Annotated in this window: 94 protein-coding genes, 1 tRNA gene, 3 pseudogenes and 3 riboswitches (2 of these 101 running past the window's edge); of the genes and pseudogenes, 70 read left to right on the top strand and 28 right to left on the bottom strand. The window is 40.6% G+C overall.

Annotated features, from left to right (window positions below):
- From pth to IX83_RS03295, 9 genes and pseudogenes are all read left to right on the top strand, one after another.
- Positions 1 to 238, top strand: partial view of an aminoacyl-tRNA hydrolase gene (gene pth, locus IX83_RS03255; RefSeq protein WP_038499146.1) — the 3' portion only. It extends 344 nt beyond the left edge of the window; 238 of the gene's 582 nt are visible here — the last part of the coding sequence; the start codon falls outside the window, past its left edge; its stop codon occupies positions 236 to 238.
- Positions 238 to 981 (top strand): CPBP family glutamic-type intramembrane protease, encoded by a 744-nt coding sequence (locus IX83_RS03260; RefSeq protein ID WP_038499147.1) that lies wholly within the window; start codon positions 238 to 240, stop codon positions 979 to 981. The genes pth and IX83_RS03260 overlap by 1 nt, the downstream gene beginning before the upstream one ends.
- 12 nt (positions 982 to 993) lie before the next feature.
- Positions 994 to 2,085: a redox-regulated ATPase YchF gene (ychF, locus tag IX83_RS03265; RefSeq protein ID WP_038499150.1), complete on the top strand. Its 1,092-nt coding sequence runs from the start codon at positions 994 to 996 to the stop codon at positions 2,083 to 2,085.
- A gap of 13 nt (positions 2,086 to 2,098) precedes the next feature.
- The gene (locus tag IX83_RS03270) at positions 2,099 to 3,205 is read left to right on the top strand and encodes an ABC transporter permease (protein ID WP_051919649.1); all 1,107 of its coding nucleotides are present in this window, start codon (positions 2,099 to 2,101) and stop codon (positions 3,203 to 3,205) included.
- Complete coding sequence (locus IX83_RS03275) at positions 3,199 to 3,984, top strand: ABC transporter ATP-binding protein (RefSeq protein WP_038499153.1); 786 nt, start codon at positions 3,199 to 3,201, stop codon at positions 3,982 to 3,984. Before IX83_RS03270 ends, IX83_RS03275 begins: the two co-directional genes overlap by 7 nt.
- Positions 3,974 to 4,915, top strand: a complete 942-nt coding sequence (locus tag IX83_RS03280; RefSeq protein WP_038499156.1) for an MlaD family protein — start codon at positions 3,974 to 3,976, stop codon at positions 4,913 to 4,915. The genes IX83_RS03275 and IX83_RS03280 overlap by 11 nt, the downstream gene beginning before the upstream one ends.
- On the top strand, positions 4,912 to 5,490 hold the full coding sequence (locus IX83_RS03285) for an ABC-type transport auxiliary lipoprotein family protein (RefSeq protein WP_038499160.1): 579 nt from the start codon (positions 4,912 to 4,914) through the stop codon (positions 5,488 to 5,490). The genes IX83_RS03280 and IX83_RS03285 overlap by 4 nt, the downstream gene beginning before the upstream one ends.
- Positions 5,487 to 5,926: pseudogene (gene dtd, locus IX83_RS03290) on the top strand (D-aminoacyl-tRNA deacylase). Before IX83_RS03285 ends, dtd begins: the two are co-directional and overlap by 4 nt.
- Entirely contained in the window at positions 5,923 to 6,288 is a 366-nt protein-coding gene (locus IX83_RS03295) for a hypothetical protein (RefSeq protein ID WP_051919208.1), read from the top strand. Before dtd ends, IX83_RS03295 begins: the two are co-directional and overlap by 4 nt.
- Before the next feature lie 22 nt (positions 6,289 to 6,310).
- Here the strand turns inward: IX83_RS03295 and IX83_RS08800 are convergent.
- The 4 genes and pseudogenes from IX83_RS08800 to rsmD form a co-directional block, all read right to left on the bottom strand.
- A pseudogene (locus tag IX83_RS08800) lies at positions 6,311 to 6,562 on the bottom strand (YfhL family 4Fe-4S dicluster ferredoxin); the annotation flags it as partial.
- 92 nt (positions 6,563 to 6,654) lie between these two features.
- Positions 6,655 to 7,845, bottom strand: a complete 1,191-nt coding sequence (locus IX83_RS03300) for an SEL1-like repeat protein (RefSeq protein ID WP_051919211.1) — start codon at positions 7,843 to 7,845, stop codon at positions 6,655 to 6,657.
- A 186-nt stretch (positions 7,846 to 8,031) separates the two neighbouring features.
- Positions 8,032 to 8,532, bottom strand: coding sequence for a pantetheine-phosphate adenylyltransferase (gene coaD, locus IX83_RS03305; protein WP_038499163.1), 501 nt, complete (start codon positions 8,530 to 8,532; stop codon positions 8,032 to 8,034).
- Positions 8,529 to 9,086: a 16S rRNA (guanine(966)-N(2))-methyltransferase RsmD gene (rsmD, locus tag IX83_RS03310; RefSeq protein WP_038499166.1), complete on the bottom strand. Its 558-nt coding sequence runs from the start codon at positions 9,084 to 9,086 to the stop codon at positions 8,529 to 8,531. The genes coaD and rsmD overlap by 4 nt, the downstream gene beginning before the upstream one ends.
- A 65-nt stretch (positions 9,087 to 9,151) precedes the next feature.
- Between rsmD and ftsY the strand changes: the two genes are divergently transcribed.
- The gene (ftsY, locus tag IX83_RS03315) at positions 9,152 to 10,576 is read left to right on the top strand and encodes a signal recognition particle-docking protein FtsY (RefSeq protein ID WP_038499169.1); all 1,425 of its coding nucleotides are present in this window, start codon (positions 9,152 to 9,154) and stop codon (positions 10,574 to 10,576) included.
- A 35-nt stretch (positions 10,577 to 10,611) separates the two neighbouring features.
- Here ftsY and IX83_RS08545 read toward each other — a convergent pair whose 3' ends face one another.
- Positions 10,612 to 11,076 carry a MarR family winged helix-turn-helix transcriptional regulator gene (locus tag IX83_RS08545; RefSeq protein ID WP_051919214.1) on the bottom strand — a complete coding sequence of 155 codons (465 nt, stop codon included), beginning with the start codon at positions 11,074 to 11,076 and terminating at the stop codon, positions 10,612 to 10,614.
- Positions 11,077 to 11,173: 97 nt separating this feature from the next.
- Between IX83_RS08545 and ribBA the strand changes: the two genes are divergently transcribed.
- From ribBA to IX83_RS03360, 8 genes are all read left to right on the top strand, one after another.
- Positions 11,174 to 12,298, top strand: a complete 1,125-nt coding sequence (gene ribBA, locus IX83_RS03325) for a bifunctional 3,4-dihydroxy-2-butanone-4-phosphate synthase/GTP cyclohydrolase II (protein ID WP_038499171.1) — start codon at positions 11,174 to 11,176, stop codon at positions 12,296 to 12,298.
- Between the two features lie 3 nt (positions 12,299 to 12,301).
- Positions 12,302 to 12,820 (top strand): 6,7-dimethyl-8-ribityllumazine synthase, encoded by a 519-nt coding sequence (gene ribH, locus IX83_RS03330; protein ID WP_038499173.1) that lies wholly within the window; start codon positions 12,302 to 12,304, stop codon positions 12,818 to 12,820.
- Complete coding sequence (gene nusB, locus IX83_RS03335; RefSeq protein ID WP_038499175.1) at positions 12,817 to 13,272, top strand: transcription antitermination factor NusB; 456 nt, start codon at positions 12,817 to 12,819, stop codon at positions 13,270 to 13,272. The genes ribH and nusB overlap by 4 nt, the downstream gene beginning before the upstream one ends.
- 3 nt (positions 13,273 to 13,275) lie before the next feature.
- A complete protein-coding gene (gene thiL, locus IX83_RS03340; RefSeq protein ID WP_038499177.1) occupies positions 13,276 to 14,205 on the top strand; it encodes a thiamine-phosphate kinase in 930 nt (309 codons plus the stop codon).
- 10 nt (positions 14,206 to 14,215) lie between these two features.
- Positions 14,216 to 14,737, top strand: coding sequence for a phosphatidylglycerophosphatase A family protein (locus IX83_RS03345; protein ID WP_077315834.1), 522 nt, complete (start codon positions 14,216 to 14,218; stop codon positions 14,735 to 14,737).
- Positions 14,734 to 15,237, top strand: a complete 504-nt coding sequence (locus IX83_RS03350) for a CinA family protein (protein WP_038499179.1) — start codon at positions 14,734 to 14,736, stop codon at positions 15,235 to 15,237. The genes IX83_RS03345 and IX83_RS03350 overlap by 4 nt, the downstream gene beginning before the upstream one ends.
- Before the next feature lie 166 nt (positions 15,238 to 15,403).
- Positions 15,404 to 16,639: a mechanosensitive ion channel family protein gene (locus tag IX83_RS03355; RefSeq protein ID WP_038499181.1), complete on the top strand. Its 1,236-nt coding sequence runs from the start codon at positions 15,404 to 15,406 to the stop codon at positions 16,637 to 16,639.
- Between the two features lie 450 nt (positions 16,640 to 17,089).
- A complete protein-coding gene (locus tag IX83_RS03360) occupies positions 17,090 to 18,949 on the top strand; it encodes a UvrD-helicase domain-containing protein (RefSeq protein WP_038499183.1) in 1,860 nt (619 codons plus the stop codon).
- A 504-nt stretch (positions 18,950 to 19,453) separates the two neighbouring features.
- Here IX83_RS03360 and lspA read toward each other — a convergent pair.
- Genes lspA through IX83_RS03375 form a run of 3 tightly spaced genes read right to left on the bottom strand, consistent with a single transcriptional unit; the run spans position 19,454 to position 23,907 of the window.
- On the bottom strand, positions 19,454 to 20,104 hold the full coding sequence (lspA, locus tag IX83_RS03365; RefSeq protein ID WP_236620621.1) for a signal peptidase II: 651 nt from the start codon (positions 20,102 to 20,104) through the stop codon (positions 19,454 to 19,456).
- Positions 20,097 to 22,955, bottom strand: a complete 2,859-nt coding sequence (ileS, locus tag IX83_RS03370) for an isoleucine--tRNA ligase (protein WP_038499185.1) — start codon at positions 22,953 to 22,955, stop codon at positions 20,097 to 20,099. The genes lspA and ileS overlap by 8 nt, the downstream gene beginning before the upstream one ends.
- Positions 22,945 to 23,907 (bottom strand): bifunctional riboflavin kinase/FAD synthetase, encoded by a 963-nt coding sequence (locus tag IX83_RS03375; protein ID WP_038499187.1) that lies wholly within the window; start codon positions 23,905 to 23,907, stop codon positions 22,945 to 22,947. The genes ileS and IX83_RS03375 overlap by 11 nt, the downstream gene beginning before the upstream one ends.
- Before the next feature lie 52 nt (positions 23,908 to 23,959).
- Here IX83_RS03375 and purN point away from each other — a divergent pair, with 52 nt between their 5' ends.
- The 14 genes from purN (at position 23,960) to IX83_RS03445 (ending at position 42,710) form a co-directional block, all read left to right on the top strand.
- Complete coding sequence (purN, locus tag IX83_RS03380) at positions 23,960 to 24,607, top strand: phosphoribosylglycinamide formyltransferase (protein ID WP_038499190.1); 648 nt, start codon at positions 23,960 to 23,962, stop codon at positions 24,605 to 24,607.
- 103 nt (positions 24,608 to 24,710) lie between these two features.
- Positions 24,711 to 26,033: an RsmB/NOP family class I SAM-dependent RNA methyltransferase gene (locus IX83_RS03385; protein WP_038499193.1), complete on the top strand. Its 1,323-nt coding sequence runs from the start codon at positions 24,711 to 24,713 to the stop codon at positions 26,031 to 26,033.
- On the top strand, positions 26,034 to 28,361 hold the full coding sequence (locus tag IX83_RS03390) for an ATP-dependent helicase (RefSeq protein WP_038499196.1): 2,328 nt from the start codon (positions 26,034 to 26,036) through the stop codon (positions 28,359 to 28,361).
- Between the two features lie 59 nt (positions 28,362 to 28,420).
- A tRNA-Val gene (locus tag IX83_RS03395) sits at positions 28,421 to 28,497 on the top strand.
- A 25-nt stretch (positions 28,498 to 28,522) separates the two neighbouring features.
- Positions 28,523 to 29,182: a uracil-DNA glycosylase gene (ung, locus tag IX83_RS03400; protein ID WP_038499198.1), complete on the top strand. Its 660-nt coding sequence runs from the start codon at positions 28,523 to 28,525 to the stop codon at positions 29,180 to 29,182.
- A 296-nt stretch (positions 29,183 to 29,478) separates the two neighbouring features.
- Positions 29,479 to 30,225 carry an electron transfer flavoprotein subunit beta/FixA family protein gene (locus IX83_RS03405; protein ID WP_038499200.1) on the top strand — a complete coding sequence of 249 codons (747 nt, stop codon included), beginning with the start codon at positions 29,479 to 29,481 and terminating at the stop codon, positions 30,223 to 30,225.
- Entirely contained in the window at positions 30,225 to 31,169 is a 945-nt protein-coding gene (locus IX83_RS03410) for an electron transfer flavoprotein subunit alpha/FixB family protein (RefSeq protein WP_038499203.1), read from the top strand. The genes IX83_RS03405 and IX83_RS03410 overlap by 1 nt, the downstream gene beginning before the upstream one ends.
- Positions 31,170 to 31,193: 24 nt before the next feature.
- Positions 31,194 to 32,630, top strand: a complete 1,437-nt coding sequence (locus tag IX83_RS03415; protein WP_038499205.1) for an L-serine ammonia-lyase — start codon at positions 31,194 to 31,196, stop codon at positions 32,628 to 32,630.
- Positions 32,631 to 32,819: 189 nt separating this feature from the next.
- Positions 32,820 to 32,914, top strand: a riboswitch (TPP riboswitch).
- Positions 32,915 to 33,008: 94 nt separating this feature from the next.
- Positions 33,009 to 34,883 carry a phosphomethylpyrimidine synthase ThiC gene (gene thiC, locus IX83_RS03420; RefSeq protein ID WP_038499208.1) on the top strand — a complete coding sequence of 625 codons (1,875 nt, stop codon included), beginning with the start codon at positions 33,009 to 33,011 and terminating at the stop codon, positions 34,881 to 34,883.
- Positions 34,884 to 35,190: 307 nt separating this feature from the next.
- On the top strand, positions 35,191 to 36,573 hold the full coding sequence (gene trhP, locus IX83_RS03425) for a prephenate-dependent tRNA uridine(34) hydroxylase TrhP (RefSeq protein WP_038499211.1): 1,383 nt from the start codon (positions 35,191 to 35,193) through the stop codon (positions 36,571 to 36,573).
- Between the two features lie 207 nt (positions 36,574 to 36,780).
- Complete coding sequence (ahpC, locus tag IX83_RS03430) at positions 36,781 to 37,344, top strand: alkyl hydroperoxide reductase subunit C (RefSeq protein ID WP_038499214.1); 564 nt, start codon at positions 36,781 to 36,783, stop codon at positions 37,342 to 37,344.
- An 88-nt stretch (positions 37,345 to 37,432) separates the two neighbouring features.
- The gene (gene ahpF / locus IX83_RS03435; RefSeq protein ID WP_038499217.1) at positions 37,433 to 38,977 is read left to right on the top strand and encodes an alkyl hydroperoxide reductase subunit F; all 1,545 of its coding nucleotides are present in this window, start codon (positions 37,433 to 37,435) and stop codon (positions 38,975 to 38,977) included.
- 228 nt (positions 38,978 to 39,205) lie between these two features.
- A complete protein-coding gene (locus IX83_RS03440) occupies positions 39,206 to 40,570 on the top strand; it encodes a PepSY-associated TM helix domain-containing protein (RefSeq protein ID WP_038499220.1) in 1,365 nt (454 codons plus the stop codon).
- A gap of 739 nt (positions 40,571 to 41,309) precedes the next feature.
- On the top strand, positions 41,310 to 42,710 hold the full coding sequence (locus IX83_RS03445; RefSeq protein ID WP_038499223.1) for a YadA family autotransporter adhesin: 1,401 nt from the start codon (positions 41,310 to 41,312) through the stop codon (positions 42,708 to 42,710).
- A gap of 56 nt (positions 42,711 to 42,766) precedes the next feature.
- Here IX83_RS03445 and IX83_RS03450 read toward each other — a convergent pair whose 3' ends face one another.
- From IX83_RS03450 to IX83_RS03460, 3 genes are all read right to left on the bottom strand, one after another.
- Entirely contained in the window at positions 42,767 to 44,701 is a 1,935-nt protein-coding gene (locus IX83_RS03450; RefSeq protein WP_038499226.1) for a MacB family efflux pump subunit, read from the bottom strand.
- Between the two features lie 21 nt (positions 44,702 to 44,722).
- Positions 44,723 to 45,892 carry an efflux RND transporter periplasmic adaptor subunit gene (locus tag IX83_RS03455; protein ID WP_038499229.1) on the bottom strand — a complete coding sequence of 390 codons (1,170 nt, stop codon included), beginning with the start codon at positions 45,890 to 45,892 and terminating at the stop codon, positions 44,723 to 44,725.
- 326 nt (positions 45,893 to 46,218) lie between these two features.
- Complete coding sequence (locus IX83_RS03460) at positions 46,219 to 46,947, bottom strand: 16S rRNA (uracil(1498)-N(3))-methyltransferase (protein ID WP_038499232.1); 729 nt, start codon at positions 46,945 to 46,947, stop codon at positions 46,219 to 46,221.
- Between the two features lie 91 nt (positions 46,948 to 47,038).
- Here IX83_RS03460 and tkt point away from each other — a divergent pair, with 91 nt between their 5' ends.
- Together tkt and gap are read left to right on the top strand one after the other, a co-directional pair.
- The gene (gene tkt / locus IX83_RS03465) at positions 47,039 to 49,057 is read left to right on the top strand and encodes a transketolase (RefSeq protein ID WP_038499235.1); all 2,019 of its coding nucleotides are present in this window, start codon (positions 47,039 to 47,041) and stop codon (positions 49,055 to 49,057) included.
- A gap of 10 nt (positions 49,058 to 49,067) precedes the next feature.
- Entirely contained in the window at positions 49,068 to 50,078 is a 1,011-nt protein-coding gene (gene gap / locus IX83_RS03470; RefSeq protein WP_038499237.1) for a type I glyceraldehyde-3-phosphate dehydrogenase, read from the top strand.
- A 104-nt stretch (positions 50,079 to 50,182) separates the two neighbouring features.
- Here gap and IX83_RS03475 read toward each other — a convergent pair whose 3' ends face one another.
- Entirely contained in the window at positions 50,183 to 51,277 is a 1,095-nt protein-coding gene (locus tag IX83_RS03475) for an NAD(P)-dependent alcohol dehydrogenase (RefSeq protein WP_038499240.1), read from the bottom strand.
- Positions 51,278 to 51,855: 578 nt separating this feature from the next.
- Positions 51,856 to 54,579 (bottom strand): bifunctional [glutamate--ammonia ligase]-adenylyl-L-tyrosine phosphorylase/[glutamate--ammonia-ligase] adenylyltransferase, encoded by a 2,724-nt coding sequence (glnE, locus tag IX83_RS03480; RefSeq protein ID WP_038499242.1) that lies wholly within the window; start codon positions 54,577 to 54,579, stop codon positions 51,856 to 51,858.
- A 69-nt stretch (positions 54,580 to 54,648) separates the two neighbouring features.
- Between glnE and IX83_RS03485 the strand changes: the two genes are divergently transcribed.
- The 12 genes and pseudogenes from IX83_RS03485 to gdhA all read left to right on the top strand — a co-directional run bounded on the left by IX83_RS03485 (position 54,649) and on the right by gdhA (position 71,579).
- Entirely contained in the window at positions 54,649 to 57,615 is a 2,967-nt protein-coding gene (locus IX83_RS03485) for a YhdP family phospholipid transporter (protein WP_038499246.1), read from the top strand.
- Between the two features lie 52 nt (positions 57,616 to 57,667).
- Positions 57,668 to 58,084: a hypothetical protein gene (locus IX83_RS03490; protein ID WP_038499249.1), complete on the top strand. Its 417-nt coding sequence runs from the start codon at positions 57,668 to 57,670 to the stop codon at positions 58,082 to 58,084.
- An 80-nt stretch (positions 58,085 to 58,164) separates the two neighbouring features.
- Positions 58,165 to 59,466 (top strand): trigger factor, encoded by a 1,302-nt coding sequence (gene tig / locus IX83_RS03495; protein WP_038499252.1) that lies wholly within the window; start codon positions 58,165 to 58,167, stop codon positions 59,464 to 59,466.
- Entirely contained in the window at positions 59,466 to 60,116 is a 651-nt protein-coding gene (gene clpP, locus IX83_RS03500; protein WP_038499255.1) for an ATP-dependent Clp endopeptidase proteolytic subunit ClpP, read from the top strand. The genes tig and clpP overlap by 1 nt, the downstream gene beginning before the upstream one ends.
- A gap of 14 nt (positions 60,117 to 60,130) precedes the next feature.
- Positions 60,131 to 61,381 (top strand): ATP-dependent Clp protease ATP-binding subunit ClpX, encoded by a 1,251-nt coding sequence (gene clpX, locus IX83_RS03505; protein ID WP_038501472.1) that lies wholly within the window; start codon positions 60,131 to 60,133, stop codon positions 61,379 to 61,381.
- A gap of 102 nt (positions 61,382 to 61,483) precedes the next feature.
- Positions 61,484 to 63,883 (top strand): annotated as a pseudogene (gene lon, locus IX83_RS03510) (endopeptidase La); the annotation flags it as partial.
- Between the two features lie 602 nt (positions 63,884 to 64,485).
- On the top strand, positions 64,486 to 66,417 hold the full coding sequence (thrS, locus tag IX83_RS03515; protein WP_038499258.1) for a threonine--tRNA ligase: 1,932 nt from the start codon (positions 64,486 to 64,488) through the stop codon (positions 66,415 to 66,417).
- A 6-nt stretch (positions 66,418 to 66,423) separates the two neighbouring features.
- Complete coding sequence (gene infC / locus IX83_RS03520; RefSeq protein WP_201770265.1) at positions 66,424 to 66,963, top strand: translation initiation factor IF-3; 540 nt, start codon at positions 66,424 to 66,426, stop codon at positions 66,961 to 66,963.
- A 51-nt stretch (positions 66,964 to 67,014) separates the two neighbouring features.
- Positions 67,015 to 67,440, top strand: coding sequence for a PTS sugar transporter subunit IIA (locus IX83_RS08550; protein WP_051919217.1), 426 nt, complete (start codon positions 67,015 to 67,017; stop codon positions 67,438 to 67,440).
- Between the two features lie 16 nt (positions 67,441 to 67,456).
- Positions 67,457 to 67,726, top strand: a complete 270-nt coding sequence (locus IX83_RS03530) for an HPr family phosphocarrier protein (protein ID WP_038499261.1) — start codon at positions 67,457 to 67,459, stop codon at positions 67,724 to 67,726.
- 4 nt (positions 67,727 to 67,730) lie between these two features.
- Positions 67,731 to 69,479, top strand: a complete 1,749-nt coding sequence (gene ptsP, locus IX83_RS03535) for a phosphoenolpyruvate--protein phosphotransferase (protein ID WP_038499265.1) — start codon at positions 67,731 to 67,733, stop codon at positions 69,477 to 69,479.
- A gap of 750 nt (positions 69,480 to 70,229) precedes the next feature.
- Positions 70,230 to 71,579: an NADP-specific glutamate dehydrogenase gene (gene gdhA, locus IX83_RS03540; RefSeq protein ID WP_038499268.1), complete on the top strand. Its 1,350-nt coding sequence runs from the start codon at positions 70,230 to 70,232 to the stop codon at positions 71,577 to 71,579.
- A 567-nt stretch (positions 71,580 to 72,146) separates the two neighbouring features.
- Here the strand turns inward: gdhA and IX83_RS03545 are convergent.
- Entirely contained in the window at positions 72,147 to 73,676 is a 1,530-nt protein-coding gene (locus tag IX83_RS03545) for a hypothetical protein (protein ID WP_038499271.1), read from the bottom strand.
- 153 nt (positions 73,677 to 73,829) lie between these two features.
- On the opposite strand from IX83_RS03545, the gene IX83_RS03550 reads away from it, so the two are divergent.
- On the top strand, positions 73,830 to 74,681 hold the full coding sequence (locus IX83_RS03550; protein ID WP_038499274.1) for a sulfurtransferase: 852 nt from the start codon (positions 73,830 to 73,832) through the stop codon (positions 74,679 to 74,681).
- Here IX83_RS03550 and IX83_RS03555 read toward each other — a convergent pair.
- A complete protein-coding gene (locus IX83_RS03555) occupies positions 74,662 to 75,801 on the bottom strand; it encodes an aromatic ring-hydroxylating oxygenase subunit alpha (RefSeq protein WP_038501480.1) in 1,140 nt (379 codons plus the stop codon). The genes IX83_RS03550 and IX83_RS03555 overlap by 20 nt on opposite strands.
- Positions 75,802 to 76,005: 204 nt before the next feature.
- Here IX83_RS03555 and IX83_RS08805 point away from each other — a divergent pair, with 204 nt between their 5' ends.
- The 10 genes from IX83_RS08805 to IX83_RS03605 all read left to right on the top strand — a co-directional run bounded on the left by IX83_RS08805 (position 76,006) and on the right by IX83_RS03605 (position 84,510).
- Positions 76,006 to 76,377 carry an exodeoxyribonuclease VII small subunit gene (locus IX83_RS08805; RefSeq protein WP_236620622.1) on the top strand — a complete coding sequence of 124 codons (372 nt, stop codon included), beginning with the start codon at positions 76,006 to 76,008 and terminating at the stop codon, positions 76,375 to 76,377.
- On the top strand, positions 76,361 to 77,236 hold the full coding sequence (locus tag IX83_RS03565; protein ID WP_038499277.1) for a polyprenyl synthetase family protein: 876 nt from the start codon (positions 76,361 to 76,363) through the stop codon (positions 77,234 to 77,236). The genes IX83_RS08805 and IX83_RS03565 overlap by 17 nt, the downstream gene beginning before the upstream one ends.
- Entirely contained in the window at positions 77,236 to 79,098 is a 1,863-nt protein-coding gene (gene dxs, locus IX83_RS03570) for a 1-deoxy-D-xylulose-5-phosphate synthase (RefSeq protein ID WP_143244848.1), read from the top strand. Before IX83_RS03565 ends, dxs begins: the two co-directional genes overlap by 1 nt.
- Before the next feature lie 38 nt (positions 79,099 to 79,136).
- Complete coding sequence (gene folE2 / locus IX83_RS03575) at positions 79,137 to 79,916, top strand: GTP cyclohydrolase FolE2 (RefSeq protein WP_038499283.1); 780 nt, start codon at positions 79,137 to 79,139, stop codon at positions 79,914 to 79,916.
- Positions 79,917 to 80,042: 126 nt separating this feature from the next.
- Complete coding sequence (rpsF, locus tag IX83_RS03580) at positions 80,043 to 80,414, top strand: 30S ribosomal protein S6 (RefSeq protein ID WP_038499286.1); 372 nt, start codon at positions 80,043 to 80,045, stop codon at positions 80,412 to 80,414.
- Positions 80,415 to 80,427: 13 nt separating this feature from the next.
- Positions 80,428 to 80,718 carry a primosomal replication protein N gene (priB, locus tag IX83_RS03585; protein ID WP_038499289.1) on the top strand — a complete coding sequence of 97 codons (291 nt, stop codon included), beginning with the start codon at positions 80,428 to 80,430 and terminating at the stop codon, positions 80,716 to 80,718.
- A 20-nt stretch (positions 80,719 to 80,738) separates the two neighbouring features.
- Positions 80,739 to 81,011: a 30S ribosomal protein S18 gene (gene rpsR, locus IX83_RS03590; RefSeq protein WP_038499292.1), complete on the top strand. Its 273-nt coding sequence runs from the start codon at positions 80,739 to 80,741 to the stop codon at positions 81,009 to 81,011.
- Positions 81,012 to 81,022: 11 nt separating this feature from the next.
- On the top strand, positions 81,023 to 81,475 hold the full coding sequence (gene rplI, locus IX83_RS03595) for a 50S ribosomal protein L9 (protein ID WP_038499295.1): 453 nt from the start codon (positions 81,023 to 81,025) through the stop codon (positions 81,473 to 81,475).
- Between the two features lie 160 nt (positions 81,476 to 81,635).
- The gene (locus IX83_RS03600; protein ID WP_038499298.1) at positions 81,636 to 83,072 is read left to right on the top strand and encodes a YcjX family GTP-binding protein; all 1,437 of its coding nucleotides are present in this window, start codon (positions 81,636 to 81,638) and stop codon (positions 83,070 to 83,072) included.
- Positions 83,073 to 83,349: 277 nt separating this feature from the next.
- Positions 83,350 to 84,510 carry a TIGR01620 family protein gene (locus IX83_RS03605; protein ID WP_038499301.1) on the top strand — a complete coding sequence of 387 codons (1,161 nt, stop codon included), beginning with the start codon at positions 83,350 to 83,352 and terminating at the stop codon, positions 84,508 to 84,510.
- 189 nt (positions 84,511 to 84,699) lie between these two features.
- Here IX83_RS03605 and IX83_RS03610 read toward each other — a convergent pair whose 3' ends face one another.
- The 4 genes from IX83_RS03610 to ugpB form a co-directional block, all read right to left on the bottom strand.
- On the bottom strand, positions 84,700 to 85,800 hold the full coding sequence (locus tag IX83_RS03610; RefSeq protein ID WP_038499304.1) for a sn-glycerol-3-phosphate import ATP-binding protein UgpC: 1,101 nt from the start codon (positions 85,798 to 85,800) through the stop codon (positions 84,700 to 84,702).
- A gap of 10 nt (positions 85,801 to 85,810) precedes the next feature.
- Positions 85,811 to 86,656 carry a sn-glycerol-3-phosphate ABC transporter permease UgpE gene (gene ugpE, locus IX83_RS03615; RefSeq protein WP_038499309.1) on the bottom strand — a complete coding sequence of 282 codons (846 nt, stop codon included), beginning with the start codon at positions 86,654 to 86,656 and terminating at the stop codon, positions 85,811 to 85,813.
- Positions 86,657 to 86,670: 14 nt separating this feature from the next.
- The gene (ugpA, locus tag IX83_RS03620) at positions 86,671 to 87,552 is read right to left on the bottom strand and encodes a sn-glycerol-3-phosphate ABC transporter permease UgpA (protein WP_038499312.1); all 882 of its coding nucleotides are present in this window, start codon (positions 87,550 to 87,552) and stop codon (positions 86,671 to 86,673) included.
- Between the two features lie 128 nt (positions 87,553 to 87,680).
- Positions 87,681 to 88,985, bottom strand: coding sequence for a sn-glycerol-3-phosphate ABC transporter substrate-binding protein UgpB (ugpB, locus tag IX83_RS03625; RefSeq protein WP_038499315.1), 1,305 nt, complete (start codon positions 88,983 to 88,985; stop codon positions 87,681 to 87,683).
- A gap of 178 nt (positions 88,986 to 89,163) precedes the next feature.
- On the opposite strand from ugpB, the gene proC reads away from it, so the two are divergent.
- Positions 89,164 to 89,985, top strand: coding sequence for a pyrroline-5-carboxylate reductase (gene proC / locus IX83_RS03630; RefSeq protein ID WP_038499318.1), 822 nt, complete (start codon positions 89,164 to 89,166; stop codon positions 89,983 to 89,985).
- 230 nt (positions 89,986 to 90,215) lie between these two features.
- On the opposite strand, the gene IX83_RS03635 is transcribed toward proC, so the two are convergent.
- The 5 genes from IX83_RS03635 to IX83_RS03655 are packed head-to-tail and all read right to left on the bottom strand — an operon-like array spanning position 90,216 to position 96,073.
- Positions 90,216 to 90,842 carry an SCO family protein gene (locus tag IX83_RS03635; RefSeq protein ID WP_236620623.1) on the bottom strand — a complete coding sequence of 209 codons (627 nt, stop codon included), beginning with the start codon at positions 90,840 to 90,842 and terminating at the stop codon, positions 90,216 to 90,218.
- Complete coding sequence (locus IX83_RS03640) at positions 90,829 to 92,844, bottom strand: M3 family metallopeptidase (RefSeq protein WP_038499321.1); 2,016 nt, start codon at positions 92,842 to 92,844, stop codon at positions 90,829 to 90,831. The genes IX83_RS03635 and IX83_RS03640 overlap by 14 nt, the downstream gene beginning before the upstream one ends.
- Positions 92,845 to 92,862: 18 nt before the next feature.
- Positions 92,863 to 93,720, bottom strand: coding sequence for a bifunctional methylenetetrahydrofolate dehydrogenase/methenyltetrahydrofolate cyclohydrolase FolD (folD, locus tag IX83_RS03645; protein WP_038499325.1), 858 nt, complete (start codon positions 93,718 to 93,720; stop codon positions 92,863 to 92,865).
- Positions 93,717 to 94,340 carry a response regulator transcription factor gene (locus tag IX83_RS03650; RefSeq protein WP_051919220.1) on the bottom strand — a complete coding sequence of 208 codons (624 nt, stop codon included), beginning with the start codon at positions 94,338 to 94,340 and terminating at the stop codon, positions 93,717 to 93,719. Before IX83_RS03650 ends, folD begins: the two co-directional genes overlap by 4 nt.
- A complete protein-coding gene (locus IX83_RS03655; RefSeq protein ID WP_038499328.1) occupies positions 94,337 to 96,073 on the bottom strand; it encodes a PAS domain-containing sensor histidine kinase in 1,737 nt (578 codons plus the stop codon). Before IX83_RS03655 ends, IX83_RS03650 begins: the two co-directional genes overlap by 4 nt.
- A gap of 120 nt (positions 96,074 to 96,193) precedes the next feature.
- On the opposite strand from IX83_RS03655, the gene IX83_RS03660 reads away from it, so the two are divergent.
- From IX83_RS03660 to IX83_RS03685, 6 genes are all read left to right on the top strand, one after another.
- Positions 96,194 to 96,859 (top strand): response regulator transcription factor, encoded by a 666-nt coding sequence (locus IX83_RS03660; RefSeq protein WP_038499332.1) that lies wholly within the window; start codon positions 96,194 to 96,196, stop codon positions 96,857 to 96,859.
- 7 nt (positions 96,860 to 96,866) lie between these two features.
- Positions 96,867 to 97,970, top strand: a complete 1,104-nt coding sequence (locus IX83_RS03665) for a sensor histidine kinase (RefSeq protein ID WP_077315948.1) — start codon at positions 96,867 to 96,869, stop codon at positions 97,968 to 97,970.
- A 17-nt stretch (positions 97,971 to 97,987) separates the two neighbouring features.
- On the top strand, positions 97,988 to 99,874 hold the full coding sequence (locus IX83_RS03670) for a potassium transporter Kup (protein ID WP_038499335.1): 1,887 nt from the start codon (positions 97,988 to 97,990) through the stop codon (positions 99,872 to 99,874).
- A gap of 74 nt (positions 99,875 to 99,948) precedes the next feature.
- Positions 99,949 to 100,959 carry a magnesium and cobalt transport protein CorA gene (locus tag IX83_RS03675; protein ID WP_051919223.1) on the top strand — a complete coding sequence of 337 codons (1,011 nt, stop codon included), beginning with the start codon at positions 99,949 to 99,951 and terminating at the stop codon, positions 100,957 to 100,959.
- Positions 100,960 to 100,961: 2 nt separating this feature from the next.
- Positions 100,962 to 101,204 carry a hypothetical protein gene (locus IX83_RS03680; RefSeq protein WP_038499338.1) on the top strand — a complete coding sequence of 81 codons (243 nt, stop codon included), beginning with the start codon at positions 100,962 to 100,964 and terminating at the stop codon, positions 101,202 to 101,204.
- Between the two features lie 247 nt (positions 101,205 to 101,451).
- A complete protein-coding gene (locus IX83_RS03685) occupies positions 101,452 to 102,564 on the top strand; it encodes a methionine biosynthesis PLP-dependent protein (RefSeq protein WP_038499340.1) in 1,113 nt (370 codons plus the stop codon).
- A 414-nt stretch (positions 102,565 to 102,978) separates the two neighbouring features.
- On the opposite strand, the gene recJ is transcribed toward IX83_RS03685, so the two are convergent.
- Together recJ and IX83_RS03695 are read right to left on the bottom strand one after the other, a co-directional pair.
- The gene (gene recJ / locus IX83_RS03690) at positions 102,979 to 104,670 is read right to left on the bottom strand and encodes a single-stranded-DNA-specific exonuclease RecJ (protein WP_038499343.1); all 1,692 of its coding nucleotides are present in this window, start codon (positions 104,668 to 104,670) and stop codon (positions 102,979 to 102,981) included.
- Complete coding sequence (locus IX83_RS03695) at positions 104,658 to 105,452, bottom strand: hypothetical protein (RefSeq protein ID WP_038499345.1); 795 nt, start codon at positions 105,450 to 105,452, stop codon at positions 104,658 to 104,660. Before IX83_RS03695 ends, recJ begins: the two co-directional genes overlap by 13 nt.
- Before the next feature lie 34 nt (positions 105,453 to 105,486).
- Here IX83_RS03695 and IX83_RS03700 point away from each other — a divergent pair, with 34 nt between their 5' ends.
- The 6 genes from IX83_RS03700 to IX83_RS03725 all read left to right on the top strand — a co-directional run bounded on the left by IX83_RS03700 (position 105,487) and on the right by IX83_RS03725 (position 113,205).
- Positions 105,487 to 106,752 carry a lipoprotein-releasing ABC transporter permease subunit gene (locus IX83_RS03700; protein WP_038499348.1) on the top strand — a complete coding sequence of 422 codons (1,266 nt, stop codon included), beginning with the start codon at positions 105,487 to 105,489 and terminating at the stop codon, positions 106,750 to 106,752.
- Positions 106,745 to 107,431 carry a lipoprotein-releasing ABC transporter ATP-binding protein LolD gene (gene lolD / locus IX83_RS03705; RefSeq protein ID WP_038499350.1) on the top strand — a complete coding sequence of 229 codons (687 nt, stop codon included), beginning with the start codon at positions 106,745 to 106,747 and terminating at the stop codon, positions 107,429 to 107,431. The genes IX83_RS03700 and lolD overlap by 8 nt, the downstream gene beginning before the upstream one ends.
- A 43-nt stretch (positions 107,432 to 107,474) precedes the next feature.
- Positions 107,475 to 107,568: riboswitch (glycine riboswitch) on the top strand.
- A gap of 10 nt (positions 107,569 to 107,578) precedes the next feature.
- Positions 107,579 to 107,671, top strand: a riboswitch (glycine riboswitch).
- Positions 107,672 to 107,710: 39 nt separating this feature from the next.
- A complete protein-coding gene (gene gcvT / locus IX83_RS03710) occupies positions 107,711 to 108,784 on the top strand; it encodes a glycine cleavage system aminomethyltransferase GcvT (protein WP_038499352.1) in 1,074 nt (357 codons plus the stop codon).
- A 30-nt stretch (positions 108,785 to 108,814) separates the two neighbouring features.
- Positions 108,815 to 109,189 (top strand): glycine cleavage system protein GcvH, encoded by a 375-nt coding sequence (gene gcvH / locus IX83_RS03715; protein WP_038499355.1) that lies wholly within the window; start codon positions 108,815 to 108,817, stop codon positions 109,187 to 109,189.
- Positions 109,190 to 109,209: 20 nt separating this feature from the next.
- Positions 109,210 to 112,068: an aminomethyl-transferring glycine dehydrogenase gene (gene gcvP / locus IX83_RS03720; protein ID WP_038499358.1), complete on the top strand. Its 2,859-nt coding sequence runs from the start codon at positions 109,210 to 109,212 to the stop codon at positions 112,066 to 112,068.
- A 273-nt stretch (positions 112,069 to 112,341) separates the two neighbouring features.
- Positions 112,342 to 113,205, top strand: coding sequence for a DMT family transporter (locus tag IX83_RS03725; RefSeq protein WP_038499360.1), 864 nt, complete (start codon positions 112,342 to 112,344; stop codon positions 113,203 to 113,205).
- A 608-nt stretch (positions 113,206 to 113,813) separates the two neighbouring features.
- On the opposite strand, the gene IX83_RS03730 is transcribed toward IX83_RS03725, so the two are convergent.
- Together IX83_RS03730 and IX83_RS03735 are read right to left on the bottom strand one after the other, a co-directional pair.
- Entirely contained in the window at positions 113,814 to 114,704 is an 891-nt protein-coding gene (locus IX83_RS03730) for a DMT family transporter (protein WP_051919226.1), read from the bottom strand.
- A gap of 316 nt (positions 114,705 to 115,020) precedes the next feature.
- Positions 115,021 to 115,343, bottom strand: partial view of a Na+/H+ antiporter family protein gene (locus IX83_RS03735; protein ID WP_038499363.1) — the final stretch only. Its footprint extends 1,039 nt past the window's final position; only the last 323 of its 1,362 coding nucleotides appear in the window; its start codon lies beyond the right edge, outside the window — the gene reads right to left on this strand; its stop codon occupies positions 115,021 to 115,023.

A 115,343-nucleotide genomic window follows, 5' to 3' on the forward strand; every position in this document is an offset into this window, starting at 1 on the left:
CGGTCTTAAAGATATTCAAGCACAGTTAGGTACGCCGAACTTTTGGCGATTACGTCTAGGCATTGGACATCCTAGAACCTTGGGGATGGCACAGCAAGTGTTTGATTATGTATTAAGTCCTCCTCGTAAAGAAGATCAGAATGAGATACAGGCCATGATCGATAAATCATATTGGGCAATTGAAAAAATAGTATTAGAACAGTTTGATGAGGCAAATCGAATACTAAGGGAAAAGTGATGTCGTACAAAAGAACGTTTCTTATCGAGTTATGTGATTTTTGGGAATTTTTAAAAAATCCTCGTACCGCGATTAAACGACCGTTACGCAACACAGGTCTATTTCGCCTGAATATGCCGATTTCGCTTTTGGTGAAATGGTTGTTTTTTGTATTGTTTGTGAATATTTTTATATTTGCACCTGTTTCTTTTCAAGCTGGTGAAAGGTTGGTGGGATCAGAATATGCGATGAGCCCTGAAATGTTTCAAGATGTCACCATTTTGTTTTATGCTATTTTCTTAGCCCCGCTGATTGAAGAAATGGTGTTTAGATATTCTTTGCGAGCACCTAAAATCATTTGGTGGTATTTTCCTTTGATTTTTCTTTGTTTGTTCCTGACTAAGAATAAGTTTATCTTATGCTTGGAGTTGATTTTATTGACAGGGGCGTTGTATTTTCAAGAAAAGAAAGTCAATATGGCCCGAGCCAAATTTGTTTACAAACATTATGGTATTATCGTTTTTTCAGTGATTTATTTGTTTGCGATGTTGCATGTGTTTAACTTCTCGTTTACAAATTTTACGACTGAGAAACTGCCGTTTCTCACGATGATAGTACTCCCCCAATTTTTTGCCGGTTTGGTGCTGAGCTTTATCAGAATTCGATCTGGCATCGTGGCTTCAATCGTATTGCATGTATTGAATAATGCCACGGCAACAGCAATGATATTGTTTTTTCTTTCGATGCAGAAAGAACTTGTATAAAGGATCAAAATTATGGCACTTCAATGTGGTATTGTAGGACTTCCTAATGTTGGAAAATCAACACTTTTTAACGCGTTAACAAAGGCGGGTATTGCAGCAGAGAATTATCCGTTTTGCACGATCGAGCCTAATGTTGGGATTGTGGAAGTTCCCGACCCTCGTTTAGATAAATTAGCTGAAATCGTCAAGCCTGAACGTGTGTTGCCTGCAACAGTTGAGTTTGTGGATATTGCAGGCTTGGTGGCAGGTGCCTCAAAAGGTGAGGGCTTGGGAAATCAGTTCTTAGCAAATATCCGTGAGACAGATGCGATTGTGCACGTGGTGCGTTGTTTTGAAGACGAGAACGTCGTGCATGTATCAGGGTCTGTTGATCCTTTACGAGATATAGAAGTGATTAACACCGAGTTAGCATTGGCCGATTTGGCTAGTGCTGAAAAAGCACTTCAGAAAGCCCAAAAAACGGCTCGTGCAGGCGATAAAGATTCCCAAAAACTTTGTGCGGTATTAGAACGTATTATTAATGTACTGAATGAAGCAAAATCCATTCGCTCGATGAGTTTAGATGATGAAGAAAAAGCTTTGATTAAAACATTTTGCTTTATCACGGCTAAACCAGCGATGTATGTTGCCAATGTTAAAGAAGATGGTTTTGACAATAATCCTTTCTTAGACAAAGTAAAAGCGTTTGCTGACCAAGAAAATGCCCCTGTGGTGGCCGTTTGTGCGGCGATCGAGGCTGAAATTGCGGATTTAGATGAGACGGATAAAGCTATTTTCCTAGAAGATATGGGAATGCAAGAACCTGGATTAAATCGCGTGATTCGTGCGGGCTTTAAACTATTAGGGCTACAGACTTACTTTACGGCTGGGGTTAAGGAAGTACGTGCATGGACGATTAAAATAGGCGACACGGCACCTAAGGCAGCAGGCGTGATTCACACCGACTTTGAACGCGGGTTTATTAGAGCTCAAACCATTTCTTACGAAGATTTTATCCAGTATAAAGGTGAACAAGGTGCTAAAGAAGCTGGAAAAATGCGAGCTGAAGGAAAAGACTATATTGTACAAGATGGAGATGTTTTAAACTTCTTATTTAATGTCTAATCAAAAGGACTTTATGACTCAAGAATCTTATCTTTACCAAAAAGATGATACCTTGTATATCTGCGGTTCGTGGACCCTAGCACATTATCAACGTCTTCGTGATAGTGTGCAAGGACCAGCATCTTTTACGCATATTGATTTAAGCCATATCGAGGTAATCGATACATCAGGGGCTCAGCTTCTGATTCAGTATGCAGGAGCAGAAAAGATAAGAGACTATTTAACGCATCATCCTCAAGATGAAAAAGGGCATTTTGCTTTAATTCAAGCCGTATTACAAGCGGTTGAAACGTCTAAGGTCTCACCCGTTAAACCATCACGCCGATTCAATATACTGGAAGAATTGGGGATGTTTATCGAACGTCTTTGGCATGGCCAATTGCGATTATTAGGGATGTTCGGTGAAGTATTGTCGTATCTTTTTTTACATCTTTTTAAACCCAAAACTTGGCGTTTAACCTCGACACTCTATCATTTGCAAACAGCAGGTTTTGAGGCGGTTCCTATTATCGCCTTGATGACGTTTATGGTCGGGGCAGTGGTAGCTTTTTTAGGTGCCACGGTGTTGAGTACCTTTGGTGTGGAAATTTATACGGTGAGATTGGTTGGATTCTCATTTTTAAGAGAGTTCGCCGTAATATTGGTAGCGATATTAGTGGCCGGGCGGACAGCCAGTGCTTACACCGCTCAAATAGGTTCGATGAAGGTTAATGAGGAATTGGATGCACTCAAAGCCAGCGGTTCTTCACTATTAGAATTGCTTGTGATACCAAGGGTATTGGCATTGTTTATTGCTTTGCCTTTGTTAACGGTTATCGGCATGATATGTGGATTGCTAGGTGGGATGCTAGTTTGCATGGTTTCCTTAAATATCTCACCGACGATTTTTTTAGTCGAATTAGAATCCAGTATATCGGTATCGCATTTTTTTGTAGGGTTGTCCAAAGCACCTGTGATGGCTATTGTGATTGCGATGATTGGCTGTACAGAAGGATTTAAAGTCGAAAGTAGTGCTCAATCAGTAGGCGAACATACGACATCCAGTGTGGTTCAATCTATTTTTATGGTCATTTTGTTAGACGCTATCTTTGCGATCTTTTGTATGGAGATGGGATGGTGAGACAAACAATGATAGCGGTCAAAGATTTATGTAATTCATTTGGCCCACAAATTGTTCACGAACACTTAGATTTTACCGTCTATTCGGATGAGATCGTGGGGATTGTTGGTGGTTCAGGAACAGGAAAATCTGTTCTGTTACGTACCATATTAGGATTGAATCAACCGACTTCTGGACAAATTAATCTTTTTGGACAAGATATATTAACAATGTCTCAAACAGAACGTATGCGGATGAGTAAGCGTATCGGCGTTTTGTTTCAACAAGGTGCTTTATATTCGTCCTTAAATGTGCTGGATAATGTTTCTTTTCCCTTAATTGAACAACAGGGATTAAGTCGTTCAGAAGCTCATGAAATTGCCAGAATGAAGATTGCCTTAGTCGGGTTGCCACCATTAGCGGCTGATAAATACCCTTTGGAATTATCAGGTGGGATGATAAAAAGAGCTGCCTTGGCAAGGGCCTTGGCATTAGATCCAGAGATTTTATTTTTAGATGAACCGACCGCAGGGCTAGATCCTATCGCTGCGTCCAGCTTTGATCAATTGGTGCTGACATTGAAAAAAGCATTGAAGTTGACGATTGTGATGGTCACACACGATCTGGATTCTTTATATACGATTTGCGATCGTGTGGCGGTTTTGTATGATAAAAAAGTATTAGCAAATGAACCTTTATCGGTCATTGAGCAGATTGATAATGCTTGGATTCAAGCATATTTCCATGGTCCTAGAGGTCGTGCTGCTTATTTTGCAATAGGAGAAAATAATGGAACCTAAAGCTAAACATATTTTGATTGGCTCATTTACAGTGGGGGTCATCATATTGGCGATGCTGATGGTGTTATTTTTTAGCCATGGTTTTGAACATAAGGCATCGCGTTACTATACCGTTATTTTTAATGATGGTGTCAGCGGTTTGTCACGAGGCAGTGCGGTGGAATACAGCGGCCTTTCAGTGGGGGAAGTGGTGCGTTTATCATTAGATCCTCATCAGCCTAATCGTGTGGTGGCAAAGATAAGATTGCCTGCTGATGTGACGGTGTATTCTGGCGTAAAAGCAAGATTAACCATCAAAGGTGTTACAGGACTAGCGGTTATTTCGTTAAAAGGGGGCGACACGACCTCGGCACCGATTGAGGGAGCTAAGGATATCGATGATCCCGCTCCTGAGATTGTTGCGATAGAATCTAGTTTGGCCGCTCTTATCAATAATGGTCAGGATTTAATGCAGAATTTGACGCAGCTTTCGGTGAATGTTAATAAGCTTTTCTCACCTAATAATATCCAATCATTTAATCAAACATTAGAAAATATCGAAAAAATCTCGCATGCTGTCTCGAATGTGCTCGATCCTGAATTTGAACAAAAGTTTTCGGGCTTGATGGATAGTATAAACAATACCATGAGTTCTTTGGAACAAATCTCCAAAGAAGTGAATCACTTTGCACAACAAGGTGGTAAGAGCTTGCTAAAAGATGCACAACAAGCGATTGATAATATCAACCAAACTTCTTTAGTGATTCGCCAGCTATTTGAAGATAACCAATATGCCGTCACACAGGGTACAAAAGGCATTGCCAGAATTGCCCCTGCATTGAAATCGTTTGAGGATGCCATGGTGACGATGAAAAGTATTTTGCAAGACCTCAAAGATAAACCTTTGCAGTATATGATTGAAGGACAGAATTTAAAGGAATACCGACCATGATCAAAAAAGTAAGCCTATTGACTTGTTTGATGTTATCGGCTTGTAGCCTTTATGATAAGCTACCTGCGGCGAGTGTTTATGACCTATCTAAGACGGTTTATGCTACCAAAGAAGTCAAAACCTATCACCCTTATAGTCTGATCATCAATCGTCCTAATATGAGCAAGTTCTTGGATAGTAATAATATTATTGTCCAAAAAGATACACAAATGATGGTGCTGGCTGATGGTAAATGGGCTGATAGTGCGGCCGATCTTATCCAAGACACAGTGATTCAACAACTGGAACAAGCCAAACGATGGAAAGCCGTGTTAAAAGCTAGTGATTTGGTATATGGCGAATATAATTTGCAAATTCAATTATCAGATTTTTCGGCTCATCTAGATGACAAGGCCTTTGTCTTAACGGGTATGGCCACTTTAATTGACGGTAAGCGGAATTTACCCATTAAACAAACCTCTTTTAACTTCTCTGTTCCTTTTAAGGAAGCACAGACCATCGAAATGGTGCAAGCAGCTAAAGTTTCGGTAGCACAGTTGAGTCAATTTATCATTGCATGGTTAGAAGATAAATGAAAGTCGTGTTACAAAGAGTCTCTCAAGCTAGTGTTTCCGTAGATCAACAAGTAGTAGGGCAGATCGCCATTGGTTATTTATTATTGGTGGGTATCGCACATGATGATACACAAGCGGATCTACTGAAAATGGCTGAAAAGATCGTGAAACTACGATTGATGAATGATGAAAAAGGGGTGATGAACCGTTCTATTTTGGACGTGCAGGGCGATATTTTGGCAGTCAGTTTACCTTAATGGCCGATACCAAAAAAGGGAATCGACCTTCATGGCATATGGCTGCACCGGCGAATCTTTCAAAACCCTTATTTGACCAATTTGTCCAAGCACTTAGTCAGCAGTTAGGCAAAAAAGTTGAAACAGGTGTATTTGGGGCCGATATGCATGTTAGCCTGATGAATGATGGCCCAGTTACTCTAATATTGGAATCTTCATGAAGCTTATTCATCCTTTTGTTCCATCACAACAAAGTGCAGTATTGCAACGTTCCTTTGATCCTGAATACCAAGAAAAATGGTGTTTGTTGAATGCAGAAAATCAAGTCGATGTCTTGGATTTATCGATGTTGACGATTACGCATCGCTTTGGTGATTTGATTATTCAAGCAAAAGGCATGTTACGATTGGATATCGCGATGCAGGTGTGGGAAGATGATGAAACCTTGTGGGAAAAAATCATCGTTCCAGAAAAAGGTCGATATGATGCGGTGGACGAGGGTAAACTTGCACAGACGTGGTTTACTACCTTGTTGGGTCGTCACTATCGTTTGATGAAGCTGGTGAAACGTTGTGCTGACTAGGTAATGCATGACCAGATGTTTCGGTTTTTTGTGACATAATTTTGTGAAATTTGATCGTCAGTTCTTCTTGTGTTTCAAGGTGTTGAGGATCAGGGTGAATGCATTCAACTGGACAGACTTTTACGCAACCAGGTTCGCCAGTATGGCCTACGCATTCTGTACATAAGTCGGGATTAATGACGTAAAAGTCGGGTCCCATAGAGATGGCCTTATTGGGACACTGTGGTTCACAAACGTCACAATTAATACACTCATCATCGATGATTAAAGCCATATTCTGATACTCAAAAAATTAAGAAGTGATGATTTTAACGCTTTTTGCGTGTTTGTCCAAATCATCTGAGTTCATCTAGCGATTCAGTGAGCTTAGTTAACTTTAAACTGTCCTTGGATATTGTGATACATATTTATCTTGGCCTCACAAGCCTTTTCTAACTCATTAATACAAGCCGTCTGCATCCATTTGTAAGATAAATCTAGATCAATGTGGGTGCCTTTGCCGTAAAAATAAAGAATCGCGACGTTGTATTGGGCATTTGCTACGCCATTTTGTGCAGCCACTTTAAAATACTGCATGGCTTTTTTGTAATCTTGAGGCACTCCTGTACCGCCTGCATACATAATGCCAATGTTCAGCATACCGTTAAAATTCCCAAAAATAGCGGCTTGATGGTACATATCAATTGCTTTTTTAAAGTCATGATGACCGAGTAGGCCACTTTCATAAATGAATCCTAATTTAAAATACGCTGTGGCATGTTCTGCTTGGGCCGCCAGTTGGTAGTAATGGATGGCTTTTTTTAAGTCCTGTTTGACACCATCACCGTTTTCATACATCAGACCGAGATCAAAGGTCGCCTGTTTATGGCCTTTATCAGCGGCTTTTTGGATGTAAAGCACAGCCATCTTTAAGTTTTTCTTAGTCCCATGTCCATTGTAGTACATCAATCCGAGTGCATAAGAAGCGGGGATGTGACCTTTTTGTTCTGCTTTTTGGTAAAGATGAAACGCTTTTTCAGCATTAGCTGGCAGTATTTCCCCCTCTTCATAGAGTCGGGCTAGCAGGAAATAAGCGGGAGCAAAGCGATTTTTGGTGGCTTGATTAAGATAGAATAAGGCTTTCTCATGTGAATCGTCTAAATAATACAAGGCAAGATTGTACTGGGCCCGTGCATAGCCATTATCCGCGGCTTGTTTGAGATAGTCGATCGATTTTTTTAAATCAGCAGGTACGCAGCTGTGATCGCTGTAAATTAAAGAGAGGTTAAATTGGGCGGCTTGGATATTTTGTTTCGCGGCCAGTTCGTAATAATGGATGGCTTTCTGGCAATTACTGGTGACTCCTTTGCCTTCGCGATATAAGTTTCCTAATGTGAATTGGGCGGGTGCATAGTTTTTCTGTGCCGCTTTTAGAAAATAGTCAACAGCGAGGGTTAGGTTGCCGTTCGGTGCTTCTAACTCATGTAGCCCCTTTTTATACAAGTCTTGAGGAGTTAGATGCTTAGCCCCTATCAAGCCAAAAACCATGGCGATAAAGAGTAGTTTTTTTGTGTTCATGATAGCAATCGCTTTATTAGTATGTCGTGAGCGGATGCGTTGTCTCCTACAACATCCGCTGCGTCAGTAGGGAATGTCTGTCTCCTAAAAATCACCTACTGTCACTATGGTAACATACCCATTTCTAAGTATTCTATAAAAATAACGATGCTTACCGTTTAAGTACCTAAAAAAACAACAAAGTGATTACTTTAATTTTTCTTGATAAGCCTTGACTTTCGGCGTTAAATAAGACTGAACGATAGGGGATACAAAATCACTCACATCTCCGCCTAATAGGGCAATTTCGCGTACAAAAGTGCCAGAAACAAATTGATATTGATCGGAGGGCATCAGAAAAAGTGTTTCAACATTCGGTAATAAATGACGATTCATGCCTGCCATTTGAAACTCATATTCAAAATCCGACACCGCTCTTAATCCGCGAATGATAGTGGAGGCTTGATTTTCTTTGACAAATTGACTCAATAAGCCTGTAAATCCTTTGACTTGTACATTCTGACAGTTAGCAAGGACTTTTTGGGCAATTTCAATGCGTTCTTCAAGTTGAAACAAAGGGTTTTTCTTCTGACTACTGGCAATACCCACGATAAGGGTATCAAATAGTTTAGACGCACGACGAACAAGGTCTTCATGGCCTTTGGTAAAAGGATCAAATGTACCGGGATAAATAGCAATTTTGTTCATGATTGTCGTTGAAAAAGTTGATAATAAACTTGTCCTGCCTTGCCCTCGCGAATCATGAGGTAATTATCATCAAGTGTGACGCGGTGTTCGGACTCAATATAGATTAGTCCATCAGGTTTTAAAATACCGTTCATATAAGGCATGACTTTTTCAATATGTCCTTCATTAAAAGGCGGATCTAATAACACCAAATCAAAACGACTGGCATCCATTCGAGACAGCACAAGATAGGCATCATGATTGTGAATCCGAACTTGCGAGAGTTTTAATTTATCTCGAACTTGTCTAAGATTGGACAAAGCAACAGGATGGTTTTCCACCATTTGTACATGAAAAGCCCCCCGTGAAGCCGCTTCAAATCCTAAAGCACCGCTACCTGCAAATAAATCTAAGATCGACTTATCTTGAAATTGGTGATGCCAAAGGTGTTCTAACCAGTTAAATAAGGTCTCACGAACGCGATTAGGCGTGGGTCTTAACCCTGGAACCTCAGCAACAGGTATATTTGAACGTTTGCATGAACCGCCAATAATGCGAATACTGTATTTTGACATTATTATCGTTTTATACTGTTAAAATAGTAGCTATTTTAAAACATCAAATTTATTTCGCGGATATTATGTTTCGTTTTTTTAAAAGAAAAGATAAAAGCAAAACTCAAACTGAAAATCAAACACCATCTACCCCCACAAACGATGACGACGCTGGCTTAACTCGTGAGTCGGTATCGCCACCATCAATGGATGAAGTAGGGGAGCCCGCCGCTCAAGAAAATGCTGAAAACCTTCAGATTGACGCGGAGAATGAAGCGAAAGCAAGCCTTAGGATGGACGCAGAGGACCAGGGGAAAACAAGTCTTACATCGACTTCTGAGCAAGCGTTACTCCATCCTGTGTCAGATGCTGTCCGCGTAGAAACTGTTTCTGTCCAAAGTGAACAAGCAACAAATCCGCCCCAAGTAAACGAAACCGTTGATGTAGTGGAAACGCCTGTAGGGCAAGCTGAAGTAACGAATCCACTCCAAGTAAACGAAACCGTTGATGTAGTGGAAACGCCTGTGACGGAGGCGGTGGAACCAGCACCAATTCAGGAAAAAGTGGTCGCAGAAGAAACGCCAGCACCGAAACTGTCTTGGTTTGCACGTCTTAAAAAAGGTTTGTCTAAAACTGGGTCTCAAATTAGTACGGTTTTTGTAGGCGTTAAAGTAGATGAACAGCTTTTTGAAGAACTAGAAACAGCGTTGATTATGGCCGATAGTGGTATGGAAGCCACTACCTCTTTGTTAGATAAATTACGTCAAAAGGTTAAAAAAGAAAAAATTACCGATGCGACGGCTGTTAAATATGCTTTGAGAGATTTATTGATCGAGCATTTAAAACCTTTGGAAAAATCATTTGATGTATTTGCGGATAAACCTTTGGTCGTCATGATTTCAGGTGTTAACGGTGCAGGAAAAACGACTTCGATTGGTAAATTAGCTCGTCAATTCCAACTTCAAGGAGCCTCCGTCTTGCTAGCAGCTGGCGATACGTTTAGAGCGGCCGCTAAAGAGCAGTTAGTCGAGTGGGGCAAAAGAAATCAAGTCACGGTGATCGCACAAGATGGAGGCGATCCCGCTGCCGTGGCGTTTGATGCCGTAAATGCAGGCAAGGCCAGAGGTGCTCAGGTGGTCATGGTGGATACAGCAGGAAGACTGCCTACTCAACAGCACTTGATGAAAGAACTATCAAAAATTCGTAAGGTTATTCAAAAAGCTAATGAACAAGCTCCTCACGAATCCTTATTGGTCGTTGATGGTAATACGGGTCAAAATGCACTGGCTCAGATTAAGGCATTCGATGAAGCCGTGTCATTAACAGGTTTAGTGGTGACAAAATTAGACGGCACTGCAAAAGGTGGTATTTTAGCGGCGGTTGCAGCAGGCACAGGTGGTGTCAGACCTATTCCCGTTTATTGGATTGGGGTGGGTGAACATATCGAAGATTTACAAGCGTTTCGTGCCAAAGAATTTGCCAATGCTTTATTGGGGATAGAAAACGAATAAGCCAATAGTAAAAAAAACTATTGGCTTGGGTGGGTTTACTCACTTGTCGATAAGTGATAATCCAATTCATCGAGCTTTTCATTCACCGCTTTTAGTGATTGGATATCAAGTTTACCGATGGTTTTTTCGATTAATTCATGCAAAGCACGATTCATTTCTTTGATGAGTTTTTGTCCTTCATCAGAAAGCGATAGGATCGAACTTCGATAATCTTCAGGATTGTTTTTCCGGATAATTAGCCCTGTTTTAGCTAATTGTTTCGTGACGATAGTGACATTGCCGTTACTGACCATCAGTCGTTGTGCAATATCGCCCATACATAAACCCTTGTCCTCATCCTCTAAAACAGCCAATAACTCATAACGAGCAATGGTGCTTTGGAAACGTTTTCTTAACTCTACACGCCACTGATTGGAAAATTTCGTGGAGATAGACTGTGTACGTAACCAAAAATAAAGGCTTGGGGATAGGGAGGTACTGCTTAACTGAGTGTTTCTCATAAAACACCTCCTATTGGTAGTTTCTATTTATATTGTAAATTAATATGTTCATAAAGGTGTTAAAATATCGAAATTATCAAAAAGTTTTAGCTTATAAATGATGAATGAAAATCAAATTGCCACTACAGAAGAAATAGTAGAAGAATTGCGTCAAGGCAGAATGGTGATTATGGTCGATGATGAAGACCGTGAAAATGAAGGCGATATTTTGATGGCTTCGGATTACATTACCCCCGAAGCGATTAATTTTATGGCCACTCATGCACGTGGACTGATTTGTATGACGATCACAGCAGAACAAGCCAACCAGCTTAATTTACACTCGATGGCTCAAGTAAACGGGTCGTCTTTTGGTACGAATTTTACTCAGTCTATTGAAGCTGCTGAGGGCGTGACGACAGGTATTTCTGCAGCAGACAGAGCGTTGACCATTAAAGTGGCTTCTCGACCTAATGCCAAACCTACTGATATTGTGTCACCTGGACATATTTTCCCTTGTCGTGCGGTACCTGGTGGTGTGTTGGTTCGAGCAGGTCATACAGAAGCAGGTTGTGATTTGACGAAACTGGCGAATCTTACGCCGTCAGCGACTATTTGTGAGATCATGAATGAAGATGGGACGATGGCACGTTTGCCTGATTTGATGAAGTTTGCTGAAAAACACCAGCTTAAAATCGGCACGATCGCGGATCTTATCCAATATCGAATTGAACATGAAACCATGATCGAGCGAATTGGTGAACATACTTTAAATACCGTTTGGGGAAATCTTCAAGCGATTGCTTATAAAGATAAAGCCTTTGGAGCGGTGCATATTGCTTTGGTTTATGGCCAGATAAAAGCAGGTGAAGACGTATTAGTGCGTGTTCATGAACCCACTTCCGTATTAGATTTGTTAGATCGTTCAGGAGACCATAGTTGGGGATTTAATGATGCGATTAAAGCTATTAAAGAACATGGTGTCGGCGTAGTGGTGATGTTAAATTGCCAAGGATCAGAAGAAAATCTTTTGTCAAAAATTGCCCAATGGCGTCAACCTGCTGTAAAATCCCAAGAGAAAAAAGTATCAGATCGATATGATTTGCGTAATTACGGCATTGGGGCACAGATTTTAAGAGATGTGGGTGTGGACACCATGCAACTTCTTGCAGTACCTCGTAAAATGCCAAGTATGGCAGGATACGGCTTGACCGTTACAGGCTTTAAAACATTACAGGATTAAATTATGAAACCTTTTACATTGACACCTAACCTTGATGGTAGTGACTTACATATTGGTATTGTTTGTGCACGTTTTAATGAAGAACTCACTTTTGCTGAATTAGAAGCTTGCTTGGATGAGCTAAAAGAGTTAGGGGTTGAAGAAAGCAATGTTATGGTTGTAACGGTTGCGGGTGCTTTAGAGCTAGGTTTGGCTTTGCAGACCATGGCAACCACACAAGAGTTTGATGCACTTATTGCGATTGGTGCGGTGATTCGTGGTGAAACCTATCATTTTGAAATCGTGAGTAACGAAAGTGCGGCAGCGATTACGCGTGTAGGTCTAGATATGAATATTCCTATCGCGAATGGTGTATTGACCTGCGATACAGAAGAACAAGCGGCAGAGCGTGTTGACGAGAAAGGTCGTGATTGTGCTCATGTGGCTGTTGAGATGGCCAATACTTTATTAGATTTGGTGCCAGAGTTTGATGAAGAAGATTTTCTAGAAGACGAAGAAGAGTCTGAGGAAGAGGAACAATGAAACCATCCAGATCACCTAAACGCAGTGCACGCCGAGTAGCTAGGATATTGGCGATTCAGGCTATTTATGCGTATCTTGTGAGTGATGATGACGCTTTGTCTGTTGAAGATTTGTACGATATTGTTGCACAAGATAGTGATGAAAACTACGAGCATGCTGATCGCGAGTTCTTACAAAAGTTGATTTACGGGGTATATCAGCATGCAGGTGAGTTAAGAGAGAAGTTTGCTCCTTATATCGAACGTCCTGTTGCTGAATTATCGCCTGTTGAACACGCTATCTTGCTATTGGCTAGTTATGAGTTTGTTTATAACTTAGAAACGCCGTATCGTGTGATTATCAATGAAGCGATTGAATTGGCCAAAGAACTGGGTGGGACAGATGGTTTTAAATTTATCAATGGTGTATTAGATAAATTAGCCGCGGATGTACGTAAGGTTGAAATAGAATAATCTATGGGTGAGTTTGATCTAATCCAGAAGTATTTTACCCATCCCAGTGATAGTGTTTTATTAGGTGTAGGGGATGATTGTGCCATATTAGATCAAGCAAAACCCTCGTCCTATCTAGCAAGTAGTACCGATCTTCTTATTGAGGGTCGGCATTTTTTTTCTGATGTTTCGCCTTATCGTTTAGGAATAAAGTCCTTAGCCGTGAATCTGTCTGATTTGGCGGCAATGGGTGCCACACCAGCTGGTTGCTTACTAGGGTTATCTTTACCAGAAATCAAAGAAGACTGGTTAAAAGATTTCTCTCAAGGTTTTATGCAAATGAGTAAGCAATACGCTTGTCCTTTGATTGGGGGCGACACGACTCGTTCAAGTCCCAATGGCGGTATCGGTATTTCCGTGACGGTAATGGGATGGGTTGAAAAACCTTTTTTGACACGTAATCAAGCTTGCTTGGGTGATGAAATATGGGTGTCTGGAAAATTAGGACAAGCCCATGTCGCTTTAAAAATATTACAACAAGATCCGCGTTTTCCTGAATCGTTATTGTCTTTTTGCCGTGATGCACTTGAGATGCCTGTGCCTAAAGTAGCGTTGGGACAGGCTTTGCGAGGCCACGCTCATGCGGTGATCGATATATCAGATGGCTTGGCTCAAGATTTAGGACATATTCTAAACGCAAGCAAAGTGGGTGCAAATCTTTATTTTCAACGCATCCCATTTGATGATCGCCTAAAAGTACTTTCTACTCAAGCCTTGCATGAGGCTATTTTTGAGGGAGGAGATGTTTACGAACTATGTATCACCGCCCCAAAAAGTGAACACCACTATATGGCTTCATTAGGGTTAAGTTGTATTGGTGAGATTGTGGCTCAAGATCAGGGATTATGTTTGGATGGACATCCTTTGAACGCTCAAGGATTTCAACATTTCTAACGGTCATATTATGGTTAATTTTGTACAAAGAACAAAGAAAAAATCAATAAATTGGCCCTCGTTAAAGTGGGTGTTTGCTGATATTCATCGTTGTTTAGCGTTCGGTTGTGGTTCAGGTTGGTTAAAACCAGCATCGGGTACTTGGGGAACTGTTTTCGGTGCCTTAATATCTGTGCCATTTGTTGAGTATCTTCCCGTTTGGCTTCAAATCGTTGTCCTTGTTTTGGCTTATGGTTACGGGATTTATATTTGTCAACGTGTCAGCCAAGAACTGGGCGTACACGATCACGGTGGCATTGTTTGGGATGAGATCGTCGCTATCGCATTCGTGTATGCCTTGATGCCCTTACAAAATATTTGGTTTTTTATTTTGGGATTTCTGTTCTTTCGTATCTTTGATGTGATAAAACCGTTTCCCATTCGTCAAATAGATGCAAAGCTTCATTCTGGACAGGCCATTATGTTGGATGACTTATTGGCAGGTATTTACACGCTTATCGTTTTGTATCTCATTAAATATTTTTGCTTATGAATCAATTTTTAATACACCGCGAAGAACGTTTAAAAAAATTGTTCGATTGCTTGAAAACACGCCACTGGTGTGTGGGTACCGCAGAGTCTTGTACAGGAGGATTGTTGGCGGGTTTTATCACGTCCATGGCTGGTTCCAGTCAGGTATTTAGACAAGCGGTGGTGACTTATAGTAATGAGTCTAAGCAAGTCTTATTATCGGTTGATGAAGCAGATTTGCGTAAGTATGGGGCCGTGAGTCAAGAAGTTGCCAGAGCCATGGCTAAAGGTGTATTGGTCTTGGATCCTAAAACAAATGTCGCCATTAGTACGACAGGGATTGCAGGACCAGATGGTGGGACCGACACTAAACCAGTTGGCTTGGTGTGTTTTGGTTTTGCTTGTGGTCAGACAGTGACTAGCTGTCAAAAAGTATTTTCAGGCGATCGAGCGTCTATACGTGAACAAGCGGTTGCCTTTGCGATAGATTACGTATTAGAGAATCTTTTAAAATTAGATTAAAGCAAGTATTTAAAATATTCTTTGATGTTAATAAGGTGGTTTTATTCTCATTAGAAGTTAGATAAAATCACCTTTATTTATTTTTGTTTGATAGGTCTTTTAGTAGATAAGATTTATCAAAGTGCAATCGAATGGTCTTGTACTTTGGATGAAAAAAGGAAACTAAATGTATTCAAGTTTATTAAAGTTTTTATCAAGTTATGGTTTTCAAGCAGGCGATTGGGAAGTGAATGCCATTATTTTTGGCTTAATTGTGCTGACCGTGATATTGATTCACATCATTTTGCACGGTTTGATTTTTAGAATTATCATTGCCCAATTGAAAAAGTCGCCACGCCTGTTATTACAAGCTTTTGGAGATAAGTCTTTATTTAAAAATATTGCTTATTGCATTCAAAGTATGCTGTTGTCTATGCAGTTTCGTGTATGGCTGTTGGATGGCAGTTTAAAAGAAACCTTGATTTCTGTGAGTGACGTATTTGCCTTGTTTTTTGGCTTGATGGCACTGTTTTCTTTGCTTAATATTATTCAAAACTATATGTTGACGAATAATGTTGCCAAACAATTTCCAATTGGGGGTATTGTTCAAACCATTAAACTGATTTCATCATTAGCCTTAATCATTATTTTAATTTCTATGGTTCTTGGCAAGTCGCCTACCGTTTTGATTAGTGGCTTAGGGGCGATGACAGCTGTTTTGATGTTGGTGTTTAAAGACCCTATTTTAGGTTTTGTGGCGGGTATCCAATTATCTGCAAATAATATGCTTCGTATTGGTGATTGGCTGGAGATGCCGAAATACCATGCTGATGGTTCTGTCGTGGATATTGGTTTAACAACGGTAAAAGTTCGAAATTGGGATAATACCATTACGACCGTGCCTACTTACGCGTTGATTTCAGATTCTTTTAAAAACTGGCGTGCGATGAGTGAATCAGGCGGTCGTCGTATCAAACGTTCGATTTTTATTGATACGAATAGTGTTCATTTTTTATCGCAAAAAGAAATTGAACATTTAAGTCAAAGTCGATTATTAACGCAGTATTTAACGGATCGTGTGGCGGAAGTCAAAGCGTTTAATGAACAAAATGAGATTACAACAGACAGTTATTTGAATGGGCGACATTTAACCAATATCGGTACTTTTCGTATTTATTTGGAAAACTATTTGCGTAATAACCCCCAGATTCATAAAAATATGACGTTGATGGTTAGACAGTTGCAACCTACGGACAAAGGTATTCCAATGGAAATCTATTGTTTTACCAATACGGTGGCATGGTTAGAGTATGAGGCGATTCAAGCAGATATTTTTGATCATATTTTTGCAGTCGCTCCTGAGTTTGGTATTAGCTTGTACCAAGCACCGAGTGGGCAGGATTTTAAAGCATTTGCTCGTTAATCTTTTTTGATATATAACTGTGACTAAAGGACGCTCAGCAACGAGCGTCTTTTTTTATGCTTAGTCGATGTTGCCTGAGGGCAAGGCGGTGTCGAGGTGGTGATGGAGGTGGGGTGAGGATGATGTGATGGGAGGTGTTGAGTGTGGTTTGTTGATGGCGTGAGGTGTTTGGCTGATAAGAGGATTTAGGTGGGCCACAGGGGGGGGATGAGTAGTTCTGATTCTCTGGTATATGTACGGTCTGATATTTTTGTCATCGTGAGGGGATGATAAGAAAAACTTTCATGGATAATAAAGCAATCGTCTGCGTGAGGACGTAAAAACATGGTAGGTAATCGGGAATAGTCATGTTAAATGTGTTCAAAAAAAGCGACAGAAATACAGCTGTACTTGAGAAAACAAAATCACAAGGTCTTATTTTTAGCGTTGTTCAGACAACAAGGAACATAGATGAGGTTAAATGAGGAACAAAGGGAAGCGGCTTACGCGGAAGATCAGAATGTTTTGGTGTTGGCAGGTGCAGGAACAGGAAAAACAACCGTATTGATTGAACGATTGCTGTACTTGAGAAAACAAAATCGCAAGGTTTTATTTTTAGCGTTTTCCGCAGAAGTGGCTCGAGAAATTCGAGAGAAAATTGCGAAACAAAATATTGAAGCGGATGTATTTACCTTTCACGCCTTGTCATTGCATTTGTGTAAGACTCTGGATGATAGTCGTGATTTTCAGGTTACGACATCATCTGATTGGGAACAGGTCAGTGATATCACTTGGCAGGTTTGCCAAGAACTCTGTGAAGATGATACCCAATGGGCTGAATTTTTGGATTTTTTGGAACATGAAGAAATTTATTATTCATTGCACGGGACGGCATGGCTACATCAAAGAGGTCTGGGCTTACTTAGTTTTCGTCAAGATGGGTTTCAAAGCATTGCAGATTTAAGGGTAGCGATTGCTTTGGAGCGATTAAAGTGTCAATACGTTTACCGCCCATTAATCAAACCCTATCCTCACACGGCCTATGCTAGTTTTTATTTACCTGAACATGATTATTATTTGAATGTGATGCAAGACAACGGCGAGTATCCTTTGACATCCGAGATATTTGAAGATTTGTCTTTAAACGTGCTTCATCTTCATCATGTAGATTTGGAGGCAATCGCTGAAAAAAAGATGGAACATATTACCTTTCCTAATCCTTATATTCAGTGTTTATCGGCTTTTGAGGGGGATGAGGAGCCAGTCTTTTCTTTTCATCAAAGAGTTCATCAGTTTGTACAAAGAATGTTGGACATCGTACCTGCATCGATAGAAAAAACCTTGCCAGATAGTCCGTTATGGCATATGCAGTATATAAAAAGATTGGTGGACAGGATTGCCCAAAAAGTGATATTAAATTGGACTGAAACAAATAAAATCACTTTTTTTCAGATGATTGAAGAGGCAAAAAAACTTATCATTAACACGCAATATCAAGCAGATTGGGACGATATTTTAGTCGATGAGTTTCAGGATTTAACAGATCAACAATACACGTTGCTATCAACATTACGCAAGAATAAACCTAATCTGAATTTGTTTTGTGTGGGCGATGATTGGCAAGCGATTTATGAGTTTGCAGGTTCAAATTTAGCGTATATCTTAAAGTTCGAACAGTATTTTGGCCCTGTTTCACTGTATTATTTGACCCAGACATATCGATTTCATGAGTCTATTTCATATATTGCACAGGAATTTTTATTAAAAAATCCCAAACAAATTAATAAAAATCTACGAGCCAGAAAGAAAACAAAAGGGGAGTGTATTCGTGTATTTGCTCATCATATTCCCATGAAAAATATGATGAAATATCGGAAATGTGATGAAACAGTCATGTTTTTAGCAAGGTGTCATGCGGATTTACCTCATGCAAAGATTCAGGAAAAATGGATGGAAAAATATCCCTTTGTACGTTTTATGACCATGCATGCATCAAAAGGACTAGAGGCCGATCATGTGGTGTTATTGAATCTGGTAAAAGGTAATATGCCTTTGCAACGAGACTATATTAATGATTATTTTTTAGACTGGATACATCCTAAAACGCCTTTGGATTTTCCGTTTGAGGATGAACGACGCTTGTTTTATGTCGCTTTAACACGAGCCAAAAAATACTTATGGTTACAAACTGATTGGCATCAGCCATCAAATTTTCTAATGGAATTATTAGCGTTACCACAATCTGAAAGACACATACGATTTTATGGACATCAGGTAAAGAATTACTATACTTTTCAAAAACTCAAACGACGTTCTTCACCCGTCTATTAAAAAACAAGTAAGGCTTTATCCGTTTCTTGATAAGTCAGCACAGCAGTTGCCCAGTCGGCAGATCACCCGTCTATTAAAAAGCCGAAACACTAAGAGTAAGGTTTTATCTGTTTCTTGATAAGTCACCACAGCAGACATCCAGTCGGCAGATCGCCCGTCTATTAAAAAGCAAAAACACTAGGAGTAAGGTTTTATCCGTTTCTTGATAAGTCAGCACAGCAGTTGCCCAGTCGTCAGATCGCCCGTCTATTAAAAAGCCGAAACACTAAGAGTAAGGTTTTATCTGTTTCTTGAAAAATAAAAACGATGGGTTATCAGCAACGATTACTTGTTTATCGTTTTGAAGTTGCTGATGACACACCGATATCAGATATTAGTGGATTTAATTAAAGGTACCTGTTGGGGGTGGTAAATCTTTAGGGATAGCAGGACGGCCATCAGAAAAACAAGCGGAAAGGCCGAAACACAATGCTATAAGCGTTATAGAAAGAAATAGTTTTTTCATTACTTAACCTTTTTGCGAGAGAAAAATAATTCTTCAATAATTAATAGAATAACACCGATGGTAATACAGCTATCAGCGAAGTTAAAAGCTGGGAAAAAGTATTCGTTCCAATAAACTAGTATAAAATCGATGACATAACCATGCAAGAAACGATCGATAGCATTGCCTAAAGCACCAGCCATAATAAGGCTGTACGCGATGGCTCGCCATTTCGGCGTGCTTGGTTTATAGGTTAACACCCCTAGAATAATGGATATGCCAACAGCCAAGATGAGAAAAAACCATCGTTGCCAGCCATCGTGATCTGATAGAAAACCAAACGCCGCCCCACGATTAAAAACCAGTGTCAAATCAAAGACAGGTAAAATTTCTAATCGTTCACCATAGGTAAAACGAGAGAAAACAAGGGTTTTGCTGAGCTGATCGATAACGATTAAAAATAGGGCAAACAAAGAAAAATTAAAAAAACGCCAAGCCCTAACCGCTTTAACTAGGGGATGTGCATCTATTTCTTCTTGTGTCATGCTAATAGGCTGTCCATTAGCGTCTTTTGGGCGTGTGACAGCCTGCCAAAGAGGGGCTTCATGTTGAGTTGGGTTGGAGGAGGCGTGATGTCCACAACCTCCTTGGCAACCGCCATCCTTACGCATAATGACGCTCCTCGCCCGAACCATTTAGATTGCTGTCACAACGTTGGCAGATGTGATCAGCGTGATCGTTGACTTCGGGACGATAGTGCCAGCAACGCTCGCATTTTTCTTCTGCAGAAGGAGCAATGCTGAAACGTAGTTCTTCATCTTCACTGAGGTGTAGGTCAGCTCTAGAAACAATAAAGACAAATCTTAAATCATCTTTTAGGCTGTTTAAAATATCGAAATCGGTACCACGAGCATAGATATCGACTTCTGCTTGTAAAGATGAACCAATCTTGCCTGCAGCACGAACATTTTCAAGTTCTTTGTTCAATAAAGCACGAATTTCTAAAATACGTGCCCATTTGTCGCTTAATGCTTGTTCATCGGCAAAGCTAGGCAATTGTTCGTAGGTATTGGTAAAGATAGTGACATCGTTAGCATTAGGTGTATCAGCCAAAGTTGTGCTACATAACACGCCCCAAGCTTCTTCAGCGGTAAACGACAAAATCGGTGCCATTTGTTTGAGCAAAGATTGTGTGATGTATAGAAGGGCTGTTTGTGCTGAACGTCTAGCCAAACTATCTTTTTTCGTGGTGTATAGACGGTCTTTAAGGATGTCCAAATAGAAACCACCTAAAAACTCAGAACAAAAGATCTGAAGCTGTGAAACAACAGGGTGGAACTCATATTTCTCGCAATGTGCTAAAACCTTATCTTGAAGTTTTTTCGTTTCGCTAATAGCATAACGATCCACTTCCAGTAATTGTTCCAAAGGCACTTTGTCTGTGTGAGCGTTGAAATCGCCTAAATTACCAATTAAGAAACAAAGCGTATTGCGAATGCGACGGTAAGACTCCACCACGCGGTTAAGAATCTGATCAGAGATAGAAAGTTCGCCTGAATAGTCTGTAGAAGCCACCCAAAGACGAATAATCTCAGCACCTAAACGATCACTGACTTCTTGAGGAGCTACGGTGTTGCCTAAAGATTTAGACATTTTGCGACCTTCGCCATCCACCGTAAAACCATGAGTCAATAATGCTTTATATGGGGCACGTCCGTATAACATGGATGACGTTAATAAAGAAGAGTGGAACCAACCACGGTGCTGGTCAGAACCCTCTAAATACAAGTCTGCAGGCCATGCGAGTTTCTCAGCATGTGAGCCTTGTCCATGATCTTTGCCACCCATCACCGTGTAATGCGTGGTACCTGAATCAAACCAAACGTCTAAAGTATCCGTACCTTTTTCGTATAAGGCAGCTTCTTGATCACCAAGCATTTCTTCTACGGTGATGCGTTGCCATACCTCAATCCCTTCTTTTTCGATGCGATCCGCGATGATCTTCAATAGCTCCACCGTGCGTGGATGTAATTCTCCTGTTTCTTTGTGAACAAAGAATGCCATCGGCACGCCCCATTGACGTTGTCTTGATAAGGTCCAGTCAGGACGGTTGGCGATCATGGCATGAAGACGTGCTCGACCCCATGCAGGGAAGAATGCAGTGTCATCAACGCCTTTTAGTGCGGTTTCTCTAAGTGTTGGACCATTGTCTTTAGGTTTGATGTCCATACCAGCAAACCATTGGCTGGTAGCACGGTAAATAATAGGCGTTTTATGGCGCCAGCAGTGCATATAGCTGTGGTTGAGTTTTTTCGATGAAATCAAGGTACCACAAGCTTTAAGAGCTTCGATGATTTTAGTATTGGCATCCCAAATTTTCATACCGCCAAATAAAGGCAGGGTAGATACATAAACGCCATCGCTCATAACAGGACTAAGAATGTCGCTGTCTTTTAGACCATTCGCTTTACACGTCAAAAAGTCATCCACACCGTAAGCAGGGGCACTGTGAACGATACCTGTACCCGCATCGACTGAAACGTAGTCAGCAAGATAAACGGGGCTGATACGGTCATAACCACTATCCAGTGAACTTAAAGGATGATGGAAAGCGAGATTCGCTAGTTTTTCACCTTTACAGCTAGCAACAACTTCACCCTCAAGATCCCATTGTTTTAAGCATTCTGCCACACGGTCTTTGGCTAGAATTAAATAATTACCTGTAGGCAAAGCAGGTGATACTCTCACCAAATCGTATTCCAGTTCAGGATGGACGTTTAGTGCTTGGTTCGCAACGATTGTCCAAGGTGTTGTGGTCCAAATCACGATTGCACCGCTATCATCCAAGGTGTAATCAAAAGCGGCACTCACACCGTTTAATTCTGAAAAAGGAAAGGCGACATCGATTGCATTATCAACACGATCGGCGTATTCTACTTCAGCTTCTGCCAAGGCTGAACCGCAGTCAAAACACCAGTTGACGGGTTTTAAACCACGATAAATATATCCTTTTTCAATCATTTCGCTCAATGCACGAACTTCATTGGCTTCATTTTTGAAATTCATCGTGAGATACGGATGATCCCAGTCTGCTAATACGCCCAAACGGATAAATCCTGCTTTTTGACGTTCCACTTGTTCTTTGGCATATGCACGGGCTTTAGACTGTACTTCTTCGGTGGGTAAGCCTTTGCCATATTTTTTCTCGATTTGAATTTCAATCGGCATACCGTGACAATCCCAGCCAGGGATATAAGGTGCATCAAAACCCGCCATCGTCTTGCTTTTGATGATGATGTCTTTTAGGATTTTATTCGTGGCATGGCCGATATGAATATCTCCGTTTGCATAGGGAGGTCCATCATGAAGAATAAATAGAGGTCTGCCAGCCGATGCTTGACGAATCGCCTCATACACTTTCTTTTCCTGCCATTCTTTGACCCATTGTGGTTCACGTTTAGGCAGGTTGCCACGCATAGGGAAGTTTGTTTGGGGTAAGTTTAATGTATCTTTATAGTCCATGATTCAAAAAATAAGTTTTTGCTATTTTTACATCGTTTTGAATAGCGTTGGTTAGTGCTTCTAAATCTTGGAATTTTTCTTCAGATCGAACAAATTTCAAGAAAGAAACCGAAATAAGTTTTCCATAAGCATCTATCTGGGTATCCAATAAATGCACTTCAAGTAATAAGGCACCATCTGTCGTGACGGTAGGTCTAAAGCCGACACTGGCCACAGCAGGGATAGGCGTTTCTTTTAGACCGCTGACAGTTACAATATAAACCCCTGTTTTTAGGGCAGACAAGGGGTGAAGTTTTAGGTTTAACGTCGGGAAACCGAGGGTTCTACCTAATTTTTGTCCGTGAATGACGTGACCAGTCACTAGGTAAGGATGTCCTAATAGTTCATTAGCAAGGTCCATGTCACCGTCTGACAAGGCTTTTCTAACAGCGGTACTGGAATATCGTTGATTTTCATCGTCTAGAATATCTTCAGCAATCACGAGTTCAAAGTTATATAACTTTGCGGCTTTTTCTAGCATAGAAATATCGCCTAATCGTTTGTGTCCAAAATGAAAATCTTTACCCACAATTAACCATTTTACATTTAATTGGTCGATGAGGATGTCTTTAATAAAATCTTGAGGAGAAAGACGGGCAAACGCCTCATTAAATCGTTTAACGATAATATGCTCAATGCCGCATTCACGAATCGCCTGTATTTTATCTCGAGGGGACAAAATACGAGCGGGTGCTAATGCTGGATTATTTCGCTGGGTTGCAAAAAATTCTCTAGCATGAGGAATAAACGTTAAGACGGTGGGGATGAGATGTTTCTGGCGAGCAACTTTTACAAGATGCAATAAAAGCCCTTGATGGCCCAAATGAATGCCATCAAAATTCCCAATAGTTACGGCACTACCTTGATGATGGTTGGCTAGTGCATCACGATATAGATAGATATTCTTTTTCACGGTGTACAATATATAATTTGACTAGTTTAGCATTAAGACACAGAGTAAGGCTATGAATCACCCTAATTTACCTAAAAAACGTTTTGTAATATTGATTTCAGGACGCGGTTCGAATATGCGTGCCATCGTCGAAAAAAATCGTGATAATCAGCAGGTCGAGATTGCAGCGGTGATTTCTCATACGCCTGATAGTCAAGGATTGCAGTGGGCAAAAGAACAAGGGATTGAGACAGAAGAAGTCTTGCATAAACATTACGCTAATCGTGAGGCGTTTGAGCAGGAACTCATCCAAGTCATTGATCGCTATCAGCCAGATTATATTGTGTTGGCAGGGTTTATGAGAATTTTAACCGCAGGATTTGTCACTCATTATGCGTCACGCGTGATAAATATTCATCCCTCTTTGTTGCCATCATTTATTGGCCTACATACCCATCAACAGGCTTTAGATATGGGCGTAAAGGTGCATGGTTGCACGATTCATGTGGTGACACCAGAATTGGATCACGGCCCGATTATTGCCCAAGCGGTCGTCCCTGTTTGCGATGATGATACAGCCGATACCTTGGCATCGCGTGTGTTAAAAATGGAGCATACCCTTTATCCTAATGTGGTCAAAGGCTTGGCTGAAGGTCGCATTGTGATAAAGGATGATAAGGTTCAAAATCCTCAAGGATTGCTTTGGTTTCAAGAAAACTAAACACCCATACTGACTATTGAAAATTTAAAAATTTGTAAAATTCTGCGTGCATACATAGCTTGGAATAAAATACGTGGAAAAGTAATTGAACATAAGGAATGATATGTCAAAACCGCATAAACACCCCGTTAAAAAACGCCAAAATAATCAAGCGACACATCGCCGTGACATCTCTAAAAACAAAGTGGTTGGACGTATCGAACAGATTGAATCGGTCCTAAAAGAGATATTGAATTGGGAGCATCCTGCCGATGTTATCTTGTCCCAATGGTTTAGAAAACATAAACAACTAGGGGCTAGAGATAGACATGAAGTAGCTGAAGCTGTTTTTGATGTGTTGAGACATTTAAAACAGTACCGCCAATATGCTGAAAGTGGTTTTGGATCGCATACTCGCCGATTGGCTATTTTAGGGCTATATGCGGTGATAGGTGAGTCGATATTTTCTCAACTACAGGAAGAAGAAAAGGACTGGTTAAAACGGTTGGCACTGATTGATCCTGAAAGCCTATCGCCAGATGTGCGTTTTAGCATGCCTACTTGGTTGATTGAAAAATTAACGCATTTGCCCGATGCAAACAACTTATTTTTAGCTTTGAATGAAAAAGCACCATTGGATTTGCGTGTCAATATTTTTAAAGCTAATCGTGAAGATATCTTAGAAAAGGTGAAAGCCTATGAACCTCAAGCACAGGCAACTCCTTATTCTCCATGGGGTATTCGCTTGTGGAATAAACCTGCATTAAGTCGTTGGCCCATGTTTGAAGCAGGTGAGATCGAAGTTCAGGATGAGGGAAGCCAGATTTTAGGCATGTTATTGGCACCTAAACGTGGCGAGATGGTTGTTGACTATTGTGCAGGTGCTGGAGGCAAAACCTTGCTGTTAGGGGCTTTAATGCGTTCTACAGGTCGCCTTTATGCGTTCGATGTATCAGAATCAAGATTGTCAAAAGCCAAGCCCAGACTGGCTCGTAGCGGTTTGTCTAATGTGACGACAGTGGTACTTCATAAAGAAAAAGATGAAAGAGTCAAAAGATTGGCCGGTAAAGCGGATCGTGTGTTAGTGGATGCACCTTGTACAGGAATGGGAACGTTAAGACGTAATCCAGATTTGAAATGGCGACAAACGCCTGAAGATTTGAAGCAATTGGTCGAGCTTCAAAGCAAAATTCTTGATCAAGCCTGCACTTTGTTAAAACCGGGAGGTCGCTTGGTATATTCTACTTGCAGTTTATTGCCTCAAGAAAATGAGTTACAGATTCAATCATTTTTGAATAGACATCCTGAGTTTGAGTTAAAAGCGGTCAATGATCTGTGGGATGAACGATGCACAGGCTTGGTCATGCAAGATGCGTATTTGAAATTGCGCCCTGATTATCATCAAACAGATGGATTTTTTGCAGCGGTTTTAGAAAAGAGAAAATAAATGAATATTCCTTTTTTTGACAAGTTAAACGATAAACAAAAAGAAGCTGTTGTCAATGATGGCCAATATACGTTGGTATTGGCTGGTGCAGGAAGTGGCAAAACAAGGGTGTTGACGACCAGAATGTCGTATTTGACTACTCATGGGGTGTCTGTTTACTCCATTATGGCGGTGACATTTACTAATAAAGCAGCCAATGAAATGTTGTCGCGGATCCGAACAGTGATTCCGTTTGAATCGCGATATTTGTGGGTAGGCACTTTTCATAGTTTGAGTAATCGTTTTCTAAGATTGCATCATAAAGAAGCAGGTTTATCGCAAACGTTTGAAATATTGGATAGCTCAGATCAGTTATCTTTGATTAAACGCTTGATTAAGGAACATTGTCCCGAGAAGTTGGAAGAAGAAAAAGCCTTACCATCTATTCTCCAAAATTTTATTAATAAAACCAAGGAAGAGGGCTTGCGTGCTAAAGATGCAACATCGTCGTCATTATTTCGGGCGAAAGATCCGTTTTTTGTTTCGATGTATGAGTTGTACGAGAAACGATGTGAACAGGAAAATGTGGTTGATTTTGCGGAATTGATTCTGCGTAGCTATGAGGTGATGAGGGATAATGAAGCGATTAGACAGCACTATCAACGTCGATTCCGTCATCTTTTGGTCGATGAGTTCCAAGACACAAATATGCTCCAATACAAGTGGTTAAGAATATTTGCTGGTGCGGATACCTCGATTTTTGTAGTGGGCGACGATGATCAGTCGATTTACTCGTTTCGTGGCGCCAGGTCTGAAAATATGTCTGATTTTAAGCAGTCCTTGGCCAAAGATAATGTTGTGAAACTAGAACAAAATTATCGTTCAACCAGTCATATTCTTGATACCGCCAACGCGATAATTCAAAAAAATAATAAACGATTAGGAAAAAATCTCTGGTCATCTAGTGGAGATGGCGAAAAGGTGCGGGTGGCTTGTTGGGAAAATGATTTTAATGAGTCAAAAGAGGTGCTTGAGCGAATAAAAGAATTTCATCGCGAGGGTAAACCGTATCGTGATATGGCGATTCTTTATCGTAATAATGCTCAGTCTCGAACGTTTGAACATGATTTGTACAATGCAGGCATTCTTTTTCATGTATATGGTGGGTTACGCTTTTATGATCGACAAGAAGTAAAAGATGTATTGGCGTATTTAAGGGTGATAGCGGATCTAAGTAGTAACAATTCGTTTTTACGTGTGGTGAATCATCCGCCTCGTGGTATTGGTAGTCGCACGATAGAAAATTTACAAGAACATGCCAATGAAATTGGATGTCCGTTACATCAAGCGATTGAGGCCTTGCCCGCAAACTCACGTCATAAATTGCACGGGTTTATCGATTTGGTGAGTCGTTTGCGTGAAGTCGCTTATGAGAAAAATCTAGCGGAATTGGTCGCCTATGTGATTGAAGAGACAGGGTTAAGGACTTACTATGCTGAAAAGCAAAAGGAAAAAGAGGATAAGTTAGAAAACTTAGATGAATTGGTCAATGCGGCGATGCAGTTTTGTATGGAAAATAATATGGCTAATCAGCCTGCCTTGACAAAAGAAACACCTGTAGAAGAGGAAGACACGATAAATTTACCTCCTTTGTTGGAATTTTTGAGTATGGCTTCTTTGGAATCGGGGGAAAATCAAGCAAATCAATCCGATGATGCGGTCCAATTGATGACGATACATGCGTCCAAAGGATTGGAGTTTGATACGGTATTTTTGGTTGGATTGGAAGAGGGGATCTTGCCCTCTGAGTACAGTATTAAAAATGCCAGTGAGGATAATCATCTGATCGAAGAAGAAAGACGTTTATTCTATGTGGCCATTACACGTGCACAGCGATATTTATTCATTAGCTTGGTTATTTATCGTCGCTTGTACGGTAAGTTAGAAATGAAATTCCCCAGTCAGTTCTTAGAGGAAATGCCCGAAGAACACATTCATTGGATAACAGAGAATCCTTTTTCTAAAACTGATGAATCAGAAACCTTGCATCAGCCTATTAATTGGGCCAGATCGGCTATCGCTGAAAAATTCCGAAATCTGGGCAAAAATGAAACAGAGGCGGTGCCAGTAACCGAGCACAAAGAATCTGTTCTTAAACATGGTGATATTGAGTATCGTCAAGGACAAAAAGTGTTTCATGAAAGCTTTGGTGAGGGCGTGATTACAGGGGTTTCGGAGCAGGGTAGCATGCCACAGGTAACCATCAACTTTATAGGAAAAGGTGGCGTGCGAACGGCAAAAGGTCCGAAAACAGTGGCTTTGGGTTATGTTAAATTAACGTTTCTATAAATCGTTTGTTTGAGTGCTTGACTTTTTGTTCAGTACTCAATACAATAATCCACTTCATTAGGCGGTTAGCTCAGTTGGTTAGAGCGCTACGTTGACATCGTAGAGGTCGCTGGTTCGACTCCAGTATCGCCTACCATCCCTCTCTTTTCATTGAATAGACCGTGCAAAACTGGAACGACTTCATCTATCAAGAATCTCAACAAGATTACTATCGAGCATTGATGTCGAAAATCGATGAGGCACGTTTATCCCAAAAGGCCATTTTCCCTGAAATATCCCAAGTTTTTCATGCTTTTGAACTAACCCCTTTTGATAAAGTAAAGGTGGTGATTTTGGGTCAAGATCCTTATCATGGAGTGGGACAAGCCCATGGACTGGCGTTTTCAGTGAAACCCCATGTTCCCATTCCTCCCTCTTTGCAGAATATTTATAAAGAATTATCAGAAGATATATCAGGTTTCACGATTCCTGATCATGGTTGTTTGACGGATTGGGCAAAACAAGGCGTATTGTTGCTAAATGCTGTGTTGACGGTGGAACAAGATCGTGCGAATTCCCATGCTAACTGGGGTTGGGAAGTGTTTACGGATCATGTTATCGCAAGTTTGAATCGTGAAAGAGAGCATCTGGTCTTTGTTTTGTGGGGAAAGTACGCCCAGAAAAAGGGTCAAGTAATCGATGAAACGAAGCATTTGGTGATTCGTTCTGCCCATCCCTCGCCATTATCCGCTTATCGAGGTTTTTTTGGTTCTAAACCGTTTAGCCAAATTAATCAATACCTCGTATCACAAGGTATCTCGCCGATTAACTGGCAAATTTAATCGATTAATTATTTTTGAATACCTCAGAATCGGTGTCAAGTTAGTGTCGTTCTACATAGGAATCGTCTGAGTGATGTTATATAACATATGCATAGTGATTGCTAAGTACTTATGCCATGATGACTTTAACAGTTTTCTTTAAGATGGTGATTGAATAAAGGTATTGAAATACTGATAATGAGGCGATTGTCTGCCAAAAACAAACCTCTAATTGGACATAGCTGAAAAGACAGGTAAGAGTGTTCCTTGAATGTATTAAAATCTGTTAAAATTTGGCTTTATTTTGGAGGCGTTGAATGAAGGTTCTTGTGCCAGTAAAACGAGTAGTCGATTACAACATTAAGGTTTTGGCAAAAACGGACGGAACAGGTGTTGATATTGATAATGTGAAGATGTCAATGAATCCGTTTGATGAAATTGCTGTAGAAGAGGCAGTACGTCTAAAAGAAGCGGGAATTGTCACGGAAATTATTGCGGTAACGTGTGGCGTTGCCCAGTCCCAAGATCAGTTACGTCAGGCTTTAGGAATGGGGGCAGACAGAGGGATTCTTGTGCAAACAGATGAAACGTTGCAACCTTTGGCGGTGGCAAAATTACTTGCTAAAGTTGCTCAAGAAGAGGCGGTCGATTTGATTATCATGGGGAAACAAGCCATTGATGATGATGCCAACCAGACTGGACAAATGGTATCTGCCTTATTAGACTGGCCTCAAGCCACTTTTGCAGGTAAAGTGAGTGTAACAGGTAATACTGCAACGGTAGAACGTGAGATCGACGGCGGGACAGAAACGTTGTCCATGACCTTGCCAGCCGTGATTACTGCAGATTTGCGTTTGAATGAACCTCGTTTTGTGACCTTGCCAAACATCATGAAAGCGAAGAAAAAACCGATTGATGTAAAAGAAGCTAGTAGCTTAGGCGTGGATATCGCTCCTCGTCTAAAAGCGGTTAAATTTGCAGAACCACAGCCAAGAAAAGCGGGTATTAAAGTTAACTCCGTCGCTGAGTTAGTGGCTGAACTTAAAAAAGCAGAGGTGATTTAATGAGAACATTAGTGATTGCAGAGTTTGAAAAAGATCAGATTTCTTCTGCGACCTTGCATTGTGTGACCGCCGCTAAGCAGATTGCCGCTGAATGTGACGTGTTATTGATGGGTCATCAATTATCTGCGTTAAGTCAGCAAGTCGCTGCTATCGAGGGGGTGTCAAAGGTTTTCGTGGTGGATCATGAAAACTTTCAACATAGATTGGCTGAACAAGTATCTGCCCAAATTCTCGAGTTTCTTAAACAAAATGCGTCATATACGCATATTGTGTTTGCATCCAGCAGTTTTGGTAAAAATATTGCCCCTAGAGTCGCTGCAAAACTAGATGTTGCCCAAATTTCAGACGTAACTAAAGTGATAACTGCTCAAGAGTTTGAACATCCTATCTATGCAGGTAATGTGATAGAAACTGTTCAGACAACGGATTCTAAAGTAGTGTTGACAGTTCGTACGACAGCCTTCACTAAAGCAGGTTTGAATGGACAAGCCAGCGTGGAACATGTATCTGCTATCTCACCTGTTCGATCAGCGACTTTTGTATCACAACATATTCCTGTTAGCGATCGCCCTGATCTCAGTGCAGCTAAAGTAGTACTGAGTGGTGGCCGTGCATTAGGTAGTGCAGAACAGTTTAATGCTGTGTTGACACCGTTAGCGAATGTCTTAAATGCAGCAATTGGAGCCTCTAGAGCAGCCGTCGATGCAGGTTATGCACCGAATGATTTGCAAGTAGGCCAAACAGGTAAGATTGTGGCTCCAGAACTCTATATCGCAGTGGGTATTTCTGGTGCTATCCAGCATATAGCAGGCATGAAAGATTCAGGCTTTATCGTTGCGATTAACAAAGATCCTGATGCGCCTATCTTTAATATTGCTGATGTGGGATTAGTTGCTGATCTATTTGAGGCGGTACCTGCATTAACACAGGCATTATCGTCATAAAGCAAATTGAGGGTTTCATAAATAATGGACTATATTGGTGTTTTTGATATGTTCAAAATAGGTGTGGGACCCTCAAGTTCACATACCTTAGGTCCTTGGCGAGCGGCACAAGCTTTTGTGGCCGAGCTTAAACAGGCCAATATCATTGAACAAGTGCATCATGTGCGTGTCGATTTGTATGGTTCCTTGTCATTAACGGGGAAAGGCCATTCTACGGACATTGCGGTGATGTTGGGTTTGGAAGACTCAGATCCTGAAACGATTGATACAGCTTTGATTCCTAGTATCATTAATCGTATGCAGGTCCAAAACGAAATGTTGTTGGGAGCGGTCAAACAGATTCATTTCTACCCCGACAAAGATATTGTTTTTCATACAGACTTTTTGCCTTTTCATGCTAACGGTATTACGTTTACTGCATGGAACGAAGAAGAGGTTGTTTTATATACCAGTACCTTTTATTCTATCGGTGGCGGTTTTATTGTCAAAGAAACTCCTGCAGATGAACCCAATACGGTGCCATTAGAGTCCGTAGAGGTGCCTTATCCGATTTACAGTGCCAAAGATTTATTACGTTTTTGCAAAGAAACGGGTAAGTCTATTTCGCAGATTGTTTATGAAAACGAGCTGTGCTTGAGAACGGCAGAAGAAATAGATCGTGATTTGGACAAAATCTGGAAAACGATGTTGGACTGTGCCTTTATTGGTTGTCACACGAGTGGTGTTTTGCCAGGTGGCTTAAATGTTCATCGACGTGCGTATGATATTCATCAACGTTTAATGGGTGAACATTATCAGTGGAGTGTTGATTCGGATGATTGGATTGCCAAAATTCGTGCTACACCCGTGCATTTTAGACAGATTTTTAAATGGGTTTCTTGTTTTGCCATGGCGGTCAATGAGGTTAATGCTTCATTAGGACGTGTGGTAACCGCTCCGACCAATGGTAGTGCAGGCGTGATTCCAGCGGTGTTGTTGTACTATATGACCATTGACAATCATCAAGCTACTAAAGCCGATATTCGCAAAGCTTTGATGGTGGCGGCGGTTATTGGAAGTTTGTTTAAACGAAGTGCGACTATCTCCGCCGCAATGGGAGGTTGTCAAGCTGAAATTGGCGTATCTTCTGGTATGGCAGCTGCAGCATTGTGTGAGTTAATGGGAGGTAGTCCCGATCAGGTATTGATTGCCGCCGAAGTGGCCGTGGAACATCATTTAGGATTAACCTGTGATCCGATTGCAGGGTTGGTGCAAGTTCCGTGTATCGAACGTAATTCCATGGGGGCTATCAAAGCGATCAATGCGGCAGAACTGGCGATTGAAACGGATCCTACTAAGACAAAAGTTCCTTTGGACAAGGTGGTGGCGACTTTGTGGCAAACGGCTCAAGATATGAATACAAAATATAAAGAAACCTCAGAAGCAGGATTGGCCGTGGCGGTTAGTATCGCGGATTGTTAAACGTTTTTTAAACAGATAGTCATTTACGAGAATATCCTCAATTATCAATAAGCATATTTCGTCAACACATCACGTTTATTAAATTAAGGTGTGTTGACGTTAGCTGAACTTCTTGAGACAAGGGGTTATAAGATTCAGAAAAAATAAGTGCTGATTTACTTTCTATATATTTCATGATTTAATAAGTGGTAAGTGAAACAGAGGTGCTAAGGTAACTTGGCTGAGAAATACTCTTAATACCCGATCAGATTAGGATCTGCGTGGGGAGTTTCAACAGGTATCTATCCCTCGTCACGACAACAGGCTAATCATTTAATAGCTTAGATTGATTAAATAGATTAGCGTTTTTTTGATGATTGACTAAAAAAGGAGGGATCGATGTCAAAAAAAGATTTGTATGTATCGTCTGAATTAGCGTCTTTAAGCCAAGAGATTGGTATCAGTTTTAAGTATCCACAATCGCAGAAACATTATCGTCAGGGAAGTCGCCCAGATATTAAAGTGCCTTATCGTCTTATTTCCCAAAGTCCAACGGTGACTCAAGACGGTCAGACATTAGAAAACCCGCCTATTCCTGTTTATGACACCAGTGGTTATTATGGTGATGCGGAAGCAAAAATTGATTTAAAAGCTGGGTTGCCTAAAATCCGTGAACAATGGATTGAAGATAGAGGGGATACTGAGAAGCTATCTGGATTAAGTAGTGAATACGGGCGACAAAGAGCTTTTGACCCAAAAACAGAACATCTTCGATTTAATCATATTACGCGTCCACGTCGTGCTAAGCCTGGCAAAAATGTGACGCAAATGCATTACGCTCGTCAAGGAATTATTACGCCTGAGATGGAGTATGTGGCGTTACGAGAGCAGATGAATTTATCTGAAATTTATCGAGATCCGCGATATGCCTCGCTCATTAAACAGCATCCAGGTGAGGATTTTGGGGCAAGCATACCCAAACATCCAGATGAGATTACGCCTGAATTTGTTCGCCAAGAAGTTGCGGCGGGACGTGCGATTATTCCCGCCAACATCAATCACAGTGAATTGGAACCGATGATTATTGGGCGTAACTTTTCTGTGAAGATTAACGGTAATTTGGGTAATTCGGCCGTGACATCGAGTTTGACTCAAGAAGTCGAAAAAATGGTTTGGTCTTTGCGTTGGGGGGCAGATACGATTATGGATTTGTCCACAGGAGCGAATATCCATGAAACGCGTGAATGGATTATTAGAAATGCACCTGTACCGATTGGAACCGTGCCTATTTATCAGGCATTAGAAAAGGTAGGGGGGATTGCTCAGGATTTAAGTTGGCCACTGTTTAGAGATACCTTGATCGAGCAAGCCGAGCAAGGAGTGGATTACTTTACGATTCATGCAGGCGTACGATTAGCGTATGTGCCGTTGACTGCAGATAGAGTGACTGGAATTGTTTCAAGAGGCGGCTCCATCATGGCAAAATGGTGTCTTTCTCATCACCAAGAGAATTTTTTATACACGCATTTTGATGAAATTTGTGAAATTATGAAAGCCTATGACGTGGCCTTTTCATTAGGTGATGGACTAAGACCGGGATGTATTGCTGATAGTAATGATGAGGCCCAGTTTGGTGAGTTATATACCTTGGGTGAACTGACGAAAAAAGCTTGGGAGCATGATGTTCAAGTGATGATTGAGGGGCCAGGACATGTGCCACTACAACGCGTCAAAGCGAATGTGGACAAAGAATTGGCACATTGTTATGAAGCTCCTTTTTATACCTTGGGGCCTTTGGTAACGGATATCGCACCAGCTTATGACCATATTACCAGTGCAATTGGTGCTACGAATATCGCTTGGTACGGTACAGCGATGTTGTGTTATGTGACCCCCAAAGAGCATTTGGGATTGCCTGATAAAGAGGATGTCAGAACAGGAATTATTACTTATAAAGTCGCTGCTCATGCGGCAGATTTGGCCAAAGCTTGGCCCGGATCTCAAATAAGAGATAATGCCTTATCTAAAGCACGTTTTGAGTTTCGTTGGCGAGATCAGTTTAATTTAAGTTTGGATCCTGAAAAGGCAGAAAGTTATCATGATGAGACCTTGCCTGCAGAGGGAGCGAAAATTGCTCATTTTTGCTCAATGTGTGGACCTAAATTTTGTTCGATGAAAATTACACAAGAAGTCAGAGATTATGCAAACCAACAAGCGGGTATGCAAGAAAAATCTGTTGAGTTTGTGAAAAAAGGGGCTAAGCTTTATCAATAATTTGGATTTAGTGCATCAAGTAATATTTCTCGACAAGATCGTGGGTGGATGACTTAACCGTTCACCCACTTTTTTTATAAGACATGACGTATCAAGGTCATGCAATCGTGCCAGAACGAATAAACCTCTTTATCATCACTTTAAAGATGAGTAAAACATGCTTTGCTGCGATAGGAAATGATGGGGACAAAAGGTGGTGTATCAAGGTCATGCAAGGATGATAAAAGAAATAGGGAAGTTAAAGCGGTGGCAAGTTAGGATGACAGTGTTGTAAAATAAAAGATTATTTTGTGATGTTGGATTGTGAATGAAATCTCCTGAATTATTATTGCCAGCCGGTGGGTTGGAGCGTATGAGAGCAGCGTTTGATTTTGGTGCGGATGCAGTTTATGCTGGACAGCCTCGCTATTCGTTGCGTGCTAGAAATAATGAGTTTGTCCGTTTAGAAAAATTAAAAGAAGGAATCGATGAAGCTCATGCTCGTGGTAAGAAATTTTTCTTGGCAAGTAATATTTTGCCCCATAACTCAAAGTTAAAAACGTATCTGGATGATTTGGTGCCAGTGATGGAGCTAAAGCCAGATGCGTTGATTATGGCCGATCCTGGCTTGATTATGAAAGTGAAAGAACGTTTCCCAGAAGCTGAGATTCACTTATCGGTTCAAGCGAATACCACGAACTATTGGGGCGTTCAGTTTTGGCAGAAAATGGGCATTTCTCGTGTGATTTTGTCGCGTGAATTATCGATTGATGAAATCGCCGAAATCCGCCAAGAGTGTCCCGATATCGAGTTAGAAGTCTTTGTGCATGGGGCTTTGTGTATTGCTTATTCTGGGCGTTGTTTGTTATCAGGTTATTTTAACCAAAGAGATCCTAACCAAGGTACCTGTACGAATTCTTGTCGTTGGGATTATAAGCTTCATCCCGCAGCAGAAAGTGATGCAGGGGATGCGATTCCCTACCAAGCATTAGATGGATTTGACTTTGATAAAGCAAGGGAAGAAGCTAATGCTAGTTTTGCAGCGTGTGGTGGGGCACCACGACATCCTGCGGCAGATCAGGTTTATTTGTTAGAAGAAGGCAATCGTCCAGGGCAATATATGCCGATTATGGAAGATGAACATGGCACTTACATTATGAACTCTAAGGATTTGCGTGCGGTTGAGCAGGTAGAACGCTTAGTTAAAATAGGTGTGGATTCATTAAAAGTAGAGGGACGAACAAAGTCTTTATACTATGTGGCTCGTGTGGCTCAGGTTTATCGCCGTGCTATTGATGATGCGGTGGCTGGCCGACCATTTAACCCTGAGTTATTGTCTGACTTAGAGGGCTTGGCCAATCGTGGTTATACACCAGGATTCTTGGAAAGACACCAAACACAAGAATATCAGAACTATTTACATGGTTATTCCATTGCTCGTCGTAGTCAATATGCGGGTGTGGTACTGTCTGTTGATGAAGAGGGTTGGGCGACGATTGATGTGAAGAATCGTTTTGAATTGGGGGATAAATTAGAAGTGATTCACCCCTCAGGCAATATGATTCTTGAAGTCAAAGCCATGAAACTGGCCCAAGATAATTCAGATATGGAGATTGCACCAGGTAATGGTATCCAAGTTAAAGTGCCAGGTATGCAGGGCAAAAACGGTGCTTTAATTGCAAAATTATTATCTGCTCCACATCGTTGCTAATTATTAAAATCAATGATATACTAAACAGTAGGTTCAAGTGATATTATTTCACTTGCCTACTGCAACGCTTCTAGGATTAAGTTTTTATTCGTAGTAGATAAAAAATATTTATAACAACGATAGAAATAATAAATTTAACAAATAATAAAATCTGGGTTATACTTTTTTTAACTGTTAAAAAACTTTTTTTATAAGAGGAAGTGAACTATGTCATTAATTAACTCTCAACTTTTGCCTTTTAAAGTACAAGCTTTTAAACAAGGTGAATTTAAAACTGTTACAGAAAAAGACCTTTTAGGTAAATGGAGTGTCTTGTTCTTCTATCCAGCTGACTTTACTTTCGTTTGCCCAACTGAGCTAGAAGATTTGGCTGATAACTATGCTGAATTCCAAAAACTAGGCGTAGAAATTTATTCAGTTTCAACTGACACACATTTCTGCCACAAAGCTTGGCATGATCATTCTCCAGCGATCAAGAAAGTAAACTACACCATGTTGGCTGACCCAACACATGTACTTTCTCGTAACTTCAATGTATTGATCGAAGAAGAGGGTATTGCACTTCGTGGTACATTCTTGATTAACCCAGAAGGTCAAATTAAATTGGCTGAAGTGAACGATAACGGTATTGGTCGTGAAGCTGGCGAGTTATTGCGTAAAGTAAAAGCTGCTCAGTACATCGCGGCTCACCCAGGTGAAGTTTGCCCAGCTAAATGGAAAGAAGGTGCAGCGACACTTAAACCATCTTTGGATCTAGTTGGTAAGATCTAATTGTATTCAACTCCCTTTGAAAGTTTGGCATAGGCTTAATGCCTATGCCTTTTTTACCCCTATTTTCCTAGTCGATAAGGAGGATCAGATGTTAGATGAAGCGATTAAATTACAACTCAAAACCTATTTAGAACGCGTCAGTTTGCCCATTGAGTTGCAAGCAAACTTAGGATCGGATGAGAAGTCTGCAGAGTTAAAAACTTTATTAGAAGAAATTGCGACTTTAAGTGATAAAGTAACTTATAAAGAAGTGTCAACCTCTGGTCGTCAACCTGCGTTTTCTATTGTGCGTACGGGTACCGATATTGCCGTGACGTTTGCAGGTATTCCCATGGGACATGAGTTTTCATCCTTGGTGTTGGCCCTATTGCAAGTAGGAGGGTATCCTGCGAAATTATCTGACGAAGTGGTGCAACAGATTAAGAATTTACCTGGCGAGTATGTGTTTGAAACTTATTTCTCTTTGTCTTGCCAGAATTGTCCTGATGTCGTTCAAGCATTAAATGCGATGTCAGTTATTAATCCAAAAATTAAGCATGTCGCTATCGATGGTGCGTTGTTCCAAGATGAAGTAGAACGTTTGGAAATTATGTCTGTGCCAGCCGTTTATTTAAACGGTGAGTTGTTTGGTCAAGGACGTTCTAACGTTGAAGAGATTTTGGCTAAATTAGATACGGGTGCTGCTGATCGCAAAGCTCAAGAATTATCACAAAAAGAACCTTTTGATGTATTGGTTATTGGTGGCGGTCCATCTGGTTCAGCTGCGGCGGTGTATGCAGCTCGTAAAGGGATTCGTACTGGCGTGGTAGCTGAACGTTTTGGAGGTCAAGTTCAAGACACGAATGATATTGAAAACTTTATTTCTGTATTGAAAACAGAAGGGCCTCATTTAGCCAGTGCCTTAGAAGAACATGTCCGTTCATATGGCGTGGATATTATGAATATGCAACGTGCGGCCAAACTTATCCCAGGTGAGCAGGACATTACAGTAGAGTTAGAAAGCGGGGCGACATTAAAAGCTAAATCCGTGATTCTTTCAACAGGGGCACGTTGGCGTAATATGAATGTGCCTGGCGAAGAGGAATATCGTACAAAAGGTGTGGCTTATTGTCCGCATTGTGATGGTCCTTTGTTCAAAGGCAAAGATGTTGCGGTCATTGGTGGTGGTAACTCAGGCGTGGAAGCAGCCATTGACTTGGCAGGTGTGGTGAAACACGTGACCTTGATTGAACGTAACCCACAATTACGTGCCGATGAGGTATTACAACGTAAACTTCGCAGTTTAGAGAATGTGACCATCATCACTAATGGTGCTACTTTGGAGGTGCATGGCGATGGTAAGAAAGTCAATGGATTAAGTTACCAAGACCTTGAAACTGAAGAAGTGAAACGTTTAGACTTAGAGGGTATCTTTGTACAAATTGGTTTGGTGCCTAATACCGAGTGGTTAAAAGGTACGGTGGCATTAAGCAAGTTTGGTGAGATTGAAATTGATAATCGTTGCCATACCTCTGTGAAAGGTGTATTTGCGGCAGGTGATTGTACGACCGTGCCATATAAGCAAATCATTATTGCGATGGGAGAAGGTGCAAAAGCCTCTTTATCGGCGTTTGATCATTTGATTCGTTCATAATCATTCGTCCATAAATGCCCTCATGCAACTGTGATGGATTCGTCATGGTGAGCATGGGGGCTTTTTTTATGGGTGAAAAGTTTTTATATTCTTTCGTGATGAAGAACGACGGTGAGTGTGATGTTTTTTATGAGAAGTAGTCCTTGCACTGAGCATCAATAAGAAATAGTTCTTTATTTCATTCATTTATGTTAGGATGGTGGGGTTATCTTTTTTTGGAATCATCCCATGGATCAAAAAAGTGCGTGGATAATTTTTTGTCAACGTTTGCATCGTTATATTGGTGTGATCATCGCCCCCTTTATGTTATTGGTGGCGGTGACGGGGATATTGTATGTATGGAGTCCCCAAATTGAAAAAGTGGTTTATCACGACTTACTGTTTCAAGATAGTTTTGGCCAACCGACCTCTTTGGATGCCCAAGTGCGAGCAGCCATTCAGGTTTATCCTGAACTTGAGCGGTTGAAATCCATTCGTCCCGCTAGTGATCCACAGGGGACAACTCGTGTGATGTTTAGTTTTGATGGGGCATCATCAGGCGAAAGTTGGGCGGTTTTTGTGAATCCAATTACGTTGGACGTGCAAGGTCAGGCGGTGGTTTATGGAACCAGTGGAGCCTTGCCTTTGAGGAATTTTTTAAGTCAATTACACCGAAAACTTGGCTTATCCGAGTATATTCGTGCCTATAGTGAACTGGTCGCTTCTTGGTTGTGGATTGCCGTTATTTCAGGTGTTTTCTTGTACTGGGTAAGTCGTTCTCAATCATCAAAATTATTTAAACTCCACACCTTAGTGGGGCTAGTTTTTATTCCAGGTTTGTTGTTCTTTAGTGCTACCGGTTTAACCTGGTCAAAGTGGGCAGGTGACCACTTCTTTAGTGCTTTAAAAAGTTGGCATCAAAATCGACCTGCTTTATTAGTGGATATACCGCATGAAGATTCCTTATCAAACGAGCATCATGCCCCACTTGAAATGTCAGCAGAACAGCATTCATCATTTGATGGGAGTAAGCAGTGGTTATCAACTAGCCAGCATCCGATGGTTGAGATGTCGCCTGCAACGTATCAACCTTCATTTCAAGATGTGTTGAATGTGGCTCGACGAGCAGGTTTGACGGCTTCAAAAATTGAAATTCGCCCCTCACAATTACCCGAGAAAGCGTGGGTGGTCGCTGAAATCAATCGTTCTTTACCAATTCAAGTAGACGATATTGCTATTGATCCTTTAACAGGTAAGGTTGTGGCACAACGCCATTTTAAAGACTATCCGATACTCGCCAAAATCAGTATGTGGGGCGTGGATTTTCATATGGGGAATTGGGGACTGTGGAACCAAATTTTATTAACCTTAATATCATTGGCTTTGATTGCATTGATTTTATGCGGTTATCTGATGTGGTTGAAAAAACGATACCTACCCATTAGCAGTCGTACTCAGACCCTGCCTCAGATTTTTATGAAATTTAATCGTTTCAATCAATGTCTGTTATTCGTGTTTACGGTACTAATTGGTTGGGCAATGCCCGTTTTGGGGGTTAGTGTACTGTGCTTATTATGGGTAGAGTTTTATCTGATGTACCGTAAAAAGACATAAAACAATGCTTAACACGCACTATCTCCAGTAAATGGAGCAAAATATCTTAATGCACGACTGCCCAGCTGATAATATTCGATATCGAGTTTAGGGGTAAGATTCTTATCTCTTGCTCCTTCCTTGTAACCATATAGTTTTTCGATCTTATAAGCTATGAATCAAAATATCAATGTACTCAACCTTTTCGGGTACTTTGGGCATGAGGATGGTAAATGAATTTTACTGGTTAATAAATTTCGCAAGTATATACTTGCTAGGGTGAAAATAGATTTTTTTGTAAATCTGTATTGGGATAACGGAGACCTAAATTTTAAAAAGTTGTTTTTTTGCTACAAAAAATATTTCAACGCAAAAAAATGATAACTAAATGAAAAATGTTTTTCGGGAGGGCATGACTAATTATAAGAAAGCAACGATTGGTGTGGGTGCTTCTTATACTTGGTAATGACAAGTTAGTTAAATAAGTCAATAACGGGTTCCTTAGGAACCCGTTATTTATTCTCTGGCCAAGGCGGTAATAGGGTTTAGTCTCGCTGCATGATGAGATGGCATTTTTGGTTATATGCGTTTTTTTGCACACATATGTTTCAAATTTATTTCATTCAGAATAGCTTGCAACGTCAATGTTTCGCTGTGTTTGATTGGAAATGTATGTGGATTAACTGATTTGATGAGATGGCTTTAAATAAATTTTTACTGTAAACTTATAGAAATTTTTTGATGAAAAAAGGTGATAACGATGAAAAAAGTAAGTTTATATGGCATTGCATTATTAACATTGATTACCCCCCCCCCATTAGCTCATGCTGAAGATTGTAGTGGTCTGAATAAAGGCACTGGGCAAGGCTTGGCATGTGGTATGTTCTCCGAAGCAACTGACATTACAAATATTGCATTGGGACCATCTGCTGCAGCAACACAGGGTGGAGCTGTAGCTATTGGTATAAACTCTGAATCATCCGGTATAGGATCTGTTGCACTGGGTAGTTTTAGCAATAGTAATGGTATATTTACAATAGCTCTTGGTTCGGGGGCACAAACGCATAATAAAGATAAAACTACTGATACCTTTACTGTAGATGCTAAGAATAATTCAGTTGCTACTAAAACAGATGATGGCTATGTCATCACTTTTAAGGAGAGAGAGGTCGATGCGATGATTGCTGATCCCAACAGAGGTCCACAATATTCTTCAATTGCGCTTGGCGCAACGAGCCGAACTTATGGGGCGTCAGCCATTGCCATGGGAGGGTTTGCGACTGCTTATGGTCATCTTTCTACAGCGGTTGGTAATGTTGCTCAAACGGGTAGTGATGGTGCCAGTGCTTTTGGGGATCACAGCCAAGCGACTGGAAAATCTTCTCTTGCATTAGGTCGGTATGCTGTGGCTAAAACAGCTTATTCAGTGGCTTCAGGGTATAAAGCCAAAGCAGAAGGCGAACGTGCGATAGCCATGGGCGTAAATTCTCAATCTTCAGGAAGATATTCTACGGCGATTGGTGTGGATTCTAAAGCTTCTGGCGTACGTGCAGTTGCTTTAGGTACAACAGCTAAAGCTGAAAAAGAAAAATCAATGGCATTAGGTGATCAATCTACAGCAAATGCTAACAAAGCAACAGCGGTGGGCGCAGGTGCTTCTGCTACACATGAGAATTCTGTTGCTTTAGGTAGTGATTCAACTACGAAACAAGACAATTCCGTATCGGTAGGTTCTAACGCCAACGGTCAAGAAACCACTCGTACTATTACCAATGTAACAGCTGGTGAGAATGATACGGACGCCGTGAACGTGAGTCAGCTTAAAGAGTATGTATCTAATAACGGTGCTGCAGCTGTTGCACCACAATTAACCAATATTTCTAACCAAGTGGCAGGACTTAGTAATGCTGTAGATAAAAACCGTAAACAAGCTTCCTCAGGTATTGCGGCAGTTGCTGCTATGGCTAATATTCCCGTTCCTTCAGTGATTGGTAAAAATACAGTAGGAGTCGGTTTAGGTTATCATGATGGTCAGTCAGCATTAGCGATTGGTGCGGCTCGTTACTTTGAAAATCGTATTGCGGTTAAAGCCAGTATTGCAACCGGCATGACTAATCATAAGAAAGCAACGATTGGTGTGGGTGCTTCTTATACTTGGTAATGACAACAAAGTTAGCTAAATAAGTCAATAACGGGTTCCTAAGGAACCCGTTATTTTTATTCTCTGGCTAAGGCGGTAATTGGGTTTAGTCTCGCTGCATTGCGAGCTGGCATATAACCAAAGATTACGCCAATTAAGGTAGAACATAAGACTGCTGCAACGATGGAAAACGTTGAGAAAATCATTACAAATTCGCTACTGCTGGCATTGAAAATTCCGCCCACGATAAAGGAAAGTATAATTCCTGTAATACCGCCAATCAGACAAATCAATACCGCCTCCATCAGAAATTGTTGGAGAATGCTAGATTGTCTAGCTCCTATTGCCATTCGTACGCCAATTTCTTTGGTGCGTTCTGTTACCGACACCAACATAATATTCATCACGCCAATACCGCCTACAATCAGTGAAATCAAAGCGATGGATGAAATCAAAATTTTCATGGTATTGGTGGTATTTTCAATCGTTTGCTTAATCGTATCGGTGTTCATCACGAAAAAGTCTTTTTTGCCATGACGCATGGTCAGCAATTCAGTTAAGTTTTTCTCAGCTACTTGGCTATTGATATCATCCTTGACTTTCACGGTAATAGAATCAATATGACGATCGCCTGAGATTTTATTCATGGCAGTGGTGTAGGGGATCCAGATATTGAGGTAGTTGCTTTGCATCCCCATGTTGTTTTGGGTTTTGGCTACTCCAATAATACGTAATGGCTTTTTATTCACCATAATGACTTTGCCAATTGGGGAGACAGAGTGAAATACTTGCTGAAACGTATTTTGATCGATAACGGCTACTTGTTCGCTATGTTTCACTTGTTCTTGTGTAAAGAATTGTCCTTCGATGGATTGGATACCTTTAACATCAAAAAATTGAACGCCCACGCCTTTGATGTAAGCCGTATAGCTGTTACTACCGTAGGTGAGGGTGCCACTGACGGAGCTGTTAGGAGTGGAACTAACGATGTAACTTTGGCGAGCTAATATATCCGAATCAGCCACCGTTAGATTGCGTACCCGATCGGCACGACGGTCACCAAAGCCTTTACCATTCATGATGTCCATCGTGTTGGTGCCTAATGCACTAATGTTTGAGAGAATTTTTTGTTGTGATCCATTACCTAGGGCCACCACGCTAACGACTGACGTAATGCCAATGATAATGCCCAACATGGTGAGCAAAGAACGCAGCTTATGAGCAATAATGGCTTGAATCGACATTTTAAAAGACTCAAATAATTGGTCTTTATAAAATCGCCAAGTTCGTTTGGCTTGTTGAATCTCGACGGGTTTATCTACAATATCCGTGCTTTTGCTTTCATCGCGAATAATGGTGCCATCTTTGATTTCGATGACACGATTGGCGTACTCGGCAATTTGTTTGTCGTGGGTGACTAAAATAATGGTGTGACCCTCTGCATGGAGCTGTTGAATGATTTCCATCACGGTCTGACCACTGGCCGAATCTAATGCCCCCGTAGGTTCATCGGCTAGGATAATTTCGCCACCATTCATCAAGGCACGTGCAATACTGACGCGTTGTTGCTGACCACCTGATAACTGATTAGGTTTATTGTAAATCTTATCTTTTAAGCCAAGTTTATCTAATAGACTGATGGCCCGTTCATGACGAGATTTTTGATCCATGCCCGAATAAATAGCTGGTAAAGCCACGTTATCGGCAGCATTCAGCGTGGAAAGTAGGTTGTAGCGTTGGAAAATAAAGCCGAATTTTTTCTGTCTAAGATCAGAAAGTTCATCCGCATTAAAGTGGCTGATTTCTTTGCCATCAATCGTGTAAGAACCTGAATCAGCGGTATCCAGACAGCCAATAATATTCATCAAAGTGGATTTTCCTGAACCAGAGGTCCCTACAATCGCGACAAAATCTCCTTTTTTGATAGACAAATGAATATTCTTTAAGACATGCGTACGATTGTTATCAGAGCCAAAGTATTTATTGATGCCTTGTAGTTCAATAATGTTCATGATTGCTTAGCCTGAATAGAATTAAAGAATACGAGGTCCACGCATATTATTGCTGACGGTTTCACCCTCTGAAATCTGAGAAGAAATCACGCGTTCGCCCTCATTCAAACCAGAGGTAATTTCTGTATTCATATCATCATGAATACCTGTAGTGACTTCACGTTTCTCCACTTGATTGTCGGCCGTTAATACATTGACATAGGTTTTGTTACCTGATTTTTTCAAAGTCAATGTGGGTACATAAAGTGCATTTTCCGCTTGAGCAATGATAATCGTTGTTTGAGCGGTCATCCCAATACGTAATTTCATGTCTTCATTACTGACTAAAATATTGGCATAGTAATATACGGCATCGGTATCACTCACAGACTCGGTGTAGCTGTCATCAGTTAAAGTGGACAATGCAGGGTCAACCGAATAAATGGTGCTGTGATAGATACGGTCAGGGTCAGACAGAATATTGAAGTGAACAGGTAAACCTGCTGTAACTTTTGTAATATCGCCCTCTGAAATCTCAGCTTTAATCAGCATCTTGTCAAGATCGGCTACTTGAACAATCGTAGGGGTGCTTTGATTGGCGTTGACGGTTTGGCCCTCAGAAACAGGAATAGAAATGACGACACCGTCGATAGGAGAGGTGATTTTGGTATAGCCTAAATTAGTTGTAGCAGTGTTCACCTCGATTTCAGCCTGTTTGATATTCGCTTGAACCTCTGCGATACTGGCTTGTGCAGTGGCTAGGGTATTTTTAGCGGTATTTAAATCATCTAGTGTCGTCGCTTTCTTGGCATAGAGTGATTTAAGGCGATTGTAAGAAGACAACGCCACTTCATAGGCAGTTTCTTTTGCTTGTAACTGTGCTTTGTAAGAGTCTAGCTGGGCTTGAGCCGTATTTAAATTATTCTGTTGGGTGGTAGAATCGATTTCTGCAATGAGATCCCCTTTTTTCAAGGACTGCCCCAATGTAACATAAATTTTCTTTATCTGACCAGAGACTTGAGCACCTACTTCAACACGATTAGAACTGCGTACGGTACCGTTAGCAATCACCGTGTTTTCAATGCTACCTCGTTTTACAGGTTCGGTTAAATAAGTGATGGCGGGCGTTTTGCTCGCACTGATTAGATAAGCGACCAGTATAAAAACAACAAGAATACCTAAAAGAATAATAATACGTTTTTTGCTTAGCATAATGTAGATTGACTGATGGTTAACAAGTATTTGACTATCAAAGAATCTTAAAGTTTCGCACTATTTTAAACAAAATAATCTTAAAAAAATATTAAGACTGTGTCAGGGCAGCAGAAGTGCGAATAAATGAAAGAGGGGGAGGTAAATCAGCATTAATTTTCTGGATGAAGTATTACGCATGACGTTTTGTCACGGCAATAGCGTTGATTGTGCAAAAACGATGCAGTATGAGGTCATATAAAGGGCTAAGGTGGTAAGAGAATATTCCGATAAAGTGATTGCTTAACGGAAGATAAGCGTAAGGGCAACGAAAGATGTCGTAATGATTACATCCAATTTTTTAAAGTAAAGATGGCGGCACTAAAAGCCATGCCCGCTGTCTCGGTTCGTAAAACACGCTGTCCGTGCTGAAATAATACCGCTCCTTTGTCCGTTAAGGTTTGAATTTCTGATGAGGACCAGCCACCTTCGGGGCCGACACAGATAAAAATAGGCTGGTCGGTATGCGAGGCCAATACTTCATTCAAAGATAATGAGGCATAGGGGTGGGCGAGTAACACTAAGCTATTTTCAGGAAAACTAAGTGTATTCAATGTTTGTAGAGGTTGAAGTGACAAAAGTTGATTGCGTCCACATTGTTCACTGGCGGATTGGATGATGTTTTGCCATCGTTGCATGCGTTTTTCTAAACGATCGCCAGATAGTTGCAAAACACTGCGTTGTGCTTGGATAGGGATGATTTGGTGAACGCCTAATTCAACCGCTTTTTCAATGATCCAATCCATTTTCTCACTACTGGCTAATGCTTGCACTAAGGTTAAAGAGCCCTTTGTTTCTCGTTCAATCGCTTCAAACTCAAGCTGTGTGATGCAAGCATGTCCCCCTGAAAAGTCGATTTTGCCTTTCCATTGTCCCCCTTTACCATTGAATAAAATAACCTCATCGCCATTATGAAGACGCAATGCACGCATAGCATGATGACTAGCTTCTTTAGATAGCGTGACTTTTTCTTCTTGGTTTAATGAGATTGAGCAATAAAAACGTGGTGTTGCCATGATAAAGGGTTACAGTGTTAAAATGCTAAAGAATTTTAACATTCATATTTGACATCTTACGGTTTTTTGATACATTAAGTGAAAGGATACCATGAACCGAATTTCTAATGCCATCCGTGCCTTAACGATGGATGCTGTACAAAAGGCAAAATCAGGACACCCCGGTGCTCCTATGGGAATGGCCGAAATGGCCCAAGCTCTCTGGACGAAACATCTTCGTCATCACCCTAAAAACCCTAATTGGTATGATCGCGACCGTTTTGTTTTATCAAACGGTCATGGTTCGATGTTGTTGTATGCTTTATTGCATTTAACGGGCTATGACGTGAGTATAGACGATATTAAGGATTTTCGTCAGTTGCATTCTAAAACACCAGGCCACCCTGAAGTGGGGATCACAGCTGGTGTAGAAACAACGACAGGTCCATTGGGTCAAGGTATCACGAATGCCGTGGGTTTTGCTTTGGCAGAGTCTTTACTCGCACTAGAATTTAATAAACCAGGTCATGATATTGTTGATCACTATACCTATGCGTTTGTAGGTGATGGTTGCTTGATGGAGGGTGTCTCGCATGAGGCTTGTTCCTTAGCAGGTGCGTTGAAATTATCAAAGCTTATCGTTCTTTATGATGATAACGGTATCAGTATTGATGGTCAGGTATCGCCTTGGTTCAATGACGATACACCGAAACGTTTTGAAGCTTATGGCTGGAATGTGATCAGAAATGTAGATGGTCATGATGTTGATGCGGTGTCTGATGCGATTGAACAAGCTAAAGCAAATGCGAAAAAGCCCAATGCAGGACCGACTTTAATTTGCTGTAAAACAGTGATTGGTAAAGGTTCTCCAAATATGTCTGGCACGTCAAGTGTGCATGGGTCTCCTTTGGGTGAGGCAGAAATTCAAGCGACCCGCGAAGCGTTAGGCTGGGATTACGCAGCATTTGAGATCCCAGAAGATATCTATCAGGCTTGGTCTCAAGTCGAACGTGGTCAAGCTTTAGAAAATGAATGGAAAGTCAGTTTTGCACGTTACCAATCTTTATATCCTGAATTGGCAGCAGAATTTGAACGTCGTATGAAAGGCGAGTTGCCTGCTGATTTTGCTGAAAAAGCACAGGCGGCTTTGAAAGCTGTTGCTGAAAAAGCGGAAACGATTGCGACACGTAAAGCTTCTCAAAATGCAATTACCGCATTAGTAAGCATCTTGCCAGAAATGTTAGGCGGTTCAGCAGACTTAACTGGGTCTAACTTAACGGATTGGAAAGGGGCAGTGGCCGTACGTCCTGGCGTATTGGGTCGTCATATTAACTACGGGGTGCGTGAGTTTGGTATGGCCGCGATTATGAATGGTATTGCCTTACATGGTGGGTATCTGCCTTTTGGGGGGACATTCTTAACATTCTCAGATTATTCTCGCAATGCTATTCGTATGGCTGCTTTGATGAAACAGCGCGTGGTTCATGTCTTTACGCATGATTCTATCGGCTTGGGTGAGGACGGTCCGACCCATCAATCGGTAGAACACGCTGCTAGCTTACGTATCATTCCTAATTTGGATGTATGGCGCCCATGTGATAGCACAGAAACCATGGTTGCTTGGATTCAAGCGGTTTCTCGTCCAGAAAGCGTTGGTATGGACGTTAAAGAAGGTGGTCCAACCGCACTCTTGCTTTCTCGCCAAAACCTGCCTTTTGTGTCACGTACAGAAGAACAGCTGGCAGCAATCGCTCATGGGGCGTATGTCTTAAAAGAAACAGCAAACCCTAAAGTGGTTTTAATGGCGACTGGTTCAGAAGTTGAGATTGCATTAAAGGCTCAGCAATTATTGGAAGAAGAGGGAATTGGTTCACGTGTGGTTTCCATGCCTTGTACCAATGTATTTGATCGTCAATCACGCCAATACCAACAATCCATATTGCCTAAAGATTTGCCTAAAGTGGCGATTGAAGCGGGTGTGACAGATTTTTGGCGTAAATACGTAGGCATCGATGGAGCCGTGCTTGGCTTAGATCGTTATGGTGAGTCTGCACCAGCAGGGGTGTTATTTAAACATTTTGGTTTGACAGCAGAACATCTTGCTCAAACAGCCAAAGAACTGATTCATTAAGGAGGTAAAAATGGCAATTCGTGTGGCAATTACAGGTTATGGACGTATTGGTCGTAATGTATTGCGTGCATTTTATGAAATGGGTAAAAAGCATGATATTGAAATCGTTGCGATCAATGCAATGGGCGATATTGAGACGAATGCTCATTTAACAAAATACGATAGTGCACATGGTCGCTTTCCTGGCACGGTAGCGGTGGATGGAGAATATATGGTCGTTAATGGCGATCGCATTCGTATGTTCTCAACGCGTAATCCATTGGAGTTACCTTGGAAAGAGCTTGATATCGATGTGGTGATGGAATGTACGGGCAAGTTTAATTCTAAGGAAAAATCAAAAGTTCATTTAGAAGCAGGTGCCAAAAAGGTTTTATTATCAGCACCAGGTGGTAAAGATGTGGATGCGACTGTGGTGTTTGGTGTGAATGAACATGTTTTGAAAGCAACGGATGAAGTGGTGTCTAATGCTTCTTGCACGACTAATTGTTTAGCACCTTTAGCGAAGGCCTTACATGAAGGATTAGGCATTGAAAAAGGTTTGATGACGACAATTCATGCTTATACCAATGATCAGGTATTAACAGACGTTAATCATAAAGATATTCGTCGTGCTAGATCGGCCACACAAAGCATGATTCCGACCAAAACAGGGGCAGCCGCAGCGGTAGGTTTGGTATTACCTGAGTTAAATGGTAAGTTAGACGGCTTTGCGGTACGCGTTCCTACGATTAATGTTTCGATGGTTGACTTGAGTTTTGAAGCTTCTCGAGAAACAACGGTTGAGGAAGTGAATGCTATCGTGAAAAAAGCCTCTGAGGGTCCAATGAAAGGCATTCTAGCGTATAACGAGTTGCCTTTAGTGTCGATAGACTTTAATCATGATCCTGCTTCCAGTACCTTTGATGCGACTTTAACTAAGGTGAATGGTCACTTAGTCAAAGTATTAGCTTGGTATGATAATGAATGGGGCTTCTCTTGCCGTATGCTCGATACAGCAGTGGCCATGATGAACGCAAAATAATGTCCGATATAGGCATCTAGTGATTTATTAGAAAGCTCATCTATTATCTAACATAAAAAAAGAAGCCACTTGCGTGGCTTCTCTTCATTTTAAGCACAATACATTTAAGGTTTAATCGCTACTTTCAATACGCCATCTCTTTGGTTGGCAAATAGATCATAAGCTTCAACAATATCGTCTAGTTTAAATTGGTGTGTGACAAGTGGTTTGAGATCCACATTACCGCTACGAATCACATTCATCAAACGACGCATGCGTTCTTTGCCTCCAGGGCATAGAGCTGTGTTAATCTTATGATCACCTAATCCCGCAGCAAAATACTTCAACGGGATGACTAAGTCTTGAGAGTACACACCCAAACTAGACAAGGTGCCACCAGGTTTCAGGATGGCTAGAGCTTGTTCAAATGTTTTTTGTGTGCCAAGTGCCTCAATACTAGCGTCCACGCCACGGCCATTCGTCAGTTTCATCACCTCATCAATAATATCGACTTCTTTAAAGTTCAAGGTAACGGTTGCTCCAAGTTTTTTGGCGATTTCGAGACGTTCGTTATTACCATCGATCGCAATGATGACGCTGGCACCTTTTAATCTTGCACCTGCAGTTGCACATAGACCAATAGGGCCTTGGGCAAAGATGGCAACGATGTCACCGATTTCAATGTTCGCGTTTTCAGCACCTTTGAAGCCTGTTGACATAATATCAGGACACATCAATACTTCTTCGTCCGTGAGTCCATCAGGAATTGGGGCAAGGTTAGCCTGTGCGTCTGGCACAAGCACGTATTCGGCTTGGGTGCCATCTATCATATTTCCAAAACGCCAACCCGCTGTTGCTTTATAGCCATGGCATGAGCAAACGCCATTTTCCATAAGGTAAGAACCATCTTGAGAGGGGTAGCCATCCTGACATGGATAAGAAGTAAAACTTGGGCAAATAGCGCCAGCAATCACCCTTTGTCCCTCTTCATATCCTTTGACATTTGAACCTAGTTTTTCAATAATTCCCACTGGTTCGTGACCGACGGTTAAACCTTTGGCAACAGGGTATTCCCCTTTTAAAATATGCACATCGGTGCCACATATGGTCGTGGTCGTGATGCGAATCAAAGCATCGTTAGGACCTACATCTGGAATTTTCTTCTCAACAATTTCTATTCTATTTTTGTCGATGAAGGCAGCAGCTTTCATTACACCCATAAGTTTCTCCTTTAAGATGTTTAAGAAAATAGGAAAGGACTTCCTAGGTTTATTGTATAGCCATCATGAGCGTAAGTGAATTTTTTTGTGATAATTTTCAATGAAATTTTTTATGTATAAAAGAACCACCGTCACCCGCACCTCGATCCTAGCAAAATATAGGAACCACTATCACCCGCAACCCAGTCAGAGGGGAGGCAGGCTCTGATAATGCTTAGCGAGGTACAGGAATCTCAAAACACCGAGCTGAATAGCAAACACCACCATATGCAACCCGATCCTAGAAAAGTACAGCAAACACTATCACCCGCAACTGAGTCAGAGGGGAGGCAGGCTCTGATAATGCTTAGCAAGGTATAGGAATCTCAAACATCGAGCTGAACAGGAATCACCGCCACACGCACCCCAATCCTAGCAAGGTATAGGAATCATCATCACATGCACCCCAGTCAGAGGGGAGGCAAGCTCTGATAATGCTTAGCGAGGTATGGGAATCTCAAAACGCCGAGCTGAACAGGAACCACCGCCATATATAGGCGTTCTTCTATCTGCCCAGCTCGTGATACGGTCAAAATAGTTTATCTAGGCTGTTTAAAAACGGCTTCCCACAGTTGGCAAACCTTTTCTCGTTCTGTTTGCACATCCTCTACTGGTACGCGTCCTAACCCTTGGCTTTGAAGCCGACACTTGTGTTGTGTTGCTCGATACGTACGATAAATATTGGCACATTCTAGCCCTAATGCTTGAGGGATAAATCCATAGTTGGCACACATTTTTAACAAAGCAATGTTGCCGAGATTTTTCATGAGATCAGGGTATTGATGAGCGTAAGACAAAATGAGGTATTGAACCATAAATTCAATATCGACCATGCCGCCTTTATCGTATTTTAAGTCGAACAAAGGCGTGGGATTTTTATGACCATCACTAATTTTTTGACGCATTTCTACGATTTCTTTTTTCAGTGTTTGAGGATCTCTAACTTGACTAAGAATTTCTTTTCGAAAATCCTCAAAAGCCTCTCCTAAGGCGGTTTCCCCCGCGACAAAACGTGCTCGACTTAATGCTTGATGTTCCCATAACCAAGCATGATTGAGCTGATAATTTTTAAATGCATCGAGTGAGATGGTTAATAAGCCTGCATCTCCATCAGGTCTTAGTCGCAGGTCAATATCGTAAAGTCGTCCAGAGGGGGTCATAGTAGTAAACCAAGTGGTTAAACGTCTGGCCAATAAAGTGTATTGTTCCAATGCTTCGGGACGTTTATCATCGTAGATCATCACAATATCTAGGTCTGATTCATATCCTAATTCTTTGCCACCTAAGCGACCGTAAGCAATAATCGCAAAGTTCGCGTTTTCAGGGGCTTGAGGGAATTTTGTTTCTCTTAAATCTTTCCAAACGCAGTTCAGGGCAGATGCCAAGAACATATCAGCAGTAGCCGATAATAAATCAGCGATTGTTTCCACCTGAATTTTGCCACCGAGGTCTTGAGCCAAGATTTGAAAACGAATTTGCTTTTGCATATCTCGCATAATGTTCATTTGTTGTTCAATATCTGAACGACCATCGGGTAATACCGCATCTTTTAAATGTTGGGAAAGTTGTTGTTTTAAACTATTAAAATCAATTTCTTGCATCAGCTGTGACCAATCAATCACAGAGTCAAGCAATAATGGGTTTTGGATAAGAAACTGTGCAGCCCAAGGACTGGCAGCTATCATGTTTGCAATACGTGTGATGGTAGCAGGGTATTCAACAAATAATGATAAGTACACGCTTCTTTGTGCAATATGTTCTAACAAGTCTAAAAAAAGCAAACAGGCTTGCTTGGGTTCGGCGGTCAGTTTACTTTCTTGAATAATACGAGGCAAAATCTGCATCACCTTATTACGACTGGTTTCTGAAAGCCGTCTGATTTTTGAACCCTCTAAAAATAATTTAATTCTTTGGCTAATTTCTTGAGTTTGACTGGCTTCAAAAGAAGATTGAATCAAAGCTTCAAGTTGATGATCTTCTGCATTATCTTCCTGATCGGTATGGAAAACACGATGAAACCGTTGATTCACAAAACTGCGGTGAGCATTTAATGTTTGTTTAAAGACCTCTAAGCTAGGAAAACCAAGTGTTTCGGCTAATAGCGTTAAGGTGTCTGTATCATGAGGTAGTAAGTGTGTTTGGGCATCTTGTCGATATTGAATAAAATGTTCCAATCGTCTTAAAAAAAGATAAGCTTCTTTTAATGAATGGGCATCCTGTGGCTCAATGATCCCGTATTCACATTCCTTATCTAAAGCGGTTAAGAGATTCGATACGCGTAAATCAGGGATTCGGCCACCGCGAATGAGTTGTTGAACCTGTACGATAAATTCTACTTCACGAATACCACCATCGCCCAGTTTGATGTTGTCATCGTTTTCGACAAAATTTCGTTTATTCACTTTCTTGGACCAATCTTCTCGAATCATATCGTGTAGTTGACGAAGTGATGACAGTGTATTGAAATCAAGATATTTTCGATAAACAAAAGGGCGGCGAATGCTTTCTAAATAGTTAAGGTCTTCACTTTGATCCACTCCCAAAGGAATAACTCTGGCTTTAAGCCAAGCATAACGCTCCCACTCTCTGCCTTGTAAAATAAGGTAGTTTTCCAAAGCTTCCAAACTCCACGCTAATGGCCCAGAATCGCCGTCAGGACGTAATCGCAAATCTGTTCTAAATACAAATCCTTGGGCCGTTTGTTCGGAAAGAATGGGCATCATACGTTGTGTCAATCTTGAGAAAAACTCATGATAACTAATGGGTCGTCGGCCCGTTGTTTCGCCCTCATCAGCGTAAAGTGTGATGAGATCAATATCAGAAGAGACGTTAAGTTCTTGTCCACCTAGTTTACCCATTCCTAAAATAATTAAATTCATCGGTGAACCATTAGCATGCACGGGCGTGCCATGTACCTCACATAGCGATTGATAAACATCATGGTAAGCAATTTTTATGGCGAAATCGGCCAATGCAGACATGGCTTGAGTGACTTCTTCAAAAGAAGCCTGTTGGGCAATATCTCTCAAAATCAAAGCACTAAATACTCGTTGACGAAGTAATCTAAGCGTGATTTTATGTTGTTCGATGGGATCGTCTGAGCGGTAAGTGGCGTTTTCTTCATCAAACCACTGTTGAATCGTTAGGGATGTTATGCTGTTTTGGGCATCTTGAATGATTTGTTCTTGAAGATGTGGATTAAATTGAACGCGATGATGTAGGTATTGAGACCATTTTAAGGCTGTATCAAAAGCATTATCCATAACAAATTCTCCTAGATGAGACGAATTAAATAATCATATAATAAGGTAACTATTCTGTGAGGATTTTTTGTGTTTCTTCGTAAAGTCGTTCAAGTTTTTTTATTGTCAATACTTACTGTGATGACGCTTAGCATCAGTGGTTGGCTGATTTTCTGTTATTGGGTATTGCCTAGAATTGACGCTTGGCGACCTTTGGTGGCCGAAATCGTTGAAAAAGAATTTCAGCTTCCATTGCAGTTTGACAAATTAAATTGTCATTTTGACGGGATGAAGCCGATGTGCCAGCTTTCCCATATTTATTTGTCAGACGATAATGATTTGGGCGTTAAAGACTTATCGATTGATTCCATTACTATTGGTGTGAAATGGTGGCAGTTTTGGAAACCTACCCAAGATGTGATTAGTGATGCCATTATCAAAGGACTCAGTTTTACTTGGGAAAATCCTCAACATGCTCCATTAAGTTTTTTACATATTCAAAATGGACAATTGCAGTACCGCCACGTGAGTCATTCTTTTGTGATTGAAGTCAATGATCTTGCTTTGCGTTCTTCTTTATTACTCAAGCCAGAACTTGATCTCCATTCTCTTAATGCTTATGGTACTTGGAATAATGGGGTATTGAATATTGGACATGCGGCGATTAAAGATGAAAAAGTCGATATTCAGTTCAAAGGTATTTGGCGAGAAGATAGCCTAGCACCCGCTGGCATCGTGAATATTAGCGGTAAATTGAATTACGTTAGTTTGCCACAGCTGTACACATTATTACCATCTACTTTGAATCATCATGCTTCTTCATGGTTGCAACATGCTTTTAAAACAGGCAGTGTTGAAAATGCAAACTTCGTTCTAACGGGCGATTTGGATTATTTTCCTTTTGGACGATACCAAGATAAAGGTTACTTTGAAGTAAAAGGCATTTATAACGATTTATTATTGGACTTTCATCAGGTCTCAACAGGACATAAAGCTTGGTATCCCATCTCAAGTAAGCAAGGTTATATTTATTTTATTCGTGATGAAATTCAAACAGGCATGGACAGAGGCAGTTTGTATGATCCCGAATTGCCTATTGATTTAACACGTGTGAAAGCCACGATTACAGGATTAGAAAGTGGCACAAGGATACATATTTCATCTCAAGCGGAAAGCGATGTAAAGAATTGGTTGAAATTTATTAATCAAACGCCGATCGCAAACTACAGTCATGACTTTTTAAAAGAAGCCAGTGGACAAGGAAAATGGCGTGGTCAGATTAATTTAAACATTCCTGCGGTGGAAGTGGACAATACCCAAGTGTCAGGATGGTTAAATTTAAATCAATCTACTTTGCAGATTGGTCCTGATTGGCCCGTTTTGTCGGATTTAGAGGGGAATCTTCATTTTACGCAAGAAGATTTAAACTTTCAGCAAGTAAAAGGTTCTTTTTATGGCAGTCCTGTGACGATTGATGGACAATTAATCAGCGATGAACTCAAGATTAATAGCCAGTTGTCGGCCCAATCTTTGTTGACTTATACCCAGTTTCCTGCAATGAAACGTTTGCAAGGTAGCACAAAGATGAATGCACGGTTTAAGTTGTTGCCAAAAGGGTTTAAGTTATCGGTAAATAGTGATTTGCAGGGGCTATCGTATCGTTTTCCTAGTAGTCTGACAAAAACAGCCAAAGATGCTTATCCCTTAAATCTGACGTGGTCACCTTTTTCAGAACATAGTAGTTTGCTGGAGTTGAATCTGGGTGAACGTTATTGGCTGGCTTTGGAACATGATTTTAATGATGATAAAAAGCCTTATTTTTACCGTGGTATTTTAGTGGCCAACCAAAAAGAAAAACCTTCATTACAACATGATGGTTGGGTTATTTCAGGGTCTTTGCCTCAGGTCAATGTACAAGAATGGTTGGCCTTGCTTGATGAGTTCCAATCATCAAATCCAAGCAAAAAATCTCGAGCCGTCTTGCCCAGTTTATATCGCATTGATTTAAAAACAGACGATTTGGTTTATTTGAATAACCATTTTGGGCCACAAATAGCGAGCATGCAACGGCTAGAAAAAGCTTGGCAGTTTAATTTGTCAGGAAAAGATAATAGTGGACAATTTGTTTTAACGGACGAGGGGGAATTAATAGGTGGGATGGAAAAATTAACCATTCGTTATCAAGCCGATGCGTCCAATGCCCAGAAAACATCGCGATTAACCCTAAAAGATTTACCTGCGATTGAGTTCAATATTCAACATCTTTTCTATCAAGAAAAAGATTGGGGTAAGGTGTCGATTTTGGCACAACGCCTTGAAGATGAGTGGCATTTATTTGATGGTACATTAACCGCAGCAGATGCTCAGTTGAATCTCAATGCTCAAGTGGCTCAAGAGAATCAGGCTTTGAAATTAAAGATGAACTATGATTTTCACTTTGATAAATTAAGTGATTACGAATCGTTATTTCATGAAGATAAAAAACAGTTAGAGGGTGGAAAAGGCTCTTTAACAGGACAGTTGGAAATGCCTGACTTAAATCATTTAGATTTCGCTACGGTGAATACTCAGTTTGAGTTAAAGGTATCACAAGGTCGTTTTGTGGAAGTAGATAATTCGGCTTTGAAATTTTTAAGTCTTTTGTCGATTCAATCACTGGGAAATATTAAAGATATTGGATCGTCGATTAGTGCCGTATCAGGGGGTATGCCATTTTCTTTTCTGAATCTAAAAGGTCGTATTCATCAAGATAAGATGATGGTGGATGATTTAAATGTGGATAGTCAAACACTGAAAATCTTTGTAAAAGGGATAACGGATTTATCCAGTAAGGCCTTAGATTTTAGAGTAGTGGTTGTGCCAAAGTTTGATTTAAGTGGGGCCGCCGTGCTAACGGGCGTGTTAGTTAATCCACTTGTGGGAGCGGGGGCCTTTTTGTCCCAGTGGTTGCTACAAGAACCCTTGGCAAAGAGTTTAACGAAATATTATGAAGTCAAAGGAAATTGGCAAACTCCTGATATACAGGAAAGCAAGAATTTTGATGCCAGTAGCTTTTAAAAGACGGTAATCATGTTATGATAGTTGAGTTTTTAATAACAGGGAGATCGTGATGAGCGATGAACAAAATACAGTTAACCAAGTAGAAGAACGTCAAACAGTGTTCTCTAATGGTGGTTTTGTAATTGCACTAATGGTGGTCGCATTGATGGTATTGATTGTGACATGGTGCGTGAGCTTTACTGCGATGTTTTTTGGTGCGATGGGTGCCTTATTGTCCATGGTAACAAAAGCCTTTGTTTCAACGACTGAACCAGGGTTTAAACCAGTTTGCTCGTGTGCTAAAACCGTTCCATTCGATGAAAGAATGGCGTATCTGCTCGTGCGTGCAGGACTAGGTATGATTTTTGGTACAGCAGGTTATGTATTGGCGTTTACGACTTTATTAGGTGCTGTATCGGGTTCGGTGGTCATTGTGATGGCCCTTGCATTTGGCTTTGTCTTTGATAGAATTTTTTTCAAAGCTTAAACGATTAATAACCATCTATTTTTTTGATAAAATGGATGGTTTGTCTTTTTTATTGTTTTATTATTTATAAGGTTTAATAAATGTCGATGGTTGAAACTCTAAATGGTCTAGAGCGTCAAGTAAAATTCAGCTTGACAGTCGGTGATGTAGAGAAAGAAGTACAAAAAGAACTTAAACGTGTTCAGCGTACTGCAAAGATTCAAGGCTTTCGCCCAGGTCATGCACCACTAAGTATTCTTGAGAAAAGTCATGGCCCTAGCATTCGTTATGATGTCATTAATCACATGGCTGGTCAGAAAATGAACGAGATTGCTGTGGCAGAAAAATTGAATATCGCAGGTGTTCCATCTTTAGAAATGGACGAAGCAGAAGAAGGGAAAATCAATCTTATTGCAAAATTTGAAGTGTTCCCAGAAGTGGCACTACCTGATTTTTCTGCAATTGAACTAAAACGTTTTGTATGTGATGTGACTGATGAAGATGTCACTCGTACGATTGACGTGATTCGCTTACAACGTGCTAAGTATGAAAAAGAAGACGGTCGTGCAGCTGCTAAAAACGATCGTGTGACCTTAGATTTTGTAGGTAAGATCGATGGTGTTGAATTCCCAGGTGGAAAAGCCGATAACTTCCCATTCTTGCTTGGTAATGGACAGATGCTTCCTGAATTTGAAGCAGCTGCCGAGGGCCTAAAAGCAGGGGAATCTAAAACATTTGATTTGCATTTCCCAGAAGACTATCACGGTAAAGACGTGGCAGGTAAAACAGCACAGTTTACGATTACGATTAAAGAAGTGGCGAAACAAGTATTACCTGAGTTGAATTCAGAGTTTGTGAAAACATTGGGTCAAAAAGACGGTAATGTAGATAACTTCAAAGTGGAAGTGCGTAAGAACCTTGAACGCGAAGTAAAAGCTCGTGTCCAAAATCGCACAAAATCAGAAGTGTTGAATAAAACAGCTGAAACAGTGGAGTTTGAACTACCTAAAGCTTTAGTTGCTCAGGAAACACAAGCACGCTTGCAAGCAGCTAAGGCTGATTTGAAAGCACGTGGTGTACCTGATGTGGATAAAGTAAATCTGCCAGCTGAGTTGTTTGAAGAAGATGCGAAACGTCGCGTTAAACTAGGTTTATTGCTACGTGAGTTGGTTGAGAAAGAAAAATTAAATCCAAAACCAGAACAAGTAAGAGCTTATATTGAAGACCTTTCTCAGAGTTTTGAGAAACCACAAGAAGTGGTAACTTACTACTTAACAGATGCTAATCGTCGTGCTGAAGTTGAGAACTTGGTGTTAGAACAAAATGTCGTTGATTTCATTTTGTCTAAGGCAAAAGTGAGCGAAGAGAAAGTGGCATTTAATGAAGTAATGGGTAATGTGTAATGAGTAGTCAGTTTTCCGATTTCTATGCAAGCCTACATGGTGGACAGTCTCTAAGACCCTCTGCCTTGGGTTATGTTCCAATGGTCGTTGAGCAATCTGGACGTGGTGAACGTTCCTATGATATTTACTCTCGTTTACTTAAAGAACGTATTGTTTTTATGGTGGGTGAGGTAAATGATCAATCAGCGAACCTAGTCGTGGCACAGTTATTGTTTTTAGAGTCGGAAAACCCAGATAAAGATATTTCTTTATACATTAACTCTCCAGGTGGAAGCGTGTCTGCAGGTTTAGGAATTTATGACACCATGAATTTTATTAAACCTGACGTTTCCACTTTATGCGTAGGTTTTGCCGCGAGTATGGGTGCCTTTTTGTTAAGTTCTGGTAAGAAAGGCAAACGCTACAGTTTACCTAATTCTCGCATTATGATTCACCAACCTTTAGGTGGTGCAAGAGGCCAAGCCAGCGATATTGAAATTCACGCAAGAGAAATTTTAGATTTGAGACAGTTGTTAAACGAAATTCTAGCGAATAATACGGGTCAAGCGATTGATAAGATTCGCATTGATACAGAACGTGATAATTTTATGAGTGCTAAAGCCGCTCAAGAATATGGTTTAATCGACGAAGTCGTGGTAAATCGAGTTTAAGAGGTTTAATGGACATGTCAACTGACAAAGAATCTAAGCCCCAATTAAAATGTTCTTTTTGTGGTGAACCTAAATCAGAAACCAGAAATTTAATCAATGGTGGCAGTCATCTTTATATTTGCGTGGATTGCGTGGCAAAATGCCAAAAACTCATTGATGAAAAAAGAATTAAAGATACTCAGAACAAAATTCAACAATTACCTACTCCTATTGAAATTAAAACGTTTTTAGATGAGTATGTGATTGGTCAAGAACGTGCAAAACGTACCTTAGCAGTGGCTGTTTACAATCACTATAAACGTTTGAGTTACGCCCAAATAGCCGAAGATGCTACTGAGGCAAAAAATGATGTTGAACTCAGTAAAAGTAATATTTTGTTAATCGGCCCTACAGGTTCAGGAAAGACTTTATTAGCACAGACTTTGGCTCGTCAGTTAAATGTTCCTTTTGTGATCGCTGATGCTACAACATTGACCGAAGCTGGTTATGTGGGTGAGGATGTTGAGAATATCATCCAGAAACTGCTTCAAAACTGTGATTACAATGTTGAACAAGCTGAACGTGCGATTGTTTTTATTGATGAGATCGATAAAATTGCTCGAAAATCAGAAGGTCCCTCTATCACACGAGATGTTTCGGGTGAGGGCGTGCAGCAAGCTTTGTTAAAACTTATCGAAGGAACCGTGGCCAATGTCCCTCCTCAAGGCGGACGCAAAATGCCTAACCAAGAGTTTATTCAAGTCAACACTTCGAATATTCTTTTTATTTGTGGTGGTGCTTTTGATGGTTTGGGTAAGGTTATCCAAAATCGTACAGAGCGTTCAGGTATTGGATTTGGGGCGACGGTTCACTCAAAAGATGAAAAAAGTGTGGGCGAGTTATTTACCCAAGTAGAACCTGATGATATTGTGAAGTTTGGTCTTATTCCCGAATTAGTCGGTCGTTTGCCAGTAGTGGCGACATTACAGGATTTAGACGTAGAAGCCTTAACAAAAATTTTAACTGAACCAAAAAATGCTATCATAAAACAGTTTCAAAAACTTTTCTCTATGGAAAATGTCACATTAGAAGTAGAGGATAAAGCGTTAGAAGCGATTGCAAAAAAAGCGATAAAACGATGTACTGGAGCTAGGGGGTTACGTTCCATTGTAGAGTCTTGTTTACTCGATACGATGTATGAGATACCATCAGATAAGACTGTTAAGAAAGTGGTCATAACAGAAAAATCCATTGAGGACGATGCTCAACCTGAGTTAATTCGCTAAAACGATTAAATAATAATTTGATCCTTGAAAACCTCTAGTATGCCCCCATATTAGAGGTTTGAGTCTCTATAGTAGAGAAAAAATTCATCGAAAAGGAAACATATGACTACCAATACTCCTTTGCCGATTGTCGCCTTACGCGATGTCATAGTATTACCGCATTCAGTCACTACCTTGTTTATTGGTAGAGATATTTCTATTAATGCGTTGGATTTTGCAGAAAATAGACATGAGGGTAGAATTTTATTGTTGGGCCAGAAAGATTCTTCGGTCGAACAGCCAAGTAGTGAAGACCTATATGATGTAGCTTGTTATTCTAAAATTCTTCAGTTATTAAGAATGACAGATGGCACATTGAAAGTGCTAGTAGAAGGGATGGAGCGTGTCAAGATTAATGAAATGATTATGAAAGACGCGTCTTTTTACTCTCAAGATTATGAATTTTTGTCATCAGTTGATGTATCAAGTGCCGAAAAGATTGCGTTGACAAGAGTCTTAGAAGAACAATTTACTCATTATTCTAAACTTTACAAAAAACTGCCTAAAGATTTGGTGCCTAAGGTTCGTAGTGAAGAAAGCTTAGATGATTTGTGCGATATTATTGCTTCGTACTTACCGATGCAGGTGCCAGAAAAACAATCTATTCTTGAAGAAGTTCGTGTAGCACAACGTGTTGAAAAGTTATTGCATTACTTGAACAAAGAAAGTGAAATTCTTCAAGTTGATAATCGTATTCGTGAACGCGTAAAAGCTCAGATTGACAAAAATCAGCGTGATTATCATTTAAATGAACAAATGAAAGCCATCCAAAAAGAGTTAAATGATGGCGATGAGAATTTTGAGTTTGATAAGCTAGAAGAACGTATCAAAAAAGCGGGCATGACTCAAGAAGCTGAGAAAAAGGCTTTGACTGAGTTGAAAAAATTAAAACTTATGTCACCGATGTCGGCTGAAGCTACGGTGGTGCGAAATTACTTAGATGTGTTGTTGGATGTGCCTTGGAAAAAGAAAACCAAGGTTAATACCTCTTTGCAGGAAGCGGTTCGCATTTTAGATGAAGATCATTATGGCTTAGAGAAAGTCAAAGAACGCATTATTGAATATCTTGCCGTACAACAACGTGTGGATAAACTAAAAGCTCCTATCCTTTGCTTGGTGGGGCCTCCAGGTGTGGGTAAAACCTCTTTGGGTCAGTCTATTGCACGAGCAACGAATCGTCTTTACACGCGTATGGCATTAGGTGGTGTACACGACGAAGCCGAAATTCGCGGACATAGAAGAACGTATATTGGGGCGATTCCTGGTAAAGTGATTGCTAATCTTTCTAAAGTCGGCGTTCGCAATCCTTTGTTCTTGTTAGATGAAATTGACAAGATGGGGAATGATTTTAGAGGAGATCCTGCAGCGGCGATGTTAGAGGTGTTGGATCCTGAACAAAATAACACTTTCCAAGATCATTATTTGGAAGTCGATTTTGATTTGTCAGAAGTGATGTTCGTGGCGACTTCAAATAGTGACAATATCCCAGCACCGTTGATGGATCGTATGGAAGTAATTCATTTATCAGGTTATACCGAAGATGAAAAAATTAATATTGCTTCTAAACATCTGATCCCTAAACAAATGGTTGAAAACGGCGTGTCTGCTCAAGAATTAACGTTCACGCAAGAGGCGATACGTCATATCATTCGTTTCTATACACGTGAAGCAGGTGTGCGTGGCTTGCAAAGAGCGATCGGTAAGATTTGTCGCAAAGTCGTGAAAGAAACCCTGCTATCTCAATCAGCTAAAACGAAGAAAGTAACCGTCACCCCTGAATTATTAGAACATTTCTTGGGTGTTGAAAAATACGATTTTGGCATGGCTGACAAAGAAAATGCCGTAGGTGAAGTTAATGGCTTGGCTTGGACAAGAGTGGGAGGCGTGCTATTGCCTATTGAAGCACAAGCTGTTCCTGGCAAAGGTGTGTTTTCTTTCACAGGTTCTTTGGGTAATGTGATGAAAGAATCGATGCAAGCCGCTAGAATTGTCGTGCGTGCTAGAGCTGATTCTTTAGGCATCTCCCAAAGTCGAATTGAAAAGACAGATGTTCACGTGCATGCACCTGATGGAGCGACTCCTAAAGACGGTCCATCTGCTGGTATTGCCATTACAACAGCGATTGTTTCTGCTTTGACAGGTATTCCTGTGCGTTGTGATGTAGGGATGACAGGTGAAATTACGTTACGTGGCGAAGTGTGGCCAATCGGCGGTTTGAAAGAAAAATTGCTGGCGGCATTGGCGGCTGGTCTAAAAACCGTTTTGATTCCGCAGAAAAATGTAAAAGATTTGCCTGATATTCCTGCTAATGTGAAAGAGGGGTTGAAGATTATTCCTGTCTCTAATATTGAAGAAGTATTGGAGCTTGCTTTGGATACCCAAGGAAACAAAGGTAAGAAAAAAGCCACTAGCACGAAAGCATCGAGCGCGAAAAAAGCTAGCACGGCAAGCGTGAAAAAAGCGTCAGCCACGAAAAAGGCTACTAGCACGAAAGCATCGACCGCGAAAAAAGCTAGTACGGCAAGCGTGAAAAAAGCGTCAGTCACGAAAAAGGCCACTAGCACGAAAGCGACGACCGCGAAAAAAGCTAGCACAGCAGGCGTGAAAAAAGCGTCAGCCACGAAAAAGGCTACTAGCACGAAAGCGACGACCGCGAAAAAAGCTAGTACGGCAAGCGTGAAAAAAGCATCGTCACGCACTTGATGGCTGAGTGACTTCGCGTTTTATGACATATATCCGTTTTTGCGAACATGCAAAGACGGATTTTTTTATACTTTTGTGTTGCATAAAAACAACCTTGATTTTTGTTCATTGCCGTTTTTGACGCTTTTCTTTTCGATTTCTTCGCTTTATCTACTTGACTTTATTATAAAGTGTTAAAATGGCGAACAGTTTTATGTTTAAGAGATAGATTGTTATACGATGAATAGAAATGTTACGCAGACCACATGAATAATAGGGTGTCTTTGGTTGCGTTTTTGCTTATTTATCGTTCATACATTTGCGAAATGCGACCTAATAGGAGTGTTTACTATAGGTCGCATTTTTATTTATAAAGGAAACTCATGATTCAAATTACATTACCTGATGGTTCGAAACGAGAATATGATAAGCCCGTTTCAGTGGCAGATGTTGCTCATGATATTGCCCCTAGTTTGGCAAAAGTCGCATTAGCAGGTAAAGTAGTGCTGACGAACCAAGAAGAAAAATTGGTAGATACCAGTTATCTTATTACTGAGCATGTTAAGCTTTCTATTATTACAGGCAAAGACCCAGAGGGATTGGATTTAATTCGTCACTCCACTGCACACTTATTGGCTTATGCCGTGAAAGAATTGTTCCCTGATGCTCAAGTGACGATTGGCCCAGTTATCGAAAATGGCTTTTATTATGATTTTTCTTATAAAAGACCTTTTACGCCAGAAGACTTGCAAAAGATTGAAAAGAAAATGCAAGAATTGGCCAAGAAAAATGAGACCGTGACTCGTGAAGAATGGACGCGTGATGAGGCGGTGGCATTTTTCCTAGAACAAGGCGAGAAGTATAAGGCTGAAATTATTGCCTCTATTCCTACGAATGAAACGATTTCTTTATATCGTGAGGGTAATTTCATCGATTTGTGTCGTGGTCCTCATGTTCCCTCTACTGGTAAATTAAAAGTATTTAAATTAATGAAAGTCGCAGGTGCTTACTGGCGTGGTGACTCTAAAAATGAGATGTTACAACGTATTTACGGGACAGCTTGGGCGACAAAAGAAGAACAAGATCACTATTTGCATATGTTGGAAGAAGCCGAAAAACGCGATCATCGTAAATTAGGTCGTGAACTGGACTTATTCCATATGCAAGAAGAAGCACCAGGCTTGGTATTCTGGCATCCACGTGGCTGGACGATGTGGCAACAGATTGAATCTTATATTCGTCGCGTTTACGTTGAAAATGGTTACCAAGAAGTGCGTAGTCCCCAAATTATGGATATTTCTTTATGGAAACGTACAGGACATTGGGACAACTATAAAGAAAATATGTTTACAACGGAATCTGAAAATCGTTTGTATGGCTTAAAACCTATGAACTGTCCAGGACATATTCAGATTTATAACTCTAATCTTCACTCCTATCGTGAACTACCTATTCGCTATGGCGAGTTTGGCGCCTGTCATCGTAATGAGCCCTCTGGTTCTTTGCACGGTATTATGCGTGTTCGCGGGTTTACTCAAGATGATGGACATATTTTCTGTACGGAAGATCAGCTACAAGAAGAATGTGCTAACTTTACAAAATTACTTCAAAAGGTATATCAGGATTTTGGCTTTACCGATATCTTGTACAAGGTAGCGACTCGTCCAGAACACCGAATTGGTGAGGATAGTATCTGGGATAAAGCAGAGTCTGCATTGATGGATAGTTTACGTCATGGTGGCTATGACTTTGAAATTTCAGAGGGCGAGGGTGCCTTTTATGGTCCTAAGATTGAGTACACCTTAAAAGATGCCTTAGGCCGTCATTGGCAGTGTGGTACCTTGCAGGTCGATTTCTCCATGCCAGTACGTTTAGGTGCAGAATACGTGGATGCTAATGATCAACGTCGTATTCCTGTGATGTTGCATCGAGCTATTCTCGGTTCTCTTGAGCGATTCTTGGGGATGTTGATTGAACATTATGCAGGTGCGATGCCACCTTGGTTATCGCCTGTTCAAGTCGCTGTTTGTAATATTTCTGATGCCCAAAAAGAATATGTTGAGGAAGTTGTATCAAAATTAAAACAACAAGGCATTAGAGTGATTGCAGACTTGCGAGGAGAAAAAATTACTCGTAAGATTAGAGAACAAAGTATGCAAAAAATTCCTTATATCTTAGTGGTAGGTGATAAGGAAAAAGAGGATGGTTCAGTAGCCGTACGTGCTAGAGGTAACCAAGACCTAGGTGTCATGCCATTAGAGAAATTTATCGAGTGTCTTCAAGATAACGTTAAAAATCTGAAGACGAATGTTTAATCTGTTATAGGAGTGTTTAACATCGCTACGGAAAAAAATCACCGCATTAACGCGGAAATTCGAGTTCCTGAGGTACGTTTAATTGATTCAGAGGGTGAACAATTAGGCGTGGTGAAAATTGCAGAAGCTTTACAAAAAGCAGAAGAGGCTGATTTAGATTTGGTTGAAATTGCACCCGATGCACAGCCACCTGTTTGTCGTATTATGGACTATGGTAAGTTCCGTTACCAAGAACAGAAACGTCAGCAAGAAGCTCGAGCAAAACAAAAAACGGTAAACGTAAAAGAAGTAAAATTCAGACCCGCTACAGATGAGGGGGATTATCAGGTTAAACTTCGTAATGTGCGTCGCTTTATTGAAAGTGGTGACAAGGCGAAGATTACCTTGCGTTTCCGTGGACGTGAGATGGCTCACCAAAAACTCGGTATGCAAGTTTTAGAGCGTGTAAAAGACGATTTAGGGGAATTGGTTCAGGTAGAATCTATGCCAAAACTAGAAGGTCGTCAGATGGTCATGGTATTGGCACCCAAACGCACGAAAAAATAAGATAACAATGACCTTGAATAGGTTGTCGTAGTTTTTTTTGAAGTTTGATATATGGTGAATACTTTGATTTGTGTGATCGCACATGATCCATTGGCATCAGCTTTGTTAAAGACAGCAGAACATGTTTTTGGTCCCCAAAAGCAAGTATTTGTTTATGATATAAAGCCTGATGTCTGTCCGGATACCCAAAAAGTGCAGATTTTGAACGATATTGAAGTCTGTATGAAAAACGATGAGACGATAAGTCAAGTATTGTTTTTAAGCGATCTGATTGGTGCAACGCCTAACAATATTGGTGCATGTGTGGTAGAAGTACTTCATGCCAAGGGAATTGCTTCACATATTTTTTCTGGGGCGAGCGTTGCTATGTTGTTACAAGCGATTGAAAAAAGATCGAAGCCTTTGGATGAGTTATGTAATTATGTGATAGATCGCACGTTTAAAGGGATTCGATGCACGGATAAGTGTTCAAACTAATGTACGTTGGATTTTTATGGCAACAGTAGATATAGTAATTAGTAATAAATTAGGGTTACATGCAAGAGCAGCTTCTAAGTTGACACAGCTTGCTAACTCATTTAAAAGCGAGATTTTTATTGGGCGTGCTTCTCAACGCGTCAATGCAAAAAGCATTATGGGCGTGATGATGTTAGCGGCAGGTAAAGGCGTTACCGTCACCGTTGATGCCACAGGTGAAGATGAAGAAGAAGCGGTCACCCAGATAAAAGCTTTATTTGACGATAAATTTGGCGAGGGCGAATAAGCTCATGCAAGATTCCAAAACCACGAAATACTGCAGTGTGTTGGCACTATATGGTAAGGGTGTCGTTCGTGGTTTTGCGATTGGACAAGCGATGGTTATTGGGGGTGCAAAAGTTGATATTGCACACTACCGTATTCCAGAAGAAGAGATTGAAAAAGAATGCCAACGTCTCGAATATGCTTGTTTGCAGGTTCATCGTGAACTGCAAGATATTTTAAAACAACTGCCTCAAGATGCCCCCAAAGAAATTGCTCCGTTATTGACCGTACATAGCTTGTTATTACAAGATCCGATGCTTTTGGACGAAACCAAAGCCATCATCAAAGAACGTCAATACAATGCAGAGTGGGCCTTAAAAACGCAAGAAACCTTGATTGCTGAGAAATTTTCTCAGATGTCTGATGAGTATTTAAGTGAGCGTATTAGCGATATTCAACAGGTGGTTCATCGCGTTATTTTATTTTTGACCAATAAATCCTCCACGATTAATCCTGAATTGTTTGATGAAATTCGTCATCCGATTTTGGTGGCACGTGATATTTCGCCTGCCGATATGATTCGTCTAAAAGATCACGATTTTTCGGCATTTTTGACCGCTTTAGGTGGGGCTACTTCACATACAGCCATTGTGGCACGTAGCATGAATATCCCAGCAGTGGTGGGGATGGGAGAGGTGCAGTCTTTAATCAGTGATCGAGATGTCTTGATTGTTGATGGACAAAAAGGCTTAGTCATTGTCAATCCTACAGAAGAGATTTTGGCTTTATACCGCCATAAAAAAGAAGCCTATGATCTTCAAAGACGTGGCCTAATGGCTCAGAAAGGAGCTGCTATCACCTTAGATCATCAGCCCATTCACTTATATGCCAACATAGAAGAGCCTAAAGAGGTCGATTTTGCGATAGAAATGGGTGCGGAGGGGATTGGCTTATTTCGCACAGAATTTCTCTTTATGGGACGTTCTGAATTGCCTAGTGAAGATGAGCAGTTTGAAGCCTATCGTTATGTGTTAGAACGCATGGGGCCTGAACGTAGTGTAACGATTAGAACATTAGATTTAGGACAAGACAAAAACCTAGATAAAAGCGTCTCCGATGATAGTGATGCCAACGCTTTAGGTATGCGGGCGATTCGATATTGTTTAGCTCGCCCTGAGATGTTTACTAAACAGTTAAGAGCGTTATATCGTGCTTCTGTCTATGGCAATTTGCGTGTGATGTTCCCCATGATCTCGCATATTACTGAAGTTCACGCCATTGTAGCCTTATTAAAAGAAGTAAGAGTGAGGTTGCAAGATGAGGGCGTTGCGTTTAAGAAATTTCAAATTGGTGCCATGGTTGAGGTACCCGCGATTGCTTTAGCGATTAATAGTTTTTTAAAACAATTGGATTTTGGTTCGATTGGAACAAACGATTTAATTCAATATACGATGGCGATTGACCGTTGTGACAGTCAGTTAGCCAGTCTTTATGATCCGCTACATCCAGGTGTATTGAAGCTTATGTGGCAAACTATTTTAGCGGGAGAACGTTTCTCTAAGCCTATTTCCGTTTGCGGTGAGATGGCAGGTGACCCCAAATATACAAAATTATTATTAGGGATGGGGTTAAAACATTTTTCGATGCACGCCAATAGTTTTCCTGAAGTGCGAGCGATTATTCAACAATCGCATACTCAACACATCCGCGATATTATTAGCAATCCTTTGCATGATGGCGAGTTTATCGACTTAGTGCAACTTGGCATTGCTTAAATTATTTTCCATTTTTTTGAAGATCCGATCGCCCCTTGATGAGAAGGTGGTAACTTGTTAGTAATCAGCGGGATTCCGTTTACAAATACTTTAAATGCCTCAATAGCAGGGCCGTCAGCTGTTATGTGATGAGAAGGTGGTAACTTGTTTTCTGCGTGTTTTAGTAGATGGAGCACTTCTTCATGACGAAGATTTAACCACGCTCGATACTGTTTTCTTGTGAGTTGATAGCTTACTTGAATAGGATATTCAGACTTGATGATTGATTGTTGAAATGAATGCTGAAAAGCTAGGTTTTACGCGGATGGAGGAAGATCTAGGTAAAGGATCTTGATGGTAAACGTCGAAAATCTAGATTTTACGTGGATGGAAGAGAACTAGGTAAAGGATTTTGATGATAAACGCCGAAAAGCTAGGTTTTACGCGGATGGAGGAAGATCTAGGTAAAGGATCTTGATGGTAAACGCCGAAAAGCTAAGTTTTACGTGGATAGAGGAAGATCTAGGTAAAGGATCTTGGTGGTAAACGTCGAAAAGTTAGGTTTTACGTGGATGCACGGGAGTGTGAGTAAGGCAGATTAACGATAAATGATTGGAATCAATAATCAGATGAAGTCAATAAAAATATAAGAGGCGGTAATGGTGTGGTTTTTTGTGGGATTTATCGGTTAAGAAGCTTATATATTTTGTATTTGTACTAGTTTTTTGTTTATACTTTTAGCAGTTCATTATTACTTATTTTGGAGGTCAAATGAATAGCTATACCACTGTTGAACAGTTTCTTAATAAAATCACTGCTCGTGATCCGTACCAACCAGAATTTTTGCAAGCTGTAAAAGAAGTCTTAACGTCTATTTGGCCTTTTATTCAAGCAAATCCTAAATACCAGTCTCAGGCTTTGTTAGAGCGTATGGTAGAACCAGAACGTGTGATTCAGTTTAGAGTTTCTTGGACTGATGACAAAGGTCAAGTTCAGGTAAATCGTGCTTTCCGTGTGCAATTTAACAGTGCGATTGGTCCGTTTAAAGGCGGTATGAGATTCCATCCATCGGTGAATTTATCGATTTTGAAGTTCTTGGGTTTTGAACAGATTTTCAAAAATGCTTTGACAACCTTGCCAATGGGCGGTGGTAAAGGCGGTTCAGACTTTGATCCTAAAGGTAAGTCAGACGGTGAAGTGATGCGTTTTTGCCAAGCATTGATGGCAGAATTATATCGTCATGTGGGGTCTGATACAGATGTGCCCGCAGGTGACATCGGTGTGGGAGCTAGAGAAGTAGGCTATCTTGCAGGGATGATGAAAAAATTATCTAATAATGCTGCTTGCGTCTTTACAGGTCGTGGATTGTCTTTTGGTGGTAGTTTAATTCGTCCAGAAGCAACAGGTTATGGTCTAGTTTACTTTGCTCAAGCGATGTTAAAAGAAAAAGGCATGAGTTTTGAGGGTAAAACGGTGGCGGTCTCTGGTTCAGGTAACGTGGCTCAATACGCGATTGAAAAGGCTATGACATTGGGTGCGAAAGTGGTAACTTGCTCAGATTCGGCTGGTTACGTTTATGATGAACAAGGCTTTACGCCTGAGAAATTAGCCGTGTTGATGCGTATCAAAAACGAACAACGTGGCCGTGTGAAAGAATATGCACAGGAATTGGGCTTGAAATATGTTGAGGGTAAACGTCCTTGGGAAGTGAAAGTGGATATCGCTTTACCATGTGCCACCCAAAACGAATTAGAGTTGTCAGACGCAAAACAATTGATTCAAAACGGCGTAATCTTGGTCGCTGAGGGTGCTAATATGCCTACAACGATTGAAGCCACAGATGCTTTCCTTGAAGCTAATGTTTTGTTTGGCCCAGGTAAAGCCGCTAATGCAGGGGGCGTGGCAACTTCTGGTTTAGAAATGGCCCAAAGCTCACAACGCTTGTATTGGTCAGCTCAAGAAGTGGATCAAAAGCTTCAGTCTATCATGTTAGATATTCATGAGAACTGCAAAAAATATGGTTATCAAGAAGGTAAAGCAAATATTAATTATGTAGTCGGTGCCAACGTAGCAGGCTTTGTTAAAGTTGCTGATGCGATGTTAGCACAAGGCGTTTACTAAGATTGAATCAATCATATCTTTAAAATGGGGTGGTTTTTGCCACTCCGTTTTTTTTTGGATGAGAGAAACGTCTGTTTAAACAAAAAATCTCAAACTAAATCTATCGTGGAACATCAGGATTTTAGCGGTTATCAGCGTGTTTAGATCGTTAATGAAAAACCTTAATCTCCTAATCACAACTCGATCATAAAGAATAAAGCAAAAATCTCAAACTAAATCTATCGTGGAGCATCAGGATTTTAGCGGTTATCAGTGTGTTTAGAATGTTAATGAAAAAAAACTTAATCACCTAATCACAACTCGATCATAAAGAATAAAGCAAAAATCTCAAACTAAATCTATCGTGGAGCATCAGGATTTTAGCGATTATCAGCGTGTTTAGAATGTTAATGAAAAAAACTTTAATCCTCTAATCACAACTCGATCATAAAGAATAAAGCAAAAATCTCAAACTAAATCTATCGTGGAACATCAGGATTTTAGCGGTTATCAACGTGTTTAGAATGTTAATAAAAAACCTTTAATCACCTAATAAAAAAGAGTGGCAAAATACCACTCTTTTTTTACTTAATGAAATAGTTCCATCACTTGATTGCCTATTTTGATATTTTTATATTTCACCGCTTGGGGAGATATTTTGCATTGTTGGGCCGAATTAAAATCAATACTTTCATCCATGTGTAGTGTTTTAAAGTATGATAGATCCTTATCTTTTTGAACATAGATCTGAAGAATATTTTTTTCTGCTGTTGAGTACATGACGATAAGATCCTCTTTTTCATCGCCATTGATATCGATAAGATCAAAAACAAAATATTCACCGTGTTGCAGAGTGTCGGTATAAACTTGTGATTCCCATTGCTGTTTGTAGGTTTCCCAAAGCGGATGATTGGGCGAGCATACGGTACTGTTTTTTACCCATAGCTTCGTCAAAAGTTCTTCTTTTGTCTTCTGTTTAGCGTCTTGTTTCTTTTGGAGCTTTTCTTTTTGGGTAATGGGTTTGAGCTCGTGCTTATCGTTTACCGTGGCAGAATGAGGAGACGGTAGAATGTACGAAATAGGGACTGGTAAGAGTGCAAAAAATAAACATAATATCGATACGGTATTCGTGAGTTTTTTCCATAGTTGTAGTGTGGGTTTGAGCACTTTTAATAGCATAAATCCATAAAGTGCCAACAATATCAAGATGCATTGGAAGTTAGGAAAATAGTCAACACGATTTTGAAAGAATTCCGCATACAATTTGGGTAACAAAAACAATAATAATAAAATGGTGCTGATGCAGGCAATAAGATAGATATATTTATGTTTTTGTGTGTATGGGTAATTAAATAGACAAATCCACAAAAAGGTACCGACCGCAATTACCATCATCGCAAAGTAAGAATAGCCGTAATATCCTGTAGCTTCAACGGTAGATAAAATCGTAGAGACTGAAAGAATCACCATGAATATCGTGGTGACGTAAATAAATAGAATGAGAAAATTCCATTTTTTGATTTGGAAATCCAAATAAAGTGGAATACAACATAAGCCAGCAAAAAGGCCTATAAACAGAACACGTGTCGTTGCTATATCAAAAATTAGATCGTGTAAATAAATACGTAACGTTTCCAATAAGGTGAAAAAGATGCCTAGAATAATGGTGTAGAAAAGTGATGAGCAAAAAACAAGCCCCAAGCGATTCAGATATAAACGACTGACGTAAACAAAGTGTTCGTCATCATTCAATGCTTTGTCTTTATCCAGAAATCGACAATGAAAACGATACAAGGCAAGAAATAAACATATATAAATGAGTAAAAAAGAACTTTCTTTGTCGTTCGCTAATAGTGTTAAGAATACAAAACCACCACCAAAGAAAAATAAAAATAAGATGGCTTCAGGCGTGATGATTTCTTTTAACGTGTTTTTGTTTCGTAGATAAGTGGGTAAAATAAAAATGCTTAAAAGGGTGAAAAAATAACCTAATGAGAGGTAAGGGTTATCAGGTTTAAGCCTGCCATCACCAGTTAGGTTAAATAGCAAACATATAATAAAACCACAAAGCATCACAAACCAATACGGGGTGCGGTGTTTGTTAGCTTGATTTTGCATGGTATCGCCTCCACTCATTATAGGATTGAATAGATATTATAATGTATTTGAAGTGTGACAATTTCTTTTGAAATTGTTAACTTAAATTTAAAAAAGTAAGCTAAAATTTTTCTTTTTTACAGTACATTCATGCTTGGGTATGAGGAGTAAAACATGAATTCGCTTTTGATTACAGCTAAACAATTATCTGAACAACTTCATGATTACCAAATTTTAGATGTGCGTCATAGTTTGGCAGATTTTTCTTTAGGGCATCGAAAGTATAAAGAGGGGCATATTCCGGGGGCTTGGTTTTTAGATCACGAGATTGATTTATGTGGTCCCAAAACGGCTACCAGCGGTCGTCACCCTTTGCCAGACAGAGAAGAGTTGGCCAATCTTTTAGGCAGTTTTGGCTTGCACCCAGAAGGTCGTTTTGTGGTGTATGACGACGGTAACAGTATGTTCGCTGCCCATGCTTGGTGGTTGTTAAAGTGGCTAGGTTGTGAGCATGTGCAGGTGTTGGATGGCGGTTTTGAGGTTTGGAAAAATTCAGCTTATCCGATCAGTCAAGACGTGCCAGAACATGGCACCCCAGAACAATGGCTGCCTTTGTCGGATCCTTTGGTCGATACAGTGAGTATGCAGGCGGTGAAAGAAAATATTCATTCGCCTCAGTTTGTGCTGGTAGATGCACGAGCAGCGGCTCGCTATCGTGGAGAAGTGGAACCGATAGATCCGAAAGCTGGGCATATTCCAGGAGCTTTGAATGTTCCATGCACGGATAATCTTCAAGAAAACGGTTGTTTTAAAACACCAGAAGTATTGCGTGAACAATGGCTGACTTTCTTGGGTAATAAAAAACCCGAACAGATTGTGAATCAATGCGGTTCGGGTATTACGGCCTGCCACAATGTTTTCGCGATGGAATTAGCAGGTTTACATGGTAGTCGCTTGTATTCAGGATCGTGGAGCCAATGGTGCTCAGATCCTGATAATCCCATTGTTACAGGTGATCGCCCATAAGTTTGCGATACCATTGGTGGAAATGTTCCATACCAGCTTCCATGGGTTGTTGGTATGGGCCGACTTCACTGGTACCACGGTTATATAAGGCACGGCGACCTTCATCCATACGTTCAGCGATCTCATCGTCTTCATCACAAGTTTCCATGTAAGCAGCTTGTTGAGCTTCCATGAATTCAGGTTCAAACAAAGCGATTTCCTCAGGATAGTAGAACTCGACTTGGTTTAAGGTTTTCTGTGGCGTAATAGGATAAAGGGTCGATAAAACCAAGACATTAGGATAAAGCTCGATCATATGAGTAGGAAAATATGTTACCCAAATTGCCCCAAAATCAGGATCTTGGCCACCTTGATAATTCATTAATACTTCATGCCAACGTTTGTAAACAGGCGAGCCTGGATTGGCTAATGCGTGCTGTACGCCGACTTGTTGTGAACTGTACCAATCACTAAAGTCCCATTTAAGGTCAGAACAAGTCACAAAATGGCCTAAACCGGGATGGAATACATCAACGTGATAATCTTCCAAATACACTTCAATAAAGGTTTTCCAGTTATAGTTGCATTCGTGTAGTTTTACACCACCCAATCGGTAGTTGGAAAAATCAAATTCAGGTTTGCTAAAAAGTGCTTGCATATCTTTTGCAGGATCTCTTGGCCCCTCAAATAAAAGACCATGACAGTTTTTAACCGCAAAAGTTTGTAGATTATGGCAGTCTGGTTTTTTCTCAAAGTGAGGGGCCGCGATAAGACTACCTTCTTCGCTATACGTCCAGCGATGTAGGGGACAGACGATATTACCCCCAGTACTTTCAAGATTGCCTTTAAGTGGTTGCCCTGTCACATCGCCATACTGTCCACCAAGCATAATTGCCTGGCGGTGGCGACAGACATTTGAGATGAGTTGAATTCCTTTTTCAGTGTTGACCAAAGCACGACCAGCTGATTCATGGGCTAATGTATGCCAATCGCCGTGTTCTGGTACCATTTTTTCATTACCAAGATATATGGACGAGTTTTTGAAAATAATTTCTTTTTCGTGTGCCAAAATATCATCATCAAAATAAACATTGACAGGTAGTTGAGGACCTGACGAATTCATTTTAATGTTTTCAGACATAATATAAATTTCTCCGACAGTAAAAAAATAAATGTAAAAAAGGACTTTTGATTGTACCATTTCATATTAAAGTACTATTGATATGAAACAATGTTTCTTTTAAGAATGAATCCAAAGAAACAGGATAAAATCTAGCAGTAGAGGTGGTAAAATAGCTAGTATTCGTAAATGCTGGGCTTGTGATGGCAATAGGATTTGGACACTATGAAATTGTATGAACTTATGGAACAATCGGAGACAGAAGTGAAGCGTAAGAGTAAACAACAGGATTTTGAAACTGCTGTTCAGAAACTTGAACAGATTGTTGAAAAAATGGAATCAGGAAATCTGTCTTTAGAAGCGTCTTTAAAGTGTTATGAAGAGGGCATTCAGTTAAGTCAGTTCTGTCAGAAAGAATTACAAAAAGCCCAAGAAAAAGTAAAAATGCTAAAAGAAGGAGAGCTAGTAGATATGTCGCTTGCCGATGATGAGCAAGACGATGAAGACGAAGAGGAGGATGACAGGCGTGCCTCGCGTCCTGTGAAAGAAAGTGATTCAAATACCATATCAAATTCCTACGATGAAGTCCCTTTCTGATTTTTTAAAACACGTGCAAGTGGATGTGGAAGCATCCTTGAATGAGTATTTGCCATCGGATACATCTGATGTCTTAGCTCAAGCGATGCGATATGCTTGTTTAGGTGGTGGTAAACGTATTCGTGCGGCTTTAGTTCTAGGCACGGCACGGCTAAGTGAACAGACAATTTCTCAAGATGCTGTAAAACGTGCTCAAGCGGCGATAGAGATGATTCATGCGTATTCACTAGTGCATGATGATTTGCCTTGCATGGATGATGATGATTTAAGACGCGGTAAACCGACCGTGCATAAAGCATTTAACGAATCGATTGCTTTATTGGTGGGCGATGGCTTGCAAGCAAAAGCTTTTGAAGTATTAAGTGCAGCAGATGTTGATGCTCAGATTTTAATAAAGGTTTTGAACGCCTTGTCTATGGCCGCTTTTAAAATGGTGCAGGGGCAGATGATTGATTTGTCCAGCGTGGGTCTAAAGTTATCACAAGCACAATTGGCTCATATGCACAGTTTGAAAACAGGTGCCATGATTGAGTCGAGCGTGATGATGGGGGCTTATTTAGCTGGTTTGGATAAATCGGCATGTGAACGATTATTGACATTTGCACAGTCGATTGGATTGGCTTTTCAAGTAATAGATGATATTTTGGATGCGACGGTCTCCACTGAAGATCTCGGCAAGACCGCCAATAAAGATGCCACGCATGATAAGCCTACTTATGTGTCCATTATGGGTTTATCCGCAGCAAAAGATTTGGCTGAAAAATTATATGCTCAAGCGATAGAAGCATTGGCTGTGTTTGACGAAAAGGCAGATATATTGCGAGGCTTGGCGGATTTGATCGTTAAACGAACGAATTAATTATGTTTGAACTATTAGAAAAAATTAACCATTCATCGGATGTTAAATTACTGAATAACGATGAATTAAAAATTTTATCAAAACAGTTGCGTGATTTTATCGTGCAATCTGTGTCTTCAACAGGCGGGCATTTGTCCTCTAACCTTGGTACGGTGGAGCTGACCGTGGCCTTGCATCATGTATTTAATTTTCCCACTGATCGCTTGATTTGGGATGTGGGACACCAATCTTACCCTCATAAAATTTTGACGGGACGACGAGAAAAAATGAGTGCTTTACGTCAAAAAGGAGGTATTTCGGGCTTTCCAAAACGTTCGGAATCTGAGTATGATGCGTTTGGCACTGCCCATTCTTCAACATCTATTTCCGCAGCATTAGGTATGGCGGTGGCGGCACGCCATTTAGGACAGTTGTCTCGCCAACATATTGCGGTCATTGGTGATGGTGCGATGACAGCGGGTATGGCGTTTGAGGCCTTGAATAATGCAGGCGTGACACCGAATATTAATTTGTTAGTGATTTTAAATGATAACGATATGTCGATTTCACCTCCTGTGGGAGCATTGAATAAGTATTTAAGCCGTTTGCATCCTTTGATTAGTGAGGCCAGTGATATTGGCAAAACGGTGTTAGAACAGTTGCCCATGAGCGATCCTTTGATTCATATTGCAAAAAAATTAAAAAGTTATGCAAAAGGCATCACAGGACATCAAGCGACTTTATTTGAAGACTTGGGTTTTGAATATATCGGGCCTATTGATGGGCATGATGTGGATACGCTTATCCCCGTGTTGGAGAATATTCGTTACAAAGGTGGCTTGCATTTCTTGCACGTTATCACGAAGAAAGGACAAGGGTATAAACTGGCTGAGGCGGATCCTGTGCTTTATCACGGTCCTGGTAAGTTTGATCCTCAGCAAGGGATTGTTCGCAAAGCAAGTAACGCCTTAACGTTTAGCCAAATATTTGGTCAATGGCTTTGTGATATGGCCCAAAAAGACTCGCGTTTGGTGGGCATTACACCGGCGATGAGAGAAGGTAGTGGTATGGTGGCTTTTGATGAGCAATTCCCCTATCGTTATTTTGATGTGGGTATCGCAGAACAACACGCGGTAACGTTTGCGGCGGGATTGGCTTGTGATGAGACAAAGCCTGTGGTGGCTATTTACTCAACCTTTTTGCAACGAGCCTATGATCAGCTGATTCATGATGTTGCCTTACAGAATTTAGATGTGACGTTTGCTATCGATCGTGCTGGTTTAGTGGGGGCGGATGGGGCGACTCATGCGGGTAATTATGACATTGCCTTTTTACGTTGTATTCCGAATATGGTGATCGCCTGTCCATCTGATGAGTTTGAGACGCGTATGCTATTAAATACCTGTTATCATTATCCAGGACCCGCATCAGTACGTTATCCTAGAGGATCGGGAACAGGGGTGGACGCAGGTCGATCGTTGGAAACACTTCCTATTGGAAAAGCCCATGTTAAATATCAAGGACAAAAAGTCGCCATCTTAGCTTTTGGTACCTTACTTCAAGAAGCCATGCCTGTGGCACAAAAACATGGATATACCTTAGTGGATATGAGGTTTGTCAAACCGTTGGATACCGATTTAATCGATGAACTGGCTCGTACACACACTCATTTAGTGACGATCGAGGATGGTTGTAGAATGGGTGGTGCAGGTTCTGCGGTATTAGAGTATGTCAGCGATCGACATAAACATCTCAGCGTCTTGAATTTGGCTTATCCCGACCAATTTATCGATCATGGCGATCAACAAAAATTACATGAAGAATTGGGTCTAACTGAAAAAGGGATTGAGACTAGTATTCAATCATTTTTAGGTTTAGAATAATGCTTCCCCTTTAATTTTGTTATATAGGAAAAATATTTATGCAAACACAGAACATGCCAGATGTGCAAAGTTCGAAAGATTTGCGAGCGACACCTATTCAGAAAGTAGGTGTTCGTGGAGTCAAATATCCCATTATCATTAAAACAGGAAAAGAGATTCAGCATTCTGTAGGGAACTGGACGATGACGGTTTATTTGCCTGCAGAAGAAAAAGGCACGCATATGTCACGTTTTTTGGCTTTGCTGGAAGAACATGATAAACAGGCCATGAACCCTCATGATTTTATGCAGTTGACTGAAAAAATGAAAGGCTTGTTACAAAGTCAAAAAGCGAATATTAAAGTAACTTTTCCTTACTTTATGCAAAAAGTAGCACCCGTTTCAGGGGTGACCAGTCCTATGGATTATGAAGTGACTTGGCATGCTAATGTAGAAGAGGGTGTATCAGATTTTGAAGTCACTGTGGTGGTGCCTGTGATGAGCCTTTGTCCATGTTCAAAAGCCATCTCAAAGTACGGTGCTCATAACCAACGTTCTTACATTACGGTGACCTTGGGATGTTCTCCAGACCTTGATTTGGATGAGTTAATTCGCCAAATTGAAGCACAAGGTTCATGTCAGTTATGGGGGCTGTTAAAGCGTCCTGATGAAAAATATGTGACTGAACATTCTTATGATAACCCCAAGTTTGTTGAAGATTTAATCAGAGACGTGGCGGTAACGATTCAATCATTACCATCGATTCGTTACTATCATATTGAAGTTGAAAATTTGGAATCTATTCATAATCATTCTGCTTATGCGAGCATTAGTGGTTGATTAATGGAATAGATTTTGTTAAAATGGTGGATTCTTTGCTCGACCTTTATTAACGTGGAGGCGGGCTGTTGGTGGTTCGCATAGGTTTTATGCGGACTTATTAATATCCTCAAGGAGTTAAACTAAATGTTACGTAATTACGAAATCGTATTTATCGTGCACCCTGATCAGAGCGAACAGGTGCCAGCGATGATTGAACGCTATCAAGGCGTTGTAACAGCTAACGGTGGTAGCATCGATCGTACTGAAGATTGGGGTCGCCGTCAGTTAGCTTACCCTATTCAGAAGCTTGTTAAAGCACACTATGTTTGCTTGAATATCAAGTGTAACCAAGCTACTTTGGATGAGCTAGAACATTCTTTCCGTTATAACGATGCTATTTTGCGTCACTTGGTTCTTCAGACTAAGAAAGCTCACACTGAACCATCTATCATGATGCGTGCAGCTGAACGTGAAGAATCTCGTAAAGCAGCTCAGGCTGAAGAATTAGCAGAGTAAACGAGTAGCGTCTGTGAATCAGTACATACTTGAGGCAGTTATTTCGGAACTTGATGTTTTACGATTTACACCAGCAGGTATTCCGATTCAAGACTTGGTTTTAGAACATTCATCCGAGGTCATCGAAGCAGGACAACCACGTAAAGTACAGGTAACGTTACGAGCAAGAGCAGTAGGTCAGTTGGCTTATGAACTTGAAAAACGAGTACCTGGTGATACAGTAGAAATAAAAGGGTTTATCGCCCAAGGTCGTAAAGACACATTTCAAATCTGTTTTCACATTCAAGCTTGGCGACTAAGGTAATTTATTAAAAGGCAAATATCATGGCTTTCAAAAAAGGTAAAGATAAGCGCAGTAAGTTCACTCAACAGAATCCGCTATTTAAGCGTCGTAAATTCTGCCGTTTCACTGCTGCAAATGTAGAAGAGATTGATTATAAAGATGTTGACACATTGCGTGATTTTATTACTGAAACAGGTAAAATCATTCCTGCACGTTTAACTGGTACAAGTGCTTTATATCAGCGTCAATTAGACACAGCAATTAAACGTGCTCGTTTCTTGGCTTTGTTGCCATATACTGACAATCATAAATAATAGGTGATACCATGCAAGTGATTCTTCTAGAAAAAATCGTTAATTTGGGCGACCTTGGTGAGATTGTTAATGTACGCAATGGTTATGCTCGTAACTTCTTAATCCCTCAGAAAAAAGCTCGTCGTGCTACTGAGGAAGCGAAAAGAGAATTTGAAGCTCGTCGCGCAGAACTAGAAAAAGCTCAAGCTGAGAAATTAGCTCATGCTAAAGCTCTTGGTGAGAAACTTGAAAACTACAAATTGACTGTTCACCAAAAATGCGGTGTTGACGGTCGTTTGTTCGGTTCTGTTACTAACTTCGATATTGCTAATGCATTGAATGCAGCAGGCTTTGAAGTAGTGAAATCTCAAGTACGCTTGAATGACGGTGCATTGAAAGCAACAGGTGAATACCCAGTGGTATTGCATCTACATGCTGATGTGGACGTTGAAATTTTGGTAGTGGTAGAAGGCGAATTAGCTTAATACTGTTTATCGAAGTATCGAAGAACCAGCTCGTGTGGGCTGGTTTTTTTATGCCTGAAAGATTTTAAATGAAGTAATATTTGATTTGTAAAAAAATGGAATGATATCGTTTTCATCTTATAATGGGCAGTGCGAGAGATTTTATTGATACAGTACGGTTATGGCATTTTTTGATAGTTTAAAAGAAGAATTATCTCAAAAATATGAGCAATTATTTGATCAACAATTACGTATTGCCGTGACGGGCTTGACACGCAGTGGTAAAACAGCTTTTATCACGAGTTTGATCAATCAGTTATTAACGTTGGACGAGGATAAAAATAAGTTTCCTGCCTTCAAAGCTAGTCGAGAGGGGCGTATTCAGAGTGTAAGAATCATTCCTCATCTTAATAAGGAGATTGCTTCATTCCCTTATGATGAAAATATCGCTGGTTTGTCTCAAGACCCGCCCCAATGGCCGATGCCAACCAGTGTGTTTCGTGAAGTTAGATTAGAGATTAAGTATCGATATAAACCAGGTTTATGGCGTCAAATCGGCTTGCCACCTGTGTTAACGGATGGAACATTATATTTGGACATTGTTGATTATCCAGGTGAATGGCTACTTGACCTACCTTTGCTAGATTTGTCTTATGAACGTTGGTCTCAAAGTAGCGATTTCTTATCGAATGAATTACGTCAAGAGATGGCCCAAGATTGGCTTCATTCCTTGAATACGCTTGATTTGAAAGCCAAAGCGGATTATCAGCAAATTAAACAAATTGCCCAACAATACACAGAATTTTTGCTCGCGTGTAAACGAAAAGGTTTGGAAAATATTCAGCCTGCACGATTTGTCATGCCTAAAGGAGTTTCGGAAGATGCACCCGTTTATGACTTTTTTCCGTTGGTGCATCTGTTGAAAGAAGATTGGGCGGGATTATTGAGTCATGCGGAAAAACACCCCGATTCCACGATTGCGGTGTTGATGAATCATTATGATTATTATGTCAATCATTATGTAAAAGATTTTTATGAGAAGTATTTCAAACGATTTGACCGCCAAGTCGTGTTAATTGATTGTTTGACCCCTTTGAACCATTCAAACATTGCATTGACTGAAACCAAACAAGCTTTGCAAGGTATTTTTGAGCATTTTAGCTATGGTACGCGTTCTTTGTTTCATCGTCTGTTTTCACCACAAATTGATAAGTTAATGTTTGTGGCGACTAAATTAGATCATATTACGACGGATCAAAAAAAATCACTGGAAAGTCTATTGGAACATTTGATTTTAGACAGTAAGCGTGTATTAAAAATCAATGATATTCGTATGGACAATGCGGTGATTGCTTCGATTCGTGCAACGGTGCAAGTTTCAAAAGTCGATGAGAATGGCGTGGAACAACGTGCGTTGAAAGGGCGGTTAAAGAAAGATGGTCAGGAAGTTTACATTTATCCAGGTGAAGTGCCTCATAATTTGATGATCGCCAAAAATTATCAAGAAGCGTTTGAGTTTGATGAATACTTGCCTTTGCCGTTAGATGAAAATGGTTCGATTAGGCAATTAAACATGGATAAAGTCATGAGTTTTTTATTAGACGATAAGCTGGAATAAACTCAAAAATCACGTGATGAGATGATTTTGTCGTGATTTAAAATTACGTGTGAGTAAGGCAGGTAGCGGTGTCTGGATGAATTTAGGTCTGGTGAAATCGAAAAAAAATCACGTGATGAGATGTTTTTGTCGTGATTTAAAATTACGTGTGAGTAAGGCAGATAGCGGTGTTCGGATGAGTTTAGGTCTGGTGTAATCGAAAAAATTACGTGATGAGATGGTTGAGATCTGAATGGGCTTACATGTGGGATAAATAAAAAATAGGTATAGGTGAACGATGTCAAAAGAAGTATTTTCTGCACAAGCGTTTAAAGAAGTGGAAACGACAAGTCATGAAACGTGGTCGGGTAAACAGGTATTTGATTCCGCGGATTTTAAGCAGATAGATAGTGATGATGCGGGTTATCAAAGTGACGCAGATCCTGAAATTTTGTGGCAGGATACAGAAACGACTTCATGGCAAGCACCCAGTAAGATGGTAAGGTATCTTTTATGGTTTTTGGGCTTGTTGCTATTGTCATTGGGGATACACTTGGTTTATCACTTGGTGCAAGCGGGGTATGACGTATTGTCGGCTTTTCCTCAAGGTCATGTATTCTTGTCTATCGCCGATTTTATTTTTTATCTTGTACTGGCCATGGCGATGTTTGCTTTGGTATTTTTAATTTATCGTGAATATCGTAGTTTGCGTTATTTGCAAAAGTATGAAGAGGAACAACGTGCCCTAGGCGAGATGTTAAGCGAAGTTGCACAAATTCACGATAAACAAGATTTGTCATTGGTTCATCATCACGGCACCTTGACGTTTAAAAGTGCCGAAGACGCAAAAAACTGGTGTTATGAGACATTGGATCGCATGAAGATTTCGGTACATAGTCCTGCCGTCATAGATTGGAAAAACGCGGTAAATGAATACCATCAAGCGATGGATGTTCTTCAATTATTTTCTCAAATTGTATTAGAACCGTTTGATCAAAAAGTATTGAAAGGCGTGCATGAACGGGCTGCTACCGATGCTGTGGTGGTAGCTGTGTCCCCATACCCTTTGATCGACATGTTATTTGTGTGTTGGCGTAATATTCGTTTGATGAAATGGGTAACCAGCCAATATGGCATGAATCTAGGCTATATCGCTAGAATAAAACTATATCGTTATGCACTGTTTAATGTGGCGGTTGTGGGCGTGAGTGAATCGATCGATCAATTTACAGATGTGAGTTATTTGATTTCGCACGGTATCTTGGGAAAGTTTTCTACCAAAGTGATGCAAGGTATGGGAATGGGGTATTTGAGTGCAAGACTGGGTGTGAAAGCCATGCAGTTTGCTCGTCCTTTGCCATTTACACAGAAAAATAAACCAAGCTTATCTACTTTGTCTCAAGTGTTATTTCAAAGAATTAAAACCTCTTTAATGAAGTCCGAAAAACATTCTGAATAAGGTGTGGATCAAAAAAATCCTAAGTGAATGAAGTATTATCAAATTACAAACGCTTTAAATACCTGATTCACAGTGCCGTCAGCTGTTTTGTGATGAAGTGGTGGTATTAATCAAGAGATGCTGATTTAAGCAATCTGTTGACTTTGATAGAAAGAAAAAAAGGTAGTCATGACGACTACCTTTGGTGAATTATTTGGATTCAGGTGGATTGATGCGACGTTTTGTTTCGGGATCAAACCAATGTAATGGATGTCCATCATCAATACGAATATGATACATTTCACCTGCGATAACATTTAGATGTTTATTGTCTCGTACATCTGCACGTAAAACGGTTTTAGTAGAACCGATCATTCCGTGTACCAGTTGTTCAGAACCTAATGTTTCCACTAAATCAATGGTAAAAGGAATACCTTCATGACCTAATGAAATGTGTTCTGGACGGAATCCCATGATCACGCGTCTATTTCTTACATAATCAGGAACCAAAGAAGCGGGTAGTGGGAAAGTCGCCCCTCCTTTTACCTCAGTAATGGTTCCCTCATCGCAAGTATCAACTTCAACTAAGTTCATAGGAGGGGAGCCGATAAAACTGGCTACAAAGGTAGATGCTGGCTCGTGGAATACCTCTAAAGGTGTGCCGATTTGTTCTACATTCCCTTTGTTCATCACAATCATACGATCGGCCAAGGTCATCGCTTCGATTTGGTCGTGTGTCACATACAAGCTAGTTGTACGTAAACGACGATGCAATTTTTTCATTTCCATACGCATTTTGACGCGAAGCTTGGCATCTAGGTTGGAAAGAGGTTCGTCAAATAAGAAGATCTTAGGCTCACGCACAATGGCACGACCCATTGCAACACGTTGACGTTGGCCACCAGAAAGCTGTTTGGGTTTGCGATCTAGAAGATGGCTTAATTCTAGAATTTGGGCCACTTCTTCGATACGTTTAGAAATTTCTTCACGAGATTTTTTGCGAATCTTTAAACCATATGCCATATTGTCATAAATGGTCATATGTGGGTATAACGCATAGTTCTGGAATACCATGGCAATGTTACGATCTTTGGGTTCAAGATTATTGACGCATTCATTGTCAATAAGAATTTGGCCCTCGCTAATCGTTTCAAGACCAGCCACCATTCTCATGAATGTTGATTTACCACAACCAGATGGTCCGACAATTACGATGAACTCACCGTCATTCACGTGCATATTTAAGTCTTGAATTGCCGTGAATTTATTTTCATAAGTTTTTCTTACATGTACAAAATCTAATGTTGCCATTTGTGAGTCCTTATTTTTCTGTATCTACTAAACCTTTGACGAACCAACGTTGTGCCACGATGACGACTAAAGCGGGAGGCAACATGGCAAGTATGGAGGTTGCCATGATTTGGTTCCATGGGGTTAAACTGTCACCATTACCCATCATACTACGGATACCCACTACGATAGGGGTATGCTCGGTGCTATTGTTAATCACTAATGGCCATAAGTATTGGTTCCATCCATAGATAAATTGGATAACAAATAACGCCGCAATCGTGGTGTATGATAAGGGAAATAAAATATCTTTAAAGAATCGCATTGGGCCAGCTCCATCGATACGAGCGGCTTCGACTAGCTCGTTTGGAACGGTCATAAAGAACTGTCTAAATAAGAAAGTAGCCGTGGCTGAAGCGATTAAAGGTAAGGTTAAGCCAGCATAACTGTCTGCCAAACCAAAGCTTGATACTACCTGGAAAGTAGGCGAGATACGTACTTCAACAGGTAACATCAATGTGACAAAAATCATCCAGAAACAAAGCATACGGAAACGGAAACGGAAGTAAACCACCGCGTATGCCGATAACATGGAAATCACGATTTTGCCCACTGTAATAATAATGGCAATAATAAAACTAGACCATAGCATTTGGCTGACGCTAGTTTTGCTTAAACTCGATGTTTCAAATAATACTTGAGAATAGTTTTTAAATAAATCTAAACCGGGTATCAAAGAAATAGGGGGCTTGGTCACAGAAGCCAAGTCTTGTGTTGACGCGACAAAAGCGACGTAGATAGGAAAGGCAATAACCAACACACCCAGAATCAAAATGATATGCGAGGTGGCGGTTAGCCAAGGACGACGTTCTACCATTTTTGTATGCTCCTTTAGGTGTACTGCACTTTACGATCAACGTAACGGAATTGTAAAAACGTGAGACCAATCACCAAGATCATCAAGATAACAGACTGAGCACCTGATGAACCGTAGTCATAATTGTGGAAAGCGGTTTTATAAACGTTATAAACCAAGATGTTCGTTGATGTGCCAGGGCCACCTTGGGTAGTGGTATCGATAATGGCAAATGTCTCAAAGAAAGCATAAACCATGTTCATGACGACCAAGAAGAACGTAACAGGCGATAATAATGGGAATACAATCGACCAGAAACGTTTAGCTGGAGAGGCTCCATCAATCGCGGCTGCTTCAATCAAAGAACTAGGAATGGATTGTAAGCCTGCCAAGAAGAATAAGAAGTTGTAGGAAATTTGTTGCCAAACCGTTGCAATCACAATCAAGGTCATGGCATCAGAACTGTTTAAATTAGGGTTCCAATCAAAACCAAGTGAGGTGATGTAGTTACTAATTGTTCCGATGGCAGGTGAGAATAAGAAAGACCACAATACCCCTACAATCGCTGGAGCCACCGCATACGGTAAGATTAAAACGGTTTTGTAGATGGTGGAGCCACGAATGACACGGTTTGCCATAACAGCCAGTAACAGTGCAAGAGCTAGTCCTACAAAGGTGACTAAGAAAGCATAAAGAAAACTAACGCCAAAAGAATGAAAGTATTCTAGGTTCCATAATTGGGCAAAGTTATCAAATAATACAAATTCGGTACTACCGCCAAACGTATCTTCAATAAAGAATGATTGCCAGATTGCTTTACCAGCGGGAAGAAAGAAAAATACTATGGTAATGGCTAGTTGAGGTGCTACTAATAGCCAAGGTAGTAGCTTATTTGAAAAGACAACACGCTTATCCATTTTTGAATGTGGGTTTATTAAAATTGCCTATATTATAAGGTTAATGGACAGCTTTGTCGCCAAAAACTGCCCATTATTGTGATAAAAACGACACTTTTTAAGTTTTGTCGATTTTTTAATGGGATAGATTATTTCTCAGTTTGTTTCTGGAAACGTTCTAATAACTTATCACCATCTGTTTTCATATTTGACAATGCTTTGTCAGCGGTGATTTTGCCATTAAATAAATCTTCAAGATTACGTTCTTCAATATCACGAATCGCTGGTAAGAAACCTAGACGAATACCTTTTGAGTTGGTTGCCGCGGTACGATTTAACTGTTTTACAGCAATATCCGCACCAGGGTTCTCTTGGTAATAACCTTGTGCTTCAGTTAACTCGTAAGCAGCTTTGACAACAGGAACATAACCTGTTTTTTGGTGCCAGAAGGCCGCAACTTCAGGTTTTGTTAGGTATTTGAAGAATGCCACGGTAGCTTTGTTTTCGTCATCTGATTTACCAGAGAATGCCCATAAAGAGGCTCCACCGATGATACTGTTATGCGGATCGGTATTGTCCGCGTAATAGGGTAGATAACCTACTCCATAGTTAATGCCTGTTGCAACGATGGTAGCACGAGCACCTGATGAACCAGTAAACATCGCACATTTACCTGAAGTGAAGCGACCTGTTGCATTATCAGCACGACCGCCATAAGTAAATGATCCCTCTTTAGCCATATCCGCTAAGAAAGTTAGATGTTTTTTGAATGCGTCTGAATCCAAAGCAAGACGTGCATTAAGACCATCAAAGCCGTTGTTTTCTGTTGCATAAGGGGTGTTAGCAATCGCTGCAAAGTTCTCAATCATCACCCAAGCAGGCCAAGTAGTGGTATAAGCACACTCTACGCCAGCAGCTTTAAGCTTATTACCATAGTCTCTAAGTTCTTCATACGTTCTAGGTGGTTTCTCAGGATCTAGACCAGCTTGTTTGAACAGGTCTTTGTTGTAGTAGAAAACAGGTGTTGAGCTGTTAAAGGGCATAGAAACAAGTTTGCCATCTTTATCAGAGTAGTAAGAAGCGATACCTGTGATAAAGTCAGAGGCTTGAATAGGGTTACCTACTTTTTCGCTTAATTCACCAACTGGTACGATAGCACCTTTGGAATACATCATGGTGGCGGTACCGACTTCAAAGACTTGAAGAATGTTAGGTGCTTTTTTGGCACGGTATGCCGCGATACCAGCGTTCATTGAGTCGGTGTAACTGCCTTTATAAGTTGCAACGACTTTATATTCGGATTGTGAATGGTTGAAATCGTCCACGATTTTGTTGACGGTTTCACCTAATTTCCCCTCCATGGAGTGCCAAAACTCAATCGTGGTCGTTGCGTGTGCAACACCGGTCATGGCAAATGTACTAGCGATAGCTAAAACTGAAGTTTTAAGTCTCATGATTTTCCTCTTTGTTTATGGATTTTTCAATACTAGTATTTAACCATAGAATTGTGACAGTAATGTGTCAGTTTATGATAGTATCCGTATAAAGTTTAATAGGAAGATATTCGTCAAAAGAAAGATGAATGTTTTCTGTATGATACGATAGACGAACACGAGATAATGGAGAAATAAGATGTCTTTTAAGATCGCTTTTATTGGTGCAGGTAATATGGCAACTGCCATAGTGAAAGGCTTGCTCAAAGAAAATTTGTACCAAAAAGAAGATATTTTGTTATTTGATCAACAAGAAGAAACTTGTCAAAAATGGATAAAAGAAGAGGGGATACAGGCTTATACACAAGCGAATGAGGCCTTGAGAAACTGTGATTTAGTGGTGTTGGCGGTTAAACCTCAGGTGATGCAAGAGGTGGTGATGAGCTATCTTCCTTATTTAAAGGATGATAGTTTGATTTTAAGTATCGCGGCAGGTATCAGTCTAGATAAACTGAATACATGGTTATCAAATGATAAAAATGTCTCTCGAAAAATAGTTAGAGTGATGCCCAATACGCCTTGTTTAGTGGGACAGGGGGCTTCGGCTTATTTTGCCATGAATCTTAGTGAAGCTGATAATGTGTGGGTACAACGTATATTGGGTAGTTTAGGTGTGGTGGTAGCGTGTCAAAAAGAAAGTGAGCTGGATGCGGTGACGGCTTTGTCAGGAAGTGGGCCAGCTTATGTGTTTTTGTTTATTGAAAGCCTTATCAAAGGTGCTGTTTCGCTTGGCTTAACGGAACAGGATTCGCGTACTTTGGCGTTACAAACACTAAAAGGTGCCGTGGCCTTAATGAGTGAAAGTGGCGAATCTGCAGAGGTGTTAAGACAGAAAGTGACTTCTAAAGGTGGCACCACGGCCGCTGCATTAGGCGTGTTTGAACAATCGGGATTTAAGCAAATCGTCTCAGAAGCCATGTCTGCTGCGGATAAACGTTCTAAAGAATTATCTCAGATGTAATGGTGTTCGTTGAAAAAGTCGTGATAAAGACAGTAGGGCGGCATGCTCTCATTCATCGTGTCTTAGCGATGATCGAACGCTTGGGCTCTGTTTTAGGTGGGTTAAGATATATTTGTTGAATGAGTCGTTATCTACTTCACGAGTTACGCAATCTATGATGAATGCGTTTGATAAAAGGACTGAACAGCGATGATAAATGGCTGAACAGTCCTTTTTCTTAATGAATTGTCTTACTGAATTAAAGTTTTGAGGGCTTTGATTAAAGCATCGGGTTGGTCAGCATCGGAGGCTAAGAATCGGGCTTTGCCTTTTTGGTCAAAAATATAAATACCTCTGGCATGCATGACCTCATAATCCGTATCTTGAGATGCGTCTTTGGGACGATCCACTTGATAGGACACACGATAACGTTTGGCAATACTTTGAATGTCTTTGGGGGAACCCGAAAGTCCAATCGCCCCGTTTTTAAAGGCATCCACATAGGTTTGTACATTATCTGGCGTGTCTCTAAGCGGATCAACGCTGATGAAGATGATTTGTACTTGTTTGCTAGCGTCTGGACCTAGTTTTTTTAGGACTAAGTTAAGCTGTGCCAAAGTCAAAGGACAAATATCAGGGCAGTTGGCATAACCAAAAAACACAACAGCTACTTTCCCTGCCACATCTTTTTCAGTGACCACTTGGTTGTTGCGTGATAATAGTTTGAATGACAAATCAGGAAGATTGCCAGAAATAGGATAAACCACGCTTTCTTGGGCGGTAAATGATAAGGAATCGTTTGCTGTTGCAGTCGTTCCTAAAGCGAGCATGGATAAACAACAGATAATGCTCGCTATCTTGGTTTTAAGCTGACTCACTTAGTCCTCCATGTCTTAATAATGCGTCAATTTTAGGATCTCTGCCACGGAATGCTCGGAATGACGTTGCCGCAGGGCGTAAACCACCGACAGATAGGATTTCTTGGCGGAATTTTTGACCCATTTGAGCATAATCTGGATTTTCCTCAAAAGCAGCATAAACGTCTGCAGACAAGACTTCTGCCCATTTATAGCTGTAATAACCCGCTGCATAGCCACCTGCAAATAAGTGAGAGAAACTATGCGGGAAACGGTTCCATTCAGGGGCTTGGACGACAGAGACTTCTTGACGTACCTGATGTAATAATGCCATGACCTCATGAATCGTTAAAGATTGAGTTTCTTGATGAAGCAATATATCAAATAAAGCAAACTCAATCTGACGCACCGTCTGCATGCCACTTTGGAAGTTTTTGGCCGCTATCATTTTTTCGTAAAGTGCTTGAGGCAAGGGTTCTCCTGTTTGCCAATGTGAGGTCATTGAAATAAGAATGTCTTTTTCCCAACAAAAGTTTTCCATAAATTGGGAAGGTAACTCGATAGCGTCCCATTCGACCGCACTAAAGGCAGATATTTGATCATAAGGGACTTGAGATAGAATGCAGTGTAAGGCATGTCCCATTTCATGGAATAGGGTGATGACATCGTCATGCGTTAATAAAGAGGGGCGATCGCCTTGTGCAGAGGGAAAGTTACACGTTAAGGTCGCCACTGGCAAGATAAGCTGATCTTTAAAGACTAAACGAGGTCGTTCACCATTTACCCATGCACCGCTTTGTTTACCTTTGCGTGCATATAAATCCATGTACAAATAACCTAGTTTTTGGCCATTTTCTTCTAAACAAAAAAGTTCAACACTAGGATGCCATACTTTTGCATCGCTGACGGGTACCATGTCCACGTTATACAAGCGTTTGATAAGTTTTTTTAAACCGTCTAACACTTGTGTTTGAGGTAGGTATTGTCGGACTTCTTCATCCGAGTAGTGGTAACGTTGCTGTCTTAATTTTTCTGAAACATAGGCATAATCACAAGGCTCTAGTTCTGTGATGTTCAAATGTTCTTTGGCAAACGATTTCAGTTCATTGACATCTTTTTGAGCAAAGGGTTTTGCTTTTTTGGCTAATTCTCTTAAAAACTGGACGACACTTTCTGTGTTTTCTGCCATTCGTGTCTCAAGTTTAAGGGCTGCAAAGTCATGAAAACCAAGTATTTCGGCTTGTTCATGACGTAACTTCAATTCTTTTTCAATATTCTCAGCATTGTTGAATTTAGGGTTACCTTGATCAGAGGCTAGGGTGCTATATCCTCGATGAACGGCACGTCTGAGTGCTTGATTATCAGCGTATTTTAAAACGGGAATAAGAGAGGGGGCTTTTAATGTAAACTTCCATCCCGCCTCGTCGCCTGCTTCCTGTCGTGCCATATCGATGACGGATTGAGGTAAGCCACTGAGCTCGGCTTCATCATGACAAAAATACGCCCATTCATCGGTAGCATCTAAACAGTTTTCAGAGAATTTTTGTTGTGTCAAAGCCAGTTCTTCATTGTTTTTAGCAAATGCTTCTCTTGCTTGCCCTTCGAGTTCAACGCCTGCTAAACGGAAATTTTTCAACGCAAGATCGACGACACGTTGTTGTTCATGGGTCAAAGATTCTTTGCTTAAAGTGACATAACAGTTGAACAGTTCTTTGTTTAAACCTACCCAAGTAGAAAATGCACTGACCTGAGGTAACAGTTCATTGATCACTTCTCGAATTTCAGCGGTATCTACCACGGCATTTAAATGTGTGGCAACCGTCCATGCACGGCTTAGATACATGGATTCGGGGTTGTGACAAAGCAAATCAAAATCAGCTTTTTCTTGACACTGACGAATCGTTTCTAAAATCGTTGATTTTTCTTTTTCTAATAAGACAGGAATTGCTTCTTTGATATGTGCTGGCGTGACTGACGCATAATCTATTAAACTTTCTAGAGGGGCAAAAAGGGGATTGTTCATCTTAGGTTTCCAAAAAAATTAAAATGTCGTTAATGTTTTTTCAGCCGCTTCGATGGTGTTGACCAATAACATCGTAATGGTCATGACACCCACACCACCTGGTACAGGCGTGATATATCCTGCCACTTCTTTTGCGGTTTCCTCATCCACATCACCGCATAACTTGCCATCCTCGCCACGATTAATACCTACATCGATCACCACGCTATTTGGTTTTATCATATCGCCCGTGATCATTTTTGGCTTACCTACCGCAACGACTAAAATATCGGCTCGTTTGGTGTGGGCGGCTAAATCTTTGGTTTTTGAATTACAAATGGTTACCGTGGCACCTGCTGCTTGTAAAAGTAGGGCGATCGGTTTACCTACGATGTTTGAAGCACCGATAACAACGGCCTCTGCACCTCTTACGGTAACGTTCGTTTTTTCAATCATTTTCATGATGCCATAAGGTGTGCAAGGGATGAATTTAGGTTGGCCGATCATCAATGCCCCCGCGTTAGCAACATGGAATCCATCTACGTCTTTATTTGGATCAATAGTGGCGATAACCTTTTGGGGATTGATGTGTTTGGGTAAAGGTAATTGAACCAAAATACCATGAACGCTAGGGTCTTGATTTAGTGCCTGAATTCGCTGGCACAATGCTTTTTCCGACAGATCGCTAGGAAATCGTTCAACCTGAGAAGATAAGCCCATCTTGATAAACGTATTGTGTTTGTTGTTCACATACACTTGTGAAGCGGGATCATCGCCCACCAAAATCACGGTAAGGCTAGGAATAATGCCTTTGGCTTTAAGGGCCTCAATACGAGGCTGTAGTTCATTTTTGATTTCTTCGGCAATAGCAGGTCCGCTAAGAATTTGTGCGTTCATGGCTCTCTCTTATGTTCGTTGATTTTGAAAAATATGCGCATTAGATCAGCAACTGTACTGGCTTCCAGTTTTTCCATAATATTAGCACGATGTGCTTCCACTGTTTTGATGCTAATGCTTAAATCATCAGCAATTTGCTTGTTTAAACGACCATTGCTGATAAGATTTAGGACAGATCGTTCGCGTTCAGTTAAACGTTCATAAAGTTTTTGGTAAGTGACGCGTTCTTGATATACGGCATACATCTCATAAGCTTCAGAATACAGCCTATCGATATGTACTTTGAGATCTTTGTCTGAAAAAGGTTTTTCAATGAATGCAGACGCTCCTTTTTTGACGGTGCTGACGGCTAAAGGAATGTCACCATGACCCGTAATAAAAATAATCGGTAAAGGTATTTTCTGGGCAACGATTCGATCTTGTAGTTCTAATCCAGTCATATCGGGCATACGAATATCGGCGATCAAAATGCCAGGGCCCTCATATCGGTAGTCATTTAAAAAGTTGATGGCACTTGCATAACTTTTGACTTTTGCACCTTGTGCCGTTAGTAATAACGTGAGTGAGTCGCGTACTGGATCGTCGTCATCAACAATATAAAGTGTGCAATCATTACTCATATTAACTCCTTATTATGTAATGTTTGGCTGATCGGTAGGGTAAAGTAAAAACTCGCTCCCACTGTATCGGTATTGTTTTTTGCCCATAGATGTCCATGATGAGATTCTATGATAGTACGACAAATATTCAATCCCATGCCTAAACCTTCTTTTTTGGTACTGAAAAACGGCTCAAATAATCGATCAGGTTCTTTTATGCCTGTTCCCTTATCTTTTACCATAAATAAGACCATGTTTTGGTCGATTTTGATGTGCAGTTCTAATGGTTCTGTGGTGTTTTGGGACATGGCATCAAAACCATTTTTGATTAAGTTTAACAATACTTGTTCAATCATCACTTTATCGGCCATGATTTCTGGCAGATCATCGGGAATATTTGCTTGGATTTGAATACCGTAATGTTTGGCGTTGATTTTGGCTAAATCCATTGTGTTTTCGATGATTTCATAAATACTGACTAATTCTTTATGAGGTTCTGAACGTTTCACAAATTCGCGGATACGACTGATGATTCTGCCTGCACGTTGGGCTTGTTGAGAGGTTTTAGATAAGATTTCTTTGAGCGTTTCTTTGTTCAATGTATCTTGATCCAAAAGTGTAATGGCCGCTTGATGATAGTTGGTAATAGCGGTCATGGGCTGATTTAGTTCATGGGCCAATGAAGAAGCCATTTCTCCCATCGTGGTTAATCGACTGGTGATTTGGGCTTTTTCTTGTTGGTTCAAAGACTCTTGTTCATGGCGTAAACGTTCAGTGATGTCCCTTGCCACCATCATTTTGGCAGGAGTTTGATCCGTCCATTCTAAAGATTGAATGGTGAATTCATAACTGCGGTCATTTTCAACAAAATGTGTTTGAAATCGTTTGTTATTGGCTCGAATATAAGGCATTAACAAGGTAGTGACAGGGATGTGATTATCCTCAAACACGCGTCTAAAGGTTCGATTGCTAAATAGAATTTCATGGATATTCTTAGCATTGATGACGACCACGGCATCATCCATGGTTTCCAGTACTTTGTGAAAGCGAGCATGTGCAGAAGATAAGGCCGCACGTGTACGTTTGGGTTCAGTAATATCGGTTAAAGAGGTAATCCAACCGACTTGAGTGCCTTTGGGGTCACGTAAAGGTGAGACAAAAAGTCGGGCACTAAAGACGGAACCATCTCGTCTAATGGCTTCCATTTCAATACCTGAATTAGGCACTTTCCCCGCTAACACAAATTCTAGCTGTTCATAATGTTCTGACATTTTTTGGGGATCCCAATAAGGATAGGGGGGATCTTTATCCAAAAGATCGACTTCATTCCAACCTGTAATGCGGCAAAAAGCAGGGTTAACGTATAGTACCTTTCCTTTCATATCCACAATTCTCATGCCAGTAGAAATAGAACTTTCAATCGCACGACGATATAAGGTTTCTGCTTTTAACGAGGCTTCAGATTGTACTTGAGAATGAGCATAACTCCACAAAGCGAGTAAACTAAGTACGATAATCGTGGAGATAGCGATAAAAAAGTAATTGAGGCGATTTTTGGAGGATGAATTTATCCAATCAGATAACTCAATATCATCACTGATATAAAGCTTTTGTAGGGTAAAAAAACTTGCCAGTACCAGTAAATATAAAATTAGAATAAAAACGGGTGCTAGCCAGTAAAGACTACGTTTGGGTCTCGTAAACTTGTCATAAAATCTAGATGTTATTTGATTTGTTTGTTCTTCAAGTTGCATGAAACGCCTGTTAAAAATAATACGTTTAAATGAAAAGAATTAAATCTTAGATAGTATTAACTAAGTATTTAACTTTAATCAGCGTTAAAATCAATGAATATTTTTTAATATACACTAATTATGCAAATTTTGTTGGTAGAAGACGACAATATGTTGGGAATGGCTTTAAAGGATTTTCTTTTAGAGCAAGGGTATCAAACACAATGGGTGGTATCTGGACAGCAAGCCATTGATGCCATCAATCAAAAACCTGTTGATTTATTAGTATTAGATTTAAATTTGCCTGATATGAGTGGGCTAGATGTGTTGAAGTACGTTCGATCTAAAAATATCGATAGTAATGTACTGATTTTGACTGCTCGAGATGGTATTCAGGATCGTGTTGCTGGCTTAGATGCTGGGGCAGATGATTATGTGACCAAGCCTTTTGAACTCGAGGAATTAGCTGCTCGATTAAGAGTATTTGCAAGAAGACGTTCAGGTCATTCTGCTCATTTAATTGAATTGGGGCAACTCGTTTTTGATATGCGTACAAGAGAAGTGACGGTTCATGGCAACCGCTTGAATCTTTCTGTTCGAGAATTGTCGGTGTTGGAAATTTTGATGAAAAAAGTTGGTAAGGTCGTCACCAAAAAACAGATTTTGCACTCTCTGTCAGAAGTCGATACGGATTTTACAGAAAATGCGGTAGAAGTGTATATCTATCGCTTGCGTAAAAGAATTGAGGGTTTAGGTGTGAATATCCAAACGATGCGAGGATTTGGATATATGTTAGAAGAAGAATAAGGTGACTATGCGTCCACAGCAAGGTTTAAAAGAATCTCTACAACAAGGCGTACAACAATACATCATTACTCCTTTAAGTAGTAAAGGCTCCTTAGTACGTTATTTCTTAGTACGATTGGTACCAGCCTTGATTATGTTGATTTTGCTGGATCTATTAATGACTTGGATCATTATTAGAAAAAGTTTTGTCTCATCATTTGCCCTAGATAATATTTTTTATTTGATGATATTGGCTCAGGTCGTGCTGATTGTCGTGTTTGGTTTATTAGTGTGGGTGAGTGTCCGAACAGGTATTGAATTAATTCGTGATATTTCTAAACAGATTGATGCCAAAGGAGATAAGGATCTGAAACCGATTGTATTGCCTGATGTTCCTACAGAATTAATCCCTGTTATCAATCATATTAATGACCTGTTTATGCGTCTTAATGTGGCGCTAGATGCTCAAAAACGCTTTATTCATCATGCCGCTCATCAGTTAAGAACGCCTTTGGCCACGTTAAGGCTAGAGTCAGAGATGATGTTATCCCGTGATTTGCCAGAAGACGCGAAACAGCGAGCAGAACGTATTTACCATATTAGTAATCGCATGATTCGTCTGGGCGAACAGATTTTATTATTGGCTCGTGTGGATCACCATGTTCAAACGCATGAAGTCTTTGCACCCATTGAATTAGGAGAATGGATGCAAGAAGTGGGATCGCAATGGTGGACAAAGGTTAATGCCAAGAAAATCGAGTTTGAATTGAATATCGAAGATAAACAAGATGTCTGGATTGTGGGCGATAAATTATTATTAGAAGAATTGGTAGGCAATTTAATTGATAATGCACTAAAATATGCGTTGCCAAAAAAAATTAAGTTAGAGGTAACCGCTCATCCGCCTACTATTGTTGTAGAAGACGATGGAATAGGCATATCCCAAGATGATCAGCCTCATATTTTTGAACCATTTTATCGTTCCGCAAAAGCACAAGTCAGTGGTAGTGGTTTAGGCTTGCAGATTGTTTCTGAAATTGCCCGAGTGCATGGTGCTGAATGTATGGTAAAAAGTTTACCCGAGTTTTCGGGGACAAGAATGGTAATCCGTTTTCCTCAAGTACACGAATAAATAATAAGGAGTGACGAATGTCAAATCAATCAGGTACTCAAGTTAGGCCTAGTACGGCACTATTATTGGGTGCGTTAGGTGTTGTTTATGGCGATATTGGTACCAGCCCGTTATATACATTGAGGGCTTCCTTAAAGTCATATGGCGATGCCTTGTCAAATATCCATATTTTGGGTGTCTTATCGATATTGTTTTGGTTAGTTGTATTAGTGGTATCGGTTAAATACGTTATCTTTGTTCTCAGGGCAGATAACAACGGTGAGGGCGGTATTATCGCTTTGATGGAATTAACCATTCGAGGCATTACCGAACATAAACGAAAAGTCTTTACGATTCTAGGTATTTTTGGAGCCTGTTTGTTCTATGGGGATAGTATGATTACACCAGCTATTTCGGTGTTATCTGCTTTAGAGGGGATAGGCATTGTGTCACATACCTTGGATCATTGGGTGGTACCGATTGCCTTGGTAATTATCGTCACGTTGTTTATCGTGCAATCGCGAGGAACAGGGACGATTGGTAAGTTTTTTGCTCCCGTTATGTTGGTTTGGTTTACATCCTTAGGTGCCTTTGGTTTGTGGAACATTATTCAGGAGCCTATCGTTTTAAAAGCCGTCAATCCTATTTATGCCATCGATTATATTTTGCATAATCCATCGCAAACCTTTTTCTTATTAGGGTTTGTGGTGTTAGCCTTAACTGGGGCTGAGGCACTTTATGCGGATATGGGCCATTTTGGACGACCAGCCATCTCAAGAGTTTGGTTTGCCTTGGTGTTGCCTGCCTTATTACTTTGCTATTTTGGACAAGGTGCCGCCGTGTATCGCGATGCCTCGGTGTTAGAAAATCCTTTTTATTATTCCTTACCAGAATGGGCGTTAATTCCTATGGTGGTGGTGGCGACTATGGCAACGGTCATCGCTTGTCAGGCCGTGATTTCAGGTGCATTTTCCTTAACCTATCAAGCCATGCAGTTAGGTTTTTGGCCAAGAATGGAAGTTAATTACACTTCTGAACAAGAAGAGGGGCAAATTTTTATTCCCGTCGTGAACCGTTTGTTGATGGTTTCCGTGATTATGTTGGTATTAATTTTCCAAAGCTCTGATCGTTTGGAACATGCTTACGGCTTTGCTGTGACGGGAACAATGTTGATTACGTCTATTTTGGCCTTTTCAGTATTGCCTCGACATATGCAGGGCTGGCGATATTGGTCAATGAAAGCATTATTCTGTTTATTCTTATTCATTGATACGATGTTGTTCATTGTGAATGCTTTGAAGATTGGCGATGGAGGCTGGATTCCATTGGCGGCCGCACTAGGCATTTTTACATTGATGATGACTTGGTCAAGTGGTAAGGCATATTTATTAAAGGCTGAAAGAGTCAATAAACAAGCATTAAAGCCATTCTTAGACTTATTGTTAGTAGATAGTACACGTCGTGTTCCAGGTACGGCTATTTTTATGTGTGCAGATAATGAATATGTGCCAACGGCTTTATTGCATAATCTCAAGCATAATAAAGTATTACAGGAACAGTTATTGTTTGTGTCGGTTAAAGCAACCGATGTGCCTTATATGGCAGATGAGGATCGCTATGTATTGAAAGATTTGGCGGATAAGGCGTGGTCGATTGATTTGTATTATGGCTTTAAGGAAGAGCCTAATGTGCCTCAAATTCTTGAAAAAATCGCAACCTTACATAACGAAATTGATATGTCTTATATGTCAACTTCTTATTTCTTGTCGCGTCAGACTTTGGTGATTTCTGGAAGAGGCAATATTATTCGCCGATTACGTAATACCTTGTTTGGCTTTTTATCAAGAAATGCGGCACGATCCACACGCTTTTATAAAATTCCACCTAATCGCGTGGTGGAGATGGGTATGCAGATCGAGCTGTAGTCTGTTGAGATCAATAATATCAAGCCTGTCGATACAATATGTCACAGGTTTTTTTTATCAAAAGGAGCATTCATATGGCAAAAGTAAAAGCTCGTAAGATTAATGATAATCCAGTGGTTGCATCGGTTTTATATACCAATGGTAAGCCTGTATCGACCCCAGATGTAAATGATGTAAAGGATGTGTTATCAAAAATTAATCCTCAGAATACTTTGTTGTGGCAGTCTTTCAAAGATCCGAGTGATGAGTTTTTAAAGAATCTCTGCCATCAATATCGCATCGATGAGTATCTTCATGATGATATTATTCGCTCATACCAACGACCTGTTGTGGTGGACTACGGCCAATTTATTATGATTGTTTTTATCACCTTACGTCGTTTGAATAAGAAAATTATTCCAGAAGAATTTAAGATGGTATTTGGTCAAGGCTTTTTATTTACCGTTAGACGTGGTGACATGTTTAACCAAATTAATGTACGCGAACGCTTGAGCAAAACCCCAGATTTAATCGCACGTGGAAGCGATTATGTTGCGGCTGAAATTATAGAAGTCGTCACAGACTTTTATATGGAAATGATTGATAAATTAGAAAGTGAAGTCAAAGAAGCTGAACGCGATATGATGCTCAAAGGCTTTAGAGAAAAAGAAGTTAGACGTTTGTATCGTTTAAGACGAGATATGTTGAGAATCCACACGATTCTTGGTCCTAGTATTGAAATTTGTAGAAGATTAGCGGTTGTGAAAACGAATGTTATTGAAGCCGATGCACATTCTAATTACAGTATCGTTGCCGATCGATTAGCTCGCTGTGATGAACATGTTTCCGCTTTAAGTGAAGCCTTGCAATTTGCGTTTGAAACCAGTGTGATGATTAACGATATTCAACAAACCGATATTACGAAAAAATTGGCCGCATGGGCAGCGATTTTGGCGGTACCTACAGCGATTGCAGGTATCTATGGAATGAATTTTGAACATATGCCTGAACTAAAGTGGACGTTTGGCTATCCCTTATGTATCGTCGTGATGTTGGGGATTTGTGCCAGTTTATACTATCGTTTTCGTAAGGCAGGGTGGTTATAGTCATGAGCAAAATAGTTTGGCCGTTATTGATAGGGATATTGGTGCTGGTCTTTTTTCTGTTTGGTTATTTTACTCAGAACAAAGATGATTTTGAATCATGGGCAAAACAACAAAAAGAGGCGGATGAACAGTTAATTAAACGTGCCAATATCCACTCTTACCAAGATTGTTTGGCATGGACAGCTGAACAAAAGATAAATCCTGCTTCGTGCCAAAAATTATGGGAAAAAGATAAAAGTGAATGATGCGTTAGCCTCTAAATAAAAAGAGTTTGTGTTGATGAAAAATGGGGTAAGGTAGAACAGCAGTAGTGCGGATGCCCCTAGAGGTGTCAGATAAGATCTGTTTCAAGTGTTTGAACTAAGCGAGCTAAATAAGGGGCTAAAGCTTGTGGCTAACGATGAATAAAGCGAGAAAAAAAGGTTTGGTAATGCCGAGACATTGTGTAAAATACAACGAGGATAAATCGTTAACTTTAGGCTGAGTATTGTCATGAAACAAAATATCGAAACACAATTAGTCCAACTAGGTAATCGCAGTGAACCGAGAACAGCTTCAGTCGCCACGCCAATTTTTTTAAGCACGGCATACGGACATACCGACATTAAAGGGGTGGCTCCTGCGGATTCGTTTGATTACATTCGTACTAAGAATCCGACGCGTAGTGTGTTAGAGGATGGCATTGCTGCTTTGGAAAAAGGCGATAGAGGATTTGCTTGTGCTTCGGGTATGGCAGCAGTTCAACTCGTTGCTAATTTGTTCAAAAGCCCAGATGAGTGGATTATTTCTAGTGATGTTTATGGTGGCACCTATCGTTTATTAGATCACGCTTATAAAAATAATTATGGGGTCAAACCTGTATATGTTGATACTACTTCATTAGAAGCGATTGAGGCGGCGATTACCCCTCAGACAAAAGCGATTTTTATCGAAACACCTTCTAATCCCTTGATGCAAGAATGCGATATTGACGCGGTTTCTAAGATTGCTAAAAAACATCAGTTACTGTTAATCGTGGATAACACCTTTTTAACGCCTGTTTTGTTTAGACCGATTGAACATGGTGCGGATATTGTGATTCACAGTGCGACCAAGTATTTGGCGGGCCATAACGATGTGTTGGCAGGATTGATTGTCGTAAAAGGTCAAGAACTCGGTGATAAGCTGTTCTTCATGCAAAATGGCTCAGGACCTGTTTTATCGCCTTTTGATAGTTATCTTACCATTCGTGGTATGAAAACATTGGCATTGCGTATGAAAAAACATGAAGAAAACGCTAAACAAATAGCTGTCTTTATGAAAGCATGTCCCGAAATTACCGATGTGTTATATCCAAATAAAGGTGGCATGCTGTCTTTCCGCTTAAAAGAAGAAAGTTGGGTGATTCCATTTTTAAAAGCATTGAAAGTGATTACGTTTGCAGAAAGTTTGGGAGGGACCGAAAGTTTTATTACTTATCCCGCGACCCAAACGCATATGGATATTCCTGAAGCGGAACGAATCGCAAGAGGGGTGTGCAATCGCTTGTTAAGATTCTCAGTGGGTATTGAGCATGTTGATGATATTAAAGCCGATATATTACAAGCTTTAGCACAGTTTAAATAAGTCGCTGATGAAGATAAGTGAAACCCAAACTTCTTTGTTGGTGGTGGATAAGAATGGCTTTTTAACCCTGTGTTTACAAGCTTTAGCACAGTTTAAATAAGTCGCTGATGAAAATAAGTGAAACCCAAACTTCTTCGTTGGTGGTGGATAGGAATAGTCCCTTAACACAGTGTTTACCTCTGTTAAGGGGCTTTTTATTGAACGGCTAACTTAAAATCGTTTTTTCTAATAAGTACGAAACATGCTCGGGCTAGGTTTAGTCAGCAGATATAGCGATTTAAAAGTTCTCGCACGAACATTCGTATCGAATCATCGGCCGACTTCGAGAGGGTGGATATCAATTTAAAAACTCTCTGCACGAACGTTCGCCCATAGACTTTTCATGGCCTACCGATAAATAAAAAACCATGATCATCAAACCTGATAACGTATCATTAATTGTGTGCCTTGCCAGTTATTCCATTCATTGGGTTGAAACTCGTAAACCAGCTTAACAGGATTAGGCAAGGCTTCTTGATGATTAAACCAAACCGCATCAAATACCATACCGTTTTTTTCTAGTTTTGCTTTGAGATGCTTTTCTTTTAACAATGTTTGTTGGATAACTTGAAACTCATCAAAGAAAATAGGAGCGGGAAATCCAGACCCCCATACTTGCTCACTAATCAGTTTTGCATTTTCAAAACAGCTCAATTCAGTAGGCAAACCACCATCTGTTTCAACGGTTGGTTCAAAATTTGTTTTGCCTGTTAATTCGATTACCGCCTCATCTAAAGCTTGATGAAAGATAGCTAAGGTATCTTTTTTGATACTGACACCTGCTGCCATCGCATGCCCACCAAAACTAATGATAATGTCTGGATGTCGCTTGGACACGAGATCTAAGACATCTCTGATATGCACGTCTGGAATGGAACGAGCGGAACCTTTGTAAAAACCATGTTCACTGGGAGCAAAGACAATGGTGGGTTTCCAATATTTTTCTTTTAAACGAGATGCCACAATCCCAATCACTCCTTCGTGCCAGTCTTGACCAAAAGATACGATACTTGGACGGTCCTCATTAATGTGTTCCAGGCTGCTTTCTGCTTCAACACGAATACTATCTTCAATTTGTTTGCGTTCGCGGTTAAAGTCATTTAGCTCCATAGCGAGTGTCATGGCGGTTTCTGGATCATCTGTTGTCAGCAATCTAATACCGATTTCCATATCTGCTAAACGTCCAGCGGCATTGATTCTTGGCCCAAGGAAAAAGCCTAAATCACTGGCACTTGCTTGTGAAATATTGGCACCTGATACTTTAAATAAGGCTTTGATTCCCTCGTGAGCCTTGTTATTCCTCATTAGTTTTAAACCATAGGAGACAAGAATACGATTATTTTGATCTAATTTAACCACATCTGCGACTGTGCCAAGTGCGACCATATCTAGTAATGATGCGATATTTGGTTGGTTCTCAGCCGTGTAAACACCTTCTTGACGAAATTTAGCACGTAATGCAATTAGTACATAAAAGATAACACCACAACCCGCTAGGCTTTTAGAGGCAAAAGAGCAGTTTGCTTGATTAGGATTCACAATCGCTAAGGCATCGGGCAGTGAAGAAGAGGGTAAGTGATGATCGGTAACTAATACATCGATCCCCACTTCTTTAGCACGTTTAATGCCGTCAAAACTCGCGATACCATTATCTACTGTAATAATTAAATCAGGTTGATAAGGGTATTGTTCTAAAATAAGATTAATAACCGCTGCAGATAAACCATAGCCTGTTTCAAAACGATTGGGAACAAAAAAATCAATATCCGCTCCCATCATTCTTAACCCTCTCAACGCCACTGCACAAGCGGTTGCCCCATCACAGTCATAATCAGCGACCACTAAGAGTTTTTTCTTATTGTTAATGGCATGAAATAAAATTTCGCTGGCTTTATCGATGTCTTTTAAGTCTTTAGGGCTTAATAAGGAATTTAGTTCAAAAGAGGGGGCCTGTTGAATACCTCTGGCTGCCCATAAACGTGCAAGAAAAGGGTTAACGCCTTGTTGAACAAGGTTTTCGTAATTAGCTTGAGGGATAACTCTTTCGGTAACTTTTATAGGTACCATGACAAATTCCTTGATTTTTGAGGTAATAGTTTTTGAATAAATGTTCGAGGTTCAAATAAATAGACACGATCGCTAGCACAAAGATATAGACTGGATGCTTCGCGAAATAACTCATCTAGGCGTGAAAGTTGATGAAGCCAAGCTTCCCAATTTTGTTGATAAAACGTCTCTTCTAACTCACGATAAATAAAGTCTGACTGCGTGTTGGCATAAACGGCCGCATCATATATCCAAACACTATTGCAACGATTTAGTTTTTGTTCATGAGTGGGATTTTTCAGTTGATGCCATCGCATTTGAAATTCATTCATGAATTGACGAATAGGACGATAAATAGGGTCTTGTGGCCACCAATCGACACATAGTTGTTGGGCGATGCTGTCCGTGGTCATCGCGGGTGCAGGGTATGTTACTGGACAATACCAGAGACCTGTACCAATAGGGCTTAATGTAGCATGAGTGTCGGCCAATATTTCTTGACAGAATGTTTGTATCTGATGATGTTCCTCCTCTGATACGGGAGGTTGAGTTAAACAATATCCGTCTTGTGTGAATTGAATATGCACGGCTTGAATAATTAAGCCATTTTGGTAAGGAGCTGTGAATTGTTTTTGGCTTATCCATTCTAGTGGTGTTTGCCCACAAGTTGGAAGATAGTCACTTCGCACGGCACGCATTTTTTTTAGATAGTTAGCAAAGTAAGGGGCTTTTTGTTGAATCTGCGGAAACAACGCCTGCATAATTGTTTTCGGTGGTAATGTACCTGTTATAATCTTTTTCATCGGATAGTTTATCAATTTATTTTATCGTAACAATATGTCATTTGAATTTTGGATAGGTTCTCGATACGCTGGTTTCTCAAAAGGAAAACAAAAAAACAGAGATCGTTTCGTATCTTTTTTAGCTAATAGTACCATGATTGGTATCGCATTAAGTGTCGCTATATTGATTATTGTGATGTCCGTGATGAACGGTTTTCGCTCACAAGTTCGCGATCGCATGCTTTCTATTTTACCGCATATACAGGTATATAATGTCATGCTGGATGCAAAAAGTCAGTTAGATCATTGGCAGGATTTGGCCGATGTGGCTTACAAAAATCCTGATGTATTAGGTGCTTCGCCTTTTGTAATGGCAGGGGCAATGGTAACAAATGGTCAAACTATCCGTGGTGTGCAGGTTCAAGGCATTGATCCTAACTTGGAAGAAAACGTATCTGATTTGCCAAAACAAATTATCTTAGGTGATTTACAGGATCTTAAAGCAGGTGAATTTAACATCGTCATGGGTAGTTATTTGGCGAATGGATTGGGCGTGAAAGTGGGGGATAAGGTGTTATTGTTTGCTCCCCAAGGTTCAGTTGGTCCCACGGGTTTTACGCCTAGAATGCGACAGTTTAAAGTAGTGGCGATTTTTTCTTCAGGCCATTATGAATATGATAGTTCCATGGCATTTGTGAATGATTATGATGCGGCGGCTTTGTTTAAACAGACGGCTGTTGCTGGGGTGAGACTTAAAATAAAAAATATGATCGATGCCCCAGAAGTGGCTTATGAACTGGCGGGCCATTATCCTTTTGATATTTCGATTAAAGACTGGACACAAGATAATCGCACTTGGTTTGCGGCCGTAAAAACGGAAAAACGTATGATGTTTTTGATTCTTTGTATGTTGGTGGCGGTCGCAGCCTTTAATCTTTTGTCTTCCTTAGTGATGACCGTTAAAGAAAAACAAAGTGATATTGCGATTTTAAGAACCTTGGGTGCTCATCCTAGTGCGGTGGCGAGAATTTTTATGATTCAAGGTAGCTTGGTCGGGATAATGGGAACGGTCTTGGGTGTGGGCTTTGGATGCTTGATCGCCGCGAATATTGATGTGATTGTGCCATTTATCGAACGTTTATTTGGCGTGCATTTCCTAGATCCCAGTATTTATTTTATTAGTGCATTACCCTCTGAAATACAGCTATATGATGTGGTTTTTGTATCGATCACGTCCATTGTATTGTCATTTTTAGCCACACTGTATCCAAGTTGGAGAGCGTCTAGACTACAGCCTGCGGAGGTGTTAAGACATGATTAATGTATCGTCTCATGCGTTAAAAGCAACATCCATTTATAAATCTTATGCACAAGGTAATGATGAATTGCAGATCCTTAAAGGCATTGATTTGGAGATTCAACGAGGTGAAATGCTGGCGATCATGGGGAGTTCAGGTTCTGGTAAAAGTACCTTATTACATATTTTAGGAACATTGGATTTACCGACTTCAGGTCAGCTTTGGATTGATGGGGTGGAAATTGGCTCATTATCAGAAAAAGAACGTAGTCGGGTACGAAACGAAAAATTAGGATTTGTGTATCAGTTTCACCATCTATTACCTGAATTTAATGCTTTGGATAATATTGCCATGCCTTTGATTTTAAGACGTATGCCTAAGCATCAGGCACGAGAAAAAGCGGCGATGATGTTGGAAAAAATTGGTTTGGCTGCACGTGCGATGCATATGCCTGGTCAATTATCAGGGGGTGAAAGACAAAGAGTGGCATTGGCTCGTGCATTGGTGACGGATCCTGTTTGTGTATTGGCCGATGAACCCACAGGAAATTTGGATAATGAAACGGCCGAACGAATGTATGATTTGTTGTGTGAAGTCAATCAGTTATTTAAGACTTCTTTTTTAATCGTCACTCACGATGCTCAGTTAGCGTCAAAAGCGGATCGTTGTTTATATATGGAAAAAGGAAAATTGCAGGTTTGATACTTTTCATTTTCTATTTTTATAGGTAAACTATTATCAGCTAGATGGCAGGTCAAGAGAATGTTTATCTCACTTAGATAAGCTACCGAAGGCGCAAATACCCATAATCGCTCAGGTTCTAGTATTGTCCTGTCAGAGTATATACTCTAATAGCACTCTGGAGAGTTCTGACTTATCGAATGAATAAGATTCAGACGCCGAAGGTGATTAACTCTCAGGCACAAGGACAGAGGGGGCATACTAGAAAACTAGTATGAAAAATAATACAGAGGTGCTTTTATGAGTTTAAAACAGACTTTTTTATTTCCAGTACATCAGGCTTCCGGTGCCAAAATGGTTGATTTTGGAGGATGGGAGATGCCTGTTTCATATGGTTCTCAGATAGAAGAACACCATGCGGTACGCCAAAATGCAGGTATGTTTGATGTATCACATATGTTGAATATTGATCTCGTGGGAACGGATGCGAGATCTTTTTTACGTTATCTTCTTGCTAATGATGTGGCACGCTTAACCACTTCTGGTAAAGCTTTATATACGTGTATGCTGAATCCAGAGGGTGGGGTGATTGATGATTTGATCGTGTATTTCTTTGAAGAAGATAAATGGCGTATCGTGGTCAATGCAGCGACAGCAGAGGGCGATATAGCTTGGATGAATGAAGTGGCTAAGAATTATAACGTCAGCCTAACGCCACGTCGTGATTTAGCGATGATCGCTGTCCAAGGTCCTCATGCAAGAGAAAAAGTCACTACGGTTCGTCCAGAATGGAAAGATGCTCTAGCATTAACGCCTTTTAACGGTAAGTTGTTCGGTGAGGTATTAGTGGCTCGCACAGGCTATACTGGTGAAGATGGTTTTGAAGTTGTCTTACCAGGAAATGATGCGGCGAAACTATGGCAGGATTTAGCGGCAGCAGGCGTTCAACCATGTGGGCTAGGAGCTAGAGATACCTTGCGTCTAGAAGCAGGTATGAATCTTTATGGACAAGATATGAACACCGAAACACAGCCTTATCAATCAGGTTTGGCTTGGACCGTCAGTTTGAAAGACGAGAATAGAGATTTCATTGGAAAATCAGCTTTGCTTAACCATCCTCGTAAGAACGCCTTTTTAGGCTTAAAACTTGAAGGTAAAGGTGTGATGCGTGCTCATATGCCTGTTTATACGGAAAAAGGCGAAGGAGAAACGACTTCAGGTACGATGTCTCCTACGATGGGCGTATCGATTGCCTTTGCTCGTTTGCCAGAGGGCGTAGTGGCGGGCGATAAAGTTGAAGTGGGTATTCGTGATAAACGTGTGCCTGCGGTGGTTTGCACATTGCCTTTTGTGCGTAATGGACAAATTTTGTAATTCACCTAATATGACGTTTAAGGAGTCAATATGAACTTACCAAATGATCGCAAATATACTGAATCTCATGAATGGGTAAAAGTAGAAGGAGACTATGTTTTAGTTGGTATCACTGACGATGCTCAAGACCAGCTAGGAGATATGGTTTATGTAGGAGATGTAGAAGTAGGCGCTGAATTGAAAGCTGGCGAAACCGCTGCAGTGGTAGAGTCGGTGAAAGCTGCCTCTGATGTGTATGCTCCTGTATCAGGTGAAGTGCTTGAGTTTAATGAAGCATTAGAATCTGAACCTAACTTGGTTAATTCAGATCCTTACGGTAGCTGGATCTTTAAACTAAAACCAGCTGATATGTCAGAGTTAAACGGTCTTTTAGACGCTGACGCATATTCTAAACTAGCACATTAATATCCAATTTTGGAGTCGTCATGTTAGGTGATATTAACAAAGCGTTCATCGGCCGTCATATCGGCCCTAACGCAGCAGATCAAGCAGAAATGCTGGCCGTTGTCGGTGCTAAAGATCTAGATGATTTGGTTCATCAGATTGTGCCACCGAATATTTTGATGAAAAACGAGATGGCATTGGGCGAACCGATGTCTGAAGTCGGTGCCTTAGCACGCATTAAAGCGATTGCATCGAAAAACAAAATTCATCGCAGTTATATCGGCCAAGGCTATTATGGTACTTACACGCCAAATGTAATTTTGCGTAATATTTTAGAAAATCCCGCGTGGTACACGGCTTATACGCCATACCAACCCGAGATCTCTCAAGGACGTTTGGAAGCCTTATTAAATTTCCAGACGATGATCACTGATTTAACGGGGCTAGACGTGGCGAATGCTTCATTACTAGATGAAGCAACGGCTGCGGCAGAAGCGATGACTTTGGCCTTACGTAGCTCTAAATCAAAAAGCAAAGTCTTTTTTGTTTCTCATCATGTTCACCCCCAAACTTGGGAAGTCTTGAAAACTCGAGCAAGTGGCCTAGGCATTGAGTTAGTCAAAGGTTGCGAGAAACAAGAGATTCCTGAGTGTTTTGGTGTCTTACTTCAGTATCCTCATAGTTTGGGTGAGGTGGCGGATTACCGTAGCTTGGCTGAAGATTTGAAACAAAAAGGCGTGGTGATTGCGGTAGCAACAGACTTATTGGCACTGGCTATCTTAACGCCACCAGGTCAGTGGGGAGCTGATATTGCCATTGGTTCAGCTCAACGCTTTGGTGTACCGATGGGGTTTGGTGGCCCTCACGCTGGATTTATGGCATGTGCAGACAAATTTAAACGCAATATGCCAGGCCGATTAGTAGGGGTATCTTTAGATGCTCAAGGCAAACCAGCTTTACGCCTTGCTTTACAAACACGTGAACAACACATCCGTCGTGAAAAAGCGACTTCTAATATTTGTACTGCACAGGTATTGCTAGCAATCATGGCCAGCATGTATGCGGTTTACCATGGTGCAGACGGTGTGGTAAATATTGCTAAACGTGTGCATCATTTGACGCATGCCTTGCGTGTATCATTAGAAAAAATGGGACTTAAAGTGCTGAATGAATATGCTTTTGATACATTGCATATTGCTTCAGATAAGGCTCGTCAGATTGTAACGGTTGCACGTGAACAAGGGATTAATTTGCGTGAATTGGACGATACGCATTTTGCTTTATCTTTGGATGAAACGGTGACCGAATGCGATATTCAGACCTTATTAAACATCATTGCTCAAGCGATAGAGGCTCATGCAGTTGAATTCAAGGCTTGCGACGAAGCGACGTTACATTTACCTCAAGCACTTCAACGTCAAACGCCCGTTCTTGTGCATCCTGTGTTCTCAAGCGTCAGTTCAGAAACGGATATGTTGCGTTATTTACGCCATTTGGCCGATATGGACTTGGCGTTGGATCGTAGCATGATTCCACTGGGTTCTTGCACGATGAAATTGAATGCAACGGCCGAGATGATTCCGATTACATGGCCTGAATTTGCGAATTTACATCCATTTGCACCTGCTGATCAAACAGAAGGTTATCAACAGTTAACAACAGAGTTAGCTCAGTTCCTATGTGCGATTACAGGTTATGATGCGGTGAGTTTACAACCTAACTCAGGTGCTCAAGGTGAATTTGCTGGATTGATGGCTATCCGTGGTTATCATCATGCGAATGGTCAATTCCAAAGAGATGTGTGCTTAATTCCTGCTTCTGCTCATGGCACAAACCCAGCATCAGCAGCGATGGCGGGTATGTCAGTGGTAGTGGTGGCTTCTGATGCACAGGGTAACGTGGATGTTGAGGATTTGAAAGCGAAGATTGCCCAAGTAGGCGATAAATTGGCGGCTTTGATGATTACTTATCCATCTACTCACGGGGTGTTTGAAGAAAGCATTACTCAGATTTGTGAGTTAGTTCATGAAGCAGGCGGTCAGGTTTATCTTGATGGGGCGAATATGAACGCCATGGTAGGCTTGGCTCAACCTGGTAAATTTGGCTCAGATGTCTCTCATTTGAACCTGCACAAAACCTTTAGTATTCCTCACGGTGGTGGTGGGCCTGGTGTTGGACCGATTGGGGTTCGTGCTCACTTGGCACCTTACTTACCAGGTGTGGTGGACAGTAAAGGTCAGTTACCTGAAACAGCGAAAATTGGCCCTGTTTCAGCAGCACCTTTTGGTTCAGCTAGTGTGTTGCCTATTTCTTGGATGTATATTGTGATGATGGGGGCAGAGGGCTTGCGTAAAGCGACTCAGTCAGCGTTATTAAACGCGAATTACATTGCGACGCGTTTAGCAGACCATTATCCAATTTTATATACAGGACGTAATCAGCGTGTCGCTCATGAATGTATTTTGGATTTAAGACCGATCAAAGATGCTAGCGGTATTACCGTTGATGATGTGGCTAAACGTTTGATTGACTATGGTTTCCATGCACCTACCATGAGCTTCCCTGTTCCAGGTACGTTGATGGTGGAACCGACTGAATCTGAATCGAAGTACGAGTTGGATCGTTTTATCAATGCCATGATCGCGATTCGAGAAGAAATTCAGGCGGTACAAGATGGACGTTTAGATGCGGTGGATAATGTGTTAAAGAATGCCCCACACACTGCAGAAATGTTGGTCTCAGATGATTGGAAACATCCATATGAGCGGCAATCTGCTGCGTATCCGAAAGGCGTTCATCCTCGTTATAAGTATTGGAGCCCTGTGGCTCGTGTTGATAATGCTTATGGCGATCGTAACTTAGTTTGCACTTGCCCACCTATTGAGGCTTATGTAGATTAATGTTTTTTCTTTCATAAGACCACTCCCTATTTCTTCTTGAGGTAGGGAGTTTTTTATATGCTTATTCGGTAAATACTGAGTGAATGCCTGCTTGAGGTGTTTGTGGATGGGAGGCAGAGGAGTGATGAGTGTGTTTTATGTGTGATGTATGGTGAATGGCTGCTTGAGGTGTTTTGAGGTGAGGTGGGAGAGTGATGAGCGTGTTTTATGTCTGATGTATGGTGGATAATAATAAAAAAATCAGTAACTGAATGAGATTAAAGGTGTTTGACTATGAATAGTCCATTATTACAACTGGCAGCGGGTTGTATTATTTCTGGATTAGGTAGTTTGATGGTGGCTACCATTGATATGGGAATTTATGCGATTGCTTTTTGGCGTTTGTTTATCGCAGCGGTAATTTTTTTATTGATTATGTTATTTGGAAAATTTCCTTTCCCAAAATATAAACAAACGTTTTTTTATGCGGCATTGGCAGGAATTTTAGGAGCCGTCGATTTAATGCTTTGGCATGTCAGTATTCATGCGATTGGACCAGGTATTGCAACCTTATTAAATAGCTTGCAGGTGTTTTTTCTAGCTTTGATTGGCTTATTCTTTTTTAGAGAATCCCTGTCAAAAATCCAAACAATCAGTATTTTAGTGGCTGTGGTGGGGATCGCCTTGGTGGTGTGGCCAGAAATAGGTTTGTCGCAAGAAATCACCTTAGGATTGGTTACAGGATTATTATCGGCATTAGCATTTGCCTTATCTATGCTGAGTATTAGAAGTGCGACAGTACAAGAAAAAATGCCCATCTTTGGGATTATGTTTTTGATAGATTTTGTGGGGATGTTGTTTACATTGCCTTTTGCTATTTATTTTGATGCACAGAGATTTTTCCCTGCCGTTTCGTTAGATTGGCTCAATATCTTAGCGTATGGGGCCGTTATGCAGTGTTTGGCATGGTTTTTAATTTCAAAATCAATTTCTCATGTTCGATTGGCGATTGTGGGTTTGTTGATGTTAGCACAGCCAACAACTGCTTTATTGGGCGATGGTTTATTCTTGCACCGAGTGTTGGATAGCGTGCAATACGCAGGTATTTTGCTAACGATGGTGGCGATTTATTTTGGTTCAAAACGCCATGGAGCTTAATTTTTGAGTGACATGGTAGGTAGTGCTGAAATCAAGTCAGGAAGCGGATGTGGAGTGATGATGTGGGTGTTATCGTTAAAGCTCATCATATCTGATAAATGAAAATCTATTTTAAATGATGGCGTGGATGGAGCTAAAACCCAGTCAGGAAGCGGATGTAGGGTGATGATGAGGGTGTCATCGTTAAAGTCCATCATATCTGATAAATGAAAATCTATTTTAAATGATGACGTGGGTGGGGCTGAAACTCAGTCAGGAAGCGGGTGTAAAGTGATGATGTGGGTGTTATTGTTAAAGTCCATCATATCTGATAAATGAAAGTTTATTTTAAATGATGGCGTGGGTGGGGCTGAAACCCAGTCAGGAAGCGGATGTAAAGTGATGATGTGGGTGTTATTGTTAAAGTCCATCATATCTGATAAATGAAAGTTTATTTTAAATGATGGCGTGGGTGGGGCTGAAACCCAGTCAGGAAGCGGATGTAGGGTGATGGTGTGGGTGTCTTTGTTAAAGGATGTTATGAGTTTAATAAGGTATATTGGTGCGACGATAAGTTATGAATAAAAAGTAATGCCTATCGTGTCTTGATAGGCGAAGCGAAAAATATATTAGGTATGCCTGATTCGTTTCGCCATGGTGCCTGCGTAAATGGCGATAAGGGTTAATATTACGCCAATGCCTTGCAGTAAGGTAATCTCTTTGGAAAATACCAGAATATCGAAAAAGATTGCGGCAACGGGTTCTCCCAGCATAACCAGTCCAGTAATCGCTAAACTAACTTTTGAAATTGCGTAACTGATTGTTCCCCAAGCTAAACACTGCATTACCGCCCCATAACTGATAACAAGCAAAATATCTCGATAGGAATGAGGAAAGAATTTTTCAGCATCAAACAATAGGCCAAACGGCAGGATAACAAGCGATCCCGCTAAACAGAGGATCATCATTAAGGGCACAACATGAACGGTTTCGACTTCATGTGCTTTGCGAACAAAAGTCATAGAACAAGCAAATAAGGCACCAGAAACAATCCCTGAAATAAAGCCCCATGTAGCATTTGAATTGATGTGAAACTCAGGACTGGCGATTAATGCGACTCCAATAATGGCCAAAAATAAACTTAAAATCTGTATGCGATTCAGACGCTCATGAAAGCAAACATATCCGATAAAGGCCAAGAAAAAGACTTGTAAACTATTTAATAGGGTAGAGAGTCCAGGCCCAATAGCATACACGCTTTCGTGCCATAACGCTAAATCAACGCTTAAACAGATGCCAGACAGTGAACAATACAAAATCGTACGGTTTTTTTGAGGAAAATGTTTTTTGAAATAAAAGGCAATTGGAATAAAAATCAAGGCAGCAATAAACATCCGCCAAAATGCGATGGCGTAAGGGCCGACTTTTACCACGGCGACAATTAAACTACCTGATCCAAAAAGAATGCAAGCGATGATAAGTAAAATGACGGCAGAAACCGATGTTTTCTGAGTGTTCAAAATGTCTCCTTTTGATGCCTTGAGCTGGCTAATTTAGGCTTTTTAAATAGGATCAAAATCTTAATTTTATTTAATGATAAACATATCATGCGTTTTCGTAAACTTCAAGTGCTTTGATAAGTGACGAAAGATTCATAAAACATGGATAAAACATGGATACGAAGATATTTGATAAAAGAAGAAATAAGTTGGTTATAAGACGTTAAAGGGGGGGGGTGAAAGGCTGTGGACAAGCTGATGTTGTCATGCTGGGAGTGGTGTACGTTGAAGTAAAAAACCGATCTGAAGCTTGTTAGTTCAGATCGGTTGGTGTAGCTTATAAGCACATCGCAGCAATCCAGCCGAATATAAGCAATGGAATATTGTAGTGGATGAATGTTGGGATGACGGAGTCTTTAATATGATCGTGCTGACCATCTGCATTAAGACCAGAGGTTGGACCCAAGGTGGAGTCAGAAGCAGGAGAACCCGCATCGCCCAAGGCAGCCGCCACACCGACGATCGAAACAGTCGCTAATGGCGAAAAACCCACGCTAATACAAATAGGAACGTAAATGGCTGTAATAATAGGAACGGTAGAGAATGATGAGCCAATTCCCATGGTGATGATTAAACCAACGAGTAGCATTAAAAATGCTG

It is taken from the genome of Basilea psittacipulmonis DSM 24701 (assembly GCF_000743945.1).
Taxonomy (GTDB): domain Bacteria; phylum Pseudomonadota; class Gammaproteobacteria; order Burkholderiales; family Burkholderiaceae_B; genus Basilea; species Basilea psittacipulmonis.

Excerpts from the sequence above, each read along its gene's own strand:
- IX83_RS08545 (WP_051919214.1), bottom strand. The coding sequence starts at position 11,076 with ATGAGAAACACTCAGTTAAGCAGTACCTCCCTATCCCCAAGCCTTTAT.
- IX83_RS03415 (WP_038499205.1), top strand. The coding sequence starts at position 31,194 with ATGGACTATATTGGTGTTTTTGATATGTTCAAAATAGGTGTGGGACCC.
- IX83_RS03390 (WP_038499196.1), top strand. The coding sequence starts at position 26,034 with ATGAATATTCCTTTTTTTGACAAGTTAAACGATAAACAAAAAGAAGCT.
- IX83_RS03460 (WP_038499232.1), bottom strand. The coding sequence starts at position 46,947 with ATGGCAACACCACGTTTTTATTGCTCAATCTCATTAAACCAAGAAGAA.
- IX83_RS03280 (WP_038499156.1), top strand. The coding sequence starts at position 3,974 with ATGGAACCTAAAGCTAAACATATTTTGATTGGCTCATTTACAGTGGGG.
- IX83_RS03605 (WP_038499301.1), top strand. The coding sequence starts at position 83,350 with ATGTCAAAAGAAGTATTTTCTGCACAAGCGTTTAAAGAAGTGGAAACG.
- rpsF (WP_038499286.1), top strand. The coding sequence starts at position 80,043 with ATGTTACGTAATTACGAAATCGTATTTATCGTGCACCCTGATCAGAGC.
- trhP (WP_038499211.1), top strand. The coding sequence starts at position 35,191 with ATGAAATCTCCTGAATTATTATTGCCAGCCGGTGGGTTGGAGCGTATG.
- gcvP (WP_038499358.1), top strand. The coding sequence starts at position 109,210 with ATGTTAGGTGATATTAACAAAGCGTTCATCGGCCGTCATATCGGCCCT.
- IX83_RS03545 (WP_038499271.1), bottom strand. The coding sequence starts at position 73,676 with ATGCAAAATCAAGCTAACAAACACCGCACCCCGTATTGGTTTGTGATG.
- gdhA (WP_038499268.1), top strand. The coding sequence starts at position 70,230 with ATGAATAGCTATACCACTGTTGAACAGTTTCTTAATAAAATCACTGCT.
- clpP (WP_038499255.1), top strand. The coding sequence starts at position 59,466 with ATGAGTAGTCAGTTTTCCGATTTCTATGCAAGCCTACATGGTGGACAG.
- IX83_RS03650 (WP_051919220.1), bottom strand. The coding sequence starts at position 94,340 with ATGAGTAATGATTGCACACTTTATATTGTTGATGACGACGATCCAGTA.
- IX83_RS03275 (WP_038499153.1), top strand. The coding sequence starts at position 3,199 with ATGGTGAGACAAACAATGATAGCGGTCAAAGATTTATGTAATTCATTT.
- nusB (WP_038499175.1), top strand. The coding sequence starts at position 12,817 with ATGAAACCATCCAGATCACCTAAACGCAGTGCACGCCGAGTAGCTAGG.
- ptsP (WP_038499265.1), top strand. The coding sequence starts at position 67,731 with ATGCAAGATTCCAAAACCACGAAATACTGCAGTGTGTTGGCACTATAT.
- IX83_RS03680 (WP_038499338.1), top strand. The coding sequence starts at position 100,962 with ATGAGCAAAATAGTTTGGCCGTTATTGATAGGGATATTGGTGCTGGTC.
- IX83_RS03345 (WP_077315834.1), top strand. The coding sequence starts at position 14,216 with ATGGTTAATTTTGTACAAAGAACAAAGAAAAAATCAATAAATTGGCCC.
- folD (WP_038499325.1), bottom strand. The coding sequence starts at position 93,720 with ATGAACGCACAAATTCTTAGCGGACCTGCTATTGCCGAAGAAATCAAA.
- IX83_RS03475 (WP_038499240.1), bottom strand. The coding sequence starts at position 51,277 with ATGGGTGTAATGAAAGCTGCTGCCTTCATCGACAAAAATAGAATAGAA.
- ileS (WP_038499185.1), bottom strand. The coding sequence starts at position 22,955 with ATGGACTATAAAGATACATTAAACTTACCCCAAACAAACTTCCCTATG.
- purN (WP_038499190.1), top strand. The coding sequence starts at position 23,960 with ATGAATCACCCTAATTTACCTAAAAAACGTTTTGTAATATTGATTTCA.
- IX83_RS03660 (WP_038499332.1), top strand. The coding sequence starts at position 96,194 with ATGCAAATTTTGTTGGTAGAAGACGACAATATGTTGGGAATGGCTTTA.
- ychF (WP_038499150.1), top strand. The coding sequence starts at position 994 with ATGGCACTTCAATGTGGTATTGTAGGACTTCCTAATGTTGGAAAATCA.
- rpsR (WP_038499292.1), top strand. The coding sequence starts at position 80,739 with ATGGCTTTCAAAAAAGGTAAAGATAAGCGCAGTAAGTTCACTCAACAG.
- IX83_RS03550 (WP_038499274.1), top strand. The coding sequence starts at position 73,830 with ATGAATTCGCTTTTGATTACAGCTAAACAATTATCTGAACAACTTCAT.
- IX83_RS03655 (WP_038499328.1), bottom strand. The coding sequence starts at position 96,073 with ATGCAACTTGAAGAACAAACAAATCAAATAACATCTAGATTTTATGAC.
- IX83_RS03675 (WP_051919223.1), top strand. The coding sequence starts at position 99,949 with ATGGCAAAAGTAAAAGCTCGTAAGATTAATGATAATCCAGTGGTTGCA.
- recJ (WP_038499343.1), bottom strand. The coding sequence starts at position 104,670 with ATGGTACCTATAAAAGTTACCGAAAGAGTTATCCCTCAAGCTAATTAC.
- IX83_RS03360 (WP_038499183.1), top strand. The coding sequence starts at position 17,090 with ATGAGGTTAAATGAGGAACAAAGGGAAGCGGCTTACGCGGAAGATCAG.
- IX83_RS08805 (WP_236620622.1), top strand. The coding sequence starts at position 76,006 with ATGAAATTGTATGAACTTATGGAACAATCGGAGACAGAAGTGAAGCGT.
- IX83_RS03445 (WP_038499223.1), top strand. The coding sequence starts at position 41,310 with ATGAAAAAAGTAAGTTTATATGGCATTGCATTATTAACATTGATTACC.
- ahpC (WP_038499214.1), top strand. The coding sequence starts at position 36,781 with ATGTCATTAATTAACTCTCAACTTTTGCCTTTTAAAGTACAAGCTTTT.
- IX83_RS03725 (WP_038499360.1), top strand. The coding sequence starts at position 112,342 with ATGAATAGTCCATTATTACAACTGGCAGCGGGTTGTATTATTTCTGGA.
- IX83_RS03490 (WP_038499249.1), top strand. The coding sequence starts at position 57,668 with ATGAGCGATGAACAAAATACAGTTAACCAAGTAGAAGAACGTCAAACA.
- rsmD (WP_038499166.1), bottom strand. The coding sequence starts at position 9,086 with ATGTCAAAATACAGTATTCGCATTATTGGCGGTTCATGCAAACGTTCA.
- coaD (WP_038499163.1), bottom strand. The coding sequence starts at position 8,532 with ATGAACAAAATTGCTATTTATCCCGGTACATTTGATCCTTTTACCAAA.
- IX83_RS03695 (WP_038499345.1), bottom strand. The coding sequence starts at position 105,452 with ATGAAAAAGATTATAACAGGTACATTACCACCGAAAACAATTATGCAG.
- IX83_RS03455 (WP_038499229.1), bottom strand. The coding sequence starts at position 45,892 with ATGCTAAGCAAAAAACGTATTATTATTCTTTTAGGTATTCTTGTTGTT.
- ftsY (WP_038499169.1), top strand. The coding sequence starts at position 9,152 with ATGTTTCGTTTTTTTAAAAGAAAAGATAAAAGCAAAACTCAAACTGAA.
- IX83_RS03685 (WP_038499340.1), top strand. The coding sequence starts at position 101,452 with ATGAAACAAAATATCGAAACACAATTAGTCCAACTAGGTAATCGCAGT.
- clpX (WP_038501472.1), top strand. The coding sequence starts at position 60,131 with ATGTCAACTGACAAAGAATCTAAGCCCCAATTAAAATGTTCTTTTTGT.
- gcvT (WP_038499352.1), top strand. The coding sequence starts at position 107,711 with ATGAGTTTAAAACAGACTTTTTTATTTCCAGTACATCAGGCTTCCGGT.
- ribH (WP_038499173.1), top strand. The coding sequence starts at position 12,302 with ATGAAACCTTTTACATTGACACCTAACCTTGATGGTAGTGACTTACAT.
- IX83_RS03300 (WP_051919211.1), bottom strand. The coding sequence starts at position 7,845 with ATGAACACAAAAAAACTACTCTTTATCGCCATGGTTTTTGGCTTGATA.
- IX83_RS03260 (WP_038499147.1), top strand. The coding sequence starts at position 238 with ATGTCGTACAAAAGAACGTTTCTTATCGAGTTATGTGATTTTTGGGAA.
- ugpB (WP_038499315.1), bottom strand. The coding sequence starts at position 88,985 with ATGAGACTTAAAACTTCAGTTTTAGCTATCGCTAGTACATTTGCCATG.
- ribBA (WP_038499171.1), top strand. The coding sequence starts at position 11,174 with ATGATGAATGAAAATCAAATTGCCACTACAGAAGAAATAGTAGAAGAA.
- IX83_RS03665 (WP_077315948.1), top strand. The coding sequence starts at position 96,867 with ATGCGTCCACAGCAAGGTTTAAAAGAATCTCTACAACAAGGCGTACAA.
- IX83_RS03385 (WP_038499193.1), top strand. The coding sequence starts at position 24,711 with ATGTCAAAACCGCATAAACACCCCGTTAAAAAACGCCAAAATAATCAA.
- thrS (WP_038499258.1), top strand. The coding sequence starts at position 64,486 with ATGATTCAAATTACATTACCTGATGGTTCGAAACGAGAATATGATAAG.
- IX83_RS03270 (WP_051919649.1), top strand. The coding sequence starts at position 2,099 with ATGACTCAAGAATCTTATCTTTACCAAAAAGATGATACCTTGTATATC.
- ugpA (WP_038499312.1), bottom strand. The coding sequence starts at position 87,552 with ATGGATAAGCGTGTTGTCTTTTCAAATAAGCTACTACCTTGGCTATTA.
- proC (WP_038499318.1), top strand. The coding sequence starts at position 89,164 with ATGTCTTTTAAGATCGCTTTTATTGGTGCAGGTAATATGGCAACTGCC.
- ahpF (WP_038499217.1), top strand. The coding sequence starts at position 37,433 with ATGTTAGATGAAGCGATTAAATTACAACTCAAAACCTATTTAGAACGC.
- ugpE (WP_038499309.1), bottom strand. The coding sequence starts at position 86,656 with ATGGTAGAACGTCGTCCTTGGCTAACCGCCACCTCGCATATCATTTTG.
- IX83_RS03670 (WP_038499335.1), top strand. The coding sequence starts at position 97,988 with ATGTCAAATCAATCAGGTACTCAAGTTAGGCCTAGTACGGCACTATTA.
- IX83_RS03450 (WP_038499226.1), bottom strand. The coding sequence starts at position 44,701 with ATGAACATTATTGAACTACAAGGCATCAATAAATACTTTGGCTCTGAT.
- gcvH (WP_038499355.1), top strand. The coding sequence starts at position 108,815 with ATGAACTTACCAAATGATCGCAAATATACTGAATCTCATGAATGGGTA.
- gap (WP_038499237.1), top strand. The coding sequence starts at position 49,068 with ATGGCAATTCGTGTGGCAATTACAGGTTATGGACGTATTGGTCGTAAT.
- IX83_RS03555 (WP_038501480.1), bottom strand. The coding sequence starts at position 75,801 with ATGTCTGAAAACATTAAAATGAATTCGTCAGGTCCTCAACTACCTGTC.
- IX83_RS03610 (WP_038499304.1), bottom strand. The coding sequence starts at position 85,800 with ATGGCAACATTAGATTTTGTACATGTAAGAAAAACTTATGAAAATAAA.
- IX83_RS03440 (WP_038499220.1), top strand. The coding sequence starts at position 39,206 with ATGGATCAAAAAAGTGCGTGGATAATTTTTTGTCAACGTTTGCATCGT.
- IX83_RS03700 (WP_038499348.1), top strand. The coding sequence starts at position 105,487 with ATGTCATTTGAATTTTGGATAGGTTCTCGATACGCTGGTTTCTCAAAA.
- IX83_RS08550 (WP_051919217.1), top strand. The coding sequence starts at position 67,015 with ATGGTGAATACTTTGATTTGTGTGATCGCACATGATCCATTGGCATCA.
- IX83_RS03355 (WP_038499181.1), top strand. The coding sequence starts at position 15,404 with ATGTATTCAAGTTTATTAAAGTTTTTATCAAGTTATGGTTTTCAAGCA.
- IX83_RS03600 (WP_038499298.1), top strand. The coding sequence starts at position 81,636 with ATGGCATTTTTTGATAGTTTAAAAGAAGAATTATCTCAAAAATATGAG.
- folE2 (WP_038499283.1), top strand. The coding sequence starts at position 79,137 with ATGCAAACACAGAACATGCCAGATGTGCAAAGTTCGAAAGATTTGCGA.
- IX83_RS03410 (WP_038499203.1), top strand. The coding sequence starts at position 30,225 with ATGAGAACATTAGTGATTGCAGAGTTTGAAAAAGATCAGATTTCTTCT.
- lolD (WP_038499350.1), top strand. The coding sequence starts at position 106,745 with ATGATTAATGTATCGTCTCATGCGTTAAAAGCAACATCCATTTATAAA.
- rplI (WP_038499295.1), top strand. The coding sequence starts at position 81,023 with ATGCAAGTGATTCTTCTAGAAAAAATCGTTAATTTGGGCGACCTTGGT.
- IX83_RS03405 (WP_038499200.1), top strand. The coding sequence starts at position 29,479 with ATGAAGGTTCTTGTGCCAGTAAAACGAGTAGTCGATTACAACATTAAG.
- tkt (WP_038499235.1), top strand. The coding sequence starts at position 47,039 with ATGAACCGAATTTCTAATGCCATCCGTGCCTTAACGATGGATGCTGTA.
- glnE (WP_038499242.1), bottom strand. The coding sequence starts at position 54,579 with ATGGATAATGCTTTTGATACAGCCTTAAAATGGTCTCAATACCTACAT.
- IX83_RS03285 (WP_038499160.1), top strand. The coding sequence starts at position 4,912 with ATGATCAAAAAAGTAAGCCTATTGACTTGTTTGATGTTATCGGCTTGT.
- tig (WP_038499252.1), top strand. The coding sequence starts at position 58,165 with ATGTCGATGGTTGAAACTCTAAATGGTCTAGAGCGTCAAGTAAAATTC.
- IX83_RS03530 (WP_038499261.1), top strand. The coding sequence starts at position 67,457 with ATGGCAACAGTAGATATAGTAATTAGTAATAAATTAGGGTTACATGCA.
- lspA (WP_236620621.1), bottom strand. The coding sequence starts at position 20,104 with ATGCGTAAGGATGGCGGTTGCCAAGGAGGTTGTGGACATCACGCCTCC.
- IX83_RS03295 (WP_051919208.1), top strand. The coding sequence starts at position 5,923 with ATGAAGCTTATTCATCCTTTTGTTCCATCACAACAAAGTGCAGTATTG.
- IX83_RS03350 (WP_038499179.1), top strand. The coding sequence starts at position 14,734 with ATGAATCAATTTTTAATACACCGCGAAGAACGTTTAAAAAAATTGTTC.
- IX83_RS03565 (WP_038499277.1), top strand. The coding sequence starts at position 76,361 with ATGAAGTCCCTTTCTGATTTTTTAAAACACGTGCAAGTGGATGTGGAA.
- thiC (WP_038499208.1), top strand. The coding sequence starts at position 33,009 with ATGTCAAAAAAAGATTTGTATGTATCGTCTGAATTAGCGTCTTTAAGC.
- thiL (WP_038499177.1), top strand. The coding sequence starts at position 13,276 with ATGGGTGAGTTTGATCTAATCCAGAAGTATTTTACCCATCCCAGTGAT.
- IX83_RS03640 (WP_038499321.1), bottom strand. The coding sequence starts at position 92,844 with ATGAACAATCCCCTTTTTGCCCCTCTAGAAAGTTTAATAGATTATGCG.